Here is a 112,677-nt window from a genome sequence, read left to right on the forward strand (position 1 = left end):
CACCCTACCTGTGGCGAGGGGGCTTGCCCCCGCTGGGTCGCGAAGCGGCCCTAAAACCGGCTATCGCGGTTTTCCAGGTAGAACGCATCCGCCGGTTTTACGACTGCTGCGCAGCCGAGCGGGGGCAAGCCCCCTCGCCACAGTATTTGGCAGCCCTTAAAAGATGTGTAGATATCTATGCCCCTGGGGAGAGGGTTAGGGTGAGGGGGGGTTCTTGAGCCTGGCAAACAATCTGAAGCGCTCCTCGCAAAAAATGGCGCTTAACTGACTGGCATTACGGTCAACCCAAACTCAACTCCATTTCATGCCAGGCCATCCCGCCATGATCAGAGTCTGAAGCCTTGAGGTAGACGAAATCGAACTGTGCATAAAACGCCACATGCCGCTCCTTGCACATTAGGTGGATGCTCACCTTGTTCAGGCTTCGCATGCGGACGATAAACTCGCTCATCAACCGCTTCGCCAAGCCTTGCCCCTGATAATCCGGATGCACCACCACCGACATGATCACCACATGCGGACCGTCCGGATCGTGGCCGATCAATTCCTTGAAGGCTTCATCGGCCATTTCCACCTGCCAGGCGGCGCCGGAATTGATAAAGCCTGCGACCACACCCTCGATTTCAGCCACGATAAATCCTTGAGGCCAGGTGGCGATGCGCGTGGCGATTTTCTCTCGGGTCGCCGCTTCGTCGCCTTCGTAGGCTACGGATTCGATGGCGAAACAGCGGTCCAGATCAGCGGGCGTGACCTGGCGGATAACAGCGTTTGACGATTTCATAGAAGACAACAGCTACCTTGTAAGGCGAAAGACGATAGGCGTAGCGGCCGGTTTTTTGGGCTTTCCTTGCCGGCCGCCACTGCCTGCAAAGCTGGATCAATCCACCTTGAGCGGCAGCCAGATTTCCAGAGTCCCTTCCCCTGTCTGCGGATTGAAGTCGGCGCTGTAACGCTCGAACTCCGGCGCATCGGCGGCTTTATGGGCGGACTTTGGCAACCAGGTTTTCCAGATGTACTGGAAGGTCTGGGGCAAGGTCTCCAGTGAGCCTTTATGCTCGAACACCGCATAGTATTGTGGCTGAACTTCAATCCAGCGGTATTGATCGGGCAAGTCATCGAGCTTGCTGATTTCGACTCCCGCGATGTACTCAAAACCGCCCTTGCCGTCCGGATTACAGCAGATGCCGTAGGTCACGTCGCCCTTTTGGCCCGGGACTTTGCCGATATGCGGAATGAATTTTTTCCAAAGCTGTGGGATGCCTTGGGTTGTCTCGCTAGTAAAGCGCCCGCCAAGCCCCGCGATCAGCAGAAAATGGCCATGTTCAAAACGCGGTTCAGGCCGATCGGATTTTTTTTGCTCGTCCATGAAAGCAACCTCGATAGGTGAAAGATGGGTTCGGCTGGGAGTATAGAAGCCCATCCGAATTTCCCCAGTCAAAGACCTGGCAGCTCAACGACAGCCATCGGGTCGATAAACTGGTTATCGCCCTAAACGCTCACGTAGACCGAAAAATCGCAGAAGATCGCTGCAGATGCCAGGTAATAATACCGCAGCAGTTTATTGCCCCACAACCTGCCGCCATGGGTGGCGGCCAGGTATAAGTCGATGAACCAGACCAATCCGGCACAGAAGAACCCTGTCAGAAACAGCGCGCACTGTGCAGACTGCCACCGCCCGAGCGGGCAATAAGCGTCCCGCCTACTGCGGCGAACCAGAGGATCGCGCTGGACAACCTGCCGCCCCAGCCCTTATCTTGCGCCTCAGGCCACCGCAGTGGCCGACGTCGCTCGGACGGTTCCGGGCGCTTACGTACCAGAGGCAACAATGGCTGACCAAGGTTCGCCGCGCCGCTTTGCGCGCATAGATCGACTCCCCCCTTACGTATTCAACATTACTGCCGAGCTGAAGATGGCCGCCCGACGTCGTGGCGAAGACATCATCGACTTCAGCATGGGTAACCCCGACGGCCCGACACCGCCGCATATCGTCGAAAAGCTCGTCACCGTCGCCCAGCGCGAAGACACCCATGGTTACTCCACGTCCAAGGGCATTCCGCGCCTGCGTCGGGCGATTTCCAATTGGTACAAGGATCGCTACCAGGTCGACATCGACCCGGAAAGCGAGGCCATCGTCACCATTGGTTCCAAGGAAGGCCTGGCGCACCTGATGCTTGCCACTCTCGACCAGGGCGACACGGTGCTGGTGCCGAACCCCAGCTACCCGATCCACATCTACGGCGCGGTGATCGCCGGCGCCCAGGTGCGCTCGGTGCCACTGATCCCTGGCGTGGACTTCTTCGCCGAACTGGAACGAGCGATTCGCGGTTCGATCCCGAAACCGAAGATGATGATTCTCGGCTTCCCGTCCAACCCCACCGCGCAGTGCGTAGAGCTGGACTTCTTCGAGCGGGTCATCGCCCTGGCCAAGCAATACGATGTGCTGGTGGTCCACGACCTGGCCTACGCCGACATCGTCTTCGACGGTTATAAAGCCCCGTCGATCATGCAGGTGCCCGGCGCCAAGGACATCGCGGTGGAGTTTTTCACCCTGTCCAAGAGCTACAACATGGCTGGCTGGCGCATTGGTTTCATGGTCGGCAACGCCGAACTGGTCAACGCCCTGGCGCGGATCAAGAGTTATCACGACTACGGCACCTTCACCCCGCTGCAGGTGGCGGCCATCGCGGCGCTGGAAGGTGATCAGCAATGCGTGAAAGACATCGCCGAGCAATACCGGCAGCGGCGCAACGTGCTGGTCAAAGGCCTGCATGAACTGGGCTGGATGGTCGAGAATCCAAAGGCCGCGATGTACGTCTGGGCCAAGATTCCCGAGGCCTACGCACACCTCGGCTCGCTGGAATTCGCCAAGAAACTGCTGGCAGAGGCCAAGGTCTGTGTGTCACCGGGAGTGGGTTTCGGTGAATACGGTGACGACCATGTGCGCTTTGCCCTGATCGAAAACCAGGACCGGATTCGCCAGGCCGTGCGCGGGATTCGCGGGATGTTCAGGGCGGATGGACTGGTGCAGAAGACCAGCACCAGTTAAGCCGAAACACACCCTGTAGGAGCTGCCGCAGGCTGCGATCTTTTGATCTTCGCGATGTCAGGATCGCTAAAAGATCGCAGCCTGCGGCAGCTCCTACGGGTGTTCGGTCAGACCACCAGCGACAGCAGCAGGATGAAGATCAGCGCAACGACGGAGAGTATGGTTTCCATCGCGGTCCAGGTCTTGAAGGTTTCGAGGACGGTCATGTTGAAGTACTGCTTGACCAGCCAGAAGCCCGCATCGTTGACGTGAGACAGCACCAACGAACCTGCGCCCGTTGCCAGTACCAGCAATTCAAGATTGACGCCTGGAACCATCCCCACCACCGGCACCACAATGCCCGCACCGGTAATGGTTGCCACGGTCGCCGAACCGGTGGCGACACGAATCACCGCCGCTACCAGCCACGCCAGCAAAATCGGCGAGATCTGCGCGTTCACCGCCATATGGCCGATCACATCACCCACGCCGCTGGTTACCAGCATCTGCTTGAAGCCACCGCCAGCACCGATGATCAGAATGATCGCGGCCGTTGGCGCCAGGCTGGAGTCGAGCAGCTTGAGAATTCTCTTCGAATCAAAACCGCGTCGGTAGCCAAAGGTGTACAGCGACAGCAGCAGGGCCAACAGCAAGGCAGCAATCGGGTGGCCGATCATGTCCATCCAGTTGCGTATGCCATTACCTTCAGGCAGCACCACATCGGCGAAGGTCTTGAGCAACATCAGGAACACCGGCAGCAGCACGGTGATCAGGGTGATGCTGAAGCTTGGCAGCGTGGAGGCTTCCGGCTCATGGGCCAGTTGATCCACCAACTCCTGATTCGGATGACCCGGAATGTATTTGGCGATGAACGTACCGAACAATGGACCGGCAATGATGGCGGTCGGCAGCGCGACGATCAGACCGTAGAGAATGGTTTTGCCGATGTCGGCACCGAATATACCGATGGCCAGCAACGGACCCGGGTGTGGCGGAACCAGACCGTGAACCGCAGACAGACCCGCGAGCAACGGGATACCGATTTTGATCAGCGACACGCCGGTACGCTTGGCGACGATGAACACCAGCGGGATCAGCAGCACGAAGCCGATTTCGAAGAACAACGGAATGCCGACCAGAAACGCCGCAAACATCATTGCCCATTGCACGCGCTCTTTACCGAACGCCTGGATCAGGGTGCGGGCAATCTGATCCGCCCCGCCCGATTCGGCCATCATTTTGCCGAGCATGGTGCCCAGCGCGAGGATGATGCCGACAAAGCCGAGAACGCCACCGAAGCCGTCCTGGAAGGCCTTGATGATCTTGTCCACTGGCATGCCCGAGGTCAGACCGAGGAAACCGGCGGCAATGATCAACGCAATGAACGGGTGCATCTTGAATCGGGTGATCAACACGATCAGGCCGATGATGGTGACCACTGCATCGACTAGCAGATAGGTCTCTTGGGACATGCCAAACATGGGGTGACTCCTGTTTGTTGTTGTTATTAAAGCGGCTAATAAACAAACCGTCTGCTAATGGGACAGCGCTATCTCTTGGAACAAAAATTACACCGCAAGTTTCAGCCCATGTTCAAGCCACCAGGCATTAGCCAGCTCAGCGAGGCGTTCAACACTGTGACTAGACGCATCGAGAGCCAGGGTCAGCGGTTCGCCGACAGGCGATTCGAGCGTGGCAAACTGGCTGTCGATCAATGTCGAGGGCATGAAATGACCCGGGCGATGGGCGACGCGCTGGGCAGCCACTTCGGGAGTCAGTTCGAGAAATACGAAACCCAGCCCCGGCAAGGCGCGGCGCAGGCGTTCACGGTAACTGTGTTTGAGCGCCGAGCAGGTCAGCACCGGACGTCGACCACTGGCATCGACGCGGCGCAACTCTTCGCACAGGCTGTCGAGCCAACCGGCACGGTCGTCGTCGTTCAAAGGAATGCCCGCGCTCATCTTTTCGATATTGGCGGCAGGGTGGAAAGAGTCGCCTTCAATGGCGGTAGCGCCGCTGAGCAGACACAGGGCCTCGCTCACGCAGGTTTTGCCGCAGCCGGCGACGCCCATGATGACCAGGGCGGTGATAGGTTGATTCATGTAACACCTCAGCACGCAGACAGCGCTACCTTTGCTAAATAAAACTCTAGTGCAAAAATAGTTTTTGCCGACGCCTCTTGTCATTTTTATGGGTTGCAGCGTGTTCTGTTTCGACGCTGAAGAGTGGGGTCAGGCACGCCACACTCCAAGCATTTGCAGCCGCATCGAGACAGCGCTACCTTAGTACCTTGAATTTTGTTTGGCAAGCAGTCCGATGACCTCCTCTAAAAACGATAAAAATACCCGCACCACGGGACGCCCCACCCTCAATGAAGTCGCACGACTGGCCGGCGTCAGTCCGATCACCGCTTCCCGGGCCCTGCGCGGCGTCACCACTGTGGCCACCGAACTGGTGGAGAAAGTCCAGCAGGCGGCCCTCGAACTGAACTACGTAGTCAACCCCGCGGCCCGCGCCCTGGCCTCGGCCCAAAGCCATTCGGTAGTGGTTCTGGTGCCGTCGTTGTCCAACCTGCTGTTCATCGAAACCCTCGAAGCCATTCACACTGTACTGCGCCCCAAAGGCTTTGAAGTCTTGATCGGCAACTATCACTACTCGCGGGATGAAGAAGAAAACCTGCTGCGCAATTACCTGGCCTATCAGCCGCGCGGTTTGCTGCTGACCGGTTTCGATCGCACCGAAAGCGCCCGACGAATGGTCGAAATCAGCAACATTCCTTGCGTCTACATGATGGATCTGGACCCCGGTGCCGGATTGAACTGCGTCGGCTTTTCGCAATTGAGCGCCGGCGAGACCGCGGCCGAGCATTTGATCTCACGCGGTCGCAGGCGCCTGGCCTACATCGGCGCGCAACTCGACCAGCGCACCCTGTTGCGTGGTGAAGGTTTCCGCCGGGCCCTGCAAAAAGCCGGTTTGTATGATCCGGACCTGGAGATCCTGACTCCGCGGCCCTCGTCGGTGGGTCTGGGGGGCGAACTGTTTCTGCAGCTGATGAACAGCCACCCGCAAGTCGACGCGATCTTCTTCGGTAACGACGACCTGGCCCAGGGCGCGCTGCTCGAAGCCATGCGCTGCGGGATCAAGATTCCCCAGCAAGTGGCGGTCCTCGGTTTCAACGACCTGCCCGCCTCGGCTCATATGGTGCCGCGCCTGAGCAGCATCAGCACCCCGCGAGAAGCCATTGGCCGCCGCGCTGCCGAGCAGATGCTGACCTTGATGGCCGGCAATACCGTAGCCAAACCGGTGCAGGATATGGGGTTTGAGTTGATGGTGCGCGAGAGTACTTGACCTGATCTTGCGGGAGAAATCTTGCAGATCAATTGGGAAGTGAAAGCGGAGCCCGATGGACGGGCTCCGTTAAAGACGACTCAGTGACCGAACACACCGACTTTCTTGGCTTTCTTGTCCGCGCGTTTTTCATCGGCGGTTTTCGAGGGTTTTTTCTTCGCTGCTTTCTTTGAATCCATGCCTTTGGCCATGATGCACGCTCCACTCATACGGGATGTAACATGAGGTATAACACCTATTGCGTAGCAGGGTTTTATTTCAGCGATTTATAATTTTTTACTGCTCACCGCCCTTCATAGAAATTCACTCCAACCATGCCAGAGCTTCATTTCAGCCCGCTTGCCGAGCCGCTACGCCCCCTGCTGAATAAATTCTATCGCCAGCACAATTCGCCGATGCGCGCGGCCGGCGAAGGTCAACTGTGGGTGGCCAGACGAGTGGAAATCATTGCCGGCTTGTGCCTGACACCGGTAGCCCAAGGGCAGTGGCTGACCGGGTTGTTTGTCGATCCGGGCTGCCGAGGCCAAAGGCTTGCCACGCAGCTGGTGGAACATGCGCTTGCGCCTGTCGACGGGCCGGTCTGGCTGTTTTGCCATCCGGATCTGCAAGGGTTCTACGAGGGCCTGGGATTTTCCATCGAGCCACGACTGCCCCAGTCACTGACAGATCGTCTGGCGCGCTATGCACGCAGCAAACCCATGATTGCCATGGGCATGGAACTGCCGCTTCGGTCGACCTCGGAAGTGTCTGCAAGTCGGACTGGATGACGTTGCGCTTCGTCAAACCGGCCAATTAGCTGAGAGAGGTGTCGCATTCATTGTGGCGAGGGGGCTTGTCGGAACGCCGCATCGCCCCGCTCGGCTGCGAAGCAGTCGTAAAATCAGCAACTGCGGTGTGTCAGACTGAATGCGATTGCAGATTTTGGGGCCGCTTCGTGACCCAACGGGGGCAAGCCCCCTCGCCACAGGTTTGCGCTCGACACCTTTTTCTTGACTGACTGACCCGCCTCATTCGCCCGCGGCAGGGTCCAGATCCGGGAACATCACCTCGATAAAGCCGAACTTGCTGAAGTCGCTGATCCGCGACGGGTACAGCCGGCCGATCAGGTGATCGCATTCGTGTTGCACGACGCGGGCATGAAAGCCTGAAGCGATGCGCACGATCGGTTCACCCTTGGGGTCAAACCCTTCGTAGCGAATCTGCTGGTAGCGCTCCACTGCGCCACGCAAACCGGGCACCGACAGACAACCTTCAAAGTCCTCTTCCAGGACCGGCCCCAGCGGCGTGATCAACGGGTTGATCAGGATCGTCTGCGGCACCGCTTCCGCGTCCGGATAGCGCTCGCTGTGCTCGAAACCGAAAATCACCAGTTGCAGGTCGACGCCCACCTGCGGTGCGGCCAGGCCAACGCCACCCACATGTTCCATGGTCTGGAACATGTCATCGATCAACTGCCAGAGCTCCGGGCTGTCGAACATCTCGGCCGGCACCGGCGGGGCAATGCGCAGTAGGCGTTCGTCGCCCATTTTCAGAATTTCACGGATCATGTTTCGACTTCGTCTGTGGTCGGCTTGAGCGAGTGGTCCCGTCCCAATCCCGAAACGTGGTGTTTTTCGTCGTCCCCCAAGTCCTTCTCGCCAGGATGCTTGCCATGGGCCGACATGTGGTCGATCACCGCATTCATTTCCGCGCCGAGTAACAACGCCGCCGCGGAAATATAGAAATACAGGAGCAATACGATGATCGCACCGATACTGCCATACATGGCGTTGTAATCGGCGAAGGCTTTCACGTAATAACCAAAGCCCAGAGACGCGATGATCCACACCACCACCGCCAGCACCGAGCCTGGCGTGATAAAACGGAACTCCTGCTTCACATCGGGTGTGACGTAATAGATCAATGCCACCGCGACCATCAACAACACCACGATCAATGGCCAGCGTACCAGGGTCCAGACGGTGACGATAAAATCCTCCATGCCGATCTGCCCGGCCAGCCAGCCCATCACTTGCGGCCCCAGGACCATCAGCGCCGCAGCGATCAGCAGCATGCCGGCGATGCCGATGGTGTAGATAATCGACAGCGGAAAGCGTTTCCACATCGGTCGCCCTTCGACCACATCGTACGCCGCGTTCATCGCGCTCATCATCAGCCGCACACCGGCCGAGGCGGTCCACAGGGCGATTACGATACCCACCGAAAGCAGCCCGCCCTTGGACTGCTGGAGCTGGTCGATCACCGGGTTCACTTGCTCGAGAGCTTGCGGGGGCAGCACCAGCTCCGACTGCAGACGCAGCCAGGAGAAAAAGTCCGGCAAGTGCAGGAAGCCGATCAGGGCGATGAGGAACAGCAGGAACGGGAACAGCGAGAACAGCATCTGATAGGCAAGCGCCGAGGCATAGGTCGACATTTCGTCGTCGACGAACTCGGTGACTGTGCGCGTCAGGACGCGATGCAGCGGCAAGCCTTTCAAATCCGGAAAAAACATAGCGTCTTCTTTCGCCGCAAAAGGGTGAAGTCGATGTCGACTCAAGGGCCGTTTTCTACACCAAAGTAGCTCAGTTGACCGCGTTGAAACAATTTCGATTCATTGATAACCGTAACTGACATAAAAACGGCCATCCGCGGATGGCCGTTCTACTGCAATCAAGCCGTCCACGTCAGGCTTTATCGATGGTTTTCTTGATCGCATCCTTGGCTTTGCCGACGGTTTGCTGGGCTTCGCCTTTGTTTTCCTGGATCTTGCCTTCCGTGCGCAGTTTTTCGTTGTCGGTGGCTTTGCCTACGCCTTGCTTGACGTTGCCGACCGCTTCGTTGGCCATGCCTTTCACTTTATCGCCAGTACTGCCCATGATAGTTCTCCTGCAACGGTTCAAGGGGTGATAGACGCTACATAAAGGTTGACCCGAAGCCTTTGCACGGAGTTTCATTTATTTTCACTGGGTCATTTCATCGCCACCCGCAGGTTTGACTTTATGTTTACCCATCAACCCACGAGAATGCGCAACGTATTCAGGCCATGGCGCTGAAGATCCAACCCGTAGGAATGTTATGAAACTCGATAAAACGCAGGCCATCGCCCGCAGAAACCAGGAACTCGGCGGCGCTGTGCTGGGCGTCAATAACTGCCACTTCACCGAACTGAACCGTAACAAGAATATCTGGTGGTTCGATATTCCCGTCAGCCGCCTGGCCATCGGCCAATACGAGTGGATTCACTTGTTGCTGCACACCCCGAGCACCGATCAGCTGCTGCACCTGAAAGTGCCGACGGCGTTCCTGCGCGAGAAGATGGAAGGCCTGGTGGTACGCAACCAAGGCAAACGCAAACCTACCGTGAGCCTGGAGCTGAGCGCCGACAAGGACGCCTTCCTTGAAGACGTGCGTCCAGCCGGTACCGGGGTGAATTTCGCGAAGTTTTTGCTGTAACCCGCGACCTTTCCAACTCGCCAGCGAAAAATCCGGAAACCGCCAAGGACTCCGGATTTTTTATGCCTGTCACACTCGGAATGGGGCCAAGTGCAAGACCGGGATAAAACCCTCGAATCAACTTTACTTCCCTGCTTTTTTGCCGATTTTCGGCGAATACGGCACACTACCGGGCCCGAGCAGCTGCTCGGTTTTTTTCAACTAGCGCAGAAGCCGTATGACCCGCTCCCCGTTCCGCCGTCTGGTATTTGGCACCTTGCGCCGACTGTTGTACCTCTGGGTTCGCTCGGAGACGATCAACCAGTCGTCCTTCACCCTCAACCTCGACCGCAGTCGCCCGGTGTTCTACGTCCTGCAAAGCCCATCGCTGACCGACCTGGCGGTGCTCGACACCGAGTGCACCAAGGCTGGCCTGCCACGCCCGGTGTTGCCGGTATCGGTGGGCGATCTGCTGGAGCCGGCCGCGTTCTTCTACCTGACGCCGGAGCCCGACTGGCTTGGCCGCCAGGACAAACGCGGGGCACCGCCGACCCTGACGCGCCTGGTCAGTGCCTTGAGCCAGAACGCCGCCGAAAACGCGCAGATCATCCCGGTCAGCGTGTTCTGGGGCCAATCCCCGGACAGCGAATCGAGCCCGTGGAAACTGTTGTTTGCCGATAGCTGGGCGGTCACCGGGCGCCTGCGCCGGCTGCTGAGCATCATGATTCTGGGGCGCAAGACCCGCGTGCAGTTCTCGGCGCCGATTCATCTGCGCGAATTGATCGAGCACAACAAAGGTCACGAGCGCACCGTACGCATGGCCCAGCGGATTCTGCGGGTGCACTTTCGCAATCTGAAAGCCGCGGTGATCGGCCCGGACATTTCCCACCGGCGCAATCTGGTCAAGGGCCTGCTGAATCAGCCGCTGGTCAAGCAAGCGATCCTCGAAGAAGCCGAACGCGAGAACATCTCCCCGGAAAAAGCCAAGGCCCTGGCGCTGCGCTACGGCAATGAAATCGCCTCGGACTACACCTTCACCGCGATCCGCTTTCTCGAAGTGGTACTGAGCTGGTTCTGGAACAAGATCTACGACGGGATCAAGGTCAACCATATCGAAGGCGTACAGGCCGTCGCCCAAGGTCACGAAGTGATCTATGTGCCGTGCCATCGCAGCCATATCGACTATCTGCTGCTGTCCTACCTGCTGTTTCGCAACGGCCTGACCCCGCCGCACATTGCCGCCGGGATCAACCTGAACATGCCGGTGATTGGCAGCCTGCTGCGGCGCGGCGGAGCGTTTTTCATGCGCCGCACCTTCAAGGGCAACCCGCTCTACACCTCGGTGTTCAACGAATACCTGCATACCCTGTTCACCAAAGGCTTCCCGGTGGAGTACTTCGTCGAAGGCGGCCGCTCGCGTACCGGGCGCATGCTGCAACCCAAGACCGGGATGCTCGCCATCACCCTGCGCAGCTTCCTGCGCTCATCGCGGATGCCGATTGTCTTCATCCCGGTGTATATCGGTTACGAGCGCGTCCTCGAAGGCCGGACCTACCTCGGCGAGCTGCGCGGAGCGACCAAGAAAAAAGAATCGATCTTCGACATTTTCAAGGTCATCGGCGCCCTCAAGCAGCGCTTCGGCCAGGTCGCGGTGAACTTTGGCGAACCGATCAAACTGGCAGAATTCCTCGACAGCGAGCAGCCCGACTGGCGCTCCCAGGAACTCGGTCCGCAGTTCCGCCCGGCGTGGCTGAACGAAACCACCCATCGCCTCGGCGAGCGAGTGGCCCGGCACTTGAACGAAGCCGCGGCGATCAACCCGGTCAATCTGGTGGCACTGGCCTTGCTCTCCACCAGCCGGCTGGCTCTGGATGATCGCGCCATGGCGCGGGTCCTGGATCTCTATCTGGCATTGTTGCGGCGCGTGCCCTACTCGCCCCATACCACCCTGCCGGAAGGTGATGGCCGCGCGCTGATCGAGCACGTCAAAGACATGGACCTGCTTTCCGAGCAGAGCGATGCCTTGGGCAAGGTGCTCTACCTGGACGAGCAGAATGCCGTCCTGATGACTTACTACCGTAACAACGTGCTGCACATCTTCGCCCTGCCGGCGCTGTTGGCGAGCTTCTTCCAGAGCAGTTCGCGCATGAGCCGCGAGCAAATCCTGCGCTACACCCGGGCGCTGTATCCATACCTGCAATCGGAGCTGTTTATCCGCTGGTCACTGGATGAGCTGGATGCGGTGATCGATCAATGGCTCGAAGCCTTCGTCGAGCAAGGCCTGTTACGCTTCGAGAAGGAGGTGTACCTGCGCCCGGCACCAAGTTCACGGCATTTTGTCCTGCTGACCTTGCTGTCCAAGACCATCGCGCAAACCCTGCAACGTTTCTATATGGCCATCTCGCTGCTGCTCAACAGCGGTCAGAACAGCATCAGCGCCGAAGAACTGGAAGACCTCTGCACCGTCATGGCCCAGCGCCTGTCGATCCTGCATGGCCTGAACGCACCGGAATTCTTCGACAAGAGCCTGTTCCGTCACTTCATTCAAACCCTGCTGGATCTCGACGTACTGCGTCGCGACGAAACCGGCAAGCTGAGCTATCACACACTGCTCGGTGAGCTGGCCGAAGGCGCGGCCAAGCGCGTATTGCCGGCGGAAATCCGCTTGTCGATTCGCCAGGTGGCGTTGCATCGCAGTGAAGATGCGGCGGATCAGCCAGAAAACGTCGGATAGATAACTGCTGAAACGTCAGATAATTCGGCAATGAAGCAAGGATGCTTCCTTGAAGGAATTTCTAGCTGAATCTCCGACTACGCTGCTCAGTACGTCGGTTTTTCGACGCTAACGATAAGGACATCATGATGACCAGCGAACCCGTATATACCCTTGACGGCAAAGTTCAAATAGGACTGCCCGCGAATTCAACGTTGACCGTCACTTTGCAGGACGTCTCTCTGGCCGATGCTCCCGCCAAGGAACTTGCCCGCAGCGTAACCCCCAATGCAGAAACCGCAGGTTTGGACTTTAATCTTGTCTATGCTGCAGCCAACGTCGAACCCGGTCATAGCTATGCAATCCAGGCGAACATCGAATCAAATGGCCAACTGATTTTTACCACCACAGAGCATCACCGGGTAGAGCCAGATGCCGCTAACCTGCAACCATTGGAAATCCTGGTCAGGAAAGTCTGATCAAAAAGGATGCTGCATAGTATTTATGTATTGAAGTCCGAACAGCTCACCGTTTCATGGCTGACCGCAAGCCCATACACGTTGGCCGCTTTCGCGGGACTTCTTGAGTAATAGTGTCGACACCTTTTACGAATAAAATCCGCTAAATTGTCGTTGACGCCGATCTTCTTCAGCGTCAACGACATGGATAATCCTATGAAGAAACTCTCGCTATTGGGACTGGCAGCTTTACTCAGTGCCTGCCAAACCATGCAACCTGCCGCCAAAACCAGCCTCGACGGCGAAGTGTTCTACCTGCAACGCATCGCCCTGCCGCCGAACGCGACCCTGAGGGTCAGCCTGCAGGACGTTTCTCTCGCCGACGCCCCAGCGGTGGTGCTGGACGAACAGAGTGGCCCGGTCAAGGGCCAGGTGCCACTGCCCTTCCACCTCAGCTATGACCCGGCCCACGTCAAACCCGGCCATCGTTATTCGGTCAGCGCGCGGATCGAAGTGGATGGCAGGTTGATGTTCATCTCCACTGAACATCACGCCGTACAACTCGATGGCAAGGATCCGCAGCCGTTGAACATCCGCGTCGATGCGGTACGTTGATTTCCTCACTTGATTAAGGAAGCTGCCATGCTCCGTCCTTCCCTTCGCTTCGCCGGCCTGTGCGCGGGCTTGTTGATATCCGCCAGTGCGCTGGCCTTGTCCCTGAACGATCTGTCGCAGACAGATGCTACCGGCGGGCTCAAGGATGCGCTGACCCAGGGCGCGCAAGTCGCCGTCAAGCAACTGGGCACTCCCGGCGGCTTCAGCAACAACCCGGACGTAAAGATCGGATTGCCGGGCCAACTGGGCAAGGTCGCCAAGAAGATGAAGCAGTTCGGTATGGGCGCCCAGGTCGACGAACTGGAAGCCAGCATGAACAAAGCTGCTGAAGCCGCGGTGCCGCAAGCCCAGGCGTTGCTGGTGGATGCGGTGAAGAAGATGAGCGTGGACGATGCCAAGGCCATTCTCAGCGGCGGCAAGGATTCAGCCACGCAGTACCTGAGCAAAACCAGCCGTGAGCAGATCCGCGTCAAGTTCCTGCCGATCGTCAAACAAGCCACCGACAAGGTCGGTCTGGCCAAGCAGTACAACTCCTTCGCCGGCCAGGCCGCGAGCCTTGGCGCACTGGACGCGAAAAATGCCAATATCGAAGGTTACGTGACCGAGCAGGCGCTCAACGGCCTATTCGAAATGATCGGCAAGCAGGAGGAAACCCTCCGCCAGAACCCGGCGGCAGCGACCACCAGCCTGGCGAAGAAGGTGTTTGGGACGTTGTAAACGTCAAGATCAAAAGTTCGCAGCCTGCGGCAGCTCCTACGCCCAGGCTTTTTTGATGTCCTGGCTGTCACGCAGAAAGAATACCCACTCACGGCCCTGCTTGTTTTTCTCGAAGATCTTCAGCTCTACCAATCCATTCAACGTGGCCGACGCCGTGTTGTACGAGCAATCCAGATTGTCCTTCACATTCACGGCCGTGAATTCCTTGGCCATGCCACTCTTGGCCACCTGAAGCACGGTTCGTTGCTTTTCGCTCAACTGCTTGAACAACCCGGACTCTTCCAGCCATCGATCAAAACCCTCGGCATACGCCAGGCTCTTCTGATAAGCAGCAGTGAACCCGGTCACCGCACGGACAATCACCGAACACTGGTCATCGATGAAATAGGTCAGGTCCAACTCATCCGTTTCGCTATGCAAATAGGCCCGCCCATATTTCAGCGGCGCGTTGCGTAACAGGATGCTGATGGCGATGTAGCGAAACGCCGCGAAGTCGTTCTTGAACATGAACCAATAAAACAATGCGCGCGCCACACGGCCATTGCCATCACGGAAGGGGTGCTCGTACCCGAGGGCAAAATGCAGGGCGATGCCCTTGATCAACGGATGAAGGTAATCATTGCGCAAAGGATCGTTGTGAGAATGATTGATCCAGTTCGACAGCCCATTGAGCCTGGCCTGGATACCCGCCGCCGGTGGCGGCGTATGGACGGTGTTGCCTTGACCATCCTGGACGACCACCTCGTCATTGACCCTGAAAGCGCCCGGTGAGTATTGGCTGTCGTCGATGCCCTCGACTCCGACCCTATGCAGTTGGGTGATCAGTTCGACGCTCAGCGGTTCATGCCGTTGGTCCCAGGCAAAGATCATCATTTTGTAGTTGCCGATGACCATCCGCTCATCCGGGGTGCGCGGCAGTCGGTTGCGCTTGAGCATATCCTTGGCCACCAGCGTGGTGGTCGCCGCACCTTCAAGCTGGCTGCTGCTGATGGCCTCGTCTTCGATCAAATCATTGAGCAGATAATTGAAATGCGCTCGCTCACCGATCTTGCCGGTCATGTATTCCAGGGCGGCGGTGGTCGCCTGGCGATCGACGGTCGAGAGGGTCTTTTGCGCGAGGGGCGAGAGGATGAATTTTCCCCACTGAGTGGGCTCCCCCAACGGTAGCAGATCGGAGTATTGAGCAGCCCGAGCCTTCTTGACGAGGGCCCAGCACAAGGTCGAATCAAGCCCGGGCCCCCAACGATAACGCAGTTCGTCGAACGGCAGATAACGACCCTGCTCATCCAGCGGTTTAAGCAACGCCAGATACTCGGGCAACTTCTCCTTGTAAGGAGATTGGGCCAAGAGATCGAAAACACTGTCCGGATTTGCCGGAGGACCTTTGATCATCACTGTCTCAAAAAAGCTGAAAACTGAGCTTTGAGTACAGCACAATCAGGGCCATGTCAATAATCATAAAAATTGAGACATAACCCAACGCAAACACGAAGATCAAAAGATCAAAAGATCAAAAGATCAAAAGATCAAAAGATCGCAGCCTGCGGCAGCTCCTACGGGGGCGCGCACCCCACACAAACAGGCCGGCCGGTCGGCCGCCTCGCTTCTGCTTTGGCTTTTGATCTGGCTTTTGATCTACCCGCCCCTTCGGGAGGCCGAGTGGAGGCGTTCATCAGGGGGAAGGCGCGAAGCGGCGTTCGACGAAGTCGAACACATCGAGAGGAGGTCGTCGCGAAGCAGACCGGAGGCGATGCCCCCTGATGAATGCCGGAGCGAGGGAACACCGAGCCTTAGCGAGGTGCCGGACGCCGGGGCGAAGCCTTTTGGTTACTTTTTGGCGTTTGAAAAAGTGACACGCCGTAAGGGCGGAACCATAAGTCGCCGTTACCGCAGAAATGGATATGTACACCCTCAAGCGTTAGGCCGGCTGCCAGGCCGCCTTCGCGAGCAGGCTCGCTCCCACAGTGGATCTGTGTACATCCATACCTGTCCCCCTTGGTCAGGCCTGTTCTCTTTTCACCCTGAACCACGCCGCATACAGCGCTGGCAGGAACAGCAGGGTCAACGCCGTCGCGACAATCAGCCCGCCCATGATCGCCACCGCCATCGGCCCGAAGAACACGCTGCGTGACAGCGGGATCATTGCCAGTACGGCGGCCAGCGCGGTCAGCACGATGGGCCGAAAGCGTCGCACCGTGGCCTCGATGATCGCTTGCCAGGGTTTCAGTCCGGCGGCGATGTCCTGTTCGATCTGGTCGACCAGAATCACCGAGTTGCGCATGATCATCCCGGACAGCGCAATGGTGCCGAGCATGGCCACGAAGCCGAACGGCTGGCGGAACACCATCAGGAACAAGGTGACGCCGATCAACCCCAGAGGCGCGGTAAGGAACACCATGACCGTGCGCGAAAAGCTGCGCAGTTGCAGCATCAGCAAAGTCAGGACCACGACGATGAACAAAGGTACCCCGGCTTTGACCGAGTTCTGCCCACGGGCCGAGTCTTCGACGGTACCGCCGACATCCAGCAAGTAGCCATCGGGCAATTGCGCGCGAATCGGTTCCAGGGTCGGCAGGATCTGCTGGACCAGGCTGGCCGGCTGTTCCTTACCATAGATGTCCGCGCGCACCGTCACGTTCGGCAGGCGGTTGCGGTGCCAGATAATGCCTTCTTCGAAGCCGTATTCCAGGGTCGCGATCTGCGACAGGGCCACGCTTTTGCCGTTGTCGGTCGGCACCGCGAGGCTCGGCAGCAGGGATAACTCCGTGCGCTCATGCAAGGTGCCGCGCAACAGGATTTCGATCAACTCGTTGTCTTCGCGGTACTGGCTGACGCTTGAGCCTGTGAGCGAGCTTTGCAGGAACTTCGACAGGTTCACGGTGCTCACGCCCAAGGCCCGGGCACGGTCCTGATCGACGTTCAGATACACGACTTTGCTCGGTTCTTCCCAGTCCAGATGCACGTTGACCACATGGGGATTCTCCCGGACCTTGGCCGCGACTTCCCGCGCCAGCGCCCGGACCTGTTCGATGTGCTCGCCGCTCACCCGGAACTGTACCGGGTAGCCGACCGGCGGGCCGTTCTCCAGCCGCGTAACCCGCGAGCGCAGCGCCGGGAATTGTTCGTTGAGGGTTTCGATCAACCAGCTACGCAGGCTTTCGCGATCCTCGATGGTCTTGGCCAGCACCACAAACTGCGCAAAGCTCGCCGCCGGCAGTTGCTGGTCCAAGGGCAGATAGAAGCGCGGCGAACCAGTGCCGACGTAGGCCACGTAGTTATCGATCCCGGCGTGGTCCTTGAGCAAGCCTTCCAGACGTTTGACCTGCTCGGCGGTATTGCTCAGCGAGGCACCTTCGGCCAGCTTGAGGTCGACCATCAATTCCAGGCGCCCGGAGGCCGGGAAGAATTGTTGCGGGACGAAGCGGAACAGCACCACCGAAGCCACGAACAGCACAATGGTCAGGCCGATGACGGTTTTGCGCCGGCGCACACACCACTCCACCAGACGCCGCACCCGTTGATAGAAGGGCGTGCCGTACGGGTCGGGTTGCCCATTGCCGGTGCCGTGTTTGGCGGCATGGATTTTCGCCAGGTCCGGCAGCAGTTTTTCCCCCAGATACGGCACGAACACCACGGCGGCGATCCACGACGCCACCAACGCGATGGTCACCACCTGGAAGATTGACCGGGTGTATTCGCCGGTGCCGGATTGCGCGGTGGCAATCGGCAGGAAGCCCGCGGCAGTGATCAAGGTCCCGGTGAGCATCGGGAACGCAGTGCTGGTCCAGGCATAGCTGGCAGCCTTGATCCGGTCGTAGCCCTGCTCCATCTTGATCGCCATCATTTCCACGGCGATGATCGCGTCGTCCACCAGCAGGCCCAGCGCCAGCACCAGCGCCCCGAGGGAAATCTTGTGCAGGCCGATGCCCAGGTAATACATGCTGGCAAAGGTCATCGCCAGCACCAGCGGAATTGCCAGCGCCACCACCATGCCGGTGCGCACGCCCAGGGAGAAGAAGCTCACCAGCAAGACAATCGCCAGTGCTTCCACCAATACCCGAACAAACTCACCGACCCCGGTTTTTACCGCCGCCGGCTGATCGGAAACCTTGCGCAGCTCCATGCCGGCCGGGAGGTTTTTCTGGATCCGGGCGAACTCGACTTCCAGCGCCTTGCCCAGCACCAGAATGTCGCCGCCTTCTTTCATCGCCACGGCGAGACCGATGGCGTCCTCGCCCATAAATCTCATACGCGGCGCGGGCGGATCGTTGAAACCGCGGTGCACAACGGCGACATCGGAGATGCGGAACGTGCGATCGCCAACCCGGATCGGGAAGCCCTTGATCTCTTCGACTGTCTGAAAATTCCCCGAGACTCGCAGTTGCAGGCGTTCGCCAGGCGTCTCGAAAAAGCCTGCGGTGGACATCGCGTTCTGTTCTTCCAGCGCTTGCTGGACCACCGCCAATCGCAGCCCGAGGGTCGCCAGCTTGACGTTGGACAGCTCGATCCAGATCTTCTCGTCCTGCAATCCCAACAGGTCGACCTTGCCGATATCCTTGACCCGTTGCAGCTGGATCTGCACCCGGTCGGCGTAGTCCTTGAGCACCGCGTAGTCGAAACCGCTGCCGGTCAACGCATAGATATTGCCGTAGGTGGTACCGAACTCATCGTTGAAGAACGGTCCCTGGATCCCCGGTGGCAAGGTATGGCGGATGTCGCTGATCTTCTTGCGGACCTGATACCAAAGCTCGGGAATCTGCGCCGAATGCATCGAGTCCCGAGCCATGAAGGTCACTTGGGATTCACCGGGCCGAGAGAACGAGACAATCCGTTCATACTCACCGGTTTCCATCAGTTTCTTTTCAACGCGTTCGGTGATTTGCCGCGACACTTCCTCAGCCGTTGCCCCCGGCCAGTTGGTGCGAATCACCATGGCCTTGAAAGTGAACGGCGGGTCTTCACTCTGCCCCAGCTTGGTGTAGGACAGCGCGCCGACGACGGCCAGCAACAGCATCAGGAACAGCACGATCTGGCGATTGCGCAACGCCCATTCGGAAAGATTGAAACCCATCGGGGACTACTCCTTGACCGCCAGATTGACCGTGCGATTGGAGCGATCCACCGGACGCACTTGCTGACCCTCATGCAACACATGCACACCCGCGGCCACCACCCAGTCGCTGGCGCTCAGGCCTTCAAGGACCGGCACGGTTTTTTCACCGAAGGCACCGACGCGCACCGGAGCGCGCTTGAGGGTGTTGTTGGCGTCCACCCGCCAGACGTAGGTCTCACCGTTTTGCGCAGTGAGTGCCGAGAGCGGCACCGACAACGACACAACGCCTGCGGTCTGGATAAATACCCGGGCGCTCTGACCGAGTTCGGCCGGGACCTTGCCAGCGCTGAAGGCGATACGCGCGGCAAAGGTCCGGGATTTCGGGTCGGCGGCCGGTGACAGTTCGCGAATATGCCCGGCGAAGCGCTGATCCGGTTGGGTCCACAGCTCCACCGAGACTTCCTGACCGACCTTGAAGCGGCCAAAATTCTGCTCCGGCAGACTGATCAATACTTCCCGCTCGCCATCCGTGGCCAGGGTGAACACCGTCTGCCCGGCCGCCACCACTTGCCCGACTTCAACCGCGCGCTTGGCCACCACGCCATCCTGCGGCGCACGCAGCACCGCGTAGCTGGCCTGATTGCTGGAAACATCAAATTCGGCCTTGATCTGCTTGAGCCTGGCAACGCCGGCGCGGTACAGGTTTTCCGCATTGTCGTACTGCGAACGGCTGACCATCTGCCGCTCCATCAGCGTCTTATAGCGATCTCGCTCGGCGCGCACCATGTTGAGGTTGGCCTGGGCCGCTGCGACCTGAGCACGGGTGGCTTCCAGTTGCAGGCGCACGTCCTGGGGATCGAGCTCCGCCAGCGGCTGATTGGCCTTGACCCGCTCGCCCTCTTCAACCAGTCGTCGGCTGACCTTGCCGCCGATGCGGAACGCCAGATCGGGTTCGTAACGCGCGCGAACCTCACCGGGATAGCTGTCCATCGCCTGGCCCGAAGGCTCTGGCTGCACCACCATGGCCGGACGCACAGTGACCTGCGCCGGTTCTTCGTGACCGCACGCCGACAACAAAAACGCCAGACTGACTGGCAACGCGAGGGGCAAGGCATAGCGGAACATGGTGAAGGGCCTTTCGCTAATGGTGCTTGGAATAATTATACTGACGGGTATGTTATTAATAGCAAACTCACCAGTCCAGTATTAAAAGCGAATAATGTCGAACACTCTTTCTGCATCCAATGGTCCCGGCCGCCCCAAGGACCTGGCAAAACGCCAGGCGATCCTCGACGCGGCGAAAAATCTGTTCCTTAGCAATGGCTACGCAAACACCAGCATGGATGCGGTGGCGTCGGCGGCCGGTGTGTCGAAGCTCACGGTGTACAGCCATTTCAACGACAAGGAGACGCTGTTCTCCGCCGCCGTGGTGGCCAAGTGCGAAGAACAACTGCCGACGCTGTTCTTCGAGCTGCCGGACGGCATCCCGATCGAACAGGTGCTGCTGAACATTGCGCGCCGCTTTCATCTGCTGATCAACAGCGACGAGTCGGTGAATCTGCACCGCTTGATCATGGCCCTGGGCAGCCAGGATCCGAAGCTCTCGCAGATATTCTTCGAGGCCGGACCGCAACGCATGCTGCAGGGCATGGAACGCTTACTGACCCGGATCGACCAGGTCGGCGCCTTGCGCATCGACAAACCGCACAATGCCGCCGAGCATTTCTTCTGCCTGCTCAAGGGCGCGGCGAATTTTCGCCTGCTCTACGGCTGCGGCGCGCCCCTGCGCGGGGAGGCGGCCGAGACCCATGTGCGGGAAGTGGTGGAGTTGTTTATGCGGGCGTATCGGGTTTGAGTAACACCGGAAGTATGTGTCGCTAGCAAAAAAATCGCAGCCTGCGGCAGCTCCTACGGGATGTGCGTACACCCGGTATTGAACGGGTGAATGCGGTCGGTGTAGGAGCTGCCGCAGGCTGCGATCTTTTGATCTTCCAGGCTTAACCTCGGATCTCAACCCTTGAGCGCTTTCTTCGGATAGATATCGTAGCGGCTGGACTTGCCGTCCAGCGAGTGGCTCGGCTTGGGTCCTTCGATGCACGGCGCTTTACGCGGGCGCTTGACCACCACCCTATGGCTGGCCAGCGCCAACGCCGCTGCAAGCAGCGCCGGTGCATCGGGATCATCACCCACCAACGGCCGGAACAAACGCATTTCCTTCTTCACCAGCGCCGTTTTTTCGCGATGGGGAAACATCGGATCCAGGTAGATCACCTGCGGCGGCTCGCCTTCCCAGTTGCGCATCACCTCGATCGAGTTGCCTTGGAGCAAGCGCATCCGTGAAACGATGGGCGCCACCTCGAAATCCTCAAGCCCACGGGCCAGACCATCCTCCAGCAACGCGCCGATCAACGGCTGGCGTTCGATCAGGCTCATGTCGCAGCCCAGGCTGGCCAGTACGAAGGCGTCCTTGCCGAGCCCTGCCGTGGCATCCAGCACCCGTGGGCGGACGCCCTGAGCGATGCCAACCGCCTTGGCGATCATCTGCCCACTGCCACCGCCATACAGCCGTCGATGGGCGGCGCCGCCTTCGACGAAGTCCACACGCACCGGTCCCGGCGCATCCGGGCCGAGCTGTTGCAGCTGCAAACCCTGCTCCGTGAGCTGTAAAGCGAACTCGGCATCGTCCATCGACAAGGGCAGACCGAGGCGCTCGGCCCACTGCTGCGCTTGCGCGGTAGAGGCTCCGGCGAGTGCCTCGACTTTGATGCGGCAGGCCGCTGGTTGCTCAATCATGGGGAAACACGCTCAAAAAATTAATGATCGGCAAAAACTGCCGATAAAAGATCTATCAGGCATTTTGCCAGAGCTGAGCGTCGACCGAGAGAAATGTCAGACATTCGCCCCCTATCGATAGGCTTTATCTCGCCCCACGGCGACTACGGCCTGCGCAATTCCCAGGCACTGAGCGGCGTCAGCCATCTGTGGCAGGATTTTTTTGCCCGGGCGCTGGCCGATCAGCTGGGCGATGCGCCAGGTGTTGCCGAGGAACACACCCAGGTCGCCATCGATGGGCCGCTCGAACCAAGCGGCGGTACTGACTTGCTCACCCAGATCGTCTCCCAACGCCTGTGCGATGTTCAGGACACTGCGATACGCCCGCCGGAGCCGCTGTTCCTGCCGATTGCCGAGTTCGAAATGGAACTGGCCGACAAGCCGGCCATCCCGTTCCCGGCAGAAGAAATCATCGCCCAGCAACAGCAACAGAATTTCGACAGCAGCTGGGTTCGGCCGATCGTGCTCAACGCTGGCCAGCCACTTCCCGAGCCCGGCCCGGCGCCGCAGCCTCGTGCGCTGCACCTGCCGATTGCCGAGTTCGAACTCGAGCTATTGGACAAACCGGCCATCCCCTATCCGCCGGAAGAACTGGTCGAGCAGCAGAAACAGTTCGATTTCGATAACGGCTGGGCTCGCCCACTGATTTTGCACAACCTGCGCCTCGCCGCCTGACTCTCAAGTCCCAAGCCCACCTGTCTCAGCGACATCTCCACCACGGCCCCACGTCCAGATGAAAATGGTTGTGATGGGCGGCGTTGTAATCCGGGCTCAGCACCACGCTGAAGGTATCGCAGGCCCCCTCGCGGACTTGCCGCAGAAAGCGTGCATCGGCATTTTCTTTCGGCCAATCCTTGAGCACACTGATGGTTCGTCCATCGGCCAGACGAAACCCGGCAATGTCCAGGGCGTTGGCCGTCGCATGCTGACTGCGGGCGCCCTTCTCGCGGTTGTAGATATTGCGGCAGGCGAAACTGCCCAGATGCTCGACCCGCGTCACCGCTTGCCCAAATGCCGCCTGCGCAGCGGGTTGCAAAGCATGGCGTTCGAACAGCGCGAACGCCACCGCCAATGGGCAACTGGCAAGAAAACTGCTGTTCAACGCCACGTCGCCGCCCTCGACGCGCAAGGTATTGCGCAACGGGCAGGCCGCCTGCGGATCGCTGTCGCGCTGGCGCGTCACCCGTAAACCGGAGCTGGCCAGCGCTTGATCACAGAGCACCGGGTCGTCCCGCAGGCGCATCAACTTGAAGCGCGTCAGCAGGTTCGGCGAAGCTCGCACATCCAAAGGTGCCCAGGGATTCCATTGCGCCGATAACGGCAACCAGCCGCGCCAGACGCTGAGCAACAAGCCGCCGCCGACCAGCAGCAGCAACAACCCGAGCACTTTCAGAAACCGCACAGCAACTCCCTATCAATCAATCCTTGAACAATTGGTTGGCTTGCTGGAACGGCATGGACTGCGCGGTAAAGGTGAAGGTCCCCCGCTCCTGAATTTCCCGGGCTGCGCGAAAGAACTCGCCATAGGCCGCCAAGGCCAGGGCCGAGCCGACGCTGATGCGTTTGACGCCCATCTCGCCAAGCTGCGCCACGCTCAGTTTCAGCCCGCCCGACATCAGCACATTGACCGGTTTCGGCGCCACCGCCCGGACCACCGCCAGCACCTCTTCGGCGCTGCGCAAGCTCGGTGCGTAGAGCACGTCGGCACCCGCCTCGGCATAGGCTTGCAAGCGGCGGATGGTGTCCGCCAGGTCGGGTTTGCCATGCAGGAAGTTCTCGGCGCGGGCCGTCAGCATAAAGGGAAACGGCAGACTGCGGGCCGCCGCAACCGAGGCTTCGATCCGCTCGACAGAATGCAGGAAATCATAGATGGGATCGTCGGCGTGGCCTGTGGCGTCCTCAATCGAGCCACCGACCACTCCGCCAGCCGCTGCGCGCAGGATAGCCTCGGCGCAACCCTTGGGGCTGTCGGAGAAACCGTTTTCCAGGTCCACCGCCACCGGCAGATCCGTTGCGCCAACAATCGCCTGGACGTTTTCCAGGGTATCGCTCAGCGACATCGCCCCGTCCGGACGTCCTCGAGAAAAGGCAAAACCGGCACTGGTGGTTGCCAACGCCCCATAGCCAAGACTGGCAAGCATCTTGGCCGACCCGGCGTCCCACGGATTGGGGATCACGAAAGCAGTGTCACGCTCATGGAGGGCCTTGAAGGCCTGGGCACGAAGGTGTTGCGCATCCATTTTCTCGCTCCTGAAGAGGGGGTGGGTCCACCTCAGAGCAAGCCAAGTTGCTCCGCCGCAGGCTCTCTGTATAGCTCAGGCAGCGCCGGCAAGCCAGGCAATCGCAGCATCAGTCGGGCATGAAAGCGCTGCGCCAGTTTCGCCGCCAGCAGGTTATCTGCAGTGTGCAGGAAGATGTAAGGGGTGCGCCCTTCTTCGATCCAGCCGGCGATCTTCTCGACCCACGGCAACAGGAACGGATCATTGGCCTCAAGCTCGGGATGGCCGATAAAGCGCACCTGCGGAAACTGACTGAAGGCCGCCGGACGTGGCGGCACTTTGGGCTTTTTCGCTTGCGCATGCAGCACCGAGGGATCGCTCGAGGTGCAGCTGAACAGGGCCCGAGGATCGAGGCAAATGCGCTCGACGCCACGGTCCAGCAACAGTCGATTGAGCATTCTCTCGGCATCGCCTTTGGCAAAGAACTCGCGATGGCGCACTTCCACCGCCAGCGGTCGTTCCAGGCCATCGATAAAACCGGCCAACTCCGCCAGCCGCTGCGGTGCAAAGCTTGCCGGCAATTGCAGCCACAGCGGAGAGACCCGCGCACCGAGTGGGCTGAGGAGTTGCAGGAAGGTCTCGGCGGCGGTCAATTGCTCGCGCAGGTCGCCGCCGTGGCTGATGTCGCCAGGGAACTTGGCAGTGAAGCGAAAGTGTTCGGGCATGGTCTCGGCCCAACGCTGCACCGTCGAGGCAGCAGGACGCGCGTAGAAGGTAGTATTGCCTTCCACGGCATTGAACACTTGGGAGTACAGGCCAAGAAACTCCGCCGGCCGCGCGTGTTCCGGATACAGGTACTCACGCCAGGCGTTTTCGCTCCAGGAAGGGCAACCGAGGTAATAAGGGAGCAGCATCAGATGTGCAGATCGAGCCCCAGCACTTCCATGCCCCAATCGACATAACCGGCAGTGGTCAGGTAGCTGGCCAAGGCATTTGCGACGTTTTTGCTCATGGCGCGATGGAAAATCATGTCTTGTTGACGGGCCGGGAGATTAGCGGTTCGCCCAGCCGAAGTCCGAGGGCGTGCATTGAGCGGCGTATCGGCCTGCAGATCAATCTCGCCATCGAGGTCCTCGCGGGACTCGTCCACCAGCGCATTGCCTTTGCGAGGCTTGCTTTTGATGGGATAGGACTGAGATGAAAAGCCGTTTATACGCATAAGTGTATGCTCGGTATCAGTGATGGCAATTTAGCGGCACCTCGCCAACTAAGCAAATGCCCAAGTGATAACTAGAACACAGAAAATGGAAAAGGTTTAAAACCGGGCGAAAATTGCTGGTGAAACTGACGATAAGCAGTAGTTTGACCAAACCCTTGTGGCGAGGGGGCTTGCCCCCGCTCGGCTGCGAAGCAGTCGCAAAGTCGGCTGGTACGTTGTATCTGTGAGACTACCTTTGCAGGTTTCAGGCCTGCTTCGCAGGCCAACGGGGGCAAGCCCCCTCGCCACAATAAGCCCTCTCACCACAACGGGATTTACCTGGCTTTGGGCGTCGCCACTTTATCGCGCAGGTACACCGGCTGCGCCTGGTCGGCAGGAATGCCTTCACCGCGCTCCCAGGCAAATCGCGCCAGGGTCAACAGATCTTCGGCATGGGGCAACATGCCCGCGTCCTGCCCCGTCAGGCTGACGCCGATCCGCTCGGCATAACCCCAACCGGTACCCGCGCCGAACCACTCGCCGCTGGCGTCGGCAGGCAAGGCAGCCACTTCAGGCGGCAACACTGCTTCAGCTCCTGCCAGGCGCATTTCACCGGAGGTTTCGCGGTAGCAGCCCCAATACACTTCATCCATCCGCGCATCGATGGCCGCAGCGACCTGGTGCGCACCGTGCTCGCGAAATGCCCGCTGGGCCAGCACTGCCAGGTTGGACACCGGCAATACCGGGCGCTCCAGGGCAAAGGCCAGCCCCTGAACCACACCGATGGCGATGCGCACGCCGGTAAAGGCACCCGGCCCACGACCAAAGGCAATCGCGTCGACCGCTTGCAGTGTGGTCCCCGCCTCGGCCAGCAGCTGCTTGATCATCGGCAGCAGCTTCTGCGCATGCAGACGCGGGATCACCTCGTAATGGCTCGTGACCTTGCCGTTATGCAGCAAGGCAACGGAGCAAGCTTCAGTCGCGGTGTCGAGGGCCAGCAAGGTGCTCATCGGTGTTTCCGTAAGAATGAAAAAAGTCCGCCAGTATAAACAACAACGGCCCGCAAGCGGGCCGTTGAAGATGAAGCAAATCAGACTTGTCAGCTCAGTGCTTCAAGCACCTTGCCGGTGATCGCTTCAACCGAGCCGACGCCAACGATGTGGCTGTACTTCGGCTTGCCCTGGCCTTCGGCCAGATTCTGGTAGAAGGCCACCAGTGGCTTGGTCTGGGAATGGTAGACCGACAGGCGATGACGCACGGTTTCTTCGGTGTCGTCTTTACGCTGCACCAGGTCTTCGCCGGTAACGTCGTCTTTGCCGGCTACTTTTGGCGGGTTGTAGATAGTGTGGTAAACGCGACCGCTGGCCTCGTGTACACGACGACCGGCGATCCGCTGAACGATTTCTTCGTCATCGACGGCGATTTCAACCACGTGATCCAGCTCGACACCGGCCTTGACCAGCGCTTCGGCCTGCGGAATGGTGCGCGGGAAACCGTCGAACAGGAAACCGTTGGCACAGTCAGCCTGGCTGATACGTTCCTTGACCAGGTTGATGATCAGGTCATCGGACACCAGGCCGCCGCTGTCCATCACGCTCTTGGCGATCAGGCCCAGCTCGGTACCAGCCTTGACGGCAGCACGCAGCATGTCGCCAGTGGAGATTTGCGGAATGCCGAATTTTTCGGTGATGAACTTTGCCTGAGTACCTTTACCGGCCCCGGGAGCTCCCAGCAGAATTACGCGCATCGATGTGCTCCTCAATTTTTATTTAGATAACGTCAGATTCGCCTCGTGGGGCCAACCTCAAAAATGGGTTCGTGGCCGCCCAAACGGCCAAAGGCTGATCAAGATACACAGCAGACCCGGAGCACACAAGCCGCCGAAAGTAGCAGGAACCCGTGGCAATGTTGTGCTTTCGACCCGGTATTCCAAGTCGCAACCCCATAACAAAGTGTCGCCTGTCAGCAGCGATCGCCCCTCTCGAAACGACCGCCAGAGTGACCGGAAAAGTCACCGAACCATGCCGTAAAAATCTTAGCCGGTATTGCGCAAACCGGCGGCAATCCCCGCCACAGACACCAGCAGCGCCTGTTCCAGCGGGCTGCCTTGCTCCGCGTCCTGTTGGCGCGAACGTGCCAGCAGCTCGGCCTGTAATAGATGCAGCGGGTCCAGATAGGTGTTGCGCAAACGGATGAACTCCAGGGTGTTAGGGCTATGAGCCATCAGCTGTGACTGGCCGGTCAGACCCAACACCACGGAGCAGGCCTGCGACAATAGGTCGCGTAAATGCGCACCTAAAGCCAGCAATTGCGGCTCGACCAACCGCTCATCATAGGACTGCGCAATGTCCGCATCGGCCTTGGCCAGGACCATCTCCAGCATATCGATACGGGTGCGGAAGAAAGGCCACTGTTCACGCATCTGCGCCAGCAGCTCGCCTTCACCGCGTTCCAGGGCCTTGCTCAATGCGGTTTCCCAGCCGAGCCAGGCCGGCAGCATCAAGCGCGTCTGAGTCCAGCCGAAGATCCACGGGATCGCTCGTAAACTTTCGATACCACCGGCACGGCGTTTGGCCGGACGGCTGCCCAGCGGCAAACGACCCAGTTCCTGTTCCGGCGTCGACTGGCGGAAATACTCGACGAACTGCGGATTGTCCCGCACCACGGCGCGGTAGGCGCTGACACCGTCAGCGGCCAGTTCGTCCATTAATACCCGCCAGGCTGGTTCGGGTGGTGGAGGGGGCAATAAGGTGGCTTCCAGCACCGCAGCCAGGTACAGATTAAGGTTCTGCTCGGCGATATCCGGCAGGCCGAATTTGAAACGAATCATTTCTCCCTGCTCTGTGGTGCGGAAGCGCCCCGCCACCGAACCCGGTGGTTGCGACAGGATCGCCGCGTGGGCCGGGCCACCGCCACGTCCCACCGTGCCGCCGCGACCATGGAACAACAGCAGTTCGACCTGCTGCTCGCGACAGATGTCCACCAAGCGTTCCTGCGCCCGATATTGCGCCCAGGCCGCGGCCGTGGTGCCGGCGTCCTTGGCCGAATCGGAGTAACCGATCATCACTTCCTGCGGGCCCTGCAATCGCGCGCGATAGCCCGGCAGCAGCAACAGTTTCTCGATCACCGGGCCGGCGTTATCCAGGTCGGCCAGGGTTTCGAACAACGGCACCACGCGCATCGGCCGTAGCACCCCGGCCTCTTTGAGCAGCAGTTGCACGGCAAGCACGTCGGAAGCGGCGCCCGCCATGGAGATCACATAGGAACCCAGGGACGCCGCAGGCGCGGCCGCGATTTCCCGGCAGGTCGCCAGGACTTCAGCGGTCTCGCCGGACGGTTTGAAATACGCTGGCAGCAATGGCCGGCGATTGTTCAGCTCACGCATCAGGAAGGTGATGCGTTCCTCCTCGCTCCAGTCGCCATAGCGTCCCAGACCGAGGTAATCGGTGATTTCAGTCATCGCCGACGAATGCCGCGAGGAGTCCTGACGAACGTCCAGGCGCACCAGGAACAGGCCGAAGGTTACCGCGCGGCGCAGGCAATCGAGCAACGGGCCATCGGCGATCACGCCCATCCCGCACTCGTGCAGCGATTGATAACAGAGCTCCAGCGGTTCGAGCAGGTCACGGTTGTTTTGCAAGACCTCGGCACTCGCCACTGACGCACCATTGAGCGATGCGTGGGCCCAGGTGCGGGTCGCCCGCAGGCGATCACGCAACTGCTTGAGGACCGCGCGATAGGGTTCGGCGCTCTCTCCAGCCTTGGCCCGCAATTGCGCGCTGGCCTGTTGCATCGACAGCTCGGCGGCCAGATGATCGATATCGCGCAGGTACAAATCGGCGGCCATCCAGCGCGCCAGCAGCAACACTTCACGGGTGACCGGCGCCGTGACATTCGGGTTGCCGTCACGGTCGCCGCCCATCCACGAAGCGAAGCGAATCGGCGCGGCTTCCAGCGGCAAATGTAGGCCGGTTGCCGCATACAGCGCCTGGTCCGCCTTGCGCATGTAATTGGGGATTGCCTGCCACAGGGAATGCTCGATCACCGCAAAGCCCCACTTGGCTTCATCTACCGGCGTCGGCCGGGTGCGACGGATTTCTTCGGTGTGCCAGGCCTCGGCGATCAACCGCTGCAAGCGCTGGCGGATCTGTTCGCGTTCGGCGGTGGTCAGATCGCGGTGATCCTGCGCCGCCAGTTGCGCGGCGATGGCATCGTATTTCTGGATCAGGGTGCGACGGGCGACCTCGGTGGGGTGCGCGGTCAGCACCAGTTCGATCTCGAGGCGGCCCAACTGCCGCGCCAGCGACTCGGCGCCATGCCCTTCTGCGAGCAAACGCGTCAATAGCTCCGGCAATACCCGCGATTCGAATGGCGCCGGCTGCGACTCGTCGCGCCGATGTATCAATTGATACTGCTCGGCGATATTGGCCAGGTTGAGAAACTGATTGAACGCTCGCGCCACCGGCAGCAATTCGTCCTCGCTCAACTGATTCAGGCTGGCGCTCAGTTCGGCATTCGCCGAGCCACGGCGATCGGCCTTGGCGCCCTTGCGGATTTGCTCGATCTTGTCGAGAAAATCCTCCCCGTACTGTTCACGTATGGTGTTGCCCAACAGTTCACCCAGCAGGTGAACGTCTTCGCGCAAGCGTGCATCAATATCGGTCATTCAGGTGGTCTCCAGCAGACTCGGGGCGGCTCGGAAGGCTCAAGAGTGCCGTTCGCGTCACGTTCTTACAAGCGCGCGACGAATTGACTTTAAACCTTGCGCGATAAAGCTAGTCTCAACAGTGAGCCACACAAGGGCTTGCCACCGGCCCACGCCGGTCATTCATCACTGCCTGCCACAAGCAGGTGCTTATTGAGGTCGCCATGAAAATCCGTGAGCTCGCCCAACATTGGGAAGAAAATGCCAAAGGCCGCTTGACCAAGACCGGCTATACGATCCGCCTGGACGTAGAAGCCGCTGCACGCCTGGCAGCGATAGCCGAGATGTATCCCAAACGGCATCCCGAAGAACTGCTCGGCGAACTGATCGGTGCCGCGCTGGAAGAGCTTGAAGCGAGCTTTCCCTACGTCAAAGGTCCGCATGTAATCGCCACCGACGAAGAAGGTGACCCGCTCTACGAAGACGTCGGCCCTACCCCCCGTTTTCTCGAGTTATCACGACGTCATCTGCACGATTTGTCCGCTCAGCCAGACAAACAAAAACACTGATTACCCCATCCCTTCCCTGGCAGAAAATGCGTATTCCTGAGCCCGTTCAGGGCCAGGAATACCCCTGCCCGTGACGAAAATCCCGGTTTAGAGCCTTGTCCGTTCGGTCAAAGTATTTCCGACGATTAGCCATCTTCACTGAACTATTCAAAAAAGCCGCGGGTCACAGCCAGTATGGGCCATGCCTGGAACAGTCGTTTAAAAGCGTCTTTGGCCAAGCCGCCGAATCGACGTAACGGCTCCAGGACCAGGATGGAATCTAAAGCTTTTCAGGAGTTATCCAATGGAGTTGAAGACTATGAAAATCAGTACTGGCAAATCCTCATTCAGTTATCTGCATGGGCTGAAACTTACCGCGTTGGCACTGGGTAGCAGCCTGATTCTCGCCGGTTGTGCCGGTAATCCACCGACCGAGCAGTTCGCCGTAACGGAATCTGCGGTCAACAGCGCGGTCAGTGCTGGCGGTACCGAATTCGCCGCCGTGGAGATGAAGTCGGCCCAGGACAAGCTCAAACAGGCTGAACTGGCCATGCACGAAAAAAAATACGATGAAGCCAAGGTCCTGGCCGAACAGGCCGAATGGGATGCTCGCGTAGCGGAACGTAAAGCCCAGGCCAGCAAAGCCGAGCAAGCCCTCAAGGACTCCGAGAAAGGTGTTCAGGAAATACGTCAGGACAGCTTGCGCAACGCGCAGTAAGCACCTCCCGACCTCCTAAAGCCTGCACCCTTAATAGATGAAAAGGACGAACTATTATGCGTAAGCAACTGATGATACCTGCCCTTCTGGCTCTGAGTGTCGGCCTGGCTGCCTGCTCTTCGCAACCCAACGTGAATCTTGAGCAAGCCCGGACCAACTACTCGGCGCTGCAAGCCAACCCGCAAGCCAGCAAGGTTGCGGCCCTGGAAACCAAAGACGCCAGCGACTGGCTGGATAAGGCCGACCAGGCGTATCAGAACAAGGAAAACCAGGCGAAAGTCGATCAACTCGCCTACCTGACCAATCAACGAGTGGAAGTGGCCAAACAAACGATCAACCTGCGCACCGCTGAAGCCAATCTGAAGAATTCCGCAGCCCAGCGCGCTCAGGCGCGTCTGGATGCCCGCGACGCGCAGATCAAGCAATTGCAAGCCAGCCTCAACGCCAAGCAGACCGATCGCGGCACCCTGGTCACTTTCGGTGACGTGCTGTTCGCCACCAACAAGGCAGACTTGAAGTCCAGCGGCCTGGTCAACATCAACAAACTGGCGCAATTCCTCTCGGAAAACCCTGACCGTAAAGTGATAGTCGAAGGCTACACCGACGCCACCGGTTCAGAGGCCTACAACCAGTCGCTTTCCGAGCGCCGCGCCGGCTCGGTACGCATGGCCCTGGTGAAAATGGGCGTAGACCCCGCGCGTATCGTCGCCCAGGGTTATGGCAAGGAATATCCGGTTGCCGAAAACTCCAGCGTATCGGGCCGTGCCATGAATCGTCGGGTGGAAGTCACCATTTCCAACGACAATCAGCCGGTCGTTCCGCGCTCGTCTATCAGCGCCCACTGAGGGGGTCGAGGACTGTCTCTATAGCTAATCCTTGAACAACAGATAATCCGGAGTCCGATCAGGGCTCCGGATTTTTTCCAGGCTGGGGTTCTTTTATGGGCGTTCCGTTTGCTCGCGATGGACGTTAACGATAGCGCGTACTTTCTGAATAAACGCGCCGCCCTTGAGTCCATCGCTGTAAGTCACAAACAGCTTCGCGGGCAAGATCGCCAAGATCGCAGTCTGCGACAGCTCCTACACCGACCGCATACAACGTTGACCAAACGGTGTACGCAAATCCCGTAGGAGCTGCCGCAGGCTGCGATCTTTTAGGCGCACCCCGAGATTGCCGCCCCGGATTACTCCCGCGACTCAACCCCCAACTCATCCCACATCGACTCCGTCAGGTGCTCCTCAGAGGCGCCTTTCAGTTAACAGAAAGTCCAGCACCCGGTCACTGAACGCAGCGCCAGCCTGGACGTTGGACAGATGCGCGGCATAGAACTCGGCGTATTCGGCGCCTGGCACCTGCTCTTGAATAAAGTGCCCGCCCGCCGGTGGCGTGACCGCATCTTCAGTGCCGCAAATCACCAGCGTCGGGACCTTGATCGACGACAGTTGCTCGCGGAAATCGGCATCCCGTACCGCCGCGCAGTTGGCGGCATAACCTTGCGGTGAAGTGGCGGCGAGCATGTCGGTGATCTGCTTGGCCTGCTGCGGATTGGCCTCGGCAAAGTCCGCGGTGAACCAGCGAGCAATCGACGCATCGCGCAGTGCAACCATCGCTACCGGACCATCACGCAACACGGTTTCGATCCGTGGATTCCACACCGAAGGATCACCGATTTTCGCCGCTGTGTTGCACACCACCAGCTTGCGCAGACGCTCTGCGGCATTGATCCCCAGCCACTGGCCGATCAGCCCGCCCATGGACAAGCCACAGAAATGTGCGCGCTCGATATGCAAGGCGTCCAGCAGCGCCAGCACGTCCTGGCCAAGTTGCTCGATGCTGTACGGCCCCGGAGTCACCAGCGAGCGACCATGGCCGCGGGTGTCGAAACGCAGCACCCGGAAATGCTCGGCAAAGGCCGGAATCTGCAGGTCCCACATGTGCAGGTCGGTGCCCAGCGAGTTGGACAGCACCAGCACCGGCGCATCTTCCGGGCCATCGAGTTGATAGTTCAGTTCGCCATCGACGAGTTGTACGAATCCCACAGTAGTCTCCTTCATGCGCTCAAGGCAAAATGTTCAGCCACGGCTCGCTCGACCCAGGGATGGGCCTGACCGAGGTAGTGGGCAGGGTTCAGCAGACGATCAAGTTCATCGACCGATAGTTGAGCGGTCACTTGCGGCTCATCGCCGAGGACCGCACGTAAATGACGCTGCTCGGCGACCGCGCAAAACACTTCACGCATGTCGCGGGCCGTGAAGTAAGCATCGAACAATTGATTGCTCGGTCGTTCGCTCATAAACAATCCCTTGGAGGCGTGCACCCGCACCGGGTGCACGCGGACAGGTCAAAGATCGTTGTGCAGGTAAGCCGCCTGTTTTGGCAGACGCAAGCTGAACAGGAAGGCCGCCGCCATCATCGCTGTGACATACCAATAGAAGGTGTTCTCCATACCCATGGTTTTCAAGCCCAGGGCCACGTATTCCGCCGAACCACCGAAAATCGCGTTCGCCACCGCATAGGCCAGCCCTACCCCCAACGCCCGAACCTGTGCCGGGAACATTTCGGCTTTCACCAGGCCGCTGATGGAGGTGTAGAAACTGACAATCGCTTCGCAAGCCAGCGGGGGCAAGCCCCCTCGCCACAAAAAGCCCGCTCCCACAAGAGCGAGGCAGTACCTGTAGGAGCGAGCTTGCTCGCGATGGACTCAAGGACGACGCGTTTATTCAGAAAACACGCGTTATCCGGTACACATTCGAGCAACGGGTCGGCGACGTTGGCCGTTCGCCGTCGAAGTAGATGCGCGTCAACTCCTCTTTCTTGTTAGCGAACGCGTCAGACGCGTTCGATCGCCAAGGCCAGGCCCTGGCCGACTCCGACACACATGGTCGCCAGGCCTTTCTTGCCGCCGGTCTTTTCCAGATGGTGCAAGGCGGTCAATACCAGTCGCGCACCGCTCATGCCCAACGGGTGACCCAGGGCGATGGCACCGCCATTTGGGTTGACCTGCGCGGCGTCATCGGCCAGACCCAGTTCACGCAGCACCGCCAGGCCCTGGCTGGCGAACGCTTCGTTGAGTTCGATCACGTCGAAATCGCTGACAGCCAGACCCAGGCGTTCGGTCAATTTACGCACCGCCGGCACCGGGCCGATGCCCATCACCCGTGGCGCAACGCCGGCACTGGCCATGCCCAACACCCGGGCGCGGGCGGTCAGGCCATGTTTCTTCACGGCTTCGGCCGAGGCCAGGATCAGCGCCGCCGCACCATCATTGACGCCCGAGGCGTTGCCGGCGGTGACGGTTTTGTCCGGGCCATTTACTGGCTTGAGCTTGCCCAGGGTTTCCAGCGAGGTTTCGGCCCGCGGGTGCTCGTCCTGCTCGACCACGCTTTCGCCCTTCTTGTGAGCAATGCGCACCGGGACGATTTCTTCAGCGAAGAATCCGGCGGCTTGCGCGGCCGCAGTCCGTTGCTGACTGCGCAAGGCGAAAGCGTCCTGATCGGCGCGGGAAATCCGGAAGTCATCGGCGACGTTGTCGGCGGTCTGCGGCATCGCATCGACGCCGTATTGGGCCTTCATCAACGGGTTGATAAAGCGCCAACCGATGGTGGTGTCTTCCAGTTTCATGTTGCGCGAGAACCCCGCGTCAGCCTTGCCCATGACGAAGGGTGCGCGGGACATCGACTCGACGCCGCCAGCAATCGCCAACTCCATCTCACCGCTGGCAATGGCCCGAAAGGCCGTACCGATGGCGTCCATGCCCGAAGCGCAGAGACGGTTGAGGGTCACGCCGGGAATGCTTTCTGGAAGACCGGCCAACAGCAGCGCCATGCGCGCAACGTTGCGGTTGTCTTCGCCGGCCTGGTTGGCGCAGCCGAGGAACACCTCGTCCACCGCGTTCCAGTCCACCGAAGGGTTGCGTTCCATCAGCGCCTTGATCGGTACCGCGGCCAGGTCGTCGGCACGGACGGCCGCCAGGCCACCACCGAAACGGCCGATGGGGGTGCGAATCGCGTCACAGATAAAAACTTCGCGCATCATGCTTCTCCCGGTGCTTGGCCGTGGGCGGCCGCGGTGCGTGCTTCGAGATCCCGCAACGCGGTGAGCTCGACTTCAGTTGGTTCGGCGGTGTGCTCGACCTGATCGGCGAAGCGCACGGCCCAACCGGTGGCGGCAATCACCTGCTCGCGGGTCACGCCCGGGTGCAGCGCGGTGACCACGAATTCGTGGCTGCCAGCTTCCGGTTCCATGATGCACAGGTCGGTGATGATCCCCACCGGCCCAGCGCCTGGCAAGCCGAGACGTTGACGCGAATCGCCACCTTCGCCATGACCGACCGAGGTAATGAAATCAAGCTTGTCGACAAACGAGCGCGCCGACTGTTTGAGGATGATCAGTACGCTTTTCGCCGAACCGGCGATTTCCGGCGCGCCACCGGCACCGGGCAGGCGGACTTTCGGCTGGTGATAGTCGCCGACCACCGTGGTGTTGATGTTGCCGAAACGATCGACCTGCGCGGCTCCGAGGAAGCCGACGTCGATGCGCCCGCCCTGCAGCCAGTAGCGAAAAATCTCACCGGTCGGTACGACGGTATCAGCGGTTTCAGCCAGTTCGCCATCACCGATAGACAGCGGCAGCACACTTGGCTTGGCGCCAATCGGGCCCGATTCGTAGATCAGCACCACGTCCGGCGAGGAGGTCAGCCGCGCCAGGTTGGCGGCCTTGGAAGGCAGGCCGATGCCGACGAAGCAGACCGAACCGTTCTTCAACCGGCGGGCGGCGGCTACGGTCATCATTTCATTGGTGGAGTAAGTCATTATTTGGCCTCCGAAGCGCGGGCCAGCTTGGCCTGGAATTCACTGAAATCAGCGCTGCCGTGGATGTATTCATTGATCCAGGCGGTAAAGGTCTCGCGGTCGCGGGCAATCGCATCCCAAGCCTGATAGAAACGGTTGTCACGTTCGGTGTAACCGAGAGCGTAGGACGGATGCGCACCACCCGGTACGTGGCAGACAGCGCTCAAGGCCCAGGTTGGCAATACGCAGGCGTTCATTGGCGCTTTCAGGTCATCGACGATTTCTTCGACGGTGACGATGCAGCGTTTGGCCGCCAGTGCCGCTTCTTTCTGCACGCCGAGGATGCCCCAGAGCAGCACGTTGCCTTTGCGGTCGGCTTTCTGGGCATGGATCACGGTGATATCCGGACGCACCGCAGGCACTGCCGCCAGCACTTCACCGGTGAATGGGCAGGTCACGCTTTGGATCAAGGGGTTGACCTTGGGCAGGTCGGAACCGGCGTAGGCGCGCAATACCGCGAACGGTAGGCCAGAGGCGCCAGCCACGTAGGCATTGGCCAGGTCGGCGTGACTGTGTTCCTCGATCTCCAGCGCGTGCGGCCACTGCTTCTCGACCGCGTCACGCAGACGGTGCAGCGAGCCCACACCCGGGTTGCCGCCCCAGGAGAAAATCAACTTGCGAGCACAACCGGCGCCGATCAGCTGGTCGTAGACCAGGTCAGGCGTCATCCGCACCAGGGTCAGGTCTTTCTTGCCCTGGCGAATGATTTCATGACCCGCCGCTGTCGGGATCAGGTGAGTGAAGCCTTCGAGCGCGACGGTATCGCCGTCGTTGACGAACTGCTTCACCGCGTCATGCAGCGAAAGGATTTCAGCCATGGAGTGGACTCCCGAATTCAAAAACCGACGTGGAAATGGCGCGATGAGCAGCGCCGGATGACTGAAGGGTAAGCCTCTAAAAATCGTCAAACAATCCGATAATCGACTAACTGTTCGATAATCGAACAGATTGTTATCAGCCTATCGGTTCTGCGTGGCTACCAAAAAGCTTCGCGGGCAAGCCCGCACCCACAAGGAATCTCTGCCTGAACACGGTACCTGTGGCGAGGGGGCTTGCCCCCGCTCGGCTGCGAAGCAGTCGTAATCCCAGCGACGGCGATTCGTCAGGCAGAACGCGGTTACCGAATTACGACCGCTGCGCGCTCGAACGGGGCGATTGCGGCGTTCCGACAAGCCCCCTCGCCACAAAAGCCCGCTCGCCAAATCGACAGTGATTTTTTCAAAATCTGATCAAGTCGCATCGGCATGACTGACCATGCCCTTGATCAGCACCGCGGTGGTTGCCAGCGCCGCTGGAATCACCAGTGCGCTCAGCACTTGCTCGAAGTTCCAGCCCAGCCCCAGCAACGTCGCGCCCATCCAGGCCCCGAGAATCGCGCCAAACCGACCGATCCCGAGCATCCAGGAAACACCGGTCGCCCGGCCTTGGGTCGGATAGAAGCGCGCCGCCAGTGACGGCATCGCCGATTGCGCACCGTTGACGCACATGCCGGCGACCAGCACCAGGGTTGCCAACAGCGTGATGTTGCCCAGGCTCTGCCCGACCGCGTAGGCAAAGCCCCCCGCCAACAAGTAGAAAATACCGATCACCCTGTGCGGATTGAACCTATCCATCGCCCAACCCACCACCACCGCGCTGAGTACTCCGCCAAACTGAAACAGGGCGCCGATGAACGCTGCCTGCTCCATGCTCGCGCCGCTGTCTCGCATCAGCGTCGGCAGCCAGCTGGTCAACAGGTAGACGATGACCAGCCCCATGAAATAGGTCAGCCACAACAACAAGGTCCCGGCGCTGTATGTACCCGAGAAAATGACCGCCAACACATTGCGGGCCTTCACGGTTTTCTGTTCCGGCACACTGAAGCTGGCGGCCTGGCCGACGACCGTCGGCTCGATCGGCGCCAACGCCTTGCGCACTTTGTCGGTACCGCGATTGCGCACCACCAGATAGCGCGCCGATTCCGGCAGCCAGAACAACAACACCAGCGCCAGGATCAACGGCAAGATCCCACCGATCAGCAACAGGCTGTGCCAGCCGAACGCCGGAATCAGCTTCGCCGAAATGAAACCGCCACCGGCCATGCCCAGGTTGAACCCGCAAAACATGCTGGTGACCAGTAGCGACTTGTGCCGTTCCGGGGTGTACTCGGACAACAGGGTGGTGGCGTTCGGCATGCCGGCGCCCAGGCCCAGCCCGGTCAAAAAGCGCAGCACCAGGAGTTGGTCAACGTTGCTGCTATAGGCCGATGCCAGGCTGAACGCACCGAAGATCAGCACCGCCCCCACCAACACCACTTTGCGACCGAAGCGGTCGGCCAACGGTCCGGAACCCAGGGCGCCGAAGACCATGCCGATCAGCGCCGCACTCATCACCGGACCGAGGCTGGCGCGATCGATCCCCCAATCCTGGGACAGCGCGGGCGCAATGAAGCCCATGGCCGCGGTATCCAGGCCGTCGAGGAAGACAATCAGAAAACACAGGATCACCACCCGCCACTGATAGCGGGACAGCGGTTGAGCATTGATAAAGGACTGCACGTCGAGGCAGTTCCCTACAGCAGACTGAGGCTGATTCATTATTGTTGTTCCACACCAAATGCGCAGGCAATCGGGTACCGGCATTGGCCAGTGGTTTCACAAAGGGGGGGCAATACCGAACTCAGGCGACCTGGGTCCACGGGCAGAACCGGTGCAGGCAACAGCTGGCGGAAACAGTACTCATGCCTCTTCATTATTATTGAATCGCCGCCCGGCTGCTGTCAGGTAACTGACTACGCCGCAATGGCTCTGCGGCGACATTAATGAAGCAAGGGAAACAGCGTCAATTCGCCAGACCCGTATCTGTGCGTTTACCGAACAGCTAGTGGCCTGTGTGGCTAGTTCGTTAGCTCAAATTCGGATGCCAGAAGTCCATAGCCAAGGCGCTGTGACGAGTCATAGCCCGCTATGGCGAGGAACAGCAACGCAGGATATGGGCTCGACAACGAAGTTGACTAACAGAATTAGCCACACAGGCCACTAAGCAAACAGCTGCGCGCTCAGATCGCGACTGGCGCTCAGCAAACCGGGCAGAAAACGCTGCTCAAGCTCATTACGGCCCACACGTCCGGCATGGGTGCTGACGTTCAGCGCCGCCAGCACTTGCCCGGAAGCGTCGTACACCGGAACGGCGATCGAGCGCAGGCCTTGCTCAAGCTCCTGATCGACAATGCACCAACCTTGCTGGCGAACCTGTTGCAGGCATTCGAGCAGTGCTTGCGGGGTGTGCAAGGTGCGACTGGTCTTGGCCTGCAAGTCGGCGTGGTCGAGGTATTCGTGGAGCGAGGCATCATCCAGCGCTGCCAGCAGGATCCGTCCCATGGAGGTGCAATAGGCTGGCAGACGCCCGCCCACTGACAAATCGACCGAGATAAGACGCTGGGTCGTCGCGGAGCGAGCTATATATAGAATGTCATCACCCTCCAGCGTGGCCATGTTGCAAGCCTCGTGAAGTTGCTCGCTCATGCGATCCAGATAAGGCTGGGCCGAAACCGCCAGCGGCGTCGAGGACAGATAGGCATGGCCCAGGGTCAGCACCTTGGGCAGCAACGAATAGGTACGCCCATCGGTGGTTGCATAACCCAGCTTGATCAACGTATGCAGGCAACGACGCACCGCCGCCCGAGGAATTTCCGTGCGGTGGCTGATCTGCGCGATGGTCAGATGGCGCTTGCGCTCCTGAAAAGCCTGCACCACTGCCAGACCGCGCGCCAGGGAGGTCATGAAGTCCGGGTCACCGGTCAATGCCTGGATCCGCTTGGCCGGCGAGGCGACGATCGGCGGAGCCACTGAAGCGAATGAATTGCGCAGTTGATCGTTCATTTTCCGGTCCTTTGCCCACAGATCGACATCTATTACAGGCTGCTGCGCAGCAGATACGCAAGCTACGGGCAGTCGAGGTTGGGCGATTATCGAACCATTAATCGATAATCGCAATTGGTGCCTTTCTCTCGCCCGGGAGATTTCCTTCTGCCGCGATTCATGCAGGACGCCACAGATATACAAAAGTTCACACTTTCCCGGGTGAGCAGCGTCAGCCCCATGGCGTCGGACGCTTACGCCCTCACAACTTTGCGCGCACTAATCTCGCCGCAAACACCGAGCAAAACTGTCCAGGGGGAAAAACCCACTTACAACGCAAAATCATCCGTAACAAAACCCCTCGCACATAGTTGACGAGTTTTAACTTCTTGGTGATAGTGTTATTCAAACCGACCGCTATAATGCATCATGTGATGACCGCGGTTTCCTTAACCTTCGGATCCAAATCATTCAGGTAGCGCCTGCTCCAGTGGCACTTCCTGCAGCAAGCGCCTGGCTTAACATTCAAATGCCCAGCCAAAACGCTTGCACAAGAAACTGTTGCACGGCAGTTGTTTTTCTCTGGTGCCGTGACCGCTTGCAACAAGGATGCTGTCTATCGAATCGCTGTCAACAGCCAAGGGCTTGTATAACCTTGCCTGGGACACTCCCTTGATAAACAACGATGCTGCAAGCCGTATCACCAGGATTCATCTCAACACAATTAGGTAATAATAGTGACGAAAGACGAACTGCGCGCGGAACTTGAGCGCCAGGAGCAACGCTACAAGGATGTTTACGGCGGGGAAATCACCACCTACGCTGCTCAGCCAGAACCGGAACGCAAACCTTGGCGCAAGCGCGCCAGCATTCTCGATCAGGCCTTTACTCAAGAACTGCAGAAAATGGAAAAGGAACTCAAAGCCGAAGAGCCATGATGGCTCCGGCTTGAATCCTTCAGGGCTGGCCACGTCCCTGCCAGTTCAAAGCTGGCTGGATCATCGACCCTGTTCCGCTCGCTACAAGCGGGCGGCTGCCGCCTCGGCCTGACAGGAGAGGCAAATGGCTCATGGCTGGCCTCGCCTACTGAAATTTCCTACGACTATTTCAGCTTCTCGGTTTTTCCCCAAAAAACCCTGATTTCTCGTTCACCCCCAACCAAATCAATGGCTTGCCTGACCGAAAAAAAAAACGGGGGGCTGGGGGGCTGTTACAAACTAATTCATTGAAGAATGTTACCGATGTGCACGTAGTGCATCGATTACTACGGTTTTCTGGCATAATCGCGCCCCCTTACGACCGGGTCAGAATTCCTTCATGATCGATTTATTCAGCGGACTGGATGCTTGGGTGCTTGTGAGCCTCTTGCTCGCCCTGGCCTTTGTCCTCGCCTTCGAGTTCATCAACGGCTTTCATGACACCGCTAACGCGGTGGCCACTGTTATCTACACCAAAGCCATGCCACCCCACCTGGCCGTGTTCTTTTCCGGTGTGTTCAACTTCCTCGGTGTATTGCTGGGCGGGGTCGGCGTGGCCTATGCAATCGTCCACCTGCTGCCGGTAGAGCTGTTGATCAATGTGAACACCGGCCACGGGCTGGCGATGGTGTTCTCGTTGCTCGCCGCCGCCATCACCTGGAACCTGGGCACCTGGTACTTCGGTATCCCGGCCTCCAGTTCGCACACCCTGATCGGCTCGATCCTCGGTGTGGGCCTGGCGAATGCGTTGATCAACGACATTCCCCTGGCCGATGGCGTCAATTGGCAGAAGGCAATCGATATCGGCGCCTCCCTGGTGTTCTCGCCGATGGCGGGCTTCCTGGTCGCCGGCCTGGTGCTCGTTGGCCTTAAATGGTGGCGCCCACTGTCCAAGATGCACAAGACTCCGGACCAGCGCCGCAAGCTCGACGACAAGAAACATCCACCGTTCTGGAACCGCCTGGTCCTGGTAATTTCCGCAATGGCGGTGAGCTTTGTGCACGGCTCCAACGATGGCCAGAAAGGCATCGGACTGATCATGCTGGTATTGATCGGTATCGTCCCGGCGCAGTTCGTGCTCGACCTGACCAGCACCACCTACCAGATCGAACGAACCCGCGATGCAACCTTGCACCTGAGCCAGTTCTATCAGCGCAACAATGCCTCGCTCGGTGAGTTCCTGGCCCTGGGCAAAAGCGTAAAGGGCGACCTGCCGGAGAAATTCCGTTGCAATCCGCAGCAGACCGAACCGACCATTTCCGCACTTCTTGGCACGCTCAAAGGTGTAGCGGACTATCACTCGCTGCCGGCGGAAAGCCGTATCGAAGTGCGTCGCTACTTGCTCTGCCTGGATGACACAGCGAAGAAAGTCGGCAAGTTGCCGGCCCTGGATGCCCGTGAAAAGGATGACTTGAACAAGCTGCGCAAAGACCTGACCGCAACGACCGAATATGCGCCGTTCTGGGTAATTCTTGCAGTAGCCCTGGCCCTCGGCCTCGGCACCATGGTCGGCTGGAAGCGCGTGGTGCTGACCATCGGTGAGAAAATCGGTAAACAAGGCATGACCTACGCCCAGGGCATGTCGGCCCAGATCACCACCGCTTGCGCCATCGGCATGGCCAACATCTTCAGCCTGCCGGTCTCCACCACCCACGTGCTGTCTTCGGGTGTCGCGGGGACCATGGTGGCAAACAAAAGCGGCCTGCAAGGCGGTACGGTGAAGACCATCCTGCTGGCCTGGATCCTGACCCTGCCAGCGACAGTGGGCCTGTCGGCCGGCTTGTTCTGGCTGGCGTCGAAAGTCCTCGGCAGCTGATTCCCAGCCTGTTGCAAAAAAGGTGCGATCCGTCTGGATCGCACCTTTTTTTATGCCTTTGGGAATGCGTTCAACCCGAAAAGATCGCAGCCTGCGGCAGGGCAGCTCCTACGGCGGCGCGCAGGCAAAAAAAAAGGCGACCGAAGTCGCCCAAAATGCCTTGCGTGCTCGTGTACCGGAAAGACTTAAGGCTTTTTGCTCTTATGTGCATCGTTCCAGATAAAGAATCCAAACCCGGCGAAAAACACCACCATGAGGCCGACTGTAACCACTCCGGCGATCACTACGTTGTCGAAAAACATGACTGGCCTCCTGCTCTTGCCCTGTTGCGATAGGGCTAAGTTAACCAATCCGGCTTGGATAAAAATTGACCGGGATCAATAGCGCCCGAAAGAAGATGCAAAGAAGGGAAATAACTGACCTGCGTCAACGGACGCAGGGGGATTCAACGCTTTTTCGGTTTGTTTTTCGGCTTTTTCCTGGCTTTTCCCAATGGCATGGCCTGCTCGAAAGCCTGGCGGACTTCGTTCAGGCGTTTTTCATTGAGATCATGCACGCGCTTGGCGCGTTCGGAATTCAGGTCTATCAGCTTGTCGTCTTGGCTCATGGCGTTGATTGCATCGTCTGGCTATCGGTCGAATTCAGGCGCAGCAGGCAAGCGCGCTGCACCCCGGGGTCTGTCCATAATGCGGCGTGATGCCGGTGCTGACCAGTCGCCAGCGGACTCGGCAGCAAATTTTTACACATTGCCACCGATGAAAAAGCCCCGACGCTAAACCTCGACATCCACCCACAATCCCTGACGCGGCTGATCCTCCATCAGTGGTACCACGGGCACGGTGTTGTCCGCGTTGAGCTCGTCACCGGGCACGGCCAGATGCACTTGCGGGTCGTCGTCCGCTTCACGCCGACGTTTGTTGCGTTGCTGCTGGCGTTGCTGCTCCTCGCGCAATAACAACGCCGAATGTTCGGCATCGCGTTTTTGCAAGTCGACAGTGCTTTCATTGGAGCTCGGTTGCACCGGCGCCACAGGAGGAATATCCGGAGTGGAGCGGACCGGATCCTGCGCAGAGGTGATCGGTACGACACTCAAGGGAAGTATTGGTGGCAGCATAATTATTAGTCTCCTGTCAGCAGGCTGTCGGCTGCCGGAGTGGCGACTTGAGCCATCGGACGCAAACTTGTGATCCGCTCATCACCGTAACCCTTTGGTCTGGAGGCCTCGATCCGTTAATATAGTCGGCTTTTTCAAGGCGGGAGTCAGGCAGCATGGCGCAGCAGTATCAACCGGGGCAACGCTGGATTAGTGACAGCGAAGCCGAGCTAGGTTTAGGCACCGTTCTGGCACAGGACGGTCGCTTGCTGACCGTGCTCTATCCGGCCACTGGCGACACCCGTCAGTATGCGCTACGGAATGCGCCCCTCACTCGTGTGCGGTTTTCGCCGGGTGACTCGATCACTCACTTCGAAGGCTGGAAACTGACCGTGCGCGAGGTCGACGACGTCGATGGCCTACTGGTCTACCACGGGCTCAACGGGCAGAACGACGTGGTGACCCTGCCGGAAACCCAGCTGTCGAACTTCATTCAGTTCCGCCTGGCCAGCGACCGGCTGTTCGCCGGGCAGATCGATCCGCTGGCGTGGTTCTCACTGCGTTACCACACCCTCGAACACACCAGCCGCCAGTTGCAGTCCTCACTCTGGGGCCTGGGCGGCGTGCGTGCGCAACCGATCGCCCACCAGTTGCACATCGCCCGCGAAGTCGCCGACCGGATCGCGCCACGGGTTCTGCTGGCCGACGAAGTGGGCCTGGGCAAGACCATCGAAGCGGGCCTGGTGATCCATCGCCAACTGCTCTCCGGTCGCGCCAATCGGGTGCTGATCCTGGTTCCGGAAAACCTCCAGCACCAGTGGCTGGTCGAAATGCGTCGGCGCTTCAACCTGCAGGTTGCCTTGTTCGATGAGGAACGCTTCATCGAAAGCGATGCCGCCAACCCGTTTGAAGACACCCAGCTCGCACTGGTCGCGCTGGAATGGCTGGTGGACGACGAGAAGGCCCAGGACGCGCTGTTCGCGGCCGGCTGGGACCTGATGGTGGTTGATGAAGCGCATCACCTGGTGTGGCATGAAGATCAGGTCAGCGCGGAATATGCGCTGGTCGAGCAGTTGGCCGAAGTCATCCCCGGGGTGCTGCTGCTGACTGCGACCCCGGAACAATTGGGCCAGGACAGCCATTTCGCGCGTCTGCGCCTGCTCGACCCGAACCGTTTCCATGACCTGCACGCATTCCGCGCCGAAAGTGAAAACTATCGCCCGGTGGCCGAAGCCGTTCAGGAGTTGCTGGATCAGGGCCGTTTGTCCCCGGCCGCGCACAAAACCATTCAAGGTTTCCTCGGCGACGAAGGCGAAGCCTTGCTCACTGCCGTCAACGATGGCGACATTGAAGCCAGCGGACGTCTGGTCCGTGAACTGCTGGACCGTCATGGCACCGGCCGCGTGCTGTTCCGCAACACCCGCGCCGCGGTGCAAGGCTTCCCGGAGCGCAAGCTGCATCCGTACCCGCTGCCGTGCCCGGACGAATACCTCGAGTTGCCGTTGGGTGATCACGCCGAGCTGTACCCGGAAGTCAGCTTCCAGTCTCAGCCGGACGCCAATGAAGAAGAGCGTTGGTGGCGCTTCGACCCGCGGGTCGAGTGGCTGATCGACACGCTGAAGATGCTCAAGCGCACCAAAGTCCTGGTGATCTGCGCCCACGCCGAAACCGCGATGGACCTCGAGGACGCCCTGCGCGTGCGCTCGGGCATCCCGGCCACGGTCTTCCATGAAGGCATGAACATCCTCGAGCGTGACCGCGCCGCCGCCTATTTCGCGGATGAAGAGTTTGGCGCCCAGGTGCTGATCTGCTCGGAAATCGGCAGTGAAGGCCGCAACTTCCAGTTCTCCCATCACCTGGTGCTGTTCGATCTGCCGGCGCACCCGGATTTGCTGGAGCAGCGGATCGGTCGTCTGGACCGGATCGGCCAGAAACACACCATCGAACTGCACGTGCCGTACCTGGAAACCAGCCCGCAACAACGCTTGTTCCAGTGGTACCACGAAGCGCTGAATGCCTTCCTCAATACCTGTCCGACCGGCAACGCCCTGCAGCATCAATTCGGTCCGCGCCTGTTGCCGCTGCTGGAAAGCGCCGATGACGATGAATGGCAGACCCTGATCGACGAAGCGCGCAGCGCCCGTGAGCATCTGGAAGGCGAGCTGCACAGCGGTCGTGACCGCTTGCTGGAACTCAACTCCGGGGGTGCCGGCGAAGGTGATGCGCTGGTCGAAGCGATCCACGAACAGGACGATCAGTTCGCCCTGCCGATCTACATGGAAACCCTGTTCGACGCCTTTGGCATCGACAGCGAAGACCATTCGGAAAACGCCCTGATCCTCAAGCCGAGCGAAAAAATGCTCGACGCCAGCTTCCCGCTGGGTGACGACGAAGGCGTGACCATCACCTACGATCGCAATCAGGCACTGTCTCGCGAAGACATGCAATTCATCACCTGGGAACACCCGATGGTACAAGGCGGCATGGACCTGGTGCTGTCCGGTTCGATGGGCAACACCGCCGTCGCGCTGATCAAGAACAAGGCGCTCAAACCCGGTACCGTGTTGCTGGAACTGCTCTACGTCAGCGAAGTGGTCGCCCCGCGCTCGCTGCAGTTGGGACGTTACCTGCCTCCAGCTGCACTGCGCTGCCTGCTCGATGCCAATGGCAACGACTTGTCGACCCGGGTGTCCTTCGAGACCTTGAACGACCAGCTCGAAAGCGTGCCACGGGCCAGCGCCAACAAGTTCATCCAGGCCCAGCGCGATCAGCTGACGCCGAAGATCAACGCCGGCGAAGCGAAAATCGCGCCACGCCATGCCGAGCGGGTGGCCGAAGCGCAACGGCGCCTGGCCGCCGATACCGACGAAGAACTGGCGCGCCTGACCGCCTTGCAAGCGGTCAACCCGACCGTACGTGACAGCGAGTTGATCGCCTTGCGCCAGCAACGCGAGCAAGGCCTGGCCATGCTCGATAAAGCGGCCTTGCGTCTGGAAGCGATTCGGGTGTTGGTGGCGGGCTGATTAGCGGCTCCCCTCCCCCGACAAAAAAAGGTCCGCGCAATGCGGGCCTTTTTTATTACCACTGAAAACCATCAGTGTGAGGAAGATCGCCAAGATCGCAGCCTGCGGCAGCTCCTACGCCGACCCTGTATACCCACAATATTGCGATGCACGCAAATCCCGTAGGAGCTGCCGCAGGCTGCGATCTTTTGATCTGTAGGAGCTGCCGTAGGCTGCGATCTTTTGATCTGTAGGAGCTGCCGCAGGCTGCGATCTTTTGATCTGTAGGAGCTGCCGCAGGCTGCGATCTTTTGATCTGTAGGAGCTGCCGCAGGCTGCGATCTTTTGATCTGTAGGAGCTGCCGTAGGCTGCGATCTTTTGATCTTAAGCAGCCACCCCCGGAATCCGCGGCTCAACAGCAACCAACCCTTCCTTCATCCGCTGCGCATCCCGAACGAAACAACGCGAAGCCTGGAACAGGAACAGCATGGTCAGGAACAACGCCACCGGGATCAGGTACATTGCGTCATGCAGGCCAACGGCCTTGAACGCTTCGGTCATCTGCCCGGCACCGGCCGAAAGCATCGCGGCATGGGCGAAGTGATCGGACAGAGCGCCGACCACTATGGGTCCCATCCCACCACCCAACAGATATAATCCGGCAAAGAACAATGCCATGGCGGTGGCCCGCAAGCGTGGCTCGACCACATCCTGAATCGCCGTGTAGACGCAGGTGTAGAAGTTGTAGGCAAACAGCCAGCCCAGGCTGAACACCGCGACAAACACCCCGATCTCGATCCGCCCTGCATGCAGCGCCCAGGCCGTGGCCAGGGTCGAGATGATCAGGCTGCCGGCAGCGAACAGCAGCCGGCCGTTAGCCACTCGCTGGTGAATCTTGTCGGCAACCCAGCCGCCAAGGGTCAAGCCGATCAGGCCGGTCACGCCGACAATCACCCCGGTCGCCACTGCCGCTTCCTGCAAAGGCATCAGGAAATAGCGTTGCAACATCGGCACCAGAAAGGAGTTGCAGGCATAGGTGGCGAAGTTGAAGGTCAGCCCCGCCAACACCAGCCACAGAAAGGTCGGGATCGCCAGCACCCGGCGAATCGGTCGATCGACCCGTTCCTGGGAGATCTGGACGGCTTCCGCCGCGCCGCGCTTCGGTTCCTTAATGAAGAACATGAACACTGCCAACAGCAAGCCCGGTACCGCAGCGATAAAAAACGGGGCGCGCCAACTGTCGAACGCCTGGACCATCGCGCCGATAGTGAAAAACGCCAGCAGCAGGCCCAGCGGCAAGCCAAGCATGAAGATGCCCATGGCCCGAGCCCGTCGATGAGCTGGAAACAGGTCGCCGATCAGCGAGTTGGCGGCCGGCGCATAGCTCGCTTCACCGATACCCACCCCCATGCGCACCAGCAGGAAGCCCCAGAAACTGCCCCCCAGACCATTGACCGCGGTCAGCCCACTCCACGCCACCAGCCCCCAGCCCATCAACTTGCTGCGAGAACCGGTGTCGGCCATCCGCCCCAGGGGCAGCCCGGCGATCGCGTAGACGATGGTGAACGCGGTGCCGATCATGCCGATCTGGAAGTCACTCAGGTGCCATTCCATCCGGATTGGCTCGATGATAATGGCCGGAATGGTGCGATCGAAAAAGTTGAACAGGTTGGCCAGAAACAGCAGGAACAGAATGCGCCAGGCATTCGCCGCTTGGTTCGAGTTCTGCATAGTTCCGTCTCTTTTATTGTTATTGGGGCGTGGCTGCCACCCGGAATCAGCAATCTAGTCAGACCCGCCAGCCCTGTCTGTAATTATTCGTAAGGCTGATAACCACTTATGCAGACGGGCGCGCGCGCTAATTCACTTTAGTACTAGACATTTACGGATCCATTGCAAAACCATTGAAGTTAATGTGCCATTATCCCTTGCGCCTCATACAGGGTTTCTATACTCCAATCACTCATCAGCACTTATTGCGCTGTGCGCTGGACGACTCAGAGACGGAGCTTGCTATGGATTGGCTTGGTTTGCATTTTATTACCGAGCTTCCAGAGAGCGGACAGGTTGTACTTGCTTGCAGTCATAACCCCTTTCTGGTGCTTTTGGCTTATGTGGTCGCATGTGTGGCCGGATTCGCCGTCCTGGACATGACCGAACGGATCGGGCACGTGGAAAAAATCGCCTCCAAAAGGATCTGGGGCTGGGTCGGGGCTTGCTGCCTGGCTGGTGGAATCTGGGCCATGCACTTCATTAGCATGCTGGCGTTCCAGGCGCCGATTGAAATCCATTACGAGCTGCCGGTTACCCTCCTCTCGCTGCTGATCGCCTTGATCGCCTCATTGCTGGCGATGAACACCCTCAGGCACGCTCACCTGAGTCTATGGCAGTACCTGCAAGCGTCGGTGTGGATGGGCCTGGGAATTGCCGCCATGCATTACGTCGGCATGGCCGCCATGCGCTCGAATGCCACGGCTTACTACCAACCCCTGCTGTTTGGCTTGTCCATCGTGATCGCCATAGGCGCCAGCCTCGCAGCCTTGTTGCTGTCTCGTCGTTTGCGCGACGGCAGTGGGTTCTTCCACCAACTGCTCAAATACAGCGCCAGCCTGGTGCTGGGGGCCGGAATCGTCAGCATGCACTTCACCGGCATGTGGTCAATGACCCTGGTACTGGCCGCCGGCAACCTTGAGCAACTCCCCGCCGACAACAACCACATGCAATTGGGTCTGACCATCGCCGTCATCACCTTGTTGATCATCGGCAGCAGCATCAGCGCCGCACTGGCCGACAAGAAACTGCAGAATAAGGAGCATGATCTACGCCGGGTCAACGCGCTGCTCGGCCAACTGGATCAGGCCCGCACGGCGTTGCAGCATGTGGCCCATTACGATGCCTTGACCAACCTGCTCAATCGCCGCGGTTTCAACCAGATATTCGCCGAAAAACTCATCGATAAATCTACCCACGGCGGAATGCTGGCAGTGTTGTTTCTGGATATCGATCACTTCAAGCGCATCAACGACAGTCTCGGGCATGACGCTGGCGATGAGTTGTTGAAAGTACTCGCCAGCCATATCAAAGGCGCGACCCGCAGCCATGAGGATGTGGTGGCGCGCTTTGGTGGTGACGAGTTCTGCATCCTGATCAGCCTCCACGATCGTGATGAAGCACGGCACATGGCACAACGGATCATGCAAAAAATGAAGGAGCCGATCGAGTTGGCCGGGCGGCGCATGGTCATGACCACCAGTATCGGCATCAGCGTGTTTCCAGACGATGGCCAGACCTGTGAGGAACTGCTGAAGAACGCTGACCTGGCGCTCTATCAATCCAAAGGCAGTGGTCGTAACGGCCTGCATTTCTTCAGTCCCAATCTGAAAACCAAGGCCACCCTCGAACTGCAGCTCGAAGAAGAGCTGCGCAATGCATTGCGCGAAGAAAGCGGGCTGATGCTCTATTACCAACCGATCATTGATTTGAAAAGCGGGCAGGTGACCAAGCTTGAAGCCTTGGTGCGCTGGCAACACCCGACCGATGGCTTGCTGCTGCCCGATCGGTTTATCGGTATTGCCGAAGCCAACGGGCTGATCGCCGAACTGGACAATTGGGTGCTGCGCAAGGCCTGCGAGGACCTGAGCACGCTTTCGCGGCAGGGGTATTGCGCGCTGAAAATCGCGGTGAACTGTTCGACCCTCAACCTGACACGCGACGAACTCCCCGACGAAATCGAAAGCGCTCTGCGAGCCAATGGCATTGCTGCGCAACGGCTGGAACTGGAAGTCACTGAAAACGCCCTGATGGGCAACATCGCCAACACGCTGGTATTGCTGCGGCAGATTCGCGCCCTCGGCGTTTCACTGTCGATCGACGACTTCGGCACCGGCTACTCGTCCCTGGCTTACCTCAAGCGGCTACCGCTCAATAACCTGAAAATCGACCGATCATTTATCCAGGACATTCCCAGGTCGATCCAGGACATGGAAATCGTCCACGCCATTATCGTCATGGCCCATACGCTGCACTTGCAGGTGGTCACCGAAGGCGTAGAAACCGTGGAGCAATACGATTTCCTCAAGCACTCCGGCAGCGATTTGGTTCAAGGCTATTTGCTCAGCCCGGCGGTCCCGCTGAATGAGTTGCGTGCGGTGCTGAACGAAATCAACCAGCGTAAACAGCGCAGCCCGGCGACCCTCAGTCTTGTGGGGATTGCCCACGGTACAGTTTGACCAACGTCGAGGGATCTTTTTCCTGGTAGCCCTGGCCACTATGCAAGCGCATCAGTTGTGCAGCCAGTCCGCTGATGGGGGTGGCCGAGCCCTGTTCGCGGGAAAATTTCACGGCGGTGTCCAGATCCTTGAGCAAGGTGCGCACGTGCCACTTCACCGGTTCGAAACGACTTTCGGCCATTTGCGGGGCAAGAATCTGCAGCGGTCTGGAATCGGCAAAACCACCGGCCAGCGCCTCGGCAATCAAGCTTGCATCGACCCCTGAACGCTCTGCCAGGGCCACCACCTCGGCGATGACCAATGCATTGCAGGCAACGATCATCTGATTGCAGGCCTTGGTCACCTGCCCTGCTCCCACCGCACCCATGTGCGTGACCCGCTGCCCCAGGCTCAAGAGGATAGGCCGTACACGTTCGACATCCGTCGCGGGTCCGCCGATCATGATCGCCAGGCTGCCGGATTCGGCGCCAGCGGTGCCGCCCGAGACCGGTGCATCGAGCCAGCCCATACCCGTTTCGCTGAGCAGTTGTGCGGCCATCTCCCGGGTTGCGGTCGGCTCCAGACTGGATAAGTCCACCAGCAACTTCCCGACCGCTGCACCTTGCGCCACACCCACCGTACCAAATACCACCTCCCGCACTACCGCCGTGTCGGCCAGGCACAGCATGACCACATCGGCCTGTTGGCACAGCTCAGCGGGAGTCGCCACTTGCCGCGCTCCGGCCTCGACCAGCGCCGCGCACTTTTCCGGGTTGCGGTTCCAGACCGTCAACGGATAGCCCGCAGCCAGCAGACGGCGACACATTGGCAAGCCCATCAAACCGATGCCGGCAAAGGCTAAAGAAGGTAATGCAGCACTCATAAATCACTCCTGCCGATCTAAAGAACTTCGAATATTGGCCGATTGATTCTGACCGAGAAAAGGATTTCCAGACGGCTTTTTGAGTCTGTGTGAGCCTGAAAAGATCGCAGCCTTCGGCAGCTCCTACGGTCGTGTGTTCAACTGATAACCCAGAGCGACAGAGATCTCATGTAGGAGCTGCCGAAGGCTGCGATCTTTTGACTTTTATTCACAATCAGAAACAATTAAGCGACTCATTAGCCACCCGTCCAACTGTTCCCGTTACGCGAACGTCACCCTCGACTTTTCCAGGCTGTAGCCTTTCTCCACGGCATCGTGCCATCACTGTGATCGCGGTTACTCGGCTACACACTTTTATCAGTGAATCAGGCGCACCTTCTTGGTGCAAAGACTCAAGCCTGCGCCCTTTCCTGGATCAGAATCCATGGTGAAACCACCACTGCCCACAGCTGCGGATCACGCTCAAGAAGATCCTGCGCCCGCGTCGCAGACACCTTGGCAAGCTCCTCGCCGGCCAACCAGGCAGCCACTTTCTCGGCCTGGTTCGCGGCCACGGCTTCTGCTGCTTCGATCAAATCCAGAGAGGCGTCGACCCACAATAGGGCACCCTTGGCAAAGAACGGCTCCAGCTCCTTCCAGGTAATAGATGCGGTTTCACCAAGCAGCTTGGCATAGAGGGTGCTAGGTTCTTGAGTCATGGGTTTCACCAGAAAAGAAAACGACGCAATCATAACGTTGCTGGTCTGGTAGAAAAACCCGGCTACAAAAGAGTGATTGATTCAAAAGTTCAGGAAAGCCAAGGATTGTCTGCTGAATGAAGGTCAGACCCGCCGCAATTCTGTCTTTTTCTTTCAATTAAGCGACACCCCCGGGTGTTGCCCCCAGCAGCCAGCTTTTCAAGCGAACAACCGGCGCTCTACACTGTACCGGTACAGTTGCCAGGGGCATTTCCGGAAAGAGACTTACGTTATCTGATCCGGTTCTGAAGCTTTGGCTACCAGGACTATAAAAATTACAACAGTAAGAGTGGAGCACTATGAATAAGGCTACTAAGCAGATTTCCAAACTGTTTGCCGCTATGGTTCTGGCCGGGGTTGCCAGCCATTCGTTCGCAGCTGACACCATCAAGATTGGTATCGCCGGCCCTAAAACCGGTCCGGTCACTCAGTACGGCGACATGCAGTTCATCGGCGCCAAAATGGCCATCGAGCAGATCAATGCCAAAGGCGGTGTCGACGGCAAGATGCTCGAAGCCAAGGAATACGACGACGCGTGCGACCCTAAACAAGCCGTGGCCGTCGCCAACAAAGTGGTCAACGACGGCGTCAAGTTCGTGGTCGGTCACCTCTGCTCCAGCTCTACTCAGCCAGCGTCCGATATCTACGAAGACGAAGGTGTGATCATGATCACCCCGGCTGCCACCAGCCCGGACATCACCACCCGTGGCTACAAAATGGTGTTCCGCACCATCGGTCTGGACAGCGCCCAGGGCCCTGCCGCCGGTAACTACATCGCCGATCACGTAAAGCCGAAAATCGTTGCTGTGCTGCACGACAAACAGCAATACGGTGAAGGCATCGCCACCGCCGTGAAGAAAACCCTCGAAAGCAAGAACGTCAAGGTTGCCGTGTTCGAAGGCCTGAACGCCGGTGACAAGGACTTCTCCTCGATCATTCAGAAGCTCAAGCAAGCCAACGTCGACTTCGTCTACTACGGCGGCTACCACCCGGAACTGGGTCTGATCCTGCGCCAGTCCCAGGAAAAAGGCTTGAAAGCCAAGTTCATGGGGCCGGAAGGCGTCGGCAACGACTCCATCTCGCAAATTGCCCAGAACGCTTCCGAAGGCCTGCTGGTGACCTTGCCTAAATCTTTCGACCAGGACCCGGCCAACAAGGCACTGGTTGACGCATTCGCCGCCAAGAAGCAGGACCCGACCGGTCCGTTCGTGTTCCCGTCCTACTCGGCCGTTGAAGTGATCGCCGAAGGCATCAAGGCCGCCAAGAGCGAAGACACCGCCAAGGTGTCTGAAGCCATTCACGCCGGCACCTTCAAGACTCCGACCGGCGACCTGTCGTTCGACGCCAAGGGCGACCTGAAGGACTTCAAGTTCGTGGTCTACCAGTGGCACTTTGGCAAACCTAAAACTGAAGTTTCGCCTCAGTAAGGCGTTGCCTGACTGACTGCCAATAAAGCCCACGGCGTGCCGTGGGCTTTGTTTTACGAGGTAATGGGCTGTGCCTCCGTGATCCGGAAGCCTTCCCACCTGAAAATCTCAAAACCGTCATCAGCGGTTCGCTGGCAAACCTCACGTTCGAAGTGGATGCAGATCCACGTGGCCTGAGCGGGAAAATGAGGTTCACCAGTGAAATGCGTATCAGGTTTTTAGGAGCGTTGTAATGCCTGAGATCTATCACTTCTTCCAACAGCTGGTTAATGGTCTGACCATTGGCAGCACCTATGCCCTGATTGCCATTGGCTACACAATGGTTTACGGCATTATTGGAATGATTAACTTCGCCCATGGCGAGGTCTACATGATTGGTTCCTACGTGGCCTTCATCGTCCTTGCCGGACTGGCCATGCTGGGTATCCATTCTCTGCCACTGTTGATGACCGCCGCATTCCTGGCGACCATCGTTGTAACCAGTGCCTACGGCTACAGTATCGAACGGATCGCCTACCGCCCTCTGCGGGGCAGTAACCGCCTGATCCCGTTGATCTCAGCCATCGGCATGTCGATCTTCCTGCAAAACACCGTACTGCTCTCGCAGGACTCCAAGGACAAATCGATCCCCAACCTGATTCCGGGCAGCTTTAGCTTTGGTTCGGGCGGAGCACAGGAAGTGCTGATCTCCTACATGCAGATCCTGGTGTTCGTGGTGACCCTGGTGGTAATGCTCTGCCTTACCCTGTTCATCTCGCGTTCACGTCTGGGACGTGCCTGCCGGGCCTGTGCCGAAGACATCAAGATGGCCAACCTGCTGGGTATCAACACCAACAACATCATCGCCCTGACCTTCGTTGTCGGTGCAGCCCTGGCGGCCGTGGCGGCTGTGCTGCTGAGCATGCAGTACGGCGTGATCAACCCTAACGCCGGTTTCCTGGTGGGCCTCAAGGCCTTTACCGCGGCGGTTCTGGGTGGCATCGGCAGCATTCCTGGCGCCATGCTCGGTGGTCTGGTGCTGGGGGTGGCCGAAGCATTCGGCGCCGATATATTCGGTGACCAGTACAAGGACGTGGTGGCTTTCGGCCTTCTGGTTCTGGTGTTGTTATTCCGGCCAACTGGCCTGTTGGGCCGTCCGGAGATTGAGAAAGTATGACTAGGAATCTTAAACAAGCGCTGTTCAGCGCCCTGCTGGTATGGGCCGTCGCCTATCCGGTACTCGGTCTGAAACTGTCCATCGCCGGCATCAACCTCGAAGTACTAGGTGCCAGTACCTCCACGCTGTTCATCATCACCGCCAGCTCAGTGCTGATGTTCCTGCGCGTGCTGTTCGACAAGCAGTGGAACACCTTGATGAAGTCCGCGCCGAAAGGTTCGCTGGTTTCGCCGAAGGTCAGCCACTTCATGACCCTGCCCAGCACCCAGCGCTGGGTCATCATGGGATTGATCGTCCTCGCTCTGGTCTGGCCATTCTTCGGCTCGCGCGGTGCGGTGGATATCGCCACGCTGATTCTGATCTATGTGCTGCTCGGTCTGGGCCTGAACATCGTGGTCGGTCTGGCGGGGCTGCTCGACCTGGGCTACGTCGGTTTCTACGCGGTGGGCGCCTACAGCTATGCGCTGCTGTCGCACTACTACGGCCTGAGCTTCTGGATCTGCCTGCCAATCGCCGGCTTGATGGCGGCAACCTTCGGCTTCCTGCTGGGCTTCCCGGTGCTGCGTCTGCGCGGTGACTATCTGGCGATCGTGACCCTGGGCTTCGGTGAGATCATCCGTCTGTTCCTGCGTAACCTGACGGACCTCACGGGCGGACCGAACGGCATCAGCAACATCCCCAAACCGACGCTGTTCGGCCTGAGCTTCGATAGAACGGCTGCCGAAGGCATGCAGACCTTCCACGAGTACTTCGGCCTGACTTACAACCCGATCAGCAAGGTGGTTTTCCTCTACCTGGTGGCACTGTTGCTGGCACTGCTCGCACTGTTCGTGATCAACCGTCTGCTGCGCATGCCGATCGGCCGTGCCTGGGAAGCCTTGCGTGAAGACGAAATCGCCTGCCGTGCCCTGGGCCTGAACCCGACCGTGATCAAGCTGTCGGCCTTTACCCTGGGCGCCTGCTTCGCCGGTTTTGCCGGTAGCTTCTTCGCCGCACGTCAGGGGCTGGTGACGCCGGAGTCGTTTACCTTCATCGAATCCGCCACTATCCTTGCCATCGTGGTGCTGGGCGGCATGGGCTCGCAATTGGGCGTGGTCCTCGCGGCCATCGTAATGATTCTGTTGCCCGAGCTGATGCGTGACTTCAGCGAATACCGCATGTTGATGTTCGGCGCCTTGATGGTGCTGATGATGATCTGGCGTCCACAAGGTCTGCTGCCCATGCAACGTCCTCACATGGAGCTGCGTAAATGAGCAGAGAGATCCTGAAAGTAGATGGCCTGAGCATGCGCTTTGGCGGCTTGTTGGCGGTCAATAGCGTTTCCCTGAGCGTGAAAGAGAAACAGGTAGTGTCGATGATCGGCCCTAACGGCGCCGGCAAGACCACCGTATTCAACTGCCTGACCGGCTTCTACAAACCCTCCGCCGGCACCATCCAGCTCAACGGTGAAGCAATCGAAGGTCTGCCCGGCCACAAGATCGCCGGTAAAGGCGTGGTGCGAACCTTCCAGAACGTGCGGTTGTTCAAGGACATGACCGCTGTTGAAAACCTGCTTATTGCTCAGCACCGGCACCTGAATACCAACTTCCTGGCCGGTCTGTTCAAGACGCCAGCGTTTCGCCGCAGCGAACGCGAGGCCATGGAATACGCCGAGTTCTGGCTGGACAAGGTCAACCTCAAGGAGTTCGCCAACCGTCCGGCCGGCACCCTGGCCTATGGTCAGCAGCGCCGCCTGGAAATCGCTCGCTGCATGATGACCCGTCCAAAGATCCTCATGCTCGACGAACCGGCAGCAGGCCTCAACCCACGGGAAACCGACGACCTCAAGGCGCTGATCGGCACCCTGCGTGAAGAGCATGACGTAACCGTGCTGCTGATCGAACACGACATGAAACTGGTCATGAGCATCTCCGACCACATCTTCGTGATCAACCAGGGCACGCCTCTGGCCAACGGCACGCCGGAACAGATCCGCGACAATCCTGAAGTGATCAAAGCCTACCTGGGGGAAGCGTAAATGCTGCAATTCGAAAACGTTTCCACCTTCTACGGCAAGATCCAGGCGCTGCACAGCGTCAACGTCGAAGTCCGTCAGGGCGAGATCGTGACGCTGATCGGTGCCAACGGCGCGGGCAAGTCCACCTTGCTGATGACTCTGTGCGGTTCGCCACAGGCCCATAGCGGCAGCATCCGCTACATGGGCGAAGAGCTGGTCGGCCAGGACTCCTCAAATATCATGCGCAAGAGCATTGCCGTGGTACCGGAAGGTCGCCGGGTGTTCGCTCGCCTGACCGTGGAGGAAAACCTTTCCATGGGCGGTTTCTTCACCGACAAGGGCGACTATCAGGAGCAGATGGACAAAGTGCTGCAGCTGTTCCCGCGGCTCAAGGAACGCTTCAACCAACGCGGCGGCACCATGTCCGGCGGCGAACAGCAGATGCTCGCCATCGGCAGGGCGCTGATGAGCAAGCCCAAGCTGTTGCTGCTCGATGAGCCGTCGCTGGGGTTGGCACCGATCATCATCCAGCAGATCTTCGACATCATCGAACAGCTGCGCCGCGATGGCGTGACGGTGTTCCTGGTGGAGCAGAACGCCAACCAGGCGCTGAAAATCGCCGACCGTGCCTATGTATTGGAAAACGGTCGGGTGGTGATGCAAGGCACTGGTGAGGACTTGCTGACTGATCCAAAAGTGCGCGAAGCCTATCTGGGCGGTTAAGCACTCGCTTGAAAGAAAACGGCCTTCGGGCCGTTTTTTTTTGGCTTGCACAAATGTGCATCCGGATGGGTACCTGTGGCGAGGGGGCTCCGTAGCAGCTGGCGAAGCCTGCGTTCGGCGGCGAAGCCGTCGCAAATCCTGCTTGCACGGTTTTATCTGAAATACCGCAGTGCCTGATTTTACGACTGCTGCGCAGCCGAACGCAGCCTGCGGCAGCTGCTACAAACGATCAAGCGCCTCGCCACTGCGCTTGAACCAGTCGACCAGGTAATCGGCCAGCACCTGTGTGCGCTTGGGCAAGCCGCCCTGATACGGATGCACCAGGTACATCGGCATGCTGCGGGTCTGATAATCGCGCAGCAGCCAGCGCAGACGGCCATCCGCCAGTTCCATTTGCAGCACGTAGGAAGGCAGTCGAGCGATACCGGCGCCAACCAGTGCGGCTTTCTTCAGCAGGTTGTAATGGTTACTGGCAAACGGCCCCGAGACGCGGACCCGGAGCAACTCATGCTGCTGATGGTAGAGCCATTCTTCACGGCCGCTGTAATGACTGTTGAGCAGACAGCGGTGCCCGGCCAGATCCGCTGGGGTCTGCGGCTCGCCGTACTGTTCAAGGTACGCCGGGCTGGCGCAGGTCATTTCATGCCAGGCCAGCAGCGGTTTGGCCACCAGTCGCTCATCGTTGGCCACCTCCGAGCGAATCGCCAGATCGAAGCCGTCCCGGGACAGGTCGCGGTAGCTGTTGTTCAGCTCGAGTTCGATCTGCACCTCAGGATATTGCCGGGAAAACTCCAACAACAAGCCATCGAAAAAGGTCTCGCCCAGGGACACCGGTACGGTCATTCGCACCGGACCGACCATGTCGTCCTTCAAGCGGGCCAGCGCCTGGCGCGCTCGCTCGAGCTGCACTACCAGGGCCTGGGCTTGCGGCAACAGCGCCGCCCCCGCTGCCGTCAGGCTCAGGCGTCGGGTGGTGCGTTGCAACAACACCACCGCAAATCGTGCCTCCAACTGGCTGATGCGCTTGGACAACTGGCCCTTGCTGCAGCCCAGTTGTTGGGCCGCCAGGGTAAAACTGCCTGCCTCGATCAACACCGCGAACGCCGCCAGATCATCCATTTCACTCATGGATTGTTTCCATTTGAAAACCAAAGGTTGCCTATTAGCGCGCTTATCAATGGAAAAAACCACTTTAGACTGAAACCTCATTCAACCGCTCGAGGAACAGCACGATGAAAATTCTTTTGATTGGCGCCAACGGCACCATAGGCTCAGCCGTCGATCGCGAGCTGGCGCCGCGCCACGAAATCATCCGCATCGGTCGTAAAAGCGGTAATTACCAGGTGGATATCAGCGACAGCGCTTCGATCCGCAAACTGTTTGAACAGACCGGAAAGTTCAATGCGCTGATCTGCGCCGCCGGCAACGTCAACTTCGTCCCCCTGGCCGAGATGACCGAGAAAGACTTTGCCTTGGGCCTGCAAGACAAGCTGATGGGCCAGGTCAACCTGCTGCTGATCGGCCGCGAATTTGCCAATGATGGTGCGTCGTTCACCTTCACCACCGGCGTCCTCAGCCATGACCCGATTCGCACCGGCAGTTCTGCCGCACTGGTCAACGGCGCCCTCGACAGCTTCGTCCGCGCCGCCGCCATCGAATTGCCACGCGGCCTGCGCATCAACTCGGTGAGCCCGAACGTACTGGTCGAAGCCATGGACAGCTACGCACCGTACTTCCGTGGATTCAAACCGGTTCCAGCGGTTGACGTAGCGCTGGCCTATGGGAAAAGTGTGGAAGGCTTGCAGACGGGGCAGACGTTTCACGTCGGCTGACGACTTCGAGCATCGGGTGCGCGCGAATCTGGTTAATCGATCAGCGTGGGCAAAAGATCGCGGGCAATCGCCCGTGGCACCGCAACCCTGAATTGCGCGCCCAACTCCGATCGCACAGTCGCCGTGCTTATCTGTAGGCCGTTGATCAGCAGGGTCAATGATTGATCCATCGAGTCACGGCTGATTTTGCGCATTCGTTCCGCCGCTTGAGGGCTTAGTGTGACGCTCAAATCCACCGTGTCGGGGTTGGGACTATCGATATCCTTTAGCTGCGCGTCCACTTTGATAAAATCCGAGGCCGACAAAAAATTGATCTCGGCGGCCTGAACGGGCATCGCGCCCAGCATGACCAGTGACAACACCACCCATTTCCAGTCCATTGGCATTTTTGCCCCTCGTCATTTTTAACAGTCTTCGAAGCTTAGCTTTTGCGCCACGCTGATGCTCTTCGATTAATGCTCAGAATGTTTCTGAAAAGTTCGTATCCATCGCGTCACAGGCCAACACCGATCTTGTGGTGCACCGCGAGCCTGCGTAACGTGACGGCACTTGTCAGGAGACCACTCGATGCGTGCTGCCCGTTCCATAGCGATTCTTGCCCTATTGCCGCTGTTCGCCGGCTGCCAGATGTTCAGCAGTCAACCTGCAACCCCCTCCAACGCAGGGCTGACCCGCCTGCAGGGTGAACTCAGCGCCGTCGATGGCAAACTGCTGTTCAAGCCGTGCCAGGACGCTCGTCGTTATGTCGTGAAGGACACCGGCGGCACTAGTGTCCTGCAGGAAACAGCGGATCTGTCCGGCCGGCCCGGCAAGATTTTCGCCGACCTGCGAGGTAAGTTATCCGCCACCGACGCCAGCAATGAAGGCCAGGTTGATTTGCAGCAACTCTATCGCCTCGAACGTTCGAACACGGCCTGCGATGACCCGGAGTTCAAGCGCATGATTCTGCGTGCCAGTGGCCACAAGCCGGAATGGAGTCTCAAGGCCGGCGGCAAGGGCCTGGTCCTGGAGCGCGAAGGCCAGCCCGCTTTGGCGGTGCCTTACCTGGAAGAACAATTGGGTGAGGGGCGTTTCAACCTCGCCACCGAAGCCAATGGCCAGCACGTTGAACTTTGGGCAGTGCCCCAGCGATGCGTCGACAACGTCACCGGCAGCGTGCAACACATGAGCGCCGAACTGCGGGTCAACGGGCAGGTACAGCGCGGTTGCGCCTCGTTTGGCCGCGCGCGGGACGACTGATTCGACGAACCGGGTGTATTAGCCTCACGGAAAACCGCCGTTGAGGCTTATAATCACTGGTTTTGTAAAACTGCCTGCGCACTTGACTGCGCCGCATATCGGACCTTGTCATGTTACGAATCACTGAACTCAAGCTGCCCATCGACCATCCCGAAGAAGACCTGCGGCCTGCCATCGTGCGGCGCCTGGGCATCGCCAGTGATGACCTGCTCGATTTCACCTTGTTCAAGCGCAGTTACGACGCGCGCAAGAAGTCTTCCGAACTGTGCTTCATCTATACCATCGACCTCAGCGTGCGCGATGAAGCGAAGCTGTTGCACACGTTCGCCGACGACCGCAACGTCAACCCGGCGCCGGATGTCAGCTACAAGGTCGTCGGCCAGGCTCCCCAGGACCTGAGCGAGCGGCCGATCGTGGTCGGCTTCGGCCCGTGCGGGATCTTCGCCGGGTTGTTGCTGGCCCAGATGGGCTTCAAGCCGATCATCCTCGAGCGCGGCACCGAAGTACGCCAGCGCACCAAGGACACCTGGGGCCTGTGGCGCAAAAACGTGCTCAACCCGGAATCGAACGTGCAATTCGGTGAAGGCGGCGCGGGCACCTTCTCCGACGGCAAGCTTTACAGCCAGATCAAGGATCCGAAACATCACGGCCGCAAGGTCCTGCATGAGTTCGTCAAAGCCGGCGCGCCGGAAGAAATTCTCTACGTCAGCAAGCCACATATCGGTACGTTTCGCCTGACCGGTGTGGTCGAGAACATGCGGCATCAGATCGAAGCCATGGGTGGCGAAATACGCTTCCAGCAACGAGTGACCGATGTGCTGATCGAAGACGGCCAGCTCACCGGCGTCGAGCTGGCGAGTGGCGAACAGATCCACTCCCGTCACGTGATCCTGGCCCTTGGCCACAGTGCCCGGGACACTTTCCGCATGCTTCACGGCCGCGGCGTGTACATGGAAGCCAAGCCGTTCTCGGTGGGTTTTCGCATCGAACACCCGCAATCGCTGATCGACAGCGCGCGCCTGGGCAAGTACGCCGGTCACCCGAAACTCGGTGCGGCCGACTACAAGCTGGTGCACCACGCCAAGAACGGACGCTCGGTCTACAGCTTCTGCATGTGCCCGGGCGGTACGGTAGTGGCGGCAACGTCCGAACCAAACCGGGTGGTCACCAACGGCATGAGCCAGTACTCACGCAACGAGCGCAACGCCAACTCGGGGATCGTGGTCGGCATCACCCCGGAAGTCGATTATCCGGGTGGTCCATTGGCCGGTATCGAGTTGCAGGAACGCCTGGAGTCCCACGCTTTTATCCTCGGCGGCAGCAACTACGAAGCCCCGGCGCAACTGGTCGGCGACTTCATTGCCGGCAAACCGTCTACCGCGCTGGGTAGCGTCGAACCCTCCTACAAGCCGGGCGTGGCACTGGGCGACCTGGCGCTGGCCTTGCCGGACTACGCCATCGAAGCCATTCGTGAAGCCTTGCAGGCGTTCGACAAGCAGATCAAGGGTTACTCCCTGCACGACGCCGTGCTGACCGGGATCGAGACCCGCACATCATCGCCGCTGCGGATTACCCGTAACGAGACGATGCAAAGCCTGAACGTCAAAGGTCTGTTCCCGGCAGGCGAAGGCGCAGGTTATGCCGGTGGGATCCTGTCGGCGGGTGTCGACGGGATCCGCATCGCCGAAGCGGTGGCGCGGGATATGCTCGGGATCGAGGCTTAACGCTTTCCATACCCTGTGGGAGCGAGCTTGCTCGCGATAGCGGCTTCACACTCAACAGAGATGCTGACTGATCTACCGCTATCGCGGGCAAGCTCGCTCCCACAGGGGATCCGCGTCACGCCTCAAATCCCCGCGCGCAAGACGCTGGCCGGCAATGCTTCACCGCGCTCGACACTGGCCGCGACCGCGTCGATCAGGGCACTCAACTCATACCCTTGAGCCGTCAACCAGGCCTGGTCGTAGTAAGTGGTTGCATAGCGCTCGCCACCGTCACACAGAATCGCCACGATCGACCCAGCCTCCCCTGCCTCAACCATCTGCCGGGCTGCTATCAAGGCGCCGATCAGGTTGGTACCGCTGGACCCACCGACTCGCCGCCCCAGACGCTGCGCCAGGTAATGCATGGCCGCCAGGGACAGGGCGTCCGGCACTTTGACCATCGCATCGATAACCTTGGGCAAAAACGACGCCTCGACCCGTGGCCGACCGATGCCTTCGATCCCCGACCCACAGTCCAGACGCAGGCTGGCGTCACCGCTCTGGTAATAGTCGAAGAACACCGAACGCTCGGGATCGGCGCACAGTACCCGGGTGCAATGCTGGCGATAACGCACATAACGCCCGAGGGTCGCCGTGGTGCCGCCGGTGCCGGGGCTGGAAATCAGCCAGCTCGGCGCCGGATAACGCTCGAAGCGCAGTTGCTGGAAGATCGACTCGGCGATGTTGTTGTTCGCACGCCAGTCAGTAGCACGCTCGGCGTAGGTAAATTGATCCATGAAGTGCCCGCCACTCTCACGGGCCAGACGTTCGGACTCGGCGTAAATCTGCATCGGGTCATCGACCAGATGGCTGTTGCCACCATAGAAAGCGATTTGCGCGATCTTCTCCTGAGAGGTGGTGGCGGGCATCACGGCAATAAACGGCAAGCCCAGCAATTGCGCGAAATACGCCTCGGAAATCGCCGTTGAACCACTGGACGCCTCGATCACCGGCGCGCCGGACTTGAGCCGGCCGTTACACAGTGCATAGAGGAACAACGAGCGCGCCAGACGATGTTTCAAGCTACCCGTGGGGTGGCTGGACTCATCCTTGAAGTACAGCTCGATGCCTGGCAAGCCCGGTAGTGGCAAGGGGATCAAGTGAGTATCGGCGCTGCGCTGGAAATCGGCTTCGATGATGCGGATTGCCTCGCGGGCCCACTGTCGGTTGTCGCTCATGATGGGTTCTCTGTGAAGCGGGCACGCTCGAAGGCGCTGACCTGCGCCATTGACCGCAGGCCATACCAAAAAAGGAAATTCACGGGCCAGGCCGCAAGGGATACACCTCAATCTTAGGAAATTTCCTACACAACGCAAAGATACAGCCACGTCTCAATTAGACACACAACTGATAGGCTCCTCGCCAAACTGATACTCGGTCCGCGCATATAACAAAAAAGAATATAACTTTTGTTTTAACAACTAACAGTACGGGTTAGGGTGTGCCACCTTTTTGAATATCTGATGGAGAGCGACCTTGCCTCTGCGTAGCACTTTCACGCGCTTCTTTCAGTTGGAAGCTGCCAGCGGTCTGTTATTGATTGCCGCCGCAGCCCTGGCTTTAATCATCAACAACTCACCGCTGTCCTGGCTTTACAACGGCCTGCTGGACACCCCAGTGGTAGCCCAGATCGGCGCCTTGAAAATCGCCAAGCCCTTGCTGTTGTGGATCAACGACGGGCTGATGGCGATGTTCTTCCTGCTGATTGGCCTGGAAGTCAAACGCGAAGTCCTCGAAGGCCATCTGTCGAAGCCTTCGCAGATCGTCCTGCCGGGTGCTGCGGCCATCGGCGGCATGGTCGTGCCGGCGCTGATCTATTGGTTCCTCAACAAGGACGACCCGGCGGCGCTGGCCGGCTGGGCCATTCCGATGGCCACCGATATCGCCTTCGCCCTGGGCGTACTCGCCCTGTTGGGCAAACGCGTACCGGTCTCGTTGAAGCTGTTCCTGATGACCCTGGCGATCATCGACGACCTCGGCGCGATCATCGTTATCGCAATCTTCTACTCCGGTGCACTGTCCACCCTGTCACTCATGCTGGCGGCGGCTTGCCTGGTGGCGCTGGTAGCGATGAACCGGCTCGGCGTGGTGAAACTCGGGCCGTACATGATCATCGGCCTGATCCTCTGGGTCTGCGTGCTCAAGAGCGGTGTCCACGCGACCCTCGCCGGAGTGACCCTGGCGTTCTGCATTCCGCTGCGCACCAAAAACGCCGAGCCTTCGCCCCTGCTGAGCCTGGAACACGCACTGCATCCGTGGGTGGCGTTCGGCATCCTGCCGCTGTTCGCCTTCGCCAATGCCGGGGTTTCGCTAGCTGGCGTCAATCTCGAAAGCTTCACCCATCATGTGCCAATGGGCATCGCCGCAGGCTTGCTGCTGGGCAAAACAGTCGGCGTCTTCGGTCTGACCTGGCTGGCGGTGAAGATCGGCATCGCCGCCCTGCCTACCGGGGCAAACTGGGGCCAGGTGTTCGGCGTGGCGATTCTCTGCGGGATCGGTTTCACCATGAGCCTCTTTGTCGGGTCCCTGGCCTTCGTTCCGGGCAGTAGCGATTACGCCGGGATGGACCGCATGGGCATCCTTACCGGCTCCATACTCGCCGCGTTGATCGGCTACGCCGTGACGGCGGCGGCCAGTCGCAAGAGCCCGTCGCAGCAACTGTAAACGTCGACGGATTCAATGGCGAAAAACACAAAACCCCGATCAGTTGCCTGACCGGGGTTTTGTTTGAAGCGCTTTCGCTTAGTGGGTAACGCGGCTGGTACCGTCGACCGTCGCGATACGCACGCGTTCGCCGACACGGAAAACTTCGTTTTCCTGAACCTGCTGCACATAGGCACGCATGCTGCCGTCGTCTTCGCGAACTGTGATTTCCACACCTTGAGTGCGGGTGAAACCTTCTTCAGTGGCCGAGCCGATCAGGCCACCCGCCACCGCACCGATCACTGCCGCAACAATGCTGCCGCGACCGCCACCGATAGAGCTACCACCCACACCACCGACCACCGCACCGGCGGCACTGCCGATCGGGGTCTTGGTACCTTCGATTTTCACCGGACGCAATGCTTCGATGGTGCCCATGCGAATCGTCTGTACACGACGCGCTTCGTCACGGGAGTAAGAGTCACCGGTCAGGCTGGATTGGCAGCCACCGAGCAACATCGCCATCGTGGTGAAAGAAGCAACCAGCAGAACAGACTTACGCATAGCATTAACTCCAAAGGACAGGTATTCATTAAACTCCGCAGTTTGTCGCCTGTCACGGTATCGCCCGGATAAAATTGGTTTCATTCAGCAACAGTACAGGACAGGCGTACCTGACAACTCACCACACAGTTGCGTCAATTTTTTCCAATTTGCGCCGCGGGCTCAAGGATTTCCATGGACTACTTCATCATCGTCGTCACCACCGTTGCCGGGCTGTACTTCCACTGGTGGCTGTACGTACGGATCAAACGCTGGATGGACCGCGACCTGGCGTTGTCGCTGGCCAATGGCGATGAACCGAAAAAAGCCTTTATGTTGCGGCAACTGGCCAGTGCCCGGCAGCAGAAAATCAAACGCAAGGATCTGCCGCGTTGGCTTGAAGCCGCCGCGGCCGATTATCCCAATCAGTAGATTGTTTAAGGCGCCAGGCGTTCGCGGGCCCAGTCGCTGCCCTGTAGACGGTAGTTGAGCCGATCATGCAGACGGCTCGGACGGCCCTGCCAGAACTCGATACGTTCCGGCAGCAGGCGATAGCCACCCCAATGCTCGGGGCAATGGGGCTGAGCGTCGCTGAAACGCTGTTCGGTGTTCTTGAGCAGACCTTCCAGCTCCTCGCGATCGGCAATCACCTGGCTCTGCGGTGAAGCCCAGGCGCCGAGGCGGCTGCCCAATGGGCGCACCTGAAAATACGCATCGGATTCTTGCGCCGTGACCTTGACCACGCGGCCCTCGATGCGCACCTGGCGCTCCAGGGTCGGCCAGAAAAAAGTCATCGCAGCGAACGGACGAACCGCCAGCTGCTGACCCTTGGCACTGTCGTAGTTGGTGAAGAAGGTAAAGCCCTGCTCATCGAGACCTTTGAGCAGGAGGATGCGGCAATGCGGGCGACCGTCCTGATCGACGGTCGCCAGGGTCATGGCATTCGCTTCGACCGGCGGCTGTTCGGTTTTCACCGCCTCGGCGAACCACTGATGGAACAGCGCGAAGGGCTCGGCCGGGGCCTGAGCCTCGGTCAGGCCATCGCGGGTGTAGTCGCGGCGCATATCAGCCAGACTTTGGGTCATGGCGCTTTCCTTGTGCGTGAATAATCAGTTCTTGACGGGTTCAGCCGCTGCGACTTTCTTCGCTGGTGCGGCGGCTTTGGCCGGGACTGGCTTTTTCGCCGGGGTCGCTTTCTTGGCCGGTTGTTTCTTGGCCACTGCGGCCTTTTTCGCTGGAACCGCTTTTTTCGTTTCAACGACCGGTTCCACGGGCTTGGCAACCGGCTTGACCTGCTGGACAGCAACCTGGGTCAGTGGACGCGGCGCTGGCATGTTGTATTTGCTCAGCAGCGCAACCATGGTGTCCTGCGGCGTCAGCATGATTTCCACCCGGCGGTTCAACGCACGGCCTTCAACGCTGTCGTTGGCCGCACGTGGCGCTTCCGAGCCCATGCCACGCAACATCAGACGGTCACGCTGCAAGCCGCTGAGGCGGAAAATCGCGGCAATCGACTGCGCACGCTCCTGGCTCAGTTTCAGGTTCGCTGGAGCGGCACCCGAGGTGTCAGCGTGGCCGAGTACCAGTACCGAGGTTTTCGGGTCGACTTCGAGGATCTTCGCCACCCGGGTGAACGGACCGAGGGTGACCGGCAGCAGCATGGCCGGGCGATCCGGATTGAAGGAACTGTCGGCCGGCGCCGTCACTACCAGCACGTTTTCGCGGCGCTCGAGTTGCAGGTTGCTGTCCTTGATGGCGATACGCAGGCGCGGCTCATAGTCATCCAGCCAGGCTTGGGTGACTTTTGGATCGGGCATTGGCACGACCGTCTTGGCCGGGGCCTGATCCTTGCCACCGAACGGCCACCACCAATTTTTGCCTGCATCGGCATTGGCTTTAGCGACTGTTGCCGGCGCTGCGGGTTTAACTTCAGGCTTGGCCTCAACTTTGGTTTCGGCCTTTTTAACCACCTCGTCGGCGGTAAACGGCCACCACCAATTGCTGGTGCTTTCAGCCTTGGCGACCGGAGCTGAGACCGGGGTCGGGGCCGGGGTCGCCGGTTTGACTGGCTCGGGAGCCGGCTGTTTGCTGGCAACCTTGTCCGAGGAGCCGAATTGCCACCAGCTGTGACCGCCTTCAGCATCTTTCTGCGGAGTTTGTGCGCACCCGGTGATTGCCAGGCAAAGCGCCAGAACGAGAGATTTATTCGATGACATTAGATAGTCCACAAAAATGAGATGAAGAAAAATCGGGCACCAGGCCCCGCATAAACTGACGCTTTGAAAGCAGAAAAGCCGCCGGGTTCCACCCAGGGATTTTCCCGCGGTATTTGCGAATCCTTGTCGATCAGCCGCCCATTACAGGCAGCCGGCCAACACTCGCACCAGCTGTTGTGCCCGTGGGTCCATCAGGACGTACGGGCCCAGAGTATTGGTTACAAAACCGAAGGCCACGTCGTACTCCGGGTCGGCAAAGCCGATGGAGCCGCCGGCGCCCGGATGGCCAAACGCCCGGGGGCCGAGGCCGTAGGTCGCGTTGGCGACATCCGGCTGATCGAGCATGCAACCCAGACCGAAGCGGGTCTGGGTCAACAACGTCTGGTCCGGCCCGATGCTGTGTTCACGGGTCAGTTCGTCGAGCATTTCGGCCTCCAGCAGGCTGCCGTCGAGCAATCCGCTGTAGAACCCCGCCAAGCTGCGGGCATTGCCGTGGCCATTGGCCGCCGGTTGCTGCATCCGCCGCCATTCCGGCTTGTTGGTGCTGGTCATGATCGACGGCGGGTTGGTAAACGCCCGAGTGGTCATGGCCGTCGGCTCGCGCATGGTCACTTGCAGCAAGCGCTGGGCAGCAGCGTCGCCGACATTGCCCTTGCCGCGAGCGATATGCGCGACGCGATGGAATTCTTCGTCTGCCAGGCCCACGTGAAAATCCAGTCCCAATGGCCGAGCGACCCGCGCCACGATGGACTCTCCCGGGCCGCGTCGGTCGACGCGACGCAATAGCTCACCGATCAGCCAGCCGTAGGTGATCGCCGCATAACCGTGTCCTGCGCCGGGCGTCCACCAAGGCGTTTCGGCAGCCAGGGCGTCGACCATGGTTTGCCAGTCGTAAAGCGCTTCGGGCGCCAGCTGCTCGCGCAATGCCGGCAAGCCGGCCTGATGACAGAGCAGTTGGCGCAGAGTGACCGATTCCTTGCCGGCGGCAGCGAACTCGGGCCAGTACCTGGCAACCGGCGCATCCAGTTGCAACTTGCCTTCGGCCACCAATTGCAGGGCGGTGACGGCGGTAAAGGTCTTGGTGCAAGAGAACAGGTTGGCGATAGTGTCACTATGCCAGGCTTCGGTGCCGTCCTTGTCTGCCGTGCCGGCCCAGAGGTCGACTACGGTTTCTCCGCCGATCTGAATACACAACGCGGCGCCGCGTTCCTGTGGATCATCGAAGAGTGCCGCAAAGGCTTCGCGCACCGCTTCGAACTTGAGTTCGTAATGACCCTGAATCTGCACCCACACCTCTCCAGACAAACGAGCTACAAAGTTATGTATTGTTCCAGCCCTTGAGGGTTTTGGGAACCGACTCGGGCTGGGCGGTCGCCCTTGGGGGGCTGGATCCGAAATTTTCGCTGCCGCTCAGGACGCTTTCGCAAGCAGGCCTCAATTGTAGGAGCGAGCTTGCTCGCGGTGGACTCAAGGGCGGCGCGCTCATTCAGATAATACGCATTATCGTTAACGTCCATCGCGAGCAAGCTCGCTCCTACAGGGCAGTGGGAAATCAGCCGTTAGTGGCCATTCGCCGAATGCTCACCGTCATGCCCGCCCTGCCCCGCGCCCTTGTCCTGACTGCCTTGTTTGCCAACTTCATCCTTGGGGGCTGCGATCTTATCGGCATCGGCGCCGGCTTTGCCGTTTTCGTTGCCCAGCTGGTCGAGCGCCTGCAGATTGCTCTTGCGCACGCTGTCGACAAAGCCCTGGAACGGCACGTCGGTGATCCCCACCAGACCAAAGTGACCGTTTTCGCCATCCAGCAGACGACCGGTCACCGGTTGATCGAGGTACTGGAACCAATGCACGCCGACAATCGACGGTTCGGCCATTGCCTGTTTGATGAAGTTGGCGTACGCCGGACCACGATCCTCCTCCTTCACCAATTCGGTGACACCGGCCCAGAACGGCCCGCGATCTCTGGAGCCGAAGTTGAATTCGGTGATCAACACCGGTTTGTCCAGCTCGCGCAACCGGGCGAAGTCATAGCCGTCCTGCGGTTTGAGCGTGTACATGTTGAAGCTCACTACGTCGCAATACTGCGCGCAGGATTCCACCGCTTCAGGGGTGCTGACGGCAAATCGACCGCCCAGCAAGAGGTGGTTCGGTGCATGCCATTTCAGCGAGTCGGAAATGGTCTTGAAGTAGGTATCAGCGAAGACTTTCTGGAAATACTTGAAGTCGGCTTCGATTTCCGGATGTTCCGGGCTTGGCAACGGCGGCTCGAAACCCGGGTCCTCCATCAGTTCCCAGGCAGGGAGGTCGATACCCCAGGCCTTCGACAGGCCCGCCTGGTTGCGGTATTTGTCGCGCAGCTGCTTGAGGAATGCGCGCTTGGCCGGGACGTCGGTGGTCATCCGCAACGTGCCGTAAGCCAACGCGTAACGGGCCTTCGGATCATCGCCGGGGCCGGCCCAAGCCAGCTCGTTATCGGCGAAATAGCCGATCACCCAGGGATCATCCCGATGATCGCGGGTGGCGATAGCCACGGCGCGCTCGGTGGCCATGGCAAACCGCGGGTCGAATGGGTCGGGCATGCCACCCCACCAGTCGATGCCGGTACTGATGCTGGTGTAGTCGCCAACAATCGACAATGGCAAGGTGTACGGCACCCGATCGCTGCGGCCCAGCGCCGGGGCGCTCCAGTTGCCAATGGTGTTGAAGCCCCAGGCTTGCAGACGATCGAGGGTATGTCCGGCCCAGCGCTTTTCATCAAAGGCTGGCGCGGCGCAAGGCACAGCCGCCGGTGTGTAGGCGAGTTTCTCGGCCTGCGCCTCATGGGCATCGGCCTGGGCTGGCGCCGCTACGCCGGCCTGGGTTTCGCTGGTCGGCGCACAAGGCTGACCGTAGGTCCGCTGCAGGTTGGCGCCATAGAAGTCATACCATTTGCCAGCGTTGAAGCCGCGACCCTTGTCGACGCCGTTGCCGCCACGGTTGTCACCCTCACCGTAATAGCTGGCCAAAGGCTCATCGGCCTTGGGCAGGTCGCCGAACATCCATTCACGGCCGGCGACATAGGTCTGGTTGGTATCGGCGGTGACCGCGTTGACCCCCAGGGAATAGAAAGGGTGACCTTGTGGGGTCACCAGATACCAGCGTCCGTCACGCTTTTGCGTGCGAAAGAAGCCGCTCGCCTCGAAGGCCGGGCCCTTGTTCCAGCCACCATAGGTGTCCAGGGGTGAACGCTCACGTTCGGCGAGCCAGGTTTTCAGCTGTTGCTGTTCTTTGCTGGCGGCACTTTTGAGCTGGTCGTCGCTGGCGACTTTTTCCGGCCATTTACCCCGAGTGGATTGACCGTAGGCATCGACCAGCGAGCTGTAGGCAGCCTTCACCACGGCTTCACCGTCCTGCACGCCGAAGCGCTCGAGCATGATGCTTTGCGCCACTTTCGGCTGGTCCATCGACAGCGTGACCGACACCACCTGGCTGCGATCCAGCTCACCGCTGCTGCTGGCGAGCAAAACCCGTTGACCGTCGACGGTCATCGGCATCGGTGGCCCGGCTTTCATGCCCTGGCTCAGAGACGAGCTGGCCTGCAACGGCACCAACAGGGTCTGGACCGGCCCGGCAGGCAGGTCGATGCGGCTGACCAGGGTTTTGCCGTCATTGCTCTGGATGGTCACGTAGAGGGTCAGCGCCCAGTTCATAGCGCTCTGGATCCGCAGGCTCATGGCTCCCGACTGGGACCAGTCCCAGGCGCCGGATTGCGGCGTCAGGCGCAGGCTCGGCCGGGTTGCCGGGTTGAAAGTCACCCGACGCAACACTTCGCCTTCAGCCGTTTGCTCCGCATTGGACTGCGGCAGGCTGGCGTCTTCAGTCGCCACCTGCACCACATCGGCGGGGCGGACAAAATTGAACAGCGTCTGTTGTCCAGCAGGCGCAGCCAGCAGCGGCGCGGCGAACAACAGAGCAAAAACGGCGGGCAACGAACGGCGAATCATAGGAACGAGGTTCTCTCTAACGACCAGTTAACGGCCTGGGGAAAATCGGTGATAGGAGATAGACAACGGGGTGGGCGAATTTCGCCCACCCTGTCTCAAGAAATTTCCCGGCGAAACGGCGGCAGCGCATTGAGGATGGCTTTGCCATAGCGTTGGGTGACCAGACGTCGGTCGAGCAAGGTGATGGTGCCGCGATCTTCCTCGGTGCGCAGCAGTCGGCCACAGGCCTGGACCAGCTTCAGCGAGGCGTCCGGTACGGAGATTTCCATGAACGGGTTGCCGCCGCGGGCCTCGATCCATTCGGCCAGCGCCGCCTCGACCGGATCATCCGGCACCGAGAACGGAATCTTGGCGATCACCACATGCTCGCAATAGGCACCAGGCAAATCCACGCCTTCGGCGAAACTCGCCAGACCGAACAGCACACTGGATTCGCCACTATCAACCCGCGCCTTGTGCTTGTTCAGGGTTTCCTGCTTCGACAGGTTGCCTTGAATAAACACTTGTTTGCGCCAGTCGCGATCCAGGCCGTCAAACACGTCCTGCATCTGTTTGCGCGAGGAGAACAGCACCAGGGTGCCGCGCGAGCCTTCGACCAGTGACGGCAGATCGCGGATGATCGCCGCCGTATGCGCCGGGGCATCCCGAGGGTCGGCGCGCAGGTCCGGGACCCGCAGCACACCGGCGTCGGCGTGATGGAAGGGGCTGGGCACCACCGCCGTCACGGCTTTTTTCGGCAGCCCGGCGCGCATCCGGAAGCGGTCGAAGGTACCGAGGGCGGTCAAGGTGGCCGAGGTCACCAGCGCGCCATAGGCGACGTTCCACAGGTTGCGCCGAAGCATTTCTGCCGCAAGGATGGGACTGGCGTTGACCTCGATATCGAACAGCGAACCGCTCTCGGCCAGGGTCAGCCAACGGGCCATCGGCGGGTTGTCTTCCGGGTCCTCGGCGGTGAATGCGGTCCACAGCTCCCAATTGCCCTGGGAGCGCGACAGCAGGCTACCGAACAGCGGGTACCACTCTTCCGCCTGATTGCTGGCGATGCCGATATTGACCTCGCCATCCATGCCTTCCTTGAGCAGCTCGGTGAGCCGGGTGAAGACGTCGGTCAGGCGCGAAAAGCCCTTCTTCAGTTCGATGCCCATTTCGCGCATGTGCTCGGGAATCACCCCGCCGACGAAACGATGACGCGGCCGTTCACGGCCCTCCACGTCTTCACCAGGCTTGAAGTCGGCCACTTGCTCGCAGGCGGTGAACATGAATTGTTGCTGGGTCTTGATCTCCCGCGCCAGCTCCGGAACCTGCTCGATCAGCTTGCCCAGATCGCCGGGCAACGGATGTTGGGCCAGCAGTTTGGCGAGATTCTTCGCGGTCTGCTCCAGCCAGTCGGCGGTGGAGCGCAGACGGGTGTAGTGGGCGAAATGACCGATGGCCTTGTCTGGCAGGTGGTGCCCTTCATCGAACACGTAGAGGGTATCGCGCGGGTCCGGCAGTACCGCACCGCCGCCCAGCGCCAGATCGGCCAGGACCATGTCGTGGTTGGTGACGATCACGTCGACCTTGCCCATGCCTTCGCGGGCCTTGTAGAAGGCGCACTGGCCGAAGTTCGGGCAATGACGGTTGGTGCACTGGCTGTGATCGGTGGTCAGCCGCGCCCAGTCCTGATCCTCGAGAGCAGTGGACCAGCTGTCGCGGTCGCCGTCCCACTTATTCCCGGCGAGTTTTTCGATCATGCTGGTAAATAGCTTCAGACTGGTCTCATCGACCTCGATCTTGAAGCCTTCTTCCTCGAACAGCTGCGCCGTGGCGGTGTTCGCATGGCCTTCCTGCAACAACATATCGAGCTTGGACAGGCACATGTAGCGCCCACGGCCCTTGGCCAGGGCGAAGGTAAAGTTCAAGCCGCTGTTGCGCATCAGGTCCGGCAGATCCTTGTAGACGATCTGCTCCTGCAATGCGACGGTCGCGGTGGCAATCACCAGGCGTTTGCCGGCGGCCTTGGCGGTCGGAATCGCCGCCAGGCTGTAGGCCACGGTTTTCCCGGTACCGGTGCCGGCTTCCACCGCCACTACCGCGGGGTCGCCACTGCGCCGACCTTCGTCATCGGTAGCGATGTCACCAAGGACTTTGGCGACTTCGGCGATCATCAAACGCTGGCCGTAACGCGGCTTGAGGCTCTTGGCTTCGAGAAAACGCGAATAAGCGCCCTGGATCTGGGATTTGAGTTCGTTGCTGATCATGGTCTTCGGGCGCGAGAAACGCTGGATAAATTTTCAGTGGTTCGAATCGGTCGCTATCATAACCCGCTAATTCATCCCGCGCAGAACGGAGTACCTGAATGACCCTCTTTAGCCTTGCTTACACCCTGCATGTACTGGCGGCCCTGGTCTGGGTCGGCGGCATGTTTTTCGCCTGGCTGGTCCTGCGCCCGGCCGCTATGGCGGCACTCGAAGGTCCGGCACGACTGAAGCTGTGGGTAGAAGTGTTTCAACGTTTTTTTGGCTGGGTTTGGGTCGCTGTGGTGCTGTTGCCGATCAGTGGTGTCGGCCTGATCCATTTGCGCTTCAACGGCTTTGAAACCGCACCGCGTTATGTCCAGGTGATGATGGGGCTGTATGTGGTGATGACGGCGTTGTTTATCCGTATTTCGGCGTTGCAACTGCCGGAGCTGCGGATAGCGGTGCTGGCGCAAGACTGGCCGAACGGCGCGGCGACCCTGGGCAGGATCCGGCGTCTGGTGGGGATCAATCTGATTATCGGGTTGCTGCTGGTGGCGGTGGCTTCGGCAAGGCCAATGTTTTAAGGCTTTGTGGCGAGGGGGCTTGCCCCCGTTCGAGCGCGAAGCGGTCGCAATTCGGAAAACCCGTTCTGCCTGAATGAACACGGTTGAATTGTTTACGACTGCTGCGCAGCCGAACGGGGGCAAGCCCCCTCGCCACAGGGGAGCTCATTTACTGTTACAACCGCTGCACCGTCACCGATCCCGCCTCACCGGCTGGTCCTGGCTGGCCTTCAGCGCCAGGATGCCCACTCTTGCCGCCATCGGCGCGGTAAACGAAGCAACCTTTGGACTTGCCGCCCGCGCCTGGCTTGCCAGCCACTCCGGCCAATCCCCCGACACCACCGTCGACCCGGATTTTGATCTGCGCAGCGGGATAGTTTCCTGGCAACTCCAGCCGAACTTGCGCACCGCCCGCACCGGGATGGCCATCACCACCATTGTCGCCATCGGCACCAGGACCGGCCTGGCCCCAAGTGCAACCGGGCGCCTGGCCGTTGGCGCCATCCAGGCCCGCGTAACCCGGTGCACCGGCACCACCGCGAGCATCCACCGACAATTCCGGAGCATTCAACGAGTTGATCCGCAGGTTGAGATTTCGCCCTGGCTTGGCCGCCTTGAGGTAAGTACCGGGCGCACCGCGGGAGGTGATCTGGCTGCCGCTGCCCAATTGAGCACGACTGACGTTCAATTGCAGGCTTTGTGCAGCGGGTACGATAGCGATCCGCGCTTCGTGACCCAGATGCAGTTCGCCGACCGTCATTTCAGTCACGTTGGATGGAATCAGCAGGGTGCCGTAATCGGCGACTTCCAGTCGTTCCAGGTGCAGGACACTGGTGGTATTGGGCAAGCGCAGCAACGAATTGGTTTCGACCGTGACCACTTGGGCATAGGCCAAAGGGCTGCACAAAGCGGCCAGCAGACAGATATTACGCATGCTTGCGCTCCGGGATAGTTTGCAGATGAAAGACGCCCGACTGCAGAATCTTCAAGCGATCACGCCAGGGGTGGGCGCGGCCCCTCAGGCTGCGATTGCACAGCACCAGTTCCAGCAGATGGGTCAACAAAAGCAGGCTGGCGGCAATATTGAGCAATAGATGGAATGGATTGATCAGCGGGACGAGCAGATTGACCACCGCCAGCAACCAGAACAGTAAGGTCAAAAACTTCCAGAGCCCCCAATACACCTTCATACGCTCCCCCGCTGAGAATTATTCTTTGAACGCACAGTACCGAGTTCCACGAGGGATTAGCCAGAGGCAAGAAAAAATTCTGGATAAAACCGGCTAGGCCCGAGCGTTCGAGCGCGCTAGTCTTCGCAGTTCTGATTGAGGATTTTCGATGACCGCAGGTATTTCTTCGCGCACCCCCCAGCAAGCCCTTGCCGCTTTGCTCGATCGCTATGCCCCCCGTCGTCTGTTATTGATCGGTGCCAGCGACTTCCCGGCACTCGAAGCCTTCAAGCGGGCGCATCCGGACACCTGTGTTGCACAAGCCGCACCCGGCCCACTGCCGGCAGAGCTGGCGGCGCGCCGCTTCGACCTGGCACTGGTGGTCGATTGCCTCGAGCATTTGCCCAAGCGCGAGGGTCTGAACCTGCTGGGCGGGATTCGCAACCTCAATGCCAGCCGCATTGCCGTGCTGGCGGATCTTTCGGCCTGTGGCTGGCAGGAGACGGATTTTTTCTCCCTGGCCCTGCAAGCCAGCGAACACTTCCAGCGTGACGAGCAGCAGCTGACCCTGTTCACCTACGATCTGCTTGACTACAAACAAGTGCCCGACTGGCTGAACGCCCGGTTCTGGGCTAATCCGGAAAACTTTGGCAAGTATTGGTGGTAAAGCGATGAGCACCTCGATTTGTCCCTGCGGTAGCGGCAACCTGCTCGATGTCTGCTGCGGCCACTACCATACGGGCCACCCGGCGCCGTGCGCCGAGTCCTTGATGCGCTCGCGCTACAGCGCTTATGTGCTGGGTCTGGTGGACTATCTGGTAGCGACCACCCTGCCCGCGCAGCAGGCCGGCCTGGATCGTCAATCGATCAGTGAGTGGAGCGCCCAAAGCACGTGGCTGGGCCTGGAAGTAGAAAGTTCAGAAGTGTTTGGTGGCCAACCCGAACACGCTTTCGTGACGTTCACCGCGCGCTGGCATGACAGCAGCGGAGAACACAGCCATCGCGAACGTTCGTCGTTCGTGCAGAACAGCGACCATTGGTACTTCATCGACCCTACGGTGCCGCTCAAGGCCGGGCGCAACGACGCCTGCCCCTGTGCCAGCGGGCAAAAATTCAAGAAGTGCTGCTCGAGCTATTTCGCCAACTAAGTTTCGACACAGGCCACCTCCAACACCCTGAACACCTGGTTGCTAGCTAGACTGGGGTATCAAGGGGGTAATGGCATGGCCTCTGATATTCGAGCGTTAAGGATAATCAGCCTGCTTCTGGCGCTGACACTTGGCGGCTGCGCGTCCTGGTTTATCGACGAAGACTGGGTCGACCCGCAAGTGCATCTGGTCAAGGTTGAAGTGATCCGGGCGAAACTTCTGGAGCAGAGGTTTCTCCTGCACTTTCGCGTCGACAACCCCAACGACAGTGACCTGACGGTGCGCGGACTGGAATACCGGATACACCTGGGGCACATGCTGCTGACCGAAGGCGAGCACGAAAAGTGGTTCACCGTGAAGCCGAAAAGCAGCGGCTATTTCCAGGTGCCGATCCGCACCAATCTCTGGCCGAAGGTGCGCGAAGTGGTGAAACTGCTACGAAAACCGCAGCAACCCATCCCTTATCGGCTGGAAGGTGAACTGGAAACCGGATTATTCATCGCCTATTACGTGCACCTGAAGCGTAATGGCGAGATAATTCCCGCCGATTTTATTCCGGAGCGACCTCGATGACCCAAGAACCTCATGTCCATGGCCCAGACTGCAACCACGATCATGACCAGCACCATGCTCACGACCATGGCCATGTTCACGGCCCCGACTGCGGCCACGCTCACCAGGAGCCCGTGCGCAATGCGTTGAAAGACGTCGGCCGCAACGACCCTTGCCCGTGCGGCAGCAGCAAGAAATTCAAGAAGTGCCACGGCGCTTGATGCACTAACGCTTCGCGGGCATTTTCCTTCCCCTGGACTTGCGCCTCCCCCCTTGTGGGAGCGAGCTTGCTCGCGATGATCGTTAACGATAACGCGTATGGTCTGAATAAACGCGCCGCCCTGTAGGAGCGAGCTTGCTCGCGATGGTCGTTAACAATAACGCGTGTTTTCTGAGTACACGCACCGCCCTTGAGTCCATCGCGAGCAAGCTCGCTCCTACAAAAACCGCGCCATATCGCCCCCTTGGCATCAATTTCTCTAACCTGAGTTTTTGCGGTCATGAAGCGGTTTAACTGACAAAGAAGAAATAACCCTCGCATCCTGCTTGCGCGGCAACCTCCTGCTCACTAACGTAGCGCCTTTATCAGCACTACCCCCCGCAGGAGCTTTGCCATGGCCTCGCCAGCCCTCACACATTTTCTTCCCCGGTTCGGCGTTGCCGCAGCAGTGGCCGGTGCTCTGGGCCTGACCGGTTGTCAGCCCTGGAACACTCAAGACACCGTGCCACCCACTGCCGGCGTGCAATCGCTCAAAGGGCTGGCCCAGAACGTATCGGTGCGGCGCAATGCCATGGGTATGCCGCTGATCGAGAGCAACAGTTTCCACGACACACTCTTTACCCTGGGTTACGTGCACGCCACTGACCGCATCACCCAGATGCTCACCATGCGCCTGCTGGCTCAGGGCCGTCTGGCCGAAATGTCCGGCCCCGACGTGCTGGAAGCCGACAAGTTGATGCGCGCGGTCAATCTGAAGAAGAACGCCGGCGAGCTGTATACCGCTGCTTCGCCACGTCTCAAGCGTTTCTTCGAAGTCTATGCCCGTGGCGTCAACGCCTACCTGTTCCGTTATCGCGACAAGCTGCCGCCGGATCTGGCTGCCACTGGCTACAAGCCCGAATACTGGAAACCGGAAGATTCGGCGCTGATCTTTTGCCTGCTCAACTTCAGCCAATCGGTAAACCTGCGGGAAGAAATTGCCTCGCTGGTCCTGGCGCAGAACGTCGGTACCGACAAACTTGCCTGGCTGACCCCGTCCTACCCGGATGAACAGCTGCCTTTCGCCGAAGCGGAAAAGCTCAAGGGCCTGAACCTCAGCGGACAAGTCCCGGGCCTGGCTGACCTTGGCAAGGTCACCGATCAGCTTGCCAAACTGAATCTGCTGAGCGTCGCGGCTTCGAACAATTGGGCCGTTGCACCGCAACGCAGCCGCAGCGGTAAAAGCCTGCTGGCCAGCGACAGCCACTTGCCGATTGCCGTGCCGTCGCTCTGGAACTATGTGCAACTGCGCGCACCGAAATACCAGGCCGCCGGTGTCTCGGTCGCCGGGATCCCGGCCATCGTCGCCGGTTTCAACGGCAAGGTCGCATGGAGCATGAGCATGGTCATGGGCGACAATCAGGACCTGTTCCTCGAAAAGCTCAAGCGCCAGGGCAATGCGCTCTACTACGAGGTCGGCGGCAAATGGCAGCCGGCTATCGTTCGTAACGAAACCTACTTCGTCAAAGGTCAGCGGCCGATTCGCGAAGTTGTCTACGAAACCCGCCACGGTCCGCTGCTCAACAGTGCGCTGGGCACGACATTGAGCAGCGGTTATGGTCTGGCGTTGCAAATGCCGGACCTCAAGGACGATAAGAGTCTGGATGCGTTCTTCGACCTGTCTCGTGCGAAAAATGTCGAGAAGGCCTCCGACGCCAGCCGCGAAATCCGCGCCATCGCCTTGAATATGGTGTTCGCCGACGCAAGCAATATCGGCTGGCAAGTCACCGGCCGCTTCCCCAACCGTCATGAAGGTGAAGGCCTGTTGCCATCGCCGGGCTGGGAGGGTCGCTACGATTGGGACGGTTACGCCGACCCGATGCTGCACCCGTATGACCAGGATCCGGCCCAGGGCTGGCTCGGCACCGCCAACCAGCGGATCATCCCCCACGGCTATGGCATGCAGCTGTCCAACTCCTGGTACTACCCGGAGCGCGGCGAGCGCATCGCTGAACTGGCCGGGACCGGCAAGCACGACACTCGCAGCATGATTGCCATGCAGTACGACCAGACCACCACCTTCGCCGCCAAGCTGAAGAAAATATTCGAAACCCCGGGCATGTCCCAGCCGCTCAAACAGGCCATCGAGGCCTTGCCCGAAGCCGAACGGGGCAAGGCTCGCGAAGCCTACAGCCGGTTGATGGCGTTCGACGGCAAACTCAGCCCGACTTCGGCTGATGCCGCCATCTATGAGTTGTTCCTGCAGGAAAGCGCCAGGCAGATCTTCCTCGACGAGCTGGGCCCGGAATCCAGTCCGGCCTGGAAAGCCTTCGTCAGCAACGGCAATTTGTCCTACTCGGCGCAGGCCGACCACTTGCTAGGCCGCGAAGACAGTCCGTTCTGGGATGACAGTCGCACGCCGCACAAGGAAGACAAACCGGCCATCCTCGCCCGCAGCCTGGCGGCGGCCATGACTGCCGGTGACAGCCAGATGGGTGCCGATCACCGGGCCTGGCAGTGGGGCAAACTGCACCGCTACGAGTGGAAAAACGCTGGCGGCCAGACCGTGCGCGGCCCACAACCTGCGGGCGGTGATCACACCACGTTAAATACCGCCGCCTACGCCTGGGGTGAGAGTTTCGATACCACACTGATCCCGGCCATGCGCTTTATCGTCGACTTCGGCCAGGCCGAACCGATGATCGGCCTCAACAGCACCGGCCAATCCGCAAACCCGGCCAGCCCGCATTACCTCAACAGCGTCGATCCCTGGTTCAAGGGCCAATACATGAGTTTCCCGATGCAGCCGCAGAACTTCGACAAGGTCTACGGCAAGACGCGATTGACCTTGGTGCCCGGCAAATAAACCCCGGGAGATCGTTCCCACCCAGAGCGTGGGAGCGATCATAAACTCCAATTTGGTGCAGTCATTTTCACCCGCCCTTTTTCGGGCACGCCACAGTAATGCCCCTGGCGAAAAGCAGCTTTTAAAACACTTGTTCGGGAGTATGGTTCGGAAATTGCTACCTTCTATAGGTCTTACGCTTTCCAGTAACAATAATTCTGCGCCACAAGCGCTCATATTGGTTTTTAGGGATTGAATAATGAAAAAAGCATTGCTGACCCTTTCTGCACTGGCGTTGTGCATGGCAGCCGGTTCCGCGCTGGCCAAGGAATATAAAGAGCTGCGTTTTGGCGTTGACCCTTCCTACGCACCGTTCGAGTCCAAAGCGGCTGACGGTAGCCTGGTGGGCTTCGATATCGATCTGGGCAATGCGATCTGCGCCGAACTGAAGGTCAAGTGCAAATGGGTCGAAAGCGATTTCGACGGAATGATCCCGGGCCTCAAAGCCAATAAATTCGACGGTGTAATCTCCTCCATGACCGTGACCCCGGCCCGTGAGAAAGTCATCGACTTTTCCAACGAGCTATTCTCCGGCCCGACCTCCTACGTGTTCAAGAAGGGCTCGGGGCTGACCGAAGACACCGCATCGCTCAAGGGTAAAACCGTTGGCTACGAGCAAGGCACCATTCAGGAAGCCTACGCCAAAGCCGTGCTGGACAAGGCTGGGGTGAAAACCCAGGCCTATCAGAATCAGGACCAGGTGTACGCCGACCTGATTTCCGGCCGTCTCGATGCCTCTCTCCAGGATCTGCTGCAAGCCGAGCTGGGCTTTTTGAAGTCACCAAAAGGTGCCGATTTCGAAGTCAGCAAGCCGGTTGACAGCCCACTGTTGCCAGCCAAAACCGCTATAGGTATCTCGAAAGGTAACAAAGAACTCAAGGAACTACTCAATAAAGGTATCAAAGCGTTACATGATGATGGCACCTACGCCACCATCCAGAAGAAACACTTTGGCGATCTGAATCTTTACAGCGGGAAGTAACCCCTTGGCGCCCACCGAAAACGGTGGGCGTTTTTTTGATTGTCAAAGGCACGACCCATGTTCGAAGACTTGCTGCAAACCTTGGGACTTTCCGCCTTCAGCCTGCAGGGTTTCGGCCCGCTGCTGATGGAAGGCACCTGGATGACCATCCAATTATCGGTGTTGTCGCTGCTGCTGAGCGTTCTGCTCGGCCTGATCGGCGCCAGTGCCAAGCTTTCCCCCGTCAAGCTGTTGCGGGTTCCGGCCCAAATCTATACCACGCTGATTCGCGGCGTACCGGACCTGGTGCTGATGCTGCTGATTTTCTACAGCCTGCAAACCTGGCTGACCACCTTTACCGACTTCATGGAATGGGAATACATCGAGATCAACCCGTTCAGCGCCGGGGTGATTACCCTGGGTTTCATTTACGGCGCCTATTTCACCGAGACCTTCCGCGGCGCAATTCTCGCCGTGCCCCGTGGTCAGGTCGAAGCCGCCACCGCCTATGGCCTCAAACGCGGCCAGCGCTTTCGTCTGGTGGTCTTCCCGCAGATGATGCGCTTCGCCCTGCCGGGCATCGGCAATAACTGGATGGTGATGCTCAAGGCCACGGCGCTGGTGTCGATCATCGGTTTGGCCGACCTTGTCAAGGCGGCTCAGGATGCCGGTAAAAGCACCTATCAACTGTTCTACTTTCTGGTACTGGCGGCCTTGATCTACCTGCTGATCACCAGTGCCTCGAACGTTGTCCTGCGTTGGCTCGAACGCCGTTACGCGGCCGGTTCCCGGGAGGCCGTCCGATGATCGAACTTCTGCAGGAGTACTGGAGGCCCTTCCTCTATAGCGACGGCTACCACATCACCGGCCTGGCCATGACGATGTGGCTGCTCAGCGCCTCGATCTTCATCGGTTTTCTGGTGTCGATCCCGCTGTCCATCGCCCGGGTTTCACCCAAGTTTTACATCCGCTTGCCGGTGGAGTTCTACACCTATCTGTTCCGCGGTACGCCGCTCTATATCCAGTTGCTGATCTGCTACACCGGGATCTACAGTCTGGCCGCCGTGCGTGCGCAACCGGTGCTTGATGCGTTTTTCCGCGACGCGATGAACTGCACCATCCTCGCCTTCGCCCTGAACACCTGCGCCTACACCACGGAAATTTTTGCCGGGGCAATCCGCAGCATGAACCACGGCGAAGTCGAAGCGGCCAAAGCCTATGGCCTTAGCGGCTGGAAGTTGTATGCCTATGTGATCATGCCTTCGGCACTGCGCCGCTCATTGCCGTACTACAGCAACGAAGTGATCCTGATGCTGCACTCGACCACCGTGGCCTTCACCGCGACCATCCCGGATGTCCTGAAAGTCGCCCGCGACGCCAACTCGGCGACCTTTTTGACCTTTCAATCGTTCGGCATCGCCGCGCTGATCTACCTGACCGTCACCTTTGCGCTGGTCGGTCTGTTCCGCCTCGCCGAACGCCGATGGCTGGCTTTCCTCGGGCCGACCCACTAGGACCTTCAAATGCGCCACCAGATTCATGACCTGCTTGCCCCGCTGCCGGGCACTGCACGACAGATTCACAGTTTCCACTTCGGTCCGCAGCAGGCCAAAGGCAAGATCTACATCCAGTCGTCCCTGCATGCTGACGAACTGCCCGGCATGCTGGTGGCCTGGCACCTCAAGCTGCGGCTGGCGGAACTACAAGCTCAAGGCCGCCTGCGCAGTGAAATCGTGCTGGTGCCGGTAGCCAACCCGGTCGGCCTGGAACAGGTGCTGATGGACCTGCCGCTGGGCCGCTACGAACTGGAAAGCGGGCAGAACTTCAATCGCTGGTTCGTTGACCTGAGCGAAGAAGTCGGTAACGAAATCGAAGGCCAGCTCAAGGATGACCCTCATCATAACGTCCAGCTGATCCGCAGCAGTTTGCGCAAGGCTTTGGCTCGGCAAACCGCCAGCACCCAACTGCAATCCCAGCGTCTGACCCTGCAACGGCTGGCCTGCGATGCGGACATGGTGCTGGACCTGCATTGCGATTTCGAAGCCGTAGCGCACCTGTACACCACCCCGCAATCCTGGCCGCAGGTCGAACCGCTGGCGCGCTATATCGGCGCCGAAGCCAGCCTGTTGGCGACCGACTCGGGCGGACAATCCTTTGATGAATGCTTCACCCTGCTCTGGTGGCAATTGCAGCAGCGCTTCGGCGAGCATTTCGAGATTCCGCCGGGCAGCTTTTCGGTCACCGTCGAGCTGCGTGGTCAGGGTGATGTCAATCACGAGCTGGCCCGCCTGGACTGCCAGGCGATCATTGACTATCTGACGCAATTCGGCGCCATCGCCGGCGAACCGGCGCCTCTGCCCGAGCTGCCCTACCCGGCCACCCCGCTGGCGGGTGTCGAACCCGTGACAACGTCCGTTGGCGGTCTGCTGGTATTTGCCGCGCTGCCTGGCGAGTACCTTGAGGCCGGGCAACTGATCGCCGAAGTCATCGACCCGATCAACGACCGCGTCACACCCATCCATTGCAACAACGCCGGGTTGATGTACGCCCGCTCGCTGCGGCGCATGGCCACTGCCGGCATGGTGATCGCCCATGTCGCAGGCACCGAGGCCTATCGCAGCGGCTACCTACTTTCGCCTTGAGGATGCATGCCCCATGTACAAACTGACCATTGAAGGCCTGCATAAGCGTTACGGCGACCTTGAAGTGCTCAAAGGTGTTTCGCTCAAGGCCAGAACCGGCGACGTCATCAGCCTGATCGGCGCCAGCGGCTCGGGTAAAAGTACCTTTTTACGCTGCATCAACTTCCTCGAGCAGCCCAACGAATGCGCCATGACCCTGGATGACCAGCCGATCCGCCTGATCAAGGACCGGCATGGCATCCACGTGGCCGACGAGGACGAGCTGCAGCGGATCCGCACCCGTTTGGCGATGGTGTTCCAGCACTTCAACCTGTGGAGCCACATGACGGTGCTGGAAAACATCACCATGGCGCCGCGGCGGGTGCTGGGTTGCAGCAAGAAAGACGCCGAAGACCGTGCCCGGCGTTATCTGGACAAGGTCGGCCTGGCTGCCCGGGTCGCCGATCAATACCCGGCGTTTCTCTCCGGCGGTCAACAGCAACGCGTGGCCATCGCCCGGGCCCTGGCGATGGAACCGGAAGTCATGCTGTTCGACGAACCTACCTCGGCCCTGGACCCGGAACTGGTGGGCGAAGTGCTCAAGGTGATCCAGGGCCTGGCCGAAGAAGGCCGGACCATGATCATGGTCACCCACGAAATGAGCTTCGCCCGCAAGGTGTCGAGCCAGGTGCTGTTTCTGCACCAGGGGCTGGTAGAGGAAGAAGGTACGCCGGACGAGGTGCTGGGCAATCCGAAGAGTGAACGGCTCAAGCAGTTTCTCAGCGGCAACCTGAAATAACTCCCCTTCCCGCCTTTCGTAGCAGCTGCCGAGCCTGCGAGGCTGCGTCCGGCTGCGTCAGCAGTCGTAATATCAGGCACTGCGGTTTTACAGGTTAACCGTGGTGGCAGGATTTACGACTGCTGCGCAGCCGAACGCAGCCTCGCAGGCTCGGCAGCTCCTACAGAGGAATGTGCGGAGCCGAAAACCCCTTGCATCAGGCGACAGGCGCGGGAGGTGGCTCATCCGGCAGGGTTGGCTCACCGGGTTCGGTCGGTTGTTCGTTCGGGGTATCCGGATCGGGCTGACCAGGAATGCCGCCCGCCATCGTGACCGACGGATGGGCCAACAAAGACCAGGCCAACACGCCGATCTGATTGGGCTCAAGCCTTGCCAGTTCGGCACTTATTCGCGGATCGAGTTTCATAGGGCACTCCTGAGCGTTGGCCCGGCTCGCATTGCGCGAACCGGAGCAGTACTTTCAATAGAGTACCTGCCCGCTCAAGAATTCCCACTGTTCGTCAGATACCTGAATCAGGCACGCGGCAACGTGACGCCAAGCTGACCCTGGTATTTGCCGCCACGGTCCTTGTAGGAGACTTCACACTCTTCATCGGACTCGAAAAACAGCATCTGCGCCACGCCTTCATTGGCGTAGATCTTCGCCGGCAACGTGGTGGTGTTGGAGAACTCCAGGGTCACATGGCCTTCCCACTCAGGTTCGAGCGGCGTGACGTTGACGATGATGCCGCAGCGCGCGTAGGTGCTTTTACCCAGGCAGATCGTCAGCACATTGCGCGGGATACGGAAAAACTCCACGGTACGGGCCAGGGCGAAAGAGTTCGGCGGGATGATGCACACGTCGCTTTTGACGTCGACGAAACTCTTCTCATCAAAGTTCTTCGGATCGACGGTCGCCGAGTTGATGTTGGTGAACACCTTGAATTCATCGGCGCAACGCACATCGTAGCCGTAGCTCGAGACGCCGTAGGAAATCACCCGGTCAGCGCTTTCGCCGCGCACCTGACGCTCTACAAAGGGCTCGATCATGCCGTGCTCTTGCGCCATGCGGCGAATCCACTTGTCCGATTTGATGCTCATGGCGGGTGTCCTGAATAGCGAGGTGGAAAAATTCTGTCCGGCATCTTACCGGGGCGCGCCGCCGGGTTCAAAGTCTGGGATGTTTTTCTCGCCGTTCCCCGCAATAGCTGGGCCTCACGCCTTATATGCCGAACCGTCAGTCACGAAAATAGAGAAACCTTCGCAAAGACCATTGGCACCTTCCGGAAAACGCGTTAAGGTAGCGCCACTGTGCTGCTTGTGTCACTGAGAATCTCTACACGATATGTTGAATTTCGATCCAACCATCTCCAAGAATTTTTCCTGCTCTTTGCACTCAGTCTCGGCCAGGGCTTTTCCTGAGTCGCAGTTAACTTTGTCCAAGGAGATACACCATGTCTAATCGCCAAACTGGTACCGTTAAGTGGTTCAACGATGAAAAAGGCTTCGGCTTCATCACTCCACAATCCGGTGACGACCTGTTCGTTCACTTCAAAGCTATCCAATCTGACGGCTTCAAAAGCCTGAAAGAAGGCCAACAGGTCTCTTTCGTCGCTACCCGCGGCCAGAAAGGCATGCAAGCTGAAGAAGTTCAAGTTATCTAACTTGTAACTGATACAGCAAAAGCCCCGCCCTTAAAAGCGGGGCTTTTTTGTGCCTGTCTGTTTTGTCCTTCAACTGCACTCGGTCGGAGCTGGCGCAGCCTGCGATCTTTTAGCGGTTTTGGAGATGGCACAGGAGCCAGATCAAAAGATCGCGGCCTACGGCAGCTCCTACAGGATCGCGTGTTCCTGCGATTTCACAGGTGTACCCGGTCGGATCGCGTGCTCCTGCGCTTTCACAGGCGTACCCGGTCGGCGTAGGAGCTGGCGCAGCCTGCGATCTTTTAGCGGTTTTGGAGATGGCACAGGAGCCAGATCAAAAGATCGCAGCCTGCGGCAGCTCCTACAGGATCGCGTGCTCCTGCGATTTCACAGGTGTACCCGGTCGGATCGCGTGCTCCTGCGCTTTCTCAGGCGTACCCGGTCGGCGTAGGAGCTGGCGCAGCCTGCGATCTTTTAGCGGTTTTGGAGATGACACAGGAGCAAGATCAAAAGATCGCAGCCTGCGGCAGCTCCTACAGGATCGCGTGTTCCTGCGATTTCACAGGTGTACCCGGTCGGGCGTAGGAGCTGGCGCAGCCTGCGATCTTTTAGCGTTTCTGGAGATGACACAGGAGCCAGATCAAAAGATCGCAGCCTGCGGCAGCTCCTACAGGATCGCGTGTTCCTGCGCTTTCACAGGTGTACCCGGTCGGCGTAGGAGCTGGCGCAGCCTGCGATCTTTTAGCGGTTTTGGAGATGGCACAGGAGCAAAGATCAAAAGATCGCAGCCTGCGGCAGCTCCTACCAGGATCGCGTGTTCCTGCGCTTTCACAGGTGTACCCGGTCGGCGTAGGAGCTGGCGAAAGATATGCTTACCAGGTAACGCCAAACCCAGCGGTGTAACGGGTCTTGTCCAAGTCGCCGTCCTTGGCACCACTGACAATGTCCTTCTCCGCCTTGAGGTTGAGCGAAGCCCATTCCGTAACCCGGTAGCGCAAGCCGAGCTCGGCATCAAGGGAGTAATCGGCCACGCCCGAGAGTGGCTTGCCGACTTCGCCGTTGGTGAAGAACTCGACCTTCTTGCCGATCAGGAAACGGTTGTAGTCCCACTTCATCGCCAGGGAGTAGAAGTTGTCCTTGCCGCCGTCCGCATACTCATAGTCGGTACGATTCACCAACGAGCCCAGGGAGAACGCGCCCAATTCATCATCCCAGAATTGATAACCCGGACCAGTACCCACAGTACGCTGACGAGCCAGGTCTTCGACTTTGTCGCGCTTGTAGATCGCACGCCCCTGCCAGAACCACTTCTCGGTCAGGAAGCGATCGAGCGCATATTCGCCGCTCCAGTTGTCTGCTGTGACCACATCGTCCTGGAACTGGCGGTTATATTCGCCTTCGGCCGTATGCCGCCACCTGCCATGACGCGCACTGGTCTTGAAATCGACGTCATAATCGTCGACGTCCTTTTCGGCACGCTGATAGTCCAGCGCCATATCAATATTGCCCTTCAATACCAGGTCTTCGACGACCGGCTTGGGCTTGAGGATCTGTTGGATGCTCGCCAGCTCAACGGTCTTGGGCGTATCACCGTTGGCCAGGGTCACCTTGCCGTCTTCCGCCGCATGCAAGGCCTTAGCCTTCTCGCCAGTATAGGCATCCTGTTTGACCAGCAGCTGCTGATCGCTTTCCAAAGTCTTGACCTCTTTCCAGTCAATCGGGACAGCTCCGGCGTATTCGGTCTGGATCAGCAGTTTGCCGCCATCGAAGACACTGATCTTGCCGCTCAGACGGTCACCGTTTTTCAACCAGACCGTATCGGCGAGCAGAGGGGCGGAAGCACTTGCGACAGCGAGGCACAGCAGGGTTCTGGACAACATAAGCAACACAGGACTCAGGTTCGCGAAAAAAAGGCGGCATTATCCCCATAGAGAAAGCCTTGGCAAAGACTGACCCGACGATTTGTATTGAGTTCATTTCTCATCCAGCAATTAAGGACTTACTCTACAGACGGTCATACGACCTCCTTGAGGACCCCCGAGCGTGACTGACTCACCCGCTGAATCCGAAAGCCCGGCGCAAATCCGACGCACGGCGCTCTATCTGACACTTGCCCAAGTCCCTGCGGGTAAAGTGGTGAGTTATGGTCAACTGGCCGAACTGGCCGGGCTCGGTCGTGCCGCACGCTGGGTCGGGCGCACCCTCAGCCAGTTACCCGGCGATACAAAATTGCCCTGGCATCGCGTGCTCGGCGCAGGCGGACGCCTCAGCCTGCCGGCCGGTAGCGTTTCGGGCGATGAGCAGCGTGCACGATTGCGCACGGAAGGCATCAGTGTCCTGAACAATCGTGTTGATATTCAGCGCCATGGCTGGCGCCCGGTAGAGCACAGCGGTTAGAGTGCGCGCTTTGTTTCCGTAATCTGAGGCAGACTCCAGCCCATGCCCCGTAAAACCTGGCGCGCCGCACTTGCCGCCTATGCCAGCCCTTCGACACTCGTGTTGTTGCTGCTTGGATTCGCCGCCGGCCTGCCTTATATGCTGGTGTTTTCGACGCTGTCTGTCTGGTTGCGTGAAGCCGGCGTGGCCCGCGAAACCATCGGCTACGCCAGCCTGATCGGCCTCGCTTATGCCTTTAAATGGGTATGGTCGCCGCTGCTCGATCAATGGCGCCTGCCATTTCTCGGCAAACTCGGCCGTCGTCGATCCTGGCTGGTCCTGTCCCAGGCACTCGTCATCCTCGGGTTGATCGGCATGGGCTTCTGCGACCCGCAGAAACATCTGTCCTGGCTGATCGCCATCGCCGTCGTCGTCGCCTTCGCCTCGGCCACCCAGGACATCGCGGTCGACGCCTATCGCCTGGAAATTGCCGAAGACAGCCGCCAGGCTGCACTGGCCGCGGCCTATATGTCCGGCTATCGGATCGCGGCACTGCTGGCGACGGCCGGCGCGCTGTTCTTCGCCGAAGGTTTCGGCTCCACCGGGTTCAACTACAAGCACTCGGCCTGGGCCGGCACCTACATCCTGTTCGGTGCGCTGATGATTCCGGCGCTGCTCACCAGCCTCTTCATGCGTGAACCACCGGTACCGCTGCGCACTCAACTGTCCGCTGGGCGCTACAGCTTCGCGCATCAACTGGCCTCGGTATTCGTCCTGATCGTGCTGTTGATTTCCGTACCGGCAATGTTTACCCAGCTCTACAACACCGACTTCGCCAGTGTGCTGTTCGACGGCACCAGCCCGCTTGACCTGGTGCTGGAGGACCGTGCCTTCCTGCGGGCCATGCTCTATGTCACGCTCACCGGCCTGTGCCTCTCGAGCATGGGCCGTCGCGGCCTGGCACCGGTACTGACACCGGTCAACGACTTCATCCTGCGTTATCGCTGGCAGGCTTTCCTGCTGCTGGGCCTGATCGCCACCTATCGGATGTCCGACACGGTCATGGGCGTGATGGCCAACGTGTTTTACATCGACCAGGGGTTCACCAAGGAGCAGATCGCCAGTGTCAGCAAGATCTTCGGCCTGATCATGACCCTGGTCGGCGCGGGGATGGGGGGGTTGCTGATCGTGCGTTTCGGCATCCTGCCGATCCTGCTGATCGGTGGTATCTCCTCGGCCGCCACCAACCTGCTGTTCCTGATGCTCGCCGACATGGGCGCCAACCTGAACATGCTGATCGCCACCATTTCACTGGACAACTTCAGCTCGGGCCTGGCCACTTCGGCGTTTGTCGCTTACCTGTCGAGCCTGACCAACCTGAAGTTCTCCGCCACTCAATACGCCCTGCTCAGCTCGATCATGCTGTTGCTGCCACGGCTGATCGGCGGTTATTCCGGGGTGATGGTGGAAAAATTCGGCTATCACGACTTTTTCCTGATCACTGCCCTGCTCGGCGTGCCCACCTTGCTGTTGATCGGCTTGCAGTGGCGCCAGGAACACCGCCGCGCCCGCGTGGCCAGTGACGCAGCGGTCACCGAAGAGTCCTGACAAGGGCCGACTTTGGTCGCCCTTCCCCGCTTCGTCCGGCTGCAATCCTGTACGCCAACGGATCTCGCCCGTACAATGCTCCGTCATTTCTAGTCATCAGCAACCGACAACGGCCAACCATGCGCACCAGTCAATATTTGCTCGCCACACAGAAAGAAACGCCTTCCGATGCGGTCGTGATCAGCCATCAGCTGATGCTGCGCGCCGGGATGATCCGCAAACTCGCCTCGGGCCTGTACACCTGGCTGCCGATGGGCTTGCGGGTAATGCGCAAGGTCGAAGCCATCGTTCGTGAAGAAATGAACGCCGCCGGCTCTCTTGAAGTGTTGATGCCGAGCACGCAACCGGCTGAGCTGTGGCAGGAATCCGGTCGCTGGGAAGAGTACGGGCCTGAATTGCTGCGCTTCAAGGATCGCCACGGTCGCGACTTCTGCGCCGGCCCGACTCACGAAGAAGTCATCACCGACCTGATGCGTAACGAGTTGAGCAGCTACAAACAGCTGCCGATCAACCTGTATCAGATCCAGACCAAATTCCGTGACGAAATCCGCCCACGCTTCGGTTTGATGCGCGGCCGCGAGTTCATCATGAAGGACGCCTATTCGTTCCACGCTGATCAGCCTTCGCTGCAGATCACCTACGACCGCATGTACCAGGCGTATTGCAACGTATTCACCCGTCTGGGACTGAAGTTCCGTGCTGTTGAAGCCGACAACGGCTCGATCGGCGGTGCCGGCTCCCACGAATTCCACGTACTGGCCGAATCCGGCGAAGACGATATTGTCTTCAGCAACGGGTCCGACTACGCCGCGAACATTGAGAAAGCCGAAGCCGTACCGCGCGAACCCTCCCGCGCGCTGCCTGCCGAAGAGCTGCGCCTGGTCGATACGCCGAACGCCAAGACCATTGCGCAACTGGTCGAAGGCTTCAACCTGCCGATCGAGAAGACCATCAAGACCCTGGTGGTTCATGCTGAAGAGAAAGGCAAGCTGATTGCCTTGATCATCCGTGGCGACCACGAGCTGAACGAAATCAAGGCCGCCAACCAGCCTGGCGTCGCCAGCCCGCTGGTCATGGCCTCCGAAGCCGAACTGCGCGACGCCATTGGCGCCGGTGCCGGCTCCCTCGGCCCGCTGAACCTGCCGCTGCCAATCATCATCGACCGCTCGGTCGAACTGATGAGCGACTTCGGCATCGGTGCCAACATCGACGACAAGCACTACTTCGGCGTGAACTGGGAGCGTGACCTGCCGGTTCCGACCGTTGCCGACCTGCGTAACGTCGTAGCCGGAGACCCGAGTCCTGACGGCAAAGGCACCCTGGAAATCAAGCGCGGCATAGAAGTCGGGCACATCTTCCAGCTGGGCAACAAGTACAGCAAAGCGATGAAGTGCGAAGTGCTGGGCGAGAATGGCAAGCCGGTCACCCTGGAAATGGGCTGCTACGGCATCGGCGTTTCCCGCGTGGTGGCAGCGGCCATCGAGCAGAACAACGACGCCAACGGGATCATCTGGAGCGACACCCTGGCCCCGTTCCAGGTTGCCCTGGTGCCATTGCGCTACGAAACCGAACAGGTTCGCGAAGCCACCGACAAGCTGTATGCAGAACTGACTGCAGCCGGCTTTGAAGTGCTGCTGGATGATCGTGACAAAAAAACCAGCCCGGGCATCAAGTTCGCAGACATGGAGCTGATCGGCATTCCGCACCGGATCGTGGTCAGTGACCGCGGCCTCGCCGAAGGCAACCTGGAATACAAGAGCCGTACCGAGGCCGAGGCGCATGCGCTGCCGGTCGCTGACGTACTGTCATTCCTCCAGGCCCGTATCCGCCGCTGAAACCAGATCAAGAGAAGTCATGCTCAAGCGAAACACCTTAAGCCTCGGTGGTGCCGCCCTGTGCGGCACCCTAGTGCTCAGCGGCTGTGCCAACCAGATGTCTCAACGCAGCGAGCACGAGGAGCGCATCGAGCGCAAGTTGCTCGAGCACAGCCTGCAGATCGAAGTTGGCGAGCCTAAGGTGCTTGAGCTGCCGCAACGCCGTGTGCGGATCCATGAACAGAAGACCTTCGAGGTCACCGAATTCGAAGTCACCCGGCGCTATGATCGCTACACGCCTTACCAACCCTGGCGGGAGGTCTACGAGATCCCCCTGGGTGCAGTGGCGGTAGTGGCTGGCGTCGGCGCGAACGTGGTTAACGTGTTCGCCCTCGGCAACCTGCCGGACAGCGTCACCATGGACTGGATCAGCTACGGCGTGGCCGGGCTCAACCCGTTCATGAACGTGCAGTCCCATGGTCGTGCACAGCAGAACCTGGCCGGTATCGACGAAACCCAGCGCGACAAACGCCTGGAATATTCGAGCCTGCCGTGGAGCGAGCGTCCGGTGGAGGTCAAGACCGGCAAATACACCTTCAACCTGAGCACCGACCGTAATGGCGTTCTGCGCCTGAACCTGCTGGACAGCCCGTTCGCCGAACACGACCTGAACCACCTCAGCAAACTGCAGATCAGTGTCGCCCAGGATGACGTGCATTCCGACTCGTCCCTGGCCGTCAGCAGCACCTTGCGCGGCAAGATGCTGGAGGCTCACGGCCTGATCTACGACGACCTCGAGGATGACGAAGTCAGCCAGTGGGTACACCGGGTGAAACGCCTGTCGGAGCTGGGTCTGGAAGAAGAAGCCAGCGAACTGGAACAGAGCCTGATCGAATTGACTCGCAACGATCCCGAGTTGCAGCAGGAATTCCTCAAGTCGCTGACCAAGGATGCCGGGCGACTGGTGGCAGATCCCGGGGCCTGATTGATCCGAAAAGCTTCGCGAGCAAGCCCGCTCCCACAATCCGTAGCAGCTGCCGAAGGCTGCGTTCGGCTGCGCAGCAGTCGCAAACCCTGTGAACGCGGTGTGCTTGACGAAATGCGATTGCAGGTTTTAGGGCCGCTTCGCGACCCAGCGGGGGCAAGCCCCCTCACCACAACAACTCCAACTGCTCATGCCCGCCACGCAGATCCAGCAAACGCACGCCAATCCCCAATAACCGCACCGGCTTGTCGCCTCGGTTAAACGCCTGGGTCAGCAGCTGCCGATACCCCTCCAGATCCCGTCCGACCCCGGCCTGCTCCAGCGTGGTCTGGGTAAAGTCGTGGAATTTCACTTTGACGAAAGGCTTGCCCGGCCGATAGCTACTGTCGATTCTCGCCATGCGTCCGCTCAGGGTTTCCAGTAGCTCGGGTAACTTCTCCAGGCAGCTGGCCAGATCCGGCAGGTCCACATCGTAGGTATTCTCGACACTGACGGACTGCCGCCGGCTGTCGTTCTGCACCAGCCGCTCATCGATCCCGCGAGCCAGACCCCAGAGCCGCTCGCCGAAACTGCCGAACTCGCGCACCAGCGCCAACTTGCCCCAGCCCCGCAGGTCCAGACAATTGACGATGCCCAGCCGACCCAACTTGTCCGCCGTCACCTTCCCCACCCCATGCAGCTTGCTGACCGGGAGCGCGGAAACAAAATCCTCGACCTGATCCGGGGTAATCACAAACAGGCCGTTGGGCTTTTTCCAGTCGCTGGCGATCTTGGCCAGAAACTTGTTCGGCGCCACCCCGGCCGACACTGTGATATGCAATTGATTAGACACGCGCCGGCGGATGTCTTGCGCGATGCGCGTGGCGCTGCCGGCAAAATGCGGACTATCGGAAACATCGAGATAGGCCTCATCCAGCGACAAGGGCTCGATCAGGTCGGTGTAATCGCGAAAAATCGTCTGAATCTCTTTCGAGGCCTCCTTGTAGGCCTCCATGCGCGGCTTGACGATTACCAGGTCCGGACACAACTTCAAAGCATGCCGCGAAGACATGGCCGAGCGCACCCCATAGGCCCGCGCCTCATAGTTGCAGGTGGCAATCACCCCACGCCGCTCCGCCGACCCGCCAACAGCCAGCGGTTTGCCGGCCAGATCCGGGTCGTCACGCATCTCGATAGCGGCATAGAAGCAATCACAGTCGACGTGGATGATTTTGCGCTGCGTCATATGAAGGCAGTGTTCGTTGAGGGCAAAAGGGTTCAAGATGAAACTTGATCGGCAGTATCTCACTGACACCTGTATATAGCACCAGTGCTTTGAATCTTCGTCTGCCTGCGTAGGAAAAAACCTGAATGGATTCGTTTTATCAATCAGGACAGGCGGTCCAATAGAGCTGAAGGCCTTACGCAGTAAGCCTCCGGGGCATGTGGATCTGCCCTTTTGAGAAGCTAAGCAATTGAACAGGAACAGGTTTTTATCAGATTTAAGTTGACAGGCCGGCGATCCTCTGTAGAATGCCGACACACAGACGCGGGATGGAGCAGTCTGGTAGCTCGTCGGGCTCATAACCCGAAGGTCGTCGGTTCAAATCCGGCTCCCGCAACCAAACATCAAAAAAGGCTACTCGAAAGAGTGGCCTTTTTTGTGTCTGTCGCTTTTACAATAAACCCCTCCCCGAAGTACCAGTCAGGTCTGGGGCCAAAAGTGCAAAACCTTTGTGATTCTGGCACTTACCCCCGCAGAAACGAGCAAAACCCGAATTATTTGCGCTTATTTGCCCCACTAAAGCATTAATGGTTGACTCTCAAGCGCACCCCTGTAGGATGCCGCCACACAGACGCGGGATGGAGCAGTCTGGTAGCTCGTCGGGCTCATAACCCGAAGGTCGTCGGTTCAAATCCGGCTCCCGCAACCAAACATCGAAAGAGGCTACTCGAAAGAGTGGCCTTTTTTGTGCGCGTGCGTTTCTACCCTCCTCCTGGCAACAACTTCTGCCGCAGCCATCCAAAACTGGCTCGCGAGGAGAATCCGTTGCGCCTCTGACACGTAAGCCTCTGCTGCGGCCTATTTGCGCTTATTTGACCCCTCAGGCCATTAACGGTTGACACTCAAGCGTTCGCCTGTAGAATGCCGCCACACAGACGCGGGATGGAGCAGTCTGGTAGCTCGTCGGGCTCATAACCCGAAGGTCGTCGGTTCAAATCCGGCTCCCGCAACCAAACATCAAAAAAGGCTACTCGAAAGAGTGGCCTTTTTTGTGTCTGTCGAAAATATCCTGTGGCGAGGAGGCTTGCCCCCGCAGGGCCGCGAAGCGGTCCTAAAATCAGTAATCGCATTGTGTCAGGAAGAACGCATCAGCCGACCTTACGACTGCTCCGCAGCCGAACGGGGCGATGCGGCGTTCCGACAAGCCCCCTCGCCACAACATTTTGAAATTATTTTTCCTTAGGGATTGGTAACTTGGCTGGATACCCCCATCCTGTCGCGCACAATCCAAGAGGTGATTGATGCGCACCAACTCGTCTGATCCACAAGACACCGTCACAGCGATCCAACCGATCCCGGCCACTCGCCTGCGCTGGCTCGATCTGTTGAGCAAATACCGCCAGCCCATCGGTCTGGCGGTCACTCTGTTGTTATTCGTTATCGCACTGATTGCCTGTCGCCACCTGTTGAGCGAACTCGATCTGAATGCCCTGCACGACTCGATCCTTGAAGTGCCGAAACCGGCCTTGCTCGGGGCAGTGGCGGTAACCGTGATCGGCTTCATCATAATGTTGGGCTACGAGTGGTCGGGCAGCCGCTATGCCGGGGTGAAGTTGCCGCCGCGCATCCTGGCCCTGGGAGGATTCAGCGCCTTCGCGATCGGCAATGCCGTTGGCCTTTCACTGCTGTCCGGCGGTTCGGTGCGTTACCGGTTATATGCGCGCTTTGGTGTGGGGGCGTCTGAAGTCGCCTACATGACACTGTTCGCCAGCCTGTCGCTGGGTTGCGCGCTGCCACCGCTGGCCGCCCTGGCCACACTGAGCGACCTTCCAGCCACCTCTGCCGCGCTGCGCCTGCCCGAACCCCTGCTGGGCGCGATCGCCATTGCGGTGCTACTCCTCGGCGCGGTGCTGGCAATCGGCATTTACCGCCGTCGCCTGCCCGAACAGCCACTGCCGGACAACCTGCTGATTCGGATCGGCCGCCGAACCCTGCGCCTGCCCGGGCGCCGCCTGACCTTCCTGCAACTGGTGATCACCGCCCTGGACGTGGCCGCTGCGGCTACCGTGCTCTATCTATTACTGCCCGCGGCCCCGTCCTTTGGCGCTTTCCTGCTGGTCTACCTGCTGGCGCTGGCCGCCGGCGTACTCAGCCATGTACCTGGCGGCGTCGGGGTGTTCGAGGCCATTCTGCTGGCAGCCTTCGCCGACACTCTGGGCGCGGCCCCACTGGCCGCGGCCTTACTGCTGTATCGGTTGTTCTACGTGGTCATGCCATTGTTGGTGGCCTGTCTGCTGCTACTGATCAGCGAAGCCCAGCGCCTGTTTCAGTCTCGCCAATCCCTACGGGCAGCTTCGGGCCTGGCCGCACCGATCCTTGCGGTACTGGTGTTCCTGTCCGGCGTTGTGTTGCTGTTTTCCGGGGTCACACCGGAAATCGACACTCGCCTGGAACACATCGGCTTTCTGATCCCCCATCGGTTGATCGACGCTTCGCACTTCGGCGCCAGCCTGGTCGGCGTGCTCTGCCTATTGCTCGCCCAAGGCTTGCGCCGGCGACTGTCGGCGGCCTGGATGCTGACCATCGTTCTGCTGCTGGTGGGCGCCCTGCTCTCCCTGCTCAAGGGTTTCGACTGGGAAGAAGCCAGCCTGTTGACCCTGACTGCCTGCCTGCTGGCGATATTCCGCAGCTCCTTCTATCGGCCGAGCCGACTGACCGAACTGCCGTTCTCGCCGCTGTATCTGGTGGCCAGCGTCTGTGTGCTGGGGGCGTCGATCTGGCTGCTGCTGTTCGCCTACCAGGATGTACCCTACAGCCGCGAACTCTGGTGGCAGTTCACCCTCGATGCCGATGCGCCACGCGGCTTGCGCTCCTTACTCGGCGCCGCAGTACTGCTGGTAGCGGTCTCTCTGACCTGGCTGCTGCGCACCGCGCGTCCGGTGATCCATTTGCCGACCGCTGAAGAAGTGGACAAGGCGCTAAAAATTCTCATGGCCTCGGCCCAGCCGGACGGCGGCCTGGCCCTGACCGGTGACAAGGCCTTGCTGTTTCACCCCAATGACGACGCGTTCTTGATGTACGCTCGCCGCGGTCGCAGCCTGGTAGCGCTGTACGACCCGATCGGCTCGCCCCAACAGCGCGCCGAAATGATCTGGCAATTCCGCGACCTGTGCGACATCCATCACGCCCGCCCAGTGTTCTATCAAGTGCGCGCCGAGAATCTGCCGCACTACATGGACATTGGCCTGACGGCAATCAAACTCGGCGAAGAAGCCCGGGTCGATCTGCAGCGTTTTGATCTCGAGGCCAAAGGCAAAGAGATGAAGGACCTGCGCTACACCTGGAATCGTGGCACTCGCGACGGGCTGTCGCTGGAGATCCATGAGCCGGGCCAGGCGCCGATGGACGAACTGAAAGTCATCTCCGATGCCTGGTTGACCGGCAAGAACGTGCGCGAGAAAGGCTTCTCCCTCGGCCGCTTCAGCGATGCTTACATGAAGCACTTTCGCGTCGCGATCATCCGTTTTGAAGGGCGCCCGGTGGCCTTTGCCAACCTGCTCGAAACCTACAGCCACGACCTGACCAGCCTCGACCTGATGCGCGCCCACCCTGAAGCGCCCAAGCTGACCATGGAGTTCATGATGGTCGGCCTGATTCAACATTATAAAAATCACGGATATGCGCGTTTCAGCCTGGGCATGGTGCCGCTGTCGGGGCTACAACCCCGTCGTGGCGCGCCACTGACCCAGCGCCTCGGCTCGATGGTGTTCCGCCGTGGCGAGCAACTCTACAACTTCCAGGGGTTGCGCCGCTTCAAAGACAAGTTCCAGCCTGACTGGGAACCCCGTTACATGGCTGTGCCCGCCGGGCTCGATCCGCTGGTGGCACTGGCCGACACCGCCGCCCTGATTGCGGGCGGCTTGACTGGATTGGTGAAACGCTGATGATTCAACGCTCCTGGCGGTATTTACTGGCCACTCTGGTGGTGCTTGCCCTGATCCTCGGTGGTGGCTATTGGTTCTGGAACCGCCCGGCGCCGGAACCGACGCTTGAATACCTGTCACCGGCCGATGGCTCGACCATGACCCGCGTCACCCCTGGTGCTGCTCGCGCGCAGGTGGTGGTAGCCGTTACCGATGAGCAAAAGCTCAACGACCGACAACTGCTGACCCTGAGCCGTGGCGGCGCGGCGCAGATCGTTCAGGTGATCCTGCCCAAGGATTGCGTGCTGCAAGGTCGCGCATTGCAATCGGCCTTGAAGCAACTCAAAGGTCCGGCCACTCTGGTCAGCGGCATCGGACCCGGAGCTGTCCTGGCCTGGCGCTGGCTGGCCGAGCAGAAAGATGACAAGACCCGGGCCATCTCGGTGGATCTGGCCCTGGAAAAACCCGGCTGCACTCATCTGCTGCCAAAAACCGCGGCTCACGGTCACTGGCTGGTGGCCTGGAACGACAACCCCGACGACACCAGTGCCGGCTTCGTCCGGGATCAACCCAACGCCGAAACCAGCATCAGCGACTACGACATCAACCTGCCGCAAGTGCTGAACAATGAGCTGCGCAAAATCCTCATGGGCTCGGACAAGGGCAATGGCGGCCTGAACATCCCGGTGGTCGAAGTACCGGCCGGCCAGGCCAAGGACACCGTAACGCTGTTCCTCTCCGGTGACGGCGGCTGGCGCGACCTGGACCGCGACGTGGCCGGCGAAATGGCCAAGATCGGCTACCCGGTGGTCGGTATCGACACCCTGCGCTACTACTGGCAGCACAAGAGCCCGGAACAAAGCGCCACCGACCTCAGCGAACTGATGCAACACTACCGACAGAAATGGGGCACCAAACGCTTCGTGCTGACCGGCTACTCCTTCGGTGCCGACGTCCTGCCAGCCATCTACAACCGCCTGCCTGAAGCCGAACAACAACGGGTCGACGCCATTATCCTGCTGGCGTTCGCCCGCACCGGCAGCTTCGAAATTGAAGTCGAAGGCTGGCTCGGCAATGCTGGCAAGGAAGCCGCCACCGGCCCCGAGATGGCCAAACTGCCAGCGAACAAAGTACTGTGCATCTACGGCGAAGAAGAAATCGACGAAAGCGGTTGCACCGAGAAGACCGCCGTCGGTGAAGCCATGAAGCTGCCTGGCGGCCACCACTTCGACGAGAACTACCCGGCCCTGGCGCAACGCCTGGTCGATGCGATCGAGAAGCGTCAGGGCAAGAGCCGGGTCGCCGAAGAGTGACCTGAGCACCGCCCATGAAAAAGCCCCCGCTGCCGCAAGGCAACGGGGGCTTTTTATTCTTCGACGCAAACCAGAGACCTTCGGCGCGATTGCGATCGCCAAGATCGCAGCCTGCGGCAGCTCCTACACCAGCTCCGTACACCGACAAATCATCAGGTGTATGCAAAATCTGTAGGAGCTGCCGCAGGCTGCGATCTTTTGGGGGCGCACGGTGCTTATATTTCTACCTGAGTACCCAGTTCGATCACCCGATTGAGCGGCAGGTTGAAGAATCGCAGGTTACCGTTGGCATTCTGCAACATGAAGGCGAACAGCGCCGCGCGCCAGCGCGCCATGCCCACCAGTCTGGAGGTGATCACTGTCTCGCGGCTGAGGAAGTAGGTGGTGCGCATCGGACTGAAGTCCAGCTCATCGAGATGGCACAGCTTCAGCGCCTGCGGCACATCCGGCTCGTCGGTAAAGCCGAAGTGCAGGATCACCCGGAAGAACCCTTCACCATGGGACGCCACTTCAAAACGCCGCTGCGCCGGAACCCGCGGGATATCTTCGTAGACCACCGTCAGCAATACCACTTGCTCGTGCAGCACCTGGTTATGCAACAGGTTGTGCAACAAGGCGTGGGGTACGGCATCCGGTCGCGCGGTGAGGAACACCGCCGTGCCCTGGACCCGATGGGGTGGCTGCACTCGAATACTGCCGATGAAAATCGGCAGTGGCAGCCCGCCTTCGTCGATACGCTCGACCAGCAGTTGCTTGCCGCGCTTCCAGGTGGTCATGAGCAAAAACAGGGCAATCCCCGCCAACACCGGGAACGCCCCGCCTTGAAATATTTTTGGCACGTTGGCGGCGAAGAACAACCCATCCACAAACAAGAAACCCAGCAACACCGGGACCGCCAGCAGCGGCGGCCATTTCCACAACAGCAACATCACTGCCGAAACCAGGATCGTGGTCATCAGCATGGTGCCGGTCACCGCCACACCGTAGGCCGACGCCAGCGCGCCCGAAGATTCAAAACCCAGTACCAGCAGAATCACCCCGACCATCAGCGCCCAGTTCACCGCGCCGATGTAGATCTGACCCTGTTCGGCGCTGGAGGTGTGCCGAATGCGCATCCGCGGAATGTAACCAAGCTGGATTGCCTGGCGAGTCAGGGAGAACGCACCGGAAATCACCGCCTGGGAAGCGATCACCGTCGCCAGGGTCGACAGGCCCACCAGCGGGATCAATGCCCAGCTTGGCGCCAGCAGGTAGAACGGGTTGCGCGCCGCTTCCGGGTCGCCCAACAGCAAAGCGCCCTGGCCAAAGTAATTGAGCACCAGCGCCGGCAGCACCAGGATGAACCAGGCGCGGGCAATCGGTTTGCGACCGAAATGACCCATGTCGGCGTACAGCGCCTCGGCACCGGTCAACGCCAGTACCACCGCGCCGAGAATCGCCACGCCCATGCCCGGATGCACGACAAAAAAGCGCACGCCCCAGACCGGGTTCATCGCCTTGAGCACTTCCGGGTGCTGGACGATGCCATAGACCCCCAGCCCACCCAGCACCAGGAACCAGGCGACCATCACCGGCCCGAACAGAATGCCGATGCGCGCCGTGCCATGGCGCTGAATCAGGAACAGGGCCACCAGGACGATCAGTGACAACGGCACGACCCAGTGATCAATGCCCTCGAATGCCAGCCCCAACCCTTCAATCGCCGAAAGGACCGAGATCGCCGGGGTGATCATGCTGTCGCCGTAGAACAGCGCGGCACCGCACAAGCCACAGACCACCAGCAGAGCGCGCAGGCGCGGATGGTTCGCCGCCGCCCGCCGGGCCAGCGCCGTCAACGCCATGATGCCGCCTTCACCCTGGTTGTCGGCACGCAGCACGAACAGCATGTACTTGATCGAAACGACCCAGATCAACGACCAGAAAATCAGCGCCAGGATGCCCAGGACCCCGTCATGGTTGACGGGCACACCGTAGTCACCGGAAAACACTTCTTTGAGGGTGTACAAGGGGCTCGTGCCGATATCGCCATAAACCACCCCGACCGCCGCCACCAGCATGCTCAACGGTTTCGCCGCCGAATGCCCGGCGTCCGCCGCCTGACTACTTGCCTGACCCATCAACTACTCCTGTTACTCAAACCCGGGCTTCTCTATAAGAAGCACTATGCTTTGTGGTGCAGCATGCGCTGTTTTTCTTGCGGTTACAGGTTAGTAACAATTCATTTCAGCGCAACGGCGCGAAGCATAGCGCAGCACTCGTCGTAATTCCCCGCATAAAGCTGGTCAAGTGCGTTGCTCATCGCTAGAATTGCGCACTTTTTGATCAGAGGCGCACCAAGCGCCCATCCGTCGCCTTGCCACCCGCGGCTTGAGGCGTCACAAAACCGAGGTTAGCTATGTCCACCGTCACCACGCCGGCCGCCCCCAAGGTCGGCTTTGTATCTCTGGGTTGTCCGAAAGCACTGGTCGACTCCGAGCGCATCCTTACGCAACTGCGTATGGAAGGCTACGAAGTCGTGTCCACCTATCAGGACGCCGATGTCGTGGTGGTCAACACCTGCGGTTTTATCGACAGCGCCAAGGCCGAGTCCCTGGAAGTGATCGGTGAAGCCATCAAGGAAAACGGCAAAGTCATCGTCACCGGTTGCATGGGCGTCGAAGAAGGCAACATCCGCAAGATCCACCCGAGCGTGCTCGCGGTGACCGGCCCGCAGCAATACGAGCAAGTGGTCAACGCCGTGCACGACGTGGTCCCGCCGCGCCAGGATCACAACCCGCTGATCGACCTGGTGCCACCCCAAGGCATCAAGCTGACCCCGCGCCACTATGCCTACCTGAAGATTTCCGAAGGCTGCAACCACAGCTGCAGCTTCTGCATCATCCCGTCGATGCGCGGCAAGCTGGTCAGCCGTCCGGTCGGCGATGTCCTCGACGAGGCCCAGCGCCTGGTCAAGTCCGGTGTCAAAGAGCTGCTGGTGATTTCCCAGGACACCAGCGCCTATGGCGTCGACGTCAAGTACCGCACCGGCTTCTGGAATGGCGCGCCGGTGAAAACCCGCATCACCGAACTCTGCGAAGCGTTGAGCAGCCTCGGCGTCTGGGTGCGCCTGCACTATGTCTACCCGTACCCGCACGTCGATGAGCTGATCCCGCTGATGGCCGCCGGGAAAATCCTGCCATACCTGGACATCCCGTTCCAGCACGCCAGCCCGAAAGTCCTCAAGGCCATGAAACGCCCGGCCTTCGAAGACAAGACCCTGGCCCGGATCAAGAACTGGCGCGTTATCTGCCCGGACCTGATCATCCGTTCGACCTTCATCGTCGGCTTCCCCGGCGAAACCGAAGAAGACTTCCAGTACCTGCTGAACTGGCTGACCGAAGCCCAGCTCGACCGCGTCGGCTGCTTCCAGTACTCGCCGGTCGAAGGCGCACCCGCCAATGACCTGGATCTGGAAGTGGTTCCGGACGACGTCAAGCAGGACCGTTGGGATCGCTTCATGGCCCATCAACAGGCCATCAGCTCGGCTCGCTTGCAGCTGCGCATCGGCAAGGAAATCGAAGTGCTGATCGACGAAGTCGACGAGCAAGGCGCGGTTGGCCGCTGCTTCTTCGATGCCCCGGAAATCGACGGCAACGTCTTTATCGACGACGCCAGCGACCTCAAGCCAGGCGACAAGGTCTGGTGCCGGGTGACCGACGCCGACGAGTACGACCTGTGGGCTGAAAAGCGCTAAGGGTGTAAAAAATTGAAAAGCCCTGCTCTCCTGACGAGATGCGGGGCTTTTTTAGGTCTATCGTTTTGTGAAATAAGGAACATCCGCCACCCCAGCATAAGGAACCGGCGACATGCGTCATCACGCGGTCATTCACACGCCGAAACAGAGCGACTATGAGGAACTTACCCGGATCTGGGAGGCGTCGGTGCGAGCCACCCATGACTTCCTGCCGGACAGCTATATCGACCTGTTGAAGAACCTGGTGCTGACCCGTTACCTGGATGCCGTCATGCTGGTCTGCACCAAGGATCATCGCCAACGCATCACCGGTTTTGCCGGTATCGCAGCGGGCAAGATTGAAATGCTCTTCATCGACCCCGACCACCGCGGTCAAGGCCTGGGCAAACAATTGCTCAAGTACGCCATCGAACACTTGAATGCCGATGAGCTGGACGTCAATGAACAAAACCCGCAGGCCTTGGGCTTCTACTACAAACTGGGGTTCGAAGTGATCGGCCGTTCGGAGCACGACGGCATGGGCCAACCCTATCCGTTGCTGCATATGCGCCTGAAACAGACAAATCAGCGGGCACAAAGCGGGTAAAAGCCACAGTCTTCAAATGGACCCGCGATTAACCGGCGCCAGGCAGGTACAATGGGCGCCCTCTTTTGTTACGGCCCCTGTCATGACTGACCCGATTCGTCTCTCCAAACGCCTCATCGAACTCGTCGGCTGTTCCCGTCGGGAGGCTGAGCTGTTCATCGAGGGCGGCTGGGTCACGGTGGACGGCGAAGTCATCGATGAGCCGCAGTTCAAGGTCGACACCCAGAAAGTCGAACTCGACCCCGAAGCCAAGGCCACTGCGCCGGAGCCGGTGACCATCCTGTTTCACGCACCGGCAGGCATGGATGCACAAAGCGCCATGCCGTTGATCGGCCCGCAAACCTTGAGCGAAGAGCATCGTTACAGCAAACGCCCGCTCAAAGGGCACTTCCTGCGCCTGACCGCCAGTTCGGACCTGCAAGCCAATGCCAGTGGCCTGCTGGTGTTCACCCAGGACTGGAAGATTCTGCGCAAGCTCACCGCCGACGCCAGCAAGATCGAGCAGGAGTATGTGGTCGAGGTCGAGGGGGACATGGTCGCCCATGGCCTTAACCGCCTGAACCACGGCCTGACCTACAAGGGTAAGGAACTGCCGGCGGTCAAGGCCAGCTGGCAGAACGAAAACCGCCTACGCTTTGCGCTGAAAAACCCACAGCCGGGTGTCATCAAGCTGTTCTGCGAAGCCGTCGGCCTCAAGGTCGTTGCCGTTCGTCGTATCCGCATCGGTGGAGTCTCCATTGGCAAAGTGCCGGTCGGCCAATGGCGCTACCTGTCCAGCAAAGAGAAGTTCTAACAGCTTCTTGCATTGCCATACATTTCGCCGCCGCACGCTTGTCTGCGGTGCTTACAGCTGATTGATCAGGATTGCAAACATGATTCATAACGATGTACTGCGCAGCGTGCGCTACATGCTCGACATCAGTGACAACAAAGTCGTCGAGCTGATCAAGCTTGGCGGTCTCGAAGTCACCAAGGAAGACGTCCTCACTTATCTGAAAAAGGATGAGGAAGAAGGTTTCGTCCATTGCCCGGACGAGGTCATGGCGCATTTCCTCGACGGCCTGGTGTTCTTCAAGCGCGGCAAGGACGACACCCGTCCGCCGTTGCCGGTCGACTTGCCGATCACCAACAACATTATTCTGAAGAAATTGCGGGTGGCCTTCGAACTCAAGGAAGACGACATGCACGCGATCCTCAAGGCTTCGGACTTCCCGGTGTCCAAGCCTGAGCTGAGCGCGCTGTTCCGCAAGTTCGGCCACACCAACTACCGCACCTGCGGCGATCAACTGCTGCGCAACTTCCTCAAGGGCCTGACCCTGCGCGTTCGCGGCTGATTGCCCTGATTCAGCCCTTAAAAGGTCGCAGCCTGCGGCAGCTCCTACGCCGAACGCATTCCCTGCAGGAGCTGTCGCAGGCTGCGATCTTTTGATCTTCACATCGATTATGATGCCCGCATCTAACCCCGCTTCGACCCCAGACCATGACCTACAGCGTTTCCCCGATCGGCTTCGTGCGGTCCTGCTTCAAGGAGAAATTCGCCATTCCGCGCCAGCCGCAACTGGCGCCGGCCGCCCGTGGCGTTCTGGAACTGGTGGCGCCGTTCGATCAGGGCGATGCCGTGCAAGGGCTTGAGCAGGTCAGCCATGTCTGGCTGCTGTTCCTGTTCCATCAGGCCCTGGAAGCCAAACCGCGACTCAAGGTTCGCCCCCCGCGTCTGGGCGGCAACAAATCCATGGGGGTGTTCGCCACCCGCGCCACCCATCGCCCGAACGGCATCGGTCAGTCAGTGGTCAAGCTGGACAAGGTCGAAGCCAATCGTCTGTGGATCTCTGGTATCGATTTACTGGATGGCACGCCGATTCTCGACATCAAGCCCTACGTGCCCTATGCCGACATCGTCGATACAGCGTCCAACAGCATCGCCAGCGCCGCGCCCGAGCTGATTCCCGTGCAGTGGACGGATACCGCATTGCAACAGGCCCACAAGCACGCTCAGCGCCTGCAAGAGCCATTGCTGGAGCTGATCGAGCAGTGTCTGGCCCAGGATCCACGCCCGGCCTACCAGGTTCCTGCAGCCGAGCGCGAATACGGCGCACAGTTCTGGGATCTGGATGTGCGCTGGCATTACCCCGAGCCCGGCCTGATCCGCGTGCTGGAAGTCATTCCCGTGGCATAAATCCCGGAAACGAAAAAGCCCGCACTGCCTTCTCAGGCAGCGCGGGCTTTTTTGGATCAAACGCAAATCCAGTGTGGGAGCGAGCTTGCTCGCGATGGCGGTCTGACATTCAACATCAATGTCGACTGATCTATCGCTATCGTCGGAACGCCGCCCGGAACAAGCTCGCTCCCACAGGTTTCGGGGTCGCTTACTTCTCGACGAAGGCGCGCTCGATCAGGTAGTCGCCGGGCTCACGCATCCGCGGAGAAACCTTCAGGCCGAAGCTGTTGAGCACTTCGCTGGTTTCGTCGAGCATGCTCGGGCTGCCGCACAGCATGGCGCGGTCGTCCTGCGGATTGATCGGTGGCAGACCGATATCGCTGAACAGCTTGCCGGTGCGCATCAGGTCGGTCAGACGCCCTTCGTTCTCGAACGGTTCGCGGGTCACGGTCGGGTAGTAGATCAACTTGTCACGCAGCGCTTCGCCGAAGAACTCGTTCTGCGGCAAATGCTCGGTGATGAACTCGCGGTAAGCGACTTCGTTGACGTAGCGCACGCCATGGCACAGGATCACCTTTTCGAAACGCTCGTAGGTTTCCGGATCCTGAATGACGCTCATGAACGGCGCCAGCCCGGTGCCGGTGCTGAGCAAGTACAGGTGTTTGCCCGGCTTCAAATCGTCCAGCACCAGGGTGCCAGTCGGTTTTTTGCTGATGATGATCTCGTCGCCTTCCTTCAGATGCTGCAACTGGGAAGTCAGCGGACCATCCGGAACCTTGATGCTGAAGAACTCGAGATGCTCTTCCCAGTTGGGGCTGGCGATCGAGTAAGCGCGCATGAGCGGCCGGCCGCTGGGCTGTTGCAGGCCGATCATCACGAACTGACCGTTCTCGAAGCGCAGGCCCGGGTCGCGGGTGCACTTGAAGCTGAACAGGGTGTCGTTCCAGTGATGAACACTGAGAACACGCTCGTGGTTCATGTTGCTCATGTACGGGGCTCCTAGAAATTGCCTGCGCCGACAATGTGCGCAATTGCATCGCATTCTAATGGCGGCGACAATATCTGTTAAATGGATTATTAAGATAAGGGTTATCGGTTATATAGATATGCGATTTACTCTCCGTCAACTTCAAGTATTCGTCGCCGTCGCCCAGCAGGAAAGCGTGTCCCGCGCTGCGGGTCTTCTCGCGCTTTCTCAATCGGCCGCCAGCACCTCGATCACCGAGCTTGAGCGCCAATCCAGCTGCCAGTTATTTGATCGCGCCGGCAAGCGCCTGAGCCTCAACGCCCTGGGTCGACAGCTGCTGCCGCAGGCTGTCGCGCTGCTGGACCAGGCCAAGGAAATCGAGGACCTGCTCAACGGCAAGTCCGGCTTCGGCTCACTGGCGGTCGGCGCGACGCTGACCATCGGCAACTACCTGGCGACCTTGCTGATCGGCAGCTTTATGCAGCTGCACCCGGAAAGCCAGGTGAAGCTCCATGTGCAAAATACTGCCAACATTGTGCAACAGGTTGCCCACTATGAAATTGATCTGGGTCTAATCGAAGGCGATTGCAGCCATCCGGATATCGAGGTGCAAAGCTGGGTCGAAGATGAGCTGGTGGTGTTTTGCGCGCCCCAGCATCCCTTGGCAAAACGCGGTCAGGCGAGCATGGAAGAGCTGACGCACGAAGCCTGGATTCTGCGCGAACAAGGCTCGGGAACCCGATTGACCTTCGACCAGGCCATGCGTCACCACCGCAGCACGCTGAACATCCGCCTCGAGCTCGAACACACCGAAGCGATCAAACGCGCGGTGGAATCCGGCTTGGGGATTGGTTGCATCTCGCGTCTTGCACTACGCGATGCGTTCCGCCGCGGCAGCCTGGTGGCGGTAGAAACGCCGGACCTGGACTTGCTGCGCCAGTTCTATTTCATTTGGCACAAACAGAAGTACCAGACCTCGGCCATACGCGAGTTTCTCGAGCTGTGCCGCGCTTTAACCGCCGGGGTGCGGCGCAGCGACGAGATAGTCCTGCCGACGATCGCGTGAACAGCCGTTAAAGCAGAATGACCGCCCAGACCACGGCGATCATGCTCAAGGCAATGAGCTGGGCGGCGCTGCCCATGTCCTTGGCGTTTTTCGACAGAGGGTGCAGATCCAGGGAAATCCGGTCGATCGCCGCTTCCACCGCCGAATTGAGCAGCTCGACGATCAATGCCAGCAGGCACACGGCGATCAGCACTGCCCGCTCGACCCGACTGACGCTGAACAGGAAGCTCAACGGAATCAGGATGACGTTGAGCAACACCAATTGGCGAAACGCCGCTTCACCCGTGAAGGCCGCGCGCAGCCCGTCGAGAGAGTAGCCGGAGGCGTTGAGGATGCGTTTAAAACCGGTTTGACCCTTGAAAGGCGACATAAAAGTAGACAACTGAACGAAAAGGAGTGGGGAAGCTAATTTAACCAAAGTCAAAATAACGTGAAGGAACAGGTCACTGGCTACTTGAAATTGACTCAAGTTGTTGCAAAAGCAAAGCCGCCTGAGTCCGGGTCCGCACCCCCAACTTACGGAAGATCGCCGTAACATGGGCCTTGATCGTTGCTTCCGAAACACTCAATTCGTAGGCAATCTGCTTGTTCAACAAACCTTCACAGACCATGGTCAGTACGCGGAACTGTTGGGGAGTCAGACTCGCCAGGCCGGCGCTTGCGGCTTTGGCCTCGGCTGAAACGCTGATCTCTTCGAAGGCTTGCGGCGGCCACCAGACGTCGCCGTCCAACACGCTGCGCACGGCTTTCTGAATGACTTCCAGCGAACTCGACTTGGGAATGAAGCCACTCGCGCCGAATTCACGGGAGCGCACCATGATCGAGGCCTCTTCCTGAGCCGAAACCATTACCACGGGGATCTGCGGATATTGGCCGCGTAACAGCACCAGCCCGGAAAAACCGTAAGCACCCGGCATGTTCAGATCCAGCAGCACCAGATCCCAGTCAGCTTTTTCGGTCAGACGGGTTTCCAGCTCGGCAATGCTCGCAACCTCCACCAGCCGAACCTCGGGGCCCAGGCCCAGGGTCACTGCCTGATGCAGCGCGCTACGAAATAAAGGGTGGTCATCGGCAATCAGGATTTCGTATGTGGCCATTTTTCAAATGATCCCGTTTTTTTATGGGAGGTCTGAAGAATTCAGTCCTCACCAACGCAACACTAGGTGACAGTCAAAAGGCTGTACCCACAGGGCACGTTCAACGCCAAGAGCCCGAAAAGTCAGCGTTTAAAACCTCGGTCGCGCCCTAATCGGCGCCAAGCATGCCCAGCGAAGCCGGGGTGGTCAAGCTGGATGCTTTGCGGCAAAGTCATCGGCTGACTGATAAGAGTGCCATCATGCGAAGCCAAGCCCTGCGTGCCGATGTCCTGATGCTTGTGACTGCCATGATCTGGGGCTCTGGATTTGTCGCACAAACCCGGGGGATGGATCATATAGGCCCTTTCCTTTACTCCGGCCTGCGGTTTGCGCTGGGCTCACTCTGCCTGCTACCGCTGGTGTTGCGCGGCAATCGCCAGAACGCCAATAGCGAACCCTTCCTCACCCAAGGCCTGCTCGTCGGCGGGGGGCTGATGGGACTGGCACTGGCCCTCGGTATCAACCTCCAGCAGGTCGGCTTGCTGTTTACCAGCGTGACCAACGCCGGCTTCATTACCGGACTGTATGTCATTGTAGTGCCACTATTGGGTCTGGTGATCGGCCATAGGACCGGAATGGGAACCTGGCTCGGTGCACTATTGGCGGTGGTCGGGATGTTTCTGCTCAGCGTCGGCGAGAATTTCCAGGTCGCCTCGGGAGACTGGCTGCAACTGATCGGAGCCTTTGTCTGGGGAGCACATGTGGTGCTGGTCGGGGTTTTTGCCAGTCGGCATGATCCGATTCGCCTGGCCTTTCTGCAATTCGCCACCTGCGCGGTGGTCAGCCTGGCCCTTGCGCTGGTCTTCGAGACCTTCCAGTGGAACGCCATTATCGCTGCCGGACCGGCCATTGTGTATGGCGGCATGATTGCGGTGGGTATTGGCTACACACTGCAAGTGATCGCGCAAAAGGATGCGATCGCTTCCCATGCGGCGATCATCTTCTCGCTGGAAGCGGTCTTTGCCGCCATAGCCGGCGCCTGGCTGCTCGATGAATCCCTGCAATTGCGCGGCTATTTCGGCTGTGCGTTGATGCTGACGGGCATGCTGGTGGCGCAGCTCTGGCCGAAGAAGCCGCAGTTGGTGAGCGCCTGAGTCCTAGAGAAAAGGCTTCAGGCGGCTATGGGGCTGATCGTCCGGATCAATCGGCTGTTGGAATTTCGCCGCCAGATAATGGGTGCTGAACACATCCAGATAAGCGTCCAGTACTTCACTGGCCGGTTGATCATCGGCCAGCTCCAGGCACAAGGCAGCAACTTCTGCAGTACAGAAATGATCGTCACGCTTGGAACGCCGCAGCTTGTAGCGCGAGAGCTGCTCGGGCTCCAGGCTGAGCACCGGCAAGTGCTCCAGATAAGGACTCTTGCGGAACATCTTGCGTGCTTCACTCCAGGTGGCGTCCAGCAGGATGAACAACGGACGCTTACCCTCCTGGAGCTTGACCTCGGTCACCACACGCTCTGGCGCGACAAACTCACCCGGAAATACAATGTAGGGTTGCCACTGCGGGTCGGCGATCAGCACCAGCAATTGCGGTTCGACTTCCGTGCGCGACCAGGGAAAGGCGCTGGTGTCGGCAATCACATCGGCAATCAGCCAGCCGGTATTGCTGGGTTTCAGCGGTTCGACATCATGCATGACCAGGCACATCGCCGACTTGGCCGAAACATGCGGACGCCATGCACACATGCAATGACTGGGAATCACCCGACACCCCGGGCAGCGCTCCGCTCGCGAACCCCGTGCGACAAAAGGTTTGACGGCACGGGCCAGGCGTTGGGCGCGCAAGCGGGAAACGGCGTGACTCATGGCTGGCAAGGCTGGCAAGGGAAAAGAATCGACACGAAAGAGCACTCGGCAGGGGTGAAAAGTCCTTGCAGTTTACCAGAGCTGCCCGCGCAAGCCTGTACCGTCCACACCTGCTCCCCTATAATTCCCCGCCACTGAACGCACAGTCCGGTGGCTGGTCGAAGCAACAGTCACTGAACCAGGAGAGTTTCATGCTGCGCCTTATCGTTCCCACCGCTGCCGTTTTGCTGGCGTCGTCCTTCAGTGCTCAAGCTGCGTCCTTGAAAGACATGGAACTGAGCAAAATGCTGCAAAACGTGGCCACCCAGAGCAGCATTGGCACGCCGCGGGCGATCAACGAAGACATTCTCGACCAAGGCTATACCGTCGAAGGCAAAGAGCTGATCAATCACCTCAGCGTGCAAAGCACTCATGCCGACAAGATGCGCGCCGATCCCAAGGCGGTCTACTTTCAACTGGGTTCTACCGTCTGCAACAACCCAGGCTTTCGCAAGTTGATGGCCAAGGGCGCGATCATGCGTTACGAGTTCACCGAAGTTAAAACCAATCGCCCGGTGGCCACGGAACGTTTCAAGGAATCCGACTGCCCGCAGCAGAAGAAGAAAAAGTAAATACCACGGCGCCAGCGTGCCACCCGCGCTTGCCGCTCATGCAAGCGCCGCAGGCATTCATCTTCAACGCGGATGACCTGCGGCGCCCATGGCAACCCTCGATACAGCTGCGTATCGATTTCCTGATTCAGCCTCCTTCCTGACTCTCTAACGCAAAGTGCGATCCAGGCTTCAGCCCTGAAGTCTTGCACCCGACCCTGGCAG

The 112,677-nt window shown here is 59.5% G+C and carries 103 protein-coding genes, 3 tRNA genes and 3 pseudogenes; 56 read left to right on the top strand and 53 right to left on the bottom strand.

What is annotated here, in order from left to right:
- Positions 1–280 precede the first annotated feature (280 nt).
- The 3 genes and pseudogenes from F8N21_RS07800 to F8N21_RS07810 all read right to left on the bottom strand — a co-directional run.
- Positions 281–781: a GNAT family N-acetyltransferase gene (locus tag F8N21_RS07800; protein WP_150641572.1), complete on the bottom strand. Its 501-nt coding sequence runs from the start codon at positions 779–781 to the stop codon at positions 281–283.
- Positions 782–877: 96 nt separating this feature from the next.
- Complete coding sequence (locus F8N21_RS07805; protein WP_150641573.1) at positions 878–1,366, bottom strand: GyrI-like domain-containing protein; 489 nt, start codon at positions 1,364–1,366, stop codon at positions 878–880.
- 122 nt (positions 1,367–1,488) lie between these two features.
- Positions 1,489–1,727: pseudogene (locus tag F8N21_RS07810) on the bottom strand (LysE family translocator); the annotation flags it as partial.
- 98 nt (positions 1,728–1,825) lie between these two features.
- Between F8N21_RS07810 and alaC the strand changes: the two are divergent.
- Positions 1,826–3,046, top strand: a complete 1,221-nt coding sequence (gene alaC / locus F8N21_RS07815) for an alanine transaminase (protein ID WP_150641574.1) — start codon at positions 1,826–1,828, stop codon at positions 3,044–3,046.
- Between the two features lie 107 nt (positions 3,047–3,153).
- Here alaC and F8N21_RS07820 read toward each other — a convergent pair whose 3' ends face one another.
- Together F8N21_RS07820 and F8N21_RS07825 are read right to left on the bottom strand one after the other, a co-directional pair.
- Positions 3,154–4,506: a GntP family permease gene (locus F8N21_RS07820; protein ID WP_150641575.1), complete on the bottom strand. Its 1,353-nt coding sequence runs from the start codon at positions 4,504–4,506 to the stop codon at positions 3,154–3,156.
- Positions 4,507–4,593: 87 nt separating this feature from the next.
- Positions 4,594–5,127, bottom strand: a complete 534-nt coding sequence (locus tag F8N21_RS07825; RefSeq protein WP_150641576.1) for a gluconokinase — start codon at positions 5,125–5,127, stop codon at positions 4,594–4,596.
- A 214-nt stretch (positions 5,128–5,341) separates the two neighbouring features.
- On the opposite strand from F8N21_RS07825, the gene F8N21_RS07830 reads away from it, so the two are divergent.
- Positions 5,342–6,373, top strand: coding sequence for a LacI family DNA-binding transcriptional regulator (locus F8N21_RS07830; protein ID WP_150641577.1), 1,032 nt, complete (start codon positions 5,342–5,344; stop codon positions 6,371–6,373).
- 314 nt (positions 6,374–6,687) lie between these two features.
- Positions 6,688–7,140 (top strand): GNAT family N-acetyltransferase, encoded by a 453-nt coding sequence (locus F8N21_RS07835; RefSeq protein ID WP_150641578.1) that lies wholly within the window; start codon positions 6,688–6,690, stop codon positions 7,138–7,140.
- A gap of 240 nt (positions 7,141–7,380) precedes the next feature.
- Here F8N21_RS07835 and def read toward each other — a convergent pair whose 3' ends face one another.
- From def to F8N21_RS07855, 3 genes are all read right to left on the bottom strand, one after another.
- On the bottom strand, positions 7,381–7,920 hold the full coding sequence (gene def, locus F8N21_RS07845; RefSeq protein ID WP_150641579.1) for a peptide deformylase: 540 nt from the start codon (positions 7,918–7,920) through the stop codon (positions 7,381–7,383).
- Positions 7,917–8,864 carry a YihY/virulence factor BrkB family protein gene (locus F8N21_RS07850; protein ID WP_150641580.1) on the bottom strand — a complete coding sequence of 316 codons (948 nt, stop codon included), beginning with the start codon at positions 8,862–8,864 and terminating at the stop codon, positions 7,917–7,919. The genes def and F8N21_RS07850 overlap by 4 nt, the downstream gene beginning before the upstream one ends.
- A 172-nt stretch (positions 8,865–9,036) precedes the next feature.
- Positions 9,037–9,228 carry a CsbD family protein gene (locus F8N21_RS07855; protein WP_150641581.1) on the bottom strand — a complete coding sequence of 64 codons (192 nt, stop codon included), beginning with the start codon at positions 9,226–9,228 and terminating at the stop codon, positions 9,037–9,039.
- A gap of 199 nt (positions 9,229–9,427) precedes the next feature.
- On the opposite strand from F8N21_RS07855, the gene F8N21_RS07860 reads away from it, so the two are divergent.
- From F8N21_RS07860 to F8N21_RS07880, 5 genes are all read left to right on the top strand, one after another.
- Positions 9,428–9,805, top strand: coding sequence for a hypothetical protein (locus F8N21_RS07860; protein ID WP_150641582.1), 378 nt, complete (start codon positions 9,428–9,430; stop codon positions 9,803–9,805).
- Between the two features lie 217 nt (positions 9,806–10,022).
- Positions 10,023–12,518: a glycerol-3-phosphate 1-O-acyltransferase PlsB gene (gene plsB, locus F8N21_RS07865; RefSeq protein ID WP_150641583.1), complete on the top strand. Its 2,496-nt coding sequence runs from the start codon at positions 10,023–10,025 to the stop codon at positions 12,516–12,518.
- A gap of 128 nt (positions 12,519–12,646) precedes the next feature.
- Complete coding sequence (locus tag F8N21_RS07870; protein WP_150641584.1) at positions 12,647–12,976, top strand: YbaY family lipoprotein; 330 nt, start codon at positions 12,647–12,649, stop codon at positions 12,974–12,976.
- Positions 12,977–13,171: 195 nt separating this feature from the next.
- The gene (locus tag F8N21_RS07875; protein ID WP_150641585.1) at positions 13,172–13,570 is read left to right on the top strand and encodes a YbaY family lipoprotein; all 399 of its coding nucleotides are present in this window, start codon (positions 13,172–13,174) and stop codon (positions 13,568–13,570) included.
- 27 nt (positions 13,571–13,597) lie between these two features.
- Positions 13,598–14,287 carry a DUF4197 domain-containing protein gene (locus tag F8N21_RS07880; protein WP_150641586.1) on the top strand — a complete coding sequence of 230 codons (690 nt, stop codon included), beginning with the start codon at positions 13,598–13,600 and terminating at the stop codon, positions 14,285–14,287.
- A gap of 36 nt (positions 14,288–14,323) precedes the next feature.
- Here F8N21_RS07880 and F8N21_RS07885 read toward each other — a convergent pair whose 3' ends face one another.
- From F8N21_RS07885 to F8N21_RS07900, 3 genes are all read right to left on the bottom strand, one after another.
- Complete coding sequence (locus F8N21_RS07885; RefSeq protein ID WP_150641587.1) at positions 14,324–15,679, bottom strand: Fic family protein; 1,356 nt, start codon at positions 15,677–15,679, stop codon at positions 14,324–14,326.
- Between the two features lie 607 nt (positions 15,680–16,286).
- Entirely contained in the window at positions 16,287–19,358 is a 3,072-nt protein-coding gene (locus tag F8N21_RS07895; RefSeq protein WP_150641589.1) for an efflux RND transporter permease subunit, read from the bottom strand.
- 6 nt (positions 19,359–19,364) lie between these two features.
- Positions 19,365–20,465 carry an efflux RND transporter periplasmic adaptor subunit gene (locus F8N21_RS07900; protein WP_150641590.1) on the bottom strand — a complete coding sequence of 367 codons (1,101 nt, stop codon included), beginning with the start codon at positions 20,463–20,465 and terminating at the stop codon, positions 19,365–19,367.
- 94 nt (positions 20,466–20,559) lie between these two features.
- Between F8N21_RS07900 and F8N21_RS07905 the strand changes: the two genes are divergently transcribed.
- Positions 20,560–21,195, top strand: a complete 636-nt coding sequence (locus tag F8N21_RS07905) for a TetR/AcrR family transcriptional regulator (RefSeq protein WP_150641591.1) — start codon at positions 20,560–20,562, stop codon at positions 21,193–21,195.
- A 155-nt stretch (positions 21,196–21,350) separates the two neighbouring features.
- On the opposite strand, the gene F8N21_RS07910 is transcribed toward F8N21_RS07905, so the two are convergent.
- Positions 21,351–22,133, bottom strand: a complete 783-nt coding sequence (locus F8N21_RS07910; protein WP_150641592.1) for a class I SAM-dependent methyltransferase — start codon at positions 22,131–22,133, stop codon at positions 21,351–21,353.
- 93 nt (positions 22,134–22,226) lie between these two features.
- Here F8N21_RS07910 and F8N21_RS07915 point away from each other — a divergent pair, with 93 nt between their 5' ends.
- Entirely contained in the window at positions 22,227–22,847 is a 621-nt protein-coding gene (locus tag F8N21_RS07915; RefSeq protein WP_150641593.1) for an energy transducer TonB, read from the top strand.
- Positions 22,848–22,872: 25 nt separating this feature from the next.
- Here F8N21_RS07915 and F8N21_RS07920 read toward each other — a convergent pair whose 3' ends face one another.
- The 7 genes from F8N21_RS07920 to ppc form a co-directional block, all read right to left on the bottom strand.
- A complete protein-coding gene (locus F8N21_RS07920; RefSeq protein ID WP_150641594.1) occupies positions 22,873–23,574 on the bottom strand; it encodes an extensin family protein in 702 nt (233 codons plus the stop codon).
- A gap of 16 nt (positions 23,575–23,590) precedes the next feature.
- A complete protein-coding gene (locus F8N21_RS07925) occupies positions 23,591–24,412 on the bottom strand; it encodes an isocitrate lyase/PEP mutase family protein (protein WP_150641595.1) in 822 nt (273 codons plus the stop codon).
- A gap of 32 nt (positions 24,413–24,444) precedes the next feature.
- Positions 24,445–25,305, bottom strand: coding sequence for a DUF72 domain-containing protein (locus tag F8N21_RS07930; RefSeq protein WP_150641596.1), 861 nt, complete (start codon positions 25,303–25,305; stop codon positions 24,445–24,447).
- On the bottom strand, positions 25,305–25,610 hold the full coding sequence (locus F8N21_RS07935; RefSeq protein ID WP_150641597.1) for a hypothetical protein: 306 nt from the start codon (positions 25,608–25,610) through the stop codon (positions 25,305–25,307). Before F8N21_RS07935 ends, F8N21_RS07930 begins: the two co-directional genes overlap by 1 nt.
- Positions 25,611–25,924: 314 nt before the next feature.
- The gene (gene tsaB / locus F8N21_RS07945) at positions 25,925–26,599 is read right to left on the bottom strand and encodes a tRNA (adenosine(37)-N6)-threonylcarbamoyltransferase complex dimerization subunit type 1 TsaB (protein ID WP_150641598.1); all 675 of its coding nucleotides are present in this window, start codon (positions 26,597–26,599) and stop codon (positions 25,925–25,927) included.
- Between the two features lie 89 nt (positions 26,600–26,688).
- Positions 26,689–27,336 carry an adenylate kinase gene (gene adk, locus F8N21_RS07950; protein ID WP_150641599.1) on the bottom strand — a complete coding sequence of 216 codons (648 nt, stop codon included), beginning with the start codon at positions 27,334–27,336 and terminating at the stop codon, positions 26,689–26,691.
- A gap of 288 nt (positions 27,337–27,624) precedes the next feature.
- A complete protein-coding gene (ppc, locus tag F8N21_RS07955; RefSeq protein ID WP_150641600.1) occupies positions 27,625–30,255 on the bottom strand; it encodes a phosphoenolpyruvate carboxylase in 2,631 nt (876 codons plus the stop codon).
- Positions 30,256–30,458: 203 nt separating this feature from the next.
- Here ppc and F8N21_RS07960 point away from each other — a divergent pair, with 203 nt between their 5' ends.
- The 3 genes from F8N21_RS07960 to F8N21_RS07970 all read left to right on the top strand — a co-directional run bounded on the left by F8N21_RS07960 (position 30,459) and on the right by F8N21_RS07970 (position 32,345).
- On the top strand, positions 30,459–30,803 hold the full coding sequence (locus F8N21_RS07960; RefSeq protein WP_150641601.1) for a pilin assembly protein: 345 nt from the start codon (positions 30,459–30,461) through the stop codon (positions 30,801–30,803).
- A 283-nt stretch (positions 30,804–31,086) separates the two neighbouring features.
- Positions 31,087–31,500: a DUF4398 domain-containing protein gene (locus F8N21_RS07965; RefSeq protein WP_150641602.1), complete on the top strand. Its 414-nt coding sequence runs from the start codon at positions 31,087–31,089 to the stop codon at positions 31,498–31,500.
- A gap of 56 nt (positions 31,501–31,556) precedes the next feature.
- Positions 31,557–32,345 carry an OmpA family protein gene (locus F8N21_RS07970; protein WP_150641603.1) on the top strand — a complete coding sequence of 263 codons (789 nt, stop codon included), beginning with the start codon at positions 31,557–31,559 and terminating at the stop codon, positions 32,343–32,345.
- 393 nt (positions 32,346–32,738) lie between these two features.
- Here the strand turns inward: F8N21_RS07970 and pcaD are convergent, their stop codons facing one another.
- The 8 genes and pseudogenes from pcaD to pcaR form a co-directional block, all read right to left on the bottom strand.
- Positions 32,739–33,539 (bottom strand): 3-oxoadipate enol-lactonase, encoded by an 801-nt coding sequence (gene pcaD, locus F8N21_RS07975; protein ID WP_150641604.1) that lies wholly within the window; start codon positions 33,537–33,539, stop codon positions 32,739–32,741.
- 11 nt (positions 33,540–33,550) lie between these two features.
- A pseudogene (locus F8N21_RS07980) lies at positions 33,551–33,724 on the bottom strand (3-carboxy-cis,cis-muconate cycloisomerase); the annotation flags it as partial.
- A gap of 117 nt (positions 33,725–33,841) precedes the next feature.
- Positions 33,842–34,105, bottom strand: a pseudogene (locus F8N21_RS07985) (alpha-ketoglutarate permease); the annotation flags it as partial.
- 224 nt (positions 34,106–34,329) lie between these two features.
- Complete coding sequence (gene pcaF / locus F8N21_RS07995; RefSeq protein ID WP_191624239.1) at positions 34,330–35,535, bottom strand: 3-oxoadipyl-CoA thiolase; 1,206 nt, start codon at positions 35,533–35,535, stop codon at positions 34,330–34,332.
- Positions 35,532–36,314 (bottom strand): CoA-transferase subunit beta, encoded by a 783-nt coding sequence (locus F8N21_RS08000; protein ID WP_191624246.1) that lies wholly within the window; start codon positions 36,312–36,314, stop codon positions 35,532–35,534. Before F8N21_RS08000 ends, pcaF begins: the two co-directional genes overlap by 4 nt.
- Positions 36,311–37,168, bottom strand: coding sequence for a CoA transferase subunit A (locus F8N21_RS08005; protein WP_150641607.1), 858 nt, complete (start codon positions 37,166–37,168; stop codon positions 36,311–36,313). The genes F8N21_RS08000 and F8N21_RS08005 overlap by 4 nt, the downstream gene beginning before the upstream one ends.
- Positions 37,169–37,579: 411 nt before the next feature.
- Positions 37,580–38,926, bottom strand: coding sequence for an MFS transporter (locus tag F8N21_RS08010; RefSeq protein WP_150641608.1), 1,347 nt, complete (start codon positions 38,924–38,926; stop codon positions 37,580–37,582).
- Between the two features lie 441 nt (positions 38,927–39,367).
- Positions 39,368–40,210 (bottom strand): pca regulon transcriptional regulator PcaR, encoded by an 843-nt coding sequence (gene pcaR, locus F8N21_RS08015; protein ID WP_150641609.1) that lies wholly within the window; start codon positions 40,208–40,210, stop codon positions 39,368–39,370.
- Positions 40,211–40,926: 716 nt separating this feature from the next.
- Here pcaR and F8N21_RS08020 point away from each other — a divergent pair.
- Together F8N21_RS08020 and F8N21_RS08025 are read left to right on the top strand one after the other, a co-directional pair.
- Positions 40,927–41,127, top strand: coding sequence for a hypothetical protein (locus F8N21_RS08020; RefSeq protein ID WP_150641610.1), 201 nt, complete (start codon positions 40,927–40,929; stop codon positions 41,125–41,127).
- A gap of 379 nt (positions 41,128–41,506) precedes the next feature.
- Positions 41,507–42,982, top strand: coding sequence for an inorganic phosphate transporter (locus F8N21_RS08025; RefSeq protein WP_150641611.1), 1,476 nt, complete (start codon positions 41,507–41,509; stop codon positions 42,980–42,982).
- A gap of 185 nt (positions 42,983–43,167) precedes the next feature.
- Here F8N21_RS08025 and ccoM read toward each other — a convergent pair whose 3' ends face one another.
- From ccoM to F8N21_RS08030, 3 genes are all read right to left on the bottom strand, one after another.
- A complete protein-coding gene (ccoM, locus tag F8N21_RS31350) occupies positions 43,168–43,284 on the bottom strand; it encodes a cytochrome c oxidase subunit CcoM (RefSeq protein WP_318184109.1) in 117 nt (38 codons plus the stop codon).
- A 143-nt stretch (positions 43,285–43,427) separates the two neighbouring features.
- Entirely contained in the window at positions 43,428–43,589 is a 162-nt protein-coding gene (locus F8N21_RS30410) for a hypothetical protein (RefSeq protein WP_191624241.1), read from the bottom strand.
- A 165-nt stretch (positions 43,590–43,754) separates the two neighbouring features.
- Positions 43,755–44,096: an aspartate-semialdehyde dehydrogenase gene (locus F8N21_RS08030; protein ID WP_150641612.1), complete on the bottom strand. Its 342-nt coding sequence runs from the start codon at positions 44,094–44,096 to the stop codon at positions 43,755–43,757.
- Between the two features lie 155 nt (positions 44,097–44,251).
- On the opposite strand from F8N21_RS08030, the gene rapA reads away from it, so the two are divergent.
- On the top strand, positions 44,252–47,098 hold the full coding sequence (gene rapA / locus F8N21_RS08035) for an RNA polymerase-associated protein RapA (RefSeq protein ID WP_150641613.1): 2,847 nt from the start codon (positions 44,252–44,254) through the stop codon (positions 47,096–47,098).
- A gap of 364 nt (positions 47,099–47,462) precedes the next feature.
- On the opposite strand, the gene F8N21_RS08040 is transcribed toward rapA, so the two are convergent.
- Positions 47,463–48,809, bottom strand: coding sequence for a spinster family MFS transporter (locus F8N21_RS08040; RefSeq protein ID WP_150641614.1), 1,347 nt, complete (start codon positions 48,807–48,809; stop codon positions 47,463–47,465).
- Between the two features lie 512 nt (positions 48,810–49,321).
- Between F8N21_RS08040 and F8N21_RS08045 the strand changes: the two genes are divergently transcribed.
- Complete coding sequence (locus F8N21_RS08045; protein ID WP_224788184.1) at positions 49,322–51,307, top strand: EAL domain-containing protein; 1,986 nt, start codon at positions 49,322–49,324, stop codon at positions 51,305–51,307.
- Here F8N21_RS08045 and F8N21_RS08050 read toward each other — a convergent pair.
- Together F8N21_RS08050 and F8N21_RS08055 are read right to left on the bottom strand one after the other, a co-directional pair.
- Positions 51,273–52,169, bottom strand: coding sequence for an NAD(P)-dependent oxidoreductase (locus tag F8N21_RS08050; protein ID WP_150641616.1), 897 nt, complete (start codon positions 52,167–52,169; stop codon positions 51,273–51,275). The two genes, F8N21_RS08045 and F8N21_RS08050, sit on opposite strands and share 35 nt — an antisense overlap.
- A gap of 392 nt (positions 52,170–52,561) precedes the next feature.
- Complete coding sequence (locus F8N21_RS08055) at positions 52,562–52,867, bottom strand: DUF2288 domain-containing protein (protein ID WP_150641617.1); 306 nt, start codon at positions 52,865–52,867, stop codon at positions 52,562–52,564.
- A gap of 338 nt (positions 52,868–53,205) precedes the next feature.
- Here F8N21_RS08055 and F8N21_RS08060 point away from each other — a divergent pair, with 338 nt between their 5' ends.
- From F8N21_RS08060 to F8N21_RS08080, 5 genes are all read left to right on the top strand, one after another.
- Entirely contained in the window at positions 53,206–54,333 is a 1,128-nt protein-coding gene (locus F8N21_RS08060; protein WP_150641618.1) for a branched-chain amino acid ABC transporter substrate-binding protein, read from the top strand.
- A gap of 232 nt (positions 54,334–54,565) precedes the next feature.
- The gene (gene livH / locus F8N21_RS08065) at positions 54,566–55,489 is read left to right on the top strand and encodes a high-affinity branched-chain amino acid ABC transporter permease LivH (protein ID WP_150641619.1); all 924 of its coding nucleotides are present in this window, start codon (positions 54,566–54,568) and stop codon (positions 55,487–55,489) included.
- Positions 55,486–56,742, top strand: a complete 1,257-nt coding sequence (locus F8N21_RS08070) for a high-affinity branched-chain amino acid ABC transporter permease LivM (RefSeq protein ID WP_150641620.1) — start codon at positions 55,486–55,488, stop codon at positions 56,740–56,742. The genes livH and F8N21_RS08070 overlap by 4 nt, the downstream gene beginning before the upstream one ends.
- Positions 56,739–57,506 carry a high-affinity branched-chain amino acid ABC transporter ATP-binding protein LivG gene (livG, locus tag F8N21_RS08075; protein WP_150641621.1) on the top strand — a complete coding sequence of 256 codons (768 nt, stop codon included), beginning with the start codon at positions 56,739–56,741 and terminating at the stop codon, positions 57,504–57,506. Before F8N21_RS08070 ends, livG begins: the two co-directional genes overlap by 4 nt.
- Positions 57,507–58,208 (top strand): ABC transporter ATP-binding protein, encoded by a 702-nt coding sequence (locus F8N21_RS08080; RefSeq protein WP_150641622.1) that lies wholly within the window; start codon positions 57,507–57,509, stop codon positions 58,206–58,208.
- 219 nt (positions 58,209–58,427) lie between these two features.
- Here F8N21_RS08080 and F8N21_RS08085 read toward each other — a convergent pair whose 3' ends face one another.
- Positions 58,428–59,336, bottom strand: a complete 909-nt coding sequence (locus F8N21_RS08085) for a LysR family transcriptional regulator (protein ID WP_150641623.1) — start codon at positions 59,334–59,336, stop codon at positions 58,428–58,430.
- A gap of 104 nt (positions 59,337–59,440) precedes the next feature.
- Between F8N21_RS08085 and F8N21_RS08090 the strand changes: the two genes are divergently transcribed.
- Positions 59,441–60,040: a short chain dehydrogenase gene (locus tag F8N21_RS08090; RefSeq protein ID WP_150641624.1), complete on the top strand. Its 600-nt coding sequence runs from the start codon at positions 59,441–59,443 to the stop codon at positions 60,038–60,040.
- Positions 60,041–60,072: 32 nt separating this feature from the next.
- Here F8N21_RS08090 and F8N21_RS08095 read toward each other — a convergent pair whose 3' ends face one another.
- Complete coding sequence (locus tag F8N21_RS08095) at positions 60,073–60,426, bottom strand: hypothetical protein (protein WP_224788185.1); 354 nt, start codon at positions 60,424–60,426, stop codon at positions 60,073–60,075.
- A gap of 181 nt (positions 60,427–60,607) precedes the next feature.
- On the opposite strand from F8N21_RS08095, the gene F8N21_RS08100 reads away from it, so the two are divergent.
- Positions 60,608–61,279, top strand: coding sequence for a COG3650 family protein (locus F8N21_RS08100; protein WP_150641625.1), 672 nt, complete (start codon positions 60,608–60,610; stop codon positions 61,277–61,279).
- 110 nt (positions 61,280–61,389) lie between these two features.
- Positions 61,390–63,003, top strand: a complete 1,614-nt coding sequence (locus tag F8N21_RS08105; RefSeq protein ID WP_150641626.1) for an NAD(P)/FAD-dependent oxidoreductase — start codon at positions 61,390–61,392, stop codon at positions 63,001–63,003.
- 122 nt (positions 63,004–63,125) lie between these two features.
- Here F8N21_RS08105 and F8N21_RS08110 read toward each other — a convergent pair whose 3' ends face one another.
- Positions 63,126–64,223 (bottom strand): PLP-dependent cysteine synthase family protein, encoded by a 1,098-nt coding sequence (locus tag F8N21_RS08110; protein WP_191624248.1) that lies wholly within the window; start codon positions 64,221–64,223, stop codon positions 63,126–63,128.
- A 295-nt stretch (positions 64,224–64,518) separates the two neighbouring features.
- On the opposite strand from F8N21_RS08110, the gene nhaA reads away from it, so the two are divergent.
- Positions 64,519–65,706 carry a Na+/H+ antiporter NhaA gene (gene nhaA / locus F8N21_RS08115; RefSeq protein ID WP_150641628.1) on the top strand — a complete coding sequence of 396 codons (1,188 nt, stop codon included), beginning with the start codon at positions 64,519–64,521 and terminating at the stop codon, positions 65,704–65,706.
- Positions 65,707–65,784: 78 nt separating this feature from the next.
- On the opposite strand, the gene F8N21_RS08120 is transcribed toward nhaA, so the two are convergent.
- Positions 65,785–66,249, bottom strand: a complete 465-nt coding sequence (locus tag F8N21_RS08120) for a glycine zipper 2TM domain-containing protein (RefSeq protein WP_150641629.1) — start codon at positions 66,247–66,249, stop codon at positions 65,785–65,787.
- Positions 66,250–66,423: 174 nt separating this feature from the next.
- On the opposite strand from F8N21_RS08120, the gene F8N21_RS08125 reads away from it, so the two are divergent.
- Positions 66,424–66,660 carry a hypothetical protein gene (locus F8N21_RS08125; RefSeq protein WP_150641630.1) on the top strand — a complete coding sequence of 79 codons (237 nt, stop codon included), beginning with the start codon at positions 66,424–66,426 and terminating at the stop codon, positions 66,658–66,660.
- Positions 66,661–66,665: 5 nt separating this feature from the next.
- Here the strand turns inward: F8N21_RS08125 and pdxH are convergent, their stop codons facing one another.
- From pdxH to dinG, 5 genes are all read right to left on the bottom strand, one after another.
- Complete coding sequence (gene pdxH, locus F8N21_RS08130; RefSeq protein WP_150641631.1) at positions 66,666–67,313, bottom strand: pyridoxamine 5'-phosphate oxidase; 648 nt, start codon at positions 67,311–67,313, stop codon at positions 66,666–66,668.
- Between the two features lie 24 nt (positions 67,314–67,337).
- On the bottom strand, positions 67,338–68,444 hold the full coding sequence (locus F8N21_RS08135; protein WP_150641632.1) for an OmpA family protein: 1,107 nt from the start codon (positions 68,442–68,444) through the stop codon (positions 67,338–67,340).
- A gap of 141 nt (positions 68,445–68,585) precedes the next feature.
- On the bottom strand, positions 68,586–69,731 hold the full coding sequence (locus F8N21_RS08140) for a serine hydrolase domain-containing protein (protein ID WP_150641633.1): 1,146 nt from the start codon (positions 69,729–69,731) through the stop codon (positions 68,586–68,588).
- A gap of 272 nt (positions 69,732–70,003) precedes the next feature.
- Complete coding sequence (locus F8N21_RS08150; RefSeq protein ID WP_150641635.1) at positions 70,004–72,427, bottom strand: beta-galactosidase; 2,424 nt, start codon at positions 72,425–72,427, stop codon at positions 70,004–70,006.
- Between the two features lie 95 nt (positions 72,428–72,522).
- A complete protein-coding gene (gene dinG / locus F8N21_RS08155; protein WP_150641636.1) occupies positions 72,523–74,667 on the bottom strand; it encodes an ATP-dependent DNA helicase DinG in 2,145 nt (714 codons plus the stop codon).
- A 98-nt stretch (positions 74,668–74,765) separates the two neighbouring features.
- On the opposite strand from dinG, the gene F8N21_RS08160 reads away from it, so the two are divergent.
- Positions 74,766–75,230 (top strand): CopD family protein, encoded by a 465-nt coding sequence (locus F8N21_RS08160; RefSeq protein WP_150641637.1) that lies wholly within the window; start codon positions 74,766–74,768, stop codon positions 75,228–75,230.
- A gap of 154 nt (positions 75,231–75,384) precedes the next feature.
- Here F8N21_RS08160 and F8N21_RS08170 read toward each other — a convergent pair whose 3' ends face one another.
- Both F8N21_RS08170 and F8N21_RS08175 read right to left on the bottom strand, forming a co-directional pair.
- Positions 75,385–76,143: a collagen-like protein gene (locus F8N21_RS08170; protein WP_150641638.1), complete on the bottom strand. Its 759-nt coding sequence runs from the start codon at positions 76,141–76,143 to the stop codon at positions 75,385–75,387.
- Positions 76,136–76,399 (bottom strand): DUF1145 domain-containing protein, encoded by a 264-nt coding sequence (locus F8N21_RS08175; RefSeq protein ID WP_150641639.1) that lies wholly within the window; start codon positions 76,397–76,399, stop codon positions 76,136–76,138. The genes F8N21_RS08170 and F8N21_RS08175 overlap by 8 nt, the downstream gene beginning before the upstream one ends.
- A 148-nt stretch (positions 76,400–76,547) precedes the next feature.
- Between F8N21_RS08175 and F8N21_RS08180 the strand changes: the two genes are divergently transcribed.
- The 10 genes from F8N21_RS08180 to F8N21_RS08230 all read left to right on the top strand — a co-directional run bounded on the left by F8N21_RS08180 (position 76,548) and on the right by F8N21_RS08230 (position 85,563).
- Entirely contained in the window at positions 76,548–77,045 is a 498-nt protein-coding gene (locus tag F8N21_RS08180; protein ID WP_150641640.1) for a DUF6231 family protein, read from the top strand.
- A 4-nt stretch (positions 77,046–77,049) separates the two neighbouring features.
- Complete coding sequence (locus F8N21_RS08185) at positions 77,050–77,526, top strand: YchJ family protein (RefSeq protein ID WP_150641641.1); 477 nt, start codon at positions 77,050–77,052, stop codon at positions 77,524–77,526.
- A gap of 75 nt (positions 77,527–77,601) precedes the next feature.
- Entirely contained in the window at positions 77,602–78,099 is a 498-nt protein-coding gene (locus F8N21_RS08190) for an LEA type 2 family protein (RefSeq protein ID WP_150641642.1), read from the top strand.
- On the top strand, positions 78,096–78,299 hold the full coding sequence (locus F8N21_RS08195) for an SEC-C metal-binding domain-containing protein (RefSeq protein ID WP_150641643.1): 204 nt from the start codon (positions 78,096–78,098) through the stop codon (positions 78,297–78,299). Before F8N21_RS08190 ends, F8N21_RS08195 begins: the two co-directional genes overlap by 4 nt.
- A gap of 393 nt (positions 78,300–78,692) precedes the next feature.
- On the top strand, positions 78,693–81,143 hold the full coding sequence (locus F8N21_RS08205) for a penicillin acylase family protein (protein WP_150641644.1): 2,451 nt from the start codon (positions 78,693–78,695) through the stop codon (positions 81,141–81,143).
- 238 nt (positions 81,144–81,381) lie between these two features.
- Positions 81,382–82,164 (top strand): transporter substrate-binding domain-containing protein, encoded by a 783-nt coding sequence (locus F8N21_RS08210; protein ID WP_150641645.1) that lies wholly within the window; start codon positions 81,382–81,384, stop codon positions 82,162–82,164.
- Positions 82,165–82,221: 57 nt separating this feature from the next.
- A complete protein-coding gene (locus tag F8N21_RS08215; protein WP_150641646.1) occupies positions 82,222–82,950 on the top strand; it encodes an ABC transporter permease in 729 nt (242 codons plus the stop codon).
- Entirely contained in the window at positions 82,947–83,657 is a 711-nt protein-coding gene (locus tag F8N21_RS08220) for an ABC transporter permease (protein ID WP_150641647.1), read from the top strand. The genes F8N21_RS08215 and F8N21_RS08220 overlap by 4 nt, the downstream gene beginning before the upstream one ends.
- Before the next feature lie 9 nt (positions 83,658–83,666).
- Positions 83,667–84,785: a succinylglutamate desuccinylase/aspartoacylase family protein gene (locus F8N21_RS08225; RefSeq protein WP_150641648.1), complete on the top strand. Its 1,119-nt coding sequence runs from the start codon at positions 83,667–83,669 to the stop codon at positions 84,783–84,785.
- Positions 84,786–84,798: 13 nt separating this feature from the next.
- Complete coding sequence (locus F8N21_RS08230; RefSeq protein ID WP_150641649.1) at positions 84,799–85,563, top strand: ABC transporter ATP-binding protein; 765 nt, start codon at positions 84,799–84,801, stop codon at positions 85,561–85,563.
- Between the two features lie 196 nt (positions 85,564–85,759).
- On the opposite strand, the gene F8N21_RS08235 is transcribed toward F8N21_RS08230, so the two are convergent.
- Both F8N21_RS08235 and dcd read right to left on the bottom strand, forming a co-directional pair.
- A complete protein-coding gene (locus F8N21_RS08235) occupies positions 85,760–85,969 on the bottom strand; it encodes a hypothetical protein (RefSeq protein ID WP_150641650.1) in 210 nt (69 codons plus the stop codon).
- Positions 85,970–86,076: 107 nt separating this feature from the next.
- Entirely contained in the window at positions 86,077–86,643 is a 567-nt protein-coding gene (dcd, locus tag F8N21_RS08240) for a dCTP deaminase (protein WP_150641651.1), read from the bottom strand.
- Positions 86,644–86,996: 353 nt separating this feature from the next.
- On the opposite strand from dcd, the gene F8N21_RS08245 reads away from it, so the two are divergent.
- Complete coding sequence (locus F8N21_RS08245; protein ID WP_014336857.1) at positions 86,997–87,206, top strand: cold-shock protein; 210 nt, start codon at positions 86,997–86,999, stop codon at positions 87,204–87,206.
- A gap of 851 nt (positions 87,207–88,057) precedes the next feature.
- Here F8N21_RS08245 and F8N21_RS08250 read toward each other — a convergent pair.
- Positions 88,058–89,065, bottom strand: a complete 1,008-nt coding sequence (locus F8N21_RS08250; protein WP_150641652.1) for a DUF481 domain-containing protein — start codon at positions 89,063–89,065, stop codon at positions 88,058–88,060.
- Positions 89,066–89,228: 163 nt separating this feature from the next.
- On the opposite strand from F8N21_RS08250, the gene F8N21_RS08255 reads away from it, so the two are divergent.
- The 4 genes from F8N21_RS08255 (at position 89,229) to F8N21_RS08270 (ending at position 93,968) form a co-directional block, all read left to right on the top strand.
- Positions 89,229–89,582, top strand: a complete 354-nt coding sequence (locus F8N21_RS08255; RefSeq protein WP_150641653.1) for an MGMT family protein — start codon at positions 89,229–89,231, stop codon at positions 89,580–89,582.
- A 42-nt stretch (positions 89,583–89,624) separates the two neighbouring features.
- Positions 89,625–91,169, top strand: coding sequence for an AmpG family muropeptide MFS transporter (locus F8N21_RS08260; RefSeq protein ID WP_150641654.1), 1,545 nt, complete (start codon positions 89,625–89,627; stop codon positions 91,167–91,169).
- A 119-nt stretch (positions 91,170–91,288) separates the two neighbouring features.
- Complete coding sequence (locus F8N21_RS08265; protein WP_150641655.1) at positions 91,289–93,004, top strand: proline--tRNA ligase; 1,716 nt, start codon at positions 91,289–91,291, stop codon at positions 93,002–93,004.
- 19 nt (positions 93,005–93,023) lie between these two features.
- Positions 93,024–93,968, top strand: coding sequence for a hypothetical protein (locus F8N21_RS08270; RefSeq protein WP_150641656.1), 945 nt, complete (start codon positions 93,024–93,026; stop codon positions 93,966–93,968).
- Positions 93,969–94,134: 166 nt separating this feature from the next.
- On the opposite strand, the gene dinB is transcribed toward F8N21_RS08270, so the two are convergent.
- On the bottom strand, positions 94,135–95,193 hold the full coding sequence (gene dinB / locus F8N21_RS08275) for a DNA polymerase IV (RefSeq protein WP_150641657.1): 1,059 nt from the start codon (positions 95,191–95,193) through the stop codon (positions 94,135–94,137).
- A 302-nt stretch (positions 95,194–95,495) separates the two neighbouring features.
- Here dinB and F8N21_RS08280 point away from each other — a divergent pair.
- The 5 genes from F8N21_RS08280 to F8N21_RS08300 all read left to right on the top strand — a co-directional run bounded on the left by F8N21_RS08280 (position 95,496) and on the right by F8N21_RS08300 (position 100,408).
- Positions 95,496–95,572, top strand: a tRNA-Met gene (locus F8N21_RS08280).
- Positions 95,573–95,804: 232 nt separating this feature from the next.
- Positions 95,805–95,881 (top strand) — tRNA-Met (locus F8N21_RS08285).
- Positions 95,882–96,108: 227 nt separating this feature from the next.
- Positions 96,109–96,185: transfer RNA gene (locus tag F8N21_RS08290), tRNA-Met, on the top strand.
- Positions 96,186–96,473: 288 nt separating this feature from the next.
- Positions 96,474–99,116 (top strand): bifunctional lysylphosphatidylglycerol flippase/synthetase MprF, encoded by a 2,643-nt coding sequence (mprF, locus tag F8N21_RS08295; protein WP_150641658.1) that lies wholly within the window; start codon positions 96,474–96,476, stop codon positions 99,114–99,116.
- A complete protein-coding gene (locus F8N21_RS08300; RefSeq protein ID WP_150641659.1) occupies positions 99,116–100,408 on the top strand; it encodes a virulence factor family protein in 1,293 nt (430 codons plus the stop codon). The genes mprF and F8N21_RS08300 overlap by 1 nt, the downstream gene beginning before the upstream one ends.
- A gap of 215 nt (positions 100,409–100,623) precedes the next feature.
- On the opposite strand, the gene F8N21_RS08305 is transcribed toward F8N21_RS08300, so the two are convergent.
- A complete protein-coding gene (locus F8N21_RS08305) occupies positions 100,624–102,465 on the bottom strand; it encodes a potassium transporter Kup (protein WP_412071624.1) in 1,842 nt (613 codons plus the stop codon).
- 338 nt (positions 102,466–102,803) lie between these two features.
- Between F8N21_RS08305 and rimO the strand changes: the two genes are divergently transcribed.
- The 5 genes from rimO (at position 102,804) to tsaA (ending at position 106,903) form a co-directional block, all read left to right on the top strand.
- On the top strand, positions 102,804–104,141 hold the full coding sequence (gene rimO / locus F8N21_RS08310) for a 30S ribosomal protein S12 methylthiotransferase RimO (protein ID WP_150641661.1): 1,338 nt from the start codon (positions 102,804–102,806) through the stop codon (positions 104,139–104,141).
- A 112-nt stretch (positions 104,142–104,253) separates the two neighbouring features.
- A complete protein-coding gene (locus F8N21_RS08315; RefSeq protein ID WP_150641662.1) occupies positions 104,254–104,727 on the top strand; it encodes an acetyltransferase in 474 nt (157 codons plus the stop codon).
- A gap of 82 nt (positions 104,728–104,809) precedes the next feature.
- A complete protein-coding gene (locus F8N21_RS08320; RefSeq protein ID WP_150641663.1) occupies positions 104,810–105,520 on the top strand; it encodes an rRNA pseudouridine synthase in 711 nt (236 codons plus the stop codon).
- A gap of 79 nt (positions 105,521–105,599) precedes the next feature.
- A complete protein-coding gene (locus F8N21_RS08325) occupies positions 105,600–106,061 on the top strand; it encodes a DUF1456 family protein (protein WP_150641664.1) in 462 nt (153 codons plus the stop codon).
- Positions 106,062–106,207: 146 nt separating this feature from the next.
- Entirely contained in the window at positions 106,208–106,903 is a 696-nt protein-coding gene (tsaA, locus tag F8N21_RS08330) for a tRNA (N6-threonylcarbamoyladenosine(37)-N6)-methyltransferase TrmO (RefSeq protein ID WP_150641665.1), read from the top strand.
- 190 nt (positions 106,904–107,093) lie between these two features.
- Here tsaA and fpr read toward each other — a convergent pair whose 3' ends face one another.
- The gene (fpr, locus tag F8N21_RS08335; protein WP_150641666.1) at positions 107,094–107,873 is read right to left on the bottom strand and encodes a ferredoxin-NADP reductase; all 780 of its coding nucleotides are present in this window, start codon (positions 107,871–107,873) and stop codon (positions 107,094–107,096) included.
- A gap of 118 nt (positions 107,874–107,991) precedes the next feature.
- Here fpr and F8N21_RS08340 point away from each other — a divergent pair, with 118 nt between their 5' ends.
- Positions 107,992–108,918, top strand: coding sequence for a LysR family transcriptional regulator (locus F8N21_RS08340; RefSeq protein WP_191624243.1), 927 nt, complete (start codon positions 107,992–107,994; stop codon positions 108,916–108,918).
- 7 nt (positions 108,919–108,925) lie between these two features.
- Here F8N21_RS08340 and F8N21_RS08345 read toward each other — a convergent pair whose 3' ends face one another.
- Both F8N21_RS08345 and erdR read right to left on the bottom strand, forming a co-directional pair.
- A complete protein-coding gene (locus F8N21_RS08345) occupies positions 108,926–109,288 on the bottom strand; it encodes a diacylglycerol kinase (RefSeq protein ID WP_150641667.1) in 363 nt (120 codons plus the stop codon).
- A 73-nt stretch (positions 109,289–109,361) separates the two neighbouring features.
- The gene (gene erdR / locus F8N21_RS08350) at positions 109,362–110,015 is read right to left on the bottom strand and encodes a response regulator transcription factor ErdR (RefSeq protein ID WP_150641668.1); all 654 of its coding nucleotides are present in this window, start codon (positions 110,013–110,015) and stop codon (positions 109,362–109,364) included.
- A 239-nt stretch (positions 110,016–110,254) separates the two neighbouring features.
- Between erdR and F8N21_RS08355 the strand changes: the two genes are divergently transcribed.
- Positions 110,255–111,148: a DMT family transporter gene (locus F8N21_RS08355; RefSeq protein ID WP_150641669.1), complete on the top strand. Its 894-nt coding sequence runs from the start codon at positions 110,255–110,257 to the stop codon at positions 111,146–111,148.
- Between the two features lie 3 nt (positions 111,149–111,151).
- Here F8N21_RS08355 and F8N21_RS08360 read toward each other — a convergent pair whose 3' ends face one another.
- Complete coding sequence (locus F8N21_RS08360) at positions 111,152–111,862, bottom strand: tRNA-uridine aminocarboxypropyltransferase (protein ID WP_150641670.1); 711 nt, start codon at positions 111,860–111,862, stop codon at positions 111,152–111,154.
- 191 nt (positions 111,863–112,053) lie between these two features.
- Between F8N21_RS08360 and F8N21_RS08365 the strand changes: the two genes are divergently transcribed.
- The gene (locus F8N21_RS08365; protein WP_150641671.1) at positions 112,054–112,473 is read left to right on the top strand and encodes a quorum-sensing-regulated virulence factor family protein; all 420 of its coding nucleotides are present in this window, start codon (positions 112,054–112,056) and stop codon (positions 112,471–112,473) included.
- The last annotated feature ends 204 nt before the right edge of the window (positions 112,474–112,677 follow it).

This window comes from Pseudomonas fluorescens, from assembly GCF_902497895.1.
Lineage (GTDB): Bacteria > Pseudomonadota > Gammaproteobacteria > Pseudomonadales > Pseudomonadaceae > Aquipseudomonas > Aquipseudomonas fluorescens_BP.

What these genes read in the sequence shown, in the direction of transcription:
- F8N21_RS07800 (WP_150641572.1), bottom strand. Translation starts at nt 781, where the DNA reads ATGAAATCGTCAAACGCTGTTATCCGCCAGGTCACGCCCGCTGATCTG.
- F8N21_RS07805 (WP_150641573.1), bottom strand. Translation starts at nt 1,366, where the DNA reads ATGGACGAGCAAAAAAAATCCGATCGGCCTGAACCGCGTTTTGAACAT.
- alaC (WP_150641574.1), top strand. Translation starts at nt 1,826, where the DNA reads ATGGCTGACCAAGGTTCGCCGCGCCGCTTTGCGCGCATAGATCGACTC.
- F8N21_RS07820 (WP_150641575.1), bottom strand. Translation starts at nt 4,506, where the DNA reads ATGTTTGGCATGTCCCAAGAGACCTATCTGCTAGTCGATGCAGTGGTC.
- F8N21_RS07825 (WP_150641576.1), bottom strand. Translation starts at nt 5,127, where the DNA reads ATGAATCAACCTATCACCGCCCTGGTCATCATGGGCGTCGCCGGCTGC.
- F8N21_RS07830 (WP_150641577.1), top strand. Translation starts at nt 5,342, where the DNA reads ATGACCTCCTCTAAAAACGATAAAAATACCCGCACCACGGGACGCCCC.
- F8N21_RS07835 (WP_150641578.1), top strand. Translation starts at nt 6,688, where the DNA reads ATGCCAGAGCTTCATTTCAGCCCGCTTGCCGAGCCGCTACGCCCCCTG.
- def (WP_150641579.1), bottom strand. Translation starts at nt 7,920, where the DNA reads ATGATCCGTGAAATTCTGAAAATGGGCGACGAACGCCTACTGCGCATT.
- F8N21_RS07850 (WP_150641580.1), bottom strand. Translation starts at nt 8,864, where the DNA reads ATGTTTTTTCCGGATTTGAAAGGCTTGCCGCTGCATCGCGTCCTGACG.
- F8N21_RS07855 (WP_150641581.1), bottom strand. Translation starts at nt 9,228, where the DNA reads ATGGGCAGTACTGGCGATAAAGTGAAAGGCATGGCCAACGAAGCGGTC.
- F8N21_RS07860 (WP_150641582.1), top strand. Translation starts at nt 9,428, where the DNA reads ATGAAACTCGATAAAACGCAGGCCATCGCCCGCAGAAACCAGGAACTC.
- plsB (WP_150641583.1), top strand. Translation starts at nt 10,023, where the DNA reads ATGACCCGCTCCCCGTTCCGCCGTCTGGTATTTGGCACCTTGCGCCGA.
- F8N21_RS07870 (WP_150641584.1), top strand. Translation starts at nt 12,647, where the DNA reads ATGACCAGCGAACCCGTATATACCCTTGACGGCAAAGTTCAAATAGGA.
- F8N21_RS07875 (WP_150641585.1), top strand. Translation starts at nt 13,172, where the DNA reads ATGAAGAAACTCTCGCTATTGGGACTGGCAGCTTTACTCAGTGCCTGC.
- F8N21_RS07880 (WP_150641586.1), top strand. Translation starts at nt 13,598, where the DNA reads ATGCTCCGTCCTTCCCTTCGCTTCGCCGGCCTGTGCGCGGGCTTGTTG.
- F8N21_RS07885 (WP_150641587.1), bottom strand. Translation starts at nt 15,679, where the DNA reads ATGATCAAAGGTCCTCCGGCAAATCCGGACAGTGTTTTCGATCTCTTG.
- F8N21_RS07895 (WP_150641589.1), bottom strand. Translation starts at nt 19,358, where the DNA reads ATGGGTTTCAATCTTTCCGAATGGGCGTTGCGCAATCGCCAGATCGTG.
- F8N21_RS07900 (WP_150641590.1), bottom strand. Translation starts at nt 20,465, where the DNA reads ATGTTCCGCTATGCCTTGCCCCTCGCGTTGCCAGTCAGTCTGGCGTTT.
- F8N21_RS07905 (WP_150641591.1), top strand. Translation starts at nt 20,560, where the DNA reads ATGTCGAACACTCTTTCTGCATCCAATGGTCCCGGCCGCCCCAAGGAC.
- F8N21_RS07910 (WP_150641592.1), bottom strand. Translation starts at nt 22,133, where the DNA reads ATGATTGAGCAACCAGCGGCCTGCCGCATCAAAGTCGAGGCACTCGCC.
- F8N21_RS07915 (WP_150641593.1), top strand. Translation starts at nt 22,227, where the DNA reads ATGTCAGACATTCGCCCCCTATCGATAGGCTTTATCTCGCCCCACGGC.
- F8N21_RS07925 (WP_150641595.1), bottom strand. Translation starts at nt 24,412, where the DNA reads ATGGATGCGCAACACCTTCGTGCCCAGGCCTTCAAGGCCCTCCATGAG.
- F8N21_RS07930 (WP_150641596.1), bottom strand. Translation starts at nt 25,305, where the DNA reads ATGCTGCTCCCTTATTACCTCGGTTGCCCTTCCTGGAGCGAAAACGCC.
- F8N21_RS07935 (WP_150641597.1), bottom strand. Translation starts at nt 25,610, where the DNA reads ATGCGTATAAACGGCTTTTCATCTCAGTCCTATCCCATCAAAAGCAAG.
- tsaB (WP_150641598.1), bottom strand. Translation starts at nt 26,599, where the DNA reads ATGAGCACCTTGCTGGCCCTCGACACCGCGACTGAAGCTTGCTCCGTT.
- adk (WP_150641599.1), bottom strand. Translation starts at nt 27,336, where the DNA reads ATGCGCGTAATTCTGCTGGGAGCTCCCGGGGCCGGTAAAGGTACTCAG.
- ppc (WP_150641600.1), bottom strand. Translation starts at nt 30,255, where the DNA reads ATGACCGATATTGATGCACGCTTGCGCGAAGACGTTCACCTGCTGGGT.
- F8N21_RS07960 (WP_150641601.1), top strand. Translation starts at nt 30,459, where the DNA reads ATGAAAATCCGTGAGCTCGCCCAACATTGGGAAGAAAATGCCAAAGGC.
- F8N21_RS07965 (WP_150641602.1), top strand. Translation starts at nt 31,087, where the DNA reads ATGGAGTTGAAGACTATGAAAATCAGTACTGGCAAATCCTCATTCAGT.
- F8N21_RS07970 (WP_150641603.1), top strand. Translation starts at nt 31,557, where the DNA reads ATGCGTAAGCAACTGATGATACCTGCCCTTCTGGCTCTGAGTGTCGGC.
- pcaF (WP_191624239.1), bottom strand. Translation starts at nt 35,535, where the DNA reads ATGATGCGCGAAGTTTTTATCTGTGACGCGATTCGCACCCCCATCGGC.
- F8N21_RS08005 (WP_150641607.1), bottom strand. Translation starts at nt 37,168, where the DNA reads ATGGCTGAAATCCTTTCGCTGCATGACGCGGTGAAGCAGTTCGTCAAC.
- F8N21_RS08010 (WP_150641608.1), bottom strand. Translation starts at nt 38,926, where the DNA reads ATGAATCAGCCTCAGTCTGCTGTAGGGAACTGCCTCGACGTGCAGTCC.
- pcaR (WP_150641609.1), bottom strand. Translation starts at nt 40,210, where the DNA reads ATGAACGATCAACTGCGCAATTCATTCGCTTCAGTGGCTCCGCCGATC.
- F8N21_RS08025 (WP_150641611.1), top strand. Translation starts at nt 41,507, where the DNA reads ATGATCGATTTATTCAGCGGACTGGATGCTTGGGTGCTTGTGAGCCTC.
- ccoM (WP_318184109.1), bottom strand. Translation starts at nt 43,284, where the DNA reads ATGTTTTTCGACAACGTAGTGATCGCCGGAGTGGTTACAGTCGGCCTC.
- F8N21_RS30410 (WP_191624241.1), bottom strand. Translation starts at nt 43,589, where the DNA reads ATGAGCCAAGACGACAAGCTGATAGACCTGAATTCCGAACGCGCCAAG.
- F8N21_RS08030 (WP_150641612.1), bottom strand. Translation starts at nt 44,096, where the DNA reads ATGCTGCCACCAATACTTCCCTTGAGTGTCGTACCGATCACCTCTGCG.
- rapA (WP_150641613.1), top strand. Translation starts at nt 44,252, where the DNA reads ATGGCGCAGCAGTATCAACCGGGGCAACGCTGGATTAGTGACAGCGAA.
- F8N21_RS08040 (WP_150641614.1), bottom strand. Translation starts at nt 48,809, where the DNA reads ATGCAGAACTCGAACCAAGCGGCGAATGCCTGGCGCATTCTGTTCCTG.
- F8N21_RS08045 (WP_224788184.1), top strand. Translation starts at nt 49,322, where the DNA reads ATGCACTTCATTAGCATGCTGGCGTTCCAGGCGCCGATTGAAATCCAT.
- F8N21_RS08050 (WP_150641616.1), bottom strand. Translation starts at nt 52,169, where the DNA reads ATGAGTGCTGCATTACCTTCTTTAGCCTTTGCCGGCATCGGTTTGATG.
- F8N21_RS08055 (WP_150641617.1), bottom strand. Translation starts at nt 52,867, where the DNA reads ATGACTCAAGAACCTAGCACCCTCTATGCCAAGCTGCTTGGTGAAACC.
- F8N21_RS08060 (WP_150641618.1), top strand. Translation starts at nt 53,206, where the DNA reads ATGAATAAGGCTACTAAGCAGATTTCCAAACTGTTTGCCGCTATGGTT.
- livH (WP_150641619.1), top strand. Translation starts at nt 54,566, where the DNA reads ATGCCTGAGATCTATCACTTCTTCCAACAGCTGGTTAATGGTCTGACC.
- F8N21_RS08070 (WP_150641620.1), top strand. Translation starts at nt 55,486, where the DNA reads ATGACTAGGAATCTTAAACAAGCGCTGTTCAGCGCCCTGCTGGTATGG.
- livG (WP_150641621.1), top strand. Translation starts at nt 56,739, where the DNA reads ATGAGCAGAGAGATCCTGAAAGTAGATGGCCTGAGCATGCGCTTTGGC.
- F8N21_RS08080 (WP_150641622.1), top strand. Translation starts at nt 57,507, where the DNA reads ATGCTGCAATTCGAAAACGTTTCCACCTTCTACGGCAAGATCCAGGCG.
- F8N21_RS08085 (WP_150641623.1), bottom strand. Translation starts at nt 59,336, where the DNA reads ATGAGTGAAATGGATGATCTGGCGGCGTTCGCGGTGTTGATCGAGGCA.
- F8N21_RS08090 (WP_150641624.1), top strand. Translation starts at nt 59,441, where the DNA reads ATGAAAATTCTTTTGATTGGCGCCAACGGCACCATAGGCTCAGCCGTC.
- F8N21_RS08095 (WP_224788185.1), bottom strand. Translation starts at nt 60,426, where the DNA reads ATGCCAATGGACTGGAAATGGGTGGTGTTGTCACTGGTCATGCTGGGC.
- F8N21_RS08100 (WP_150641625.1), top strand. Translation starts at nt 60,608, where the DNA reads ATGCGTGCTGCCCGTTCCATAGCGATTCTTGCCCTATTGCCGCTGTTC.
- F8N21_RS08105 (WP_150641626.1), top strand. Translation starts at nt 61,390, where the DNA reads ATGTTACGAATCACTGAACTCAAGCTGCCCATCGACCATCCCGAAGAA.
- F8N21_RS08120 (WP_150641629.1), bottom strand. Translation starts at nt 66,249, where the DNA reads ATGCGTAAGTCTGTTCTGCTGGTTGCTTCTTTCACCACGATGGCGATG.
- F8N21_RS08125 (WP_150641630.1), top strand. Translation starts at nt 66,424, where the DNA reads ATGGACTACTTCATCATCGTCGTCACCACCGTTGCCGGGCTGTACTTC.
- pdxH (WP_150641631.1), bottom strand. Translation starts at nt 67,313, where the DNA reads ATGACCCAAAGTCTGGCTGATATGCGCCGCGACTACACCCGCGATGGC.
- F8N21_RS08135 (WP_150641632.1), bottom strand. Translation starts at nt 68,444, where the DNA reads ATGTCATCGAATAAATCTCTCGTTCTGGCGCTTTGCCTGGCAATCACC.
- F8N21_RS08150 (WP_150641635.1), bottom strand. Translation starts at nt 72,427, where the DNA reads ATGATTCGCCGTTCGTTGCCCGCCGTTTTTGCTCTGTTGTTCGCCGCG.
- dinG (WP_150641636.1), bottom strand. Translation starts at nt 74,667, where the DNA reads ATGATCAGCAACGAACTCAAATCCCAGATCCAGGGCGCTTATTCGCGT.
- F8N21_RS08160 (WP_150641637.1), top strand. Translation starts at nt 74,766, where the DNA reads ATGACCCTCTTTAGCCTTGCTTACACCCTGCATGTACTGGCGGCCCTG.
- F8N21_RS08170 (WP_150641638.1), bottom strand. Translation starts at nt 76,143, where the DNA reads ATGCGTAATATCTGTCTGCTGGCCGCTTTGTGCAGCCCTTTGGCCTAT.
- F8N21_RS08175 (WP_150641639.1), bottom strand. Translation starts at nt 76,399, where the DNA reads ATGAAGGTGTATTGGGGGCTCTGGAAGTTTTTGACCTTACTGTTCTGG.
- F8N21_RS08180 (WP_150641640.1), top strand. Translation starts at nt 76,548, where the DNA reads ATGACCGCAGGTATTTCTTCGCGCACCCCCCAGCAAGCCCTTGCCGCT.
- F8N21_RS08185 (WP_150641641.1), top strand. Translation starts at nt 77,050, where the DNA reads ATGAGCACCTCGATTTGTCCCTGCGGTAGCGGCAACCTGCTCGATGTC.
- F8N21_RS08190 (WP_150641642.1), top strand. Translation starts at nt 77,602, where the DNA reads ATGGCCTCTGATATTCGAGCGTTAAGGATAATCAGCCTGCTTCTGGCG.
- F8N21_RS08195 (WP_150641643.1), top strand. Translation starts at nt 78,096, where the DNA reads ATGACCCAAGAACCTCATGTCCATGGCCCAGACTGCAACCACGATCAT.
- F8N21_RS08205 (WP_150641644.1), top strand. Translation starts at nt 78,693, where the DNA reads ATGGCCTCGCCAGCCCTCACACATTTTCTTCCCCGGTTCGGCGTTGCC.
- F8N21_RS08210 (WP_150641645.1), top strand. Translation starts at nt 81,382, where the DNA reads ATGAAAAAAGCATTGCTGACCCTTTCTGCACTGGCGTTGTGCATGGCA.
- F8N21_RS08215 (WP_150641646.1), top strand. Translation starts at nt 82,222, where the DNA reads ATGTTCGAAGACTTGCTGCAAACCTTGGGACTTTCCGCCTTCAGCCTG.
- F8N21_RS08220 (WP_150641647.1), top strand. Translation starts at nt 82,947, where the DNA reads ATGATCGAACTTCTGCAGGAGTACTGGAGGCCCTTCCTCTATAGCGAC.
- F8N21_RS08225 (WP_150641648.1), top strand. Translation starts at nt 83,667, where the DNA reads ATGCGCCACCAGATTCATGACCTGCTTGCCCCGCTGCCGGGCACTGCA.
- F8N21_RS08230 (WP_150641649.1), top strand. Translation starts at nt 84,799, where the DNA reads ATGTACAAACTGACCATTGAAGGCCTGCATAAGCGTTACGGCGACCTT.
- F8N21_RS08235 (WP_150641650.1), bottom strand. Translation starts at nt 85,969, where the DNA reads ATGAAACTCGATCCGCGAATAAGTGCCGAACTGGCAAGGCTTGAGCCC.
- dcd (WP_150641651.1), bottom strand. Translation starts at nt 86,643, where the DNA reads ATGAGCATCAAATCGGACAAGTGGATTCGCCGCATGGCGCAAGAGCAC.
- F8N21_RS08245 (WP_014336857.1), top strand. Translation starts at nt 86,997, where the DNA reads ATGTCTAATCGCCAAACTGGTACCGTTAAGTGGTTCAACGATGAAAAA.
- F8N21_RS08250 (WP_150641652.1), bottom strand. Translation starts at nt 89,065, where the DNA reads ATGTTGTCCAGAACCCTGCTGTGCCTCGCTGTCGCAAGTGCTTCCGCC.
- F8N21_RS08260 (WP_150641654.1), top strand. Translation starts at nt 89,625, where the DNA reads ATGCCCCGTAAAACCTGGCGCGCCGCACTTGCCGCCTATGCCAGCCCT.
- F8N21_RS08265 (WP_150641655.1), top strand. Translation starts at nt 91,289, where the DNA reads ATGCGCACCAGTCAATATTTGCTCGCCACACAGAAAGAAACGCCTTCC.
- F8N21_RS08270 (WP_150641656.1), top strand. Translation starts at nt 93,024, where the DNA reads ATGCTCAAGCGAAACACCTTAAGCCTCGGTGGTGCCGCCCTGTGCGGC.
- dinB (WP_150641657.1), bottom strand. Translation starts at nt 95,193, where the DNA reads ATGACGCAGCGCAAAATCATCCACGTCGACTGTGATTGCTTCTATGCC.
- mprF (WP_150641658.1), top strand. Translation starts at nt 96,474, where the DNA reads ATGCGCACCAACTCGTCTGATCCACAAGACACCGTCACAGCGATCCAA.
- F8N21_RS08300 (WP_150641659.1), top strand. Translation starts at nt 99,116, where the DNA reads ATGATTCAACGCTCCTGGCGGTATTTACTGGCCACTCTGGTGGTGCTT.
- F8N21_RS08305 (WP_412071624.1), bottom strand. Translation starts at nt 102,465, where the DNA reads ATGCTGGTGGCGGCGGTCGGGGTGGTTTATGGCGATATCGGCACGAGC.
- rimO (WP_150641661.1), top strand. Translation starts at nt 102,804, where the DNA reads ATGTCCACCGTCACCACGCCGGCCGCCCCCAAGGTCGGCTTTGTATCT.
- F8N21_RS08315 (WP_150641662.1), top strand. Translation starts at nt 104,254, where the DNA reads ATGCGTCATCACGCGGTCATTCACACGCCGAAACAGAGCGACTATGAG.
- F8N21_RS08320 (WP_150641663.1), top strand. Translation starts at nt 104,810, where the DNA reads ATGACTGACCCGATTCGTCTCTCCAAACGCCTCATCGAACTCGTCGGC.
- F8N21_RS08325 (WP_150641664.1), top strand. Translation starts at nt 105,600, where the DNA reads ATGATTCATAACGATGTACTGCGCAGCGTGCGCTACATGCTCGACATC.
- tsaA (WP_150641665.1), top strand. Translation starts at nt 106,208, where the DNA reads ATGACCTACAGCGTTTCCCCGATCGGCTTCGTGCGGTCCTGCTTCAAG.
- fpr (WP_150641666.1), bottom strand. Translation starts at nt 107,873, where the DNA reads ATGAGCAACATGAACCACGAGCGTGTTCTCAGTGTTCATCACTGGAAC.
- F8N21_RS08340 (WP_191624243.1), top strand. Translation starts at nt 107,992, where the DNA reads ATGCGATTTACTCTCCGTCAACTTCAAGTATTCGTCGCCGTCGCCCAG.
- F8N21_RS08345 (WP_150641667.1), bottom strand. Translation starts at nt 109,288, where the DNA reads ATGTCGCCTTTCAAGGGTCAAACCGGTTTTAAACGCATCCTCAACGCC.
- erdR (WP_150641668.1), bottom strand. Translation starts at nt 110,015, where the DNA reads ATGGCCACATACGAAATCCTGATTGCCGATGACCACCCTTTATTTCGT.
- F8N21_RS08355 (WP_150641669.1), top strand. Translation starts at nt 110,255, where the DNA reads ATGCGAAGCCAAGCCCTGCGTGCCGATGTCCTGATGCTTGTGACTGCC.
- F8N21_RS08360 (WP_150641670.1), bottom strand. Translation starts at nt 111,862, where the DNA reads ATGAGTCACGCCGTTTCCCGCTTGCGCGCCCAACGCCTGGCCCGTGCC.
- F8N21_RS08365 (WP_150641671.1), top strand. Translation starts at nt 112,054, where the DNA reads ATGCTGCGCCTTATCGTTCCCACCGCTGCCGTTTTGCTGGCGTCGTCC.